Source organism: Pseudomonas sp. KK18 (genome assembly GCF_037094675.1).
Lineage (GTDB): Bacteria > Pseudomonadota > Gammaproteobacteria > Pseudomonadales > Pseudomonadaceae > Aquipseudomonas.
The window spans coordinates 2,163,429-2,276,948 of sequence record NZ_CP146605.1; the positions used below are offsets into that span (position 1 = coordinate 2,163,429).

A 113,520-nucleotide genomic window follows, 5' to 3' on the forward strand; every position below is an offset into this window, starting at 1 on the left:
ACGCGATTCCAATACTCCAGGGAAAACAATAACCGGCCGAAAACGCCGTTCTGGAGCTACCCCATGCTCGCTACCCTGGGTGTCATCACCATCCTGTGCCTGCTCACTGCCGTCATGAGCAAACGCCTGTCGCCACTGGTGGCCCTGATTGCCTTGCCGATCATCGCCGCGCTGCTGGGCGGTTTCGGCTTGCAAACCAGCGCCTTCATCATCACCGGCATCAAGAACGTCGCCCCCGTGGTGGGGATGTTTGTGTTCGCGATCCTGTTCTTCGGGATCATGACCGATGCCGGCATGCTGGATCCAATCATTGATCGCATCCTGCGCACGGTAGGGACGCGTCCTACAAGGATTGTCGTCGGTACCGCGACCCTGGCCCTGCTGGTGCACCTCGACGGCTCCGGCGCGGTGACCTTCCTGGTGACGGTGCCGGCGATGCTGCCGCTGTACACGCGGCTGGGAATTGATAAACGCATCCTCGCGTGTGTGGCGGCGATGGCGGCCGGGGTCAACTTCCTGCCGTGGACCGGCCCGGTACTGCGTTCCTCGGCGGCGCTGCACGTGCCGGTGGCGGACTTGTTCCAGCCGCTGATCCCGGTGCAGATCGTCGGCCTGGTCTTTGTATTCGCCTGCGCCTGGTGGCTGGGCCACCGGGAAGAAAAACGCTTGGGCCTGGGCGCTGGTTCCAGCGTGGACGCCGTGCCGCAACGGGTGCTCAGCGACGATGACATTGCCCTGCGTCGCCCGCGGCTGTTCTGGGTCAACCTGGTCCTGACGGTACTGGTGATGGTGGTGATGATCGCCGGTTGGGTCGACCCGGTGGTGATGTTCATGCTCGGCACGGTGGTGGCGCTGTGCATCAACTACCCGAACGTCGACGCCCAGCGCGCGCGGATCGACGCCCACGCAAAAACCGCCCTGACCATGGCCAGCATCCTGCTCGCTGCCGGTGTGTTCACCGGCATCATGCAAGGCACCGGCATGCTCAAGGCCATCGCCGAAGTGGCGGTGGCGCAGATTCCGGCGGGCCACGGCAAGTTGATCCCGGCGGTGGTGGGCTTCCTGTCGATGCCGCTGAGCATGCTGTTTGACCCCGACTCCTACTATTTCGGCGTGATGCCGGTGATCGCCGAAGTCGGCAAGGCCTTGGGCGTCGACCCGCTGCAAGTGGCTCAGGCCTCGTTGCTGGGCGTGCACACCACCGGCTTTCCGGTCAGCCCGTTGACGCCTGCGACCTTCCTGTTGGTGGGCCTGTGCAAGATCGAATTGGCCGATCACCAGCGCTTCACCATCCCCTTTCTGTTTGCCGCGTCGGTGTTGATGACCCTGACGGCTTTGCTCCTGGGAGTGATTTGAAATGAAAACCTTGCGCATCGGTTCCGGCGCCGGCTACTCCGGCGACCGTATCGAACCTGCGGTGGAATTGGCCGAACAGGGCGACCTGGATTACCTGGTCTTCGAATGCCTGGCCGAACGCACCATCGCCCTGGCGCAACAGGCGCGGATCAGCGATCCACAAGGCGGTTACGACCCGCTGTTGAGTGAGCGCATGCGCCGCGTGCTGCCCTTTGTCGGCCGGCCCGAAGGGCGCCGGCGCTTGCGGGTAATCACCAATATGGGCGCGGCCAATCCGGTGGCGGCGGCGGTTGAAGTGCGGCGGATTGCCAGTGAACTGGGGCTTAACCTCAAGGTGCTGGCGGTGGTTGGCGACGACGTGCTTGAGACCTTGCGTGCCCAGCCGGAGCAGTTGCTCGACAACGGCCAGACCCTTGGCTCGTTGGGCGAGCGATTGATTTCCGCGAACGCCTATTTGGGCGCCGACGGCATTATCGACGCCTTGCGCGCCGAGGCCGACGTGGTGATCACCGGCCGGGTGGCAGACCCTTCGCTGTTCCTGGCGCCGCAGATGTTCGAATTCGGCTGGGCTGCGGATGATTGGCAACGGCTGGGGCGCGGCACGCTGGTGGGGCATTTACTGGAATGTGCGGGGCAGGTCAGCGGTGGCTACTTTGCCGATCCGGGTTTCAAGGACGTGGACGATCTGGCACGCCTGGGCTTTCCACTGGCCGAGATTGACCCAGACGGCGAGGCCTTGATCACCAAGGTCGCAGGTTCCGGTGGGCGGGTCAGCCGTGCCACGTGCACCGAACAATTGATCTACGAAGTGCACGACCCGGCGGCCTACCTCACACCGGACGTGTGCGCGGATTTTTCCCAGGTGGCGTTTACCGAAGAAGCCGTGGACCGGGTGCGTGCCCACGGCGCGAGCGGACGGCCACGTCCCGAAGCGTTGAAAGTCAGCGTCGGTTATCTGGACGGCTGGATCGGTGAGGGGCAGATTTCCTACGGTGGCCCGGGCGCGGTCGCTCGTGCGCAACTGGCTCGCGATGTGGTCCTGAAACGCTTGGAGTTGACCGGCGTGCGCATGCAGGACGTGCGTGCCGAATTGATCGGCGTCGACTCCCTGCACGGCCCGCGCAGCACGGTTGAACCGTGGGAAGTGCGCCTGCGCATCGCCGCCCGCTGCGCAGAACGCAGCGAGGCGGTGCGTGTCGGCAATGAAGTGGAAACCCTCTACACCAACGGCCCGTCCGGCGGCGGTGGCGCCAGCAAGAGCCTGCGCCAGGTGGTGGCGGTGGCATCGTTGCTGCTGCCTCGTCACGCGGTCAACCCGAGGATCGAAGCATGAAGCTGCACACCCTGGCCCACTCCCGAACGGGAGACAAGGGCGACACCTCGAACATCTCGATCATTGCGTATCGGGCCGAGGACTATCCGCTGCTCTGCGAGCAATTGACGGCTGAGGTGGTGGCGGCATTTTTTGCGCCGTTGCTGGAGGCGGGCGCCGCACCGGTGCGGCGCTATGAACTGCCCAATGTGCAGGCACTGAACTTCGTGTTGCCGGGGATCCTGCGGGGCGGGGTGACGCGGTCGCTGGCGCTGGACGCCCATGGCAAGTGCCTGGGCTCAGCATTGCTGGATCTTGAATTGGCAATACCAAACTAATGTGGGAGCGGGCTTGCTCGCGAAGGCGGAGTATCAGCCACTACGTCTGTGGCTGATACTCCGCCTTCGCGAGCAAGCCCGCTCCCACACTGGATCCTCGCTGTTTGTCAGACCGCCGCAAACCGCTTGTCGAGGTAATCGATGATCACCTTGGAGTCGTACATCCAGGTGGTCTGGCCGTTCTCTTCGATGCGCAGGCATGGCACTTTGATCTTGCCGCCTTGCTCCAGCAGGGTCTGGCGGTCCTGCTCGTTGTTCTTCGCATCCTTCAAAGCTACCGGCACGTTCAGGCGGTGCAGGGTGCGGCGGGTCTTCACGCAGAACGGGCAGGCGTGGAATTGATACAGGGTCAGGTCCTTGGCCGCTGCGTTCACCTGCGCCTGTTGTTCGGCAGGGCGCTGCTTTTTGCGCGGACGGGTCAGGAAGTCGCCGGCGATGATGACGTGGCCGAGGCCCACTCGAAGTGCTTTGACGAACATGGCTGAAACCTCTTGCCCTAGACTTAAGGGGGCGCAGCTTACCTGATTTTTCACAGGCGAAAAAAAACCGGCGATGAACGCCGGTTTTTCCAGGTGCCGCGTATTACTTGATCAGGCTGAGAAACTCGCTGCGGGTCGCCGCGTTTTCGCGGAACTCACCCAGCATCACCGACGTGATCATCGACGAATTCTGCTTCTCCACACCGCGCATCATCATGCACATGTGCTTGGCCTCGATCACCACTGCAACGCCCAGGGCGCCGGTGACCTGCTGGACCGCATCGGCGATCTGGCGGCTGAGGTTTTCCTGGATCTGCAGGCGGCGGGCATACATATCGACGATACGCGCGACCTTCGACAGGCCCAGCACTTTGCCGCTCGGGATATACGCGACGTGAGCCTTGCCGATGAACGGCAGCAGGTGGTGTTCGCACAGCGAGTACAACTCGATGTCCTTGACCAGCACCATTTCGCTGTTGTCAGAGCTGAACAAGGCACCGTTGGTGACTTCTTCGAGGGTCTGTTCATAACCGCGGCAGAGATACTGCATGGCCTTGGCGGCACGTTTTGGCGTGTCGAGCAGGCCCTCGCGGGAAACGTCCTCGCCGAGTTGGCCGAGAATCGCGGTGTAATTCTGTTCCAGGGACATGAAACTACCTAGTGGGATTTTCGCAAAGGGCAAGGGTACGGCGGCCAACACATCGCTGCAAGCCTGACGATGGCACTTGTTACTCGTCGCGGCCTTCCATCATGGTGCGCTTGAGCATCACATACACCGCGCCAGCGCCGCCGTGACGTGGCTGGCATGAGGTAAAACCCAGCACCTGGGAGTGCTGGCGCAACCAGGTGTTGACGTGGCTTTTGATCATCGGCCGTTTGCCGTCCAGGCGCACGGCCTTGCCGTGGGTGACGCGCACGCAGCGGATTTCGAATTTGGTGGCTTCGGCGAGGAACGCCCAGAGGGTTTCGCGGGCTTTTTCGACGGTCATGCCGTGCAGGTCGAGACTACCCTCGAACGGGATCTGGCCGACCTTGAGCTTGCGCATCTGGCTTTCCTGCACGCCGTCGCGGGCCCACATCAACTCGTCTTCGGGACCTACATCGATAACGAATTGATCCGACAGGCCGTCCACGGTGGTGGCGTCCGTGCGCACGGTCGCGGCCTGTCGCAGCTTGGCGATCTGGGCGCGATCGGTCTTGGGTTTGCCGGTGTCGGCGCGATCATGCTTGATCGGCTTGACGCCGCGCAGCTCGTTCTTGAATAGGGAAAAATCGTCGTCTTGCATGTCAGCCTCCGCGAAGGGCGGGCAGTTTACCTAATCGCGGCGGCTTGATGCGCAACAAACGCTATCTGTACGCCATCAGTCGTGCTTTTTCATCAGATGCGAAGCGATGTTCAGTGACAGCGGTTGGCGCATGCGCCGACGGCAACGGCGCCACAGCCATACGCCGAACCACAGCACCAGCAGGCCGATGACCAAGAGTATTGCAGAACCGCCAGGGCTGGCATTCAGCTCGCCCAGGGCCGGTGAGTGTCCAACCAAACCAGCGCCGCCAGCAATTGCCAGTAGTACGCCACCTATCGCCAACAGCGCGGCAAAGCCGGCGCCGATGCGCAGACGCCAGTTGCTCGGGCCCTTGGGGCGCAAGCGACGAGCATCAAAACCATCGGATATCTTCATTCCGACCTTTCCTCCAGGGTATCGGCCCTTCGACCGGAAGATACACAGGTTGTTCCGGGTACAGAGGCAATTGCAGCAAATGACAGGTATTTGCGGATGAGCGGGCGGCTACCCGCTCATCGAAGGTCGATCAGATCAGATCTTTGGTCAAGGCGAGGGTGGCGAAGTTGTCAGCCATGATGGCCATTTCAGTCTGCTGCACGTGGTCGGCGCTGAGGATGCCGCCCTTGTAAGGCAGGTCGCGGGTGGCGCAGGCGTCTTCCACCAGGGTGCAGCGAAAGCCCAGGTTTTTTGCCGCACGCACCGTGGTGCTGACGCTGGAGTGGCTCATGAAGCCGCAGACGATCAGGTCCAGGGAACCGAGGTCTTGCAGGTGTTTCTCCAGGCCGGTGCCGTGGAAGGCGCTGGGCAGCAGCTTGCCGATGATGGTTTCGTCGGCCTGTGGCTCAAGGCCAGGAATGAACTCACCGCGCTCGCCCTGAGGGTCAAACAACCCGCCGACAGTGCCCAGGTGGCGCACATGCACGATCGGGCGCCCGGCGTTGCGCGCGGCAGCCGCCAGTTGCTTGATATTTTCGACAGCAGCGTCCATGCCCGAGAGGGCGAGGGGACCACTGAGGTATTCCTTCTGGGCGTCGATGATCACGAGGGTCGCATGGTTCAGGTTCGCCGCTGCGTAACCACGACCGCTGAGTTGAAACATCGTCTTTGGAACGGACATTCTGGGGCTCCTGTGAGTGGGGCTTTTGTGACATTGTCCTCTGGCTGAGCGCTTCTGTGAATCGCTACCATCGTAAGGTACGCCGTTGTTGGCGTGCAGCGATGTCAATAGGGCACTACGTTTAGGCAAAAACCACGTTTAAGATGAAATCCGACGTGCGGCAAAGGGTTTTTTCGTACATCGTCGGTACAGCTTAAGACTGTTAGAATCGCCGGTCGTTTTTTCCAGGAGCTTGCCCCCGTGATCACTTCCCGCCTGCGCACCTTGCGCGACCACATCCGATGGGCCGTCAGCCGTTTCCATGGGGAAGACCTGTTTTTTGGCCATGGCACCGACAACGCCTGGGACGAAGCCCGGCAACTGGTGCTCGGCGCCTTGCACCTGCCATGGGAAATTGCCGACAGTTACCTGGATTGCAACCTGGAAGAAGAGGAAATCTCCCACGTGCAACGGTTGCTGCACCGCCGTATCCACGAGCGTGTGCCGACCGCTTACCTGTTGAAGGAAGCCTGGTTCTGCGGCATGTCGTTTATCGTTGATGAGCGTGTATTGATTCCACGCTCACCGATTGGCGAACTGATCGAAAACCGCTTCGAACCGTGGCTGGGCACACCGCCGGCACGCATTCTGGACCTGTGCACCGGTTCCGGTTGCATCGGTATTGCCTGCGCCTACGAGTTCCAGGACGCCGAAGTGGTACTGGGCGACCTGTCCTTCGAAGCGCTGGAGGTGGCCAACCAGAACATCGAGCGCCATGGCGTCGATGAGCGCGTGTATACCGTTCAGGGCGACGGCTTTGATGGTTTGCCGGGCCAGCGTTTTGACCTGATCGTGTCCAACCCGCCGTATGTCGACGCCGAAGACTTTGCCGACATGCCGGATGAATACCAGCACGAGCCGGAGCTGGGCCTGGCCTGTGGTGACGACGGCTTGAACCTGGTTCGGCGGATGCTGGCCGAGGCGGCAGATCACTTGACTGAGAAGGGCTTGCTGATTGTCGAAGTGGGCAACAGCCAGGTTCACGTCGAGGCGTTGTACCCCGAAGTGGACTTCGCCTGGCTGGAGTTCCAGCGCGGCGGGCATGGCGTGTTCATGTTGACGGCCGAGCAGTGCCGGGCGCATCAGGCGGTGTTTGCCGCCAGGGTTTAACCGCTTCCAAGTGGGTAACGCGGTCAGTGTGGGAGCGGGCTTGCTCGCGAATGCGGTGGCTCAGTCAAGATATCCGGTGACTGACACACCGCATTCGCGAGCAAGTCCGCTCCCACATTTTGATCCGGTTTCAATTGATAAACCGGATTATCGATGCGTCGCAATCCAGATCAACAACCCCGCCTGAAACACGGTAAACGCCACCAGGCACGTAATAGTGAAGCGCAACCCGCTGTCTTCGCGCTTGAACTTGGTGACTTTTTCCTCTTCCTTGCGCAGTTTCACTTCCTGTTCCGCCAGGTTCTGCTCGGCCTGTTGCAGCATCTGCGCCGCTTCCAGAATCTCCACGAACTGCAGCTTTTCGGTGTTCCAGCTGTCCAGCACATCGCTGACCTTGCCCGGCTGCACGTTGCCCTTCAAATGCTGGACATCGGCGTACGCCACATCAAAGCCCTGGATACGCAGGAAGTGATCCCGGCGCAGGCGCGTGGCTTCGTTGAGGGCGTCCTTGTTGGCCAGGTCGACGCCGTCGACGCGGTAGTGCGACCACTTCTTTTTCGCCCAGGCGGCGCCCTGGGCTACCAGGAAACGGCCGATGCCGCGGTTAGCCGGCTCGATCTCCAGGCTGTTGCCCGGGCCAAAGTGCACCCGATGGGTCGCGTGATCGACCCAGATATCCAAATGGTTCTGTTCCCGGCGCACCCGCTGGCCCGGCAACTGAATGACCATGCGCAGCAGGCTGTGGTCCTTGTTGTTGCGTTCGGCCCAGCCAAACTGCACAAAGCGCAGGGGCCGCACGCCCGTGGCACGGTCGGTGGCCAAAGGGGCCAGGCGCAGCATCTTGAAATGTTCGGCCTGCACCTCCGCCCACGGTAACGCGGCCGATGCGGCGGCCTCGGTGTCAGCCGTGGTGTCGGCGGTAGGTTCGGGTGTTGCTTCGGTGTTCGTCATTCGGCGCGATCCTGTCCAAGCTCTGCGGGCCGACAGGCTTTTTGCTGTCGACCCATGGCTTATCGGCCGTTTTGCTCAGGACTGGAGGGCAATACTCGCTTAACTGGCGCGAAGTCCGTCGATAAAGCGAACCAGGCGGGTGCCCAGTTCAGCCGCCAGCGGCAACTGCGGGTCGTTATAGGACTCCAGTTGCTGCTTCACGTTGTTGGGCACGATGCGCATCACGTGGTTCATGCCTTCGATCACCGTCAGCTCGGCGTCGGGCTTGGCCTTCTGCAATTGTTGCGCATCGGCCACGCCGACCTGCAGGTCATTGGTGCCCTGGACGATCAGCGCCGGCATGGTCAATTTGGCAAAGGCCGCCGAAGGGTCGGCGCGGAACAGGCTGATCAGATAGGGCTGCACGCTGGGGCGGAAAATGCCCTCAAGGGGTGTGGGCACATCGGCGTCCACCTGGCCGGCCTTGAGGTGATCGAGAATCTGGTTGCTGCGCAGTAACAGCGCTGGAGGCATATGGTCGGCCAGTTGCTGGCGGATCACTTGGTCCACCGGGCGCGCACTGCCCGACAGGGAAATCACCCCGGCCGGGTTGAGCTGCGGGGCGGCGAGGGCGGCCACCAGTGCACCTTCGCTGTGGCCCAGCACAATCAGCGGGCCCATGCGTGGGTCGGCCTTGAGCAACTTGCCCCAGGCCACGGCGTCGGACACGTAGGCATCCAGGGTCAGGTTGCGTTCATCGGGGGTGGCGGCAAGGCTGGCGGCCACGCCGCGCTTGTCGTAGCGCACGCTGGCGATGTTGTGCCTGGCCAGCACCCAGGCCAGGCGCTTGAGGCTGTCGTTGCGTGCGCCGTCGGCGCTGTTGCCGTTGCGGTCGGTGGGCCCGGAGCCGGCGATGATCAGCACCACCGGCACCGGCTTGTCGGATTTGGGCAACAACAGCGAACCAAACAGCTCGCCACTGCCGGTGTCCAGGCTGATGGGCCGTTGCAGCACGACAGGGGAGGCGGCGAAGCCAAGGCTGGAAAACAGAGTGAGGGTCAAAAGCAGAACTCGCAGCATCATCGCGCCATCATGAGGAAGGTGCCGGTTGGACCAACGTCTACCGGTAAGGTTTCGAGGATGAACTAGTCGGTTAGCCTGCGTATACTGGCCGCCTTAAGTTATTACGGTTGACTTGATTCAACTGATTTCACGGAGCGCCCTGCATGTCCGGCAATACCTACGGCAAGCTGTTCACTGTTACCACCGCGGGCGAAAGCCATGGCCCGGCGTTGGTCGCCATTGTCGACGGCTGCCCGCCGGGCCTCGAGTTGTCCCTGGAAGACCTGCAGCGTGACCTCGACCGCCGCAAGCCCGGCACCAGCCGCCACACCACCCAGCGCCAGGAAGCCGACGAAGTCGAAATCCTCTCGGGCGTGTTCGAGGGCCGCACCACCGGCTGCGCCATTGGCCTGCTGATTCGCAACACCGACCAGAAGTCCAAGGACTACTCGGCGATTAAAGACCTGTTCCGCCCGGCCCACGCCGACTACACCTACCACCACAAATACGGCGAGCGCGACTACCGTGGCGGTGGCCGCAGCTCGGCGCGGGAAACCGCGATGCGCGTGGCGGCCGGTGCGATTGCGAAGAAGTTCCTGGCGACCCAGGGCATCGTGATCCGCGGCTACATGAGCCAGTTGGGCCCGATCGAAATCCCGTTCAAGACCTGGGACAGCGTCGAAGACAACGCCTTCTTCTGCCCAGACCCGGACAAAGTGCCGGAGCTGGAAGCCTATATGGACCAGTTGCGCCGTGACCAGGATTCCGTCGGCGCCAAGATCACCGTGGTTGCCGAAGGCGTGATGCCGGGCCTGGGCGAGCCGATCTTCGACCGCCTCGATGCCGAACTGGCCCACGCGCTGATGAGCATCAACGCGGTCAAGGGCGTGGAAATCGGCGCCGGGTTCGATTGTGTGGCCCAGCGTGGCACCGAGCACCGTGACGAGCTGACCCCGGAAGGTTTCCTCAGCAACAACGCTGGCGGCATTCTCGGTGGCATTTCCTCCGGCCAGCCAATCGTTGCGCACCTGGCCCTCAAGCCGACGTCCAGCATCACCACGCCAGGCCGTTCGATCGATGTGCACGGCAACCCGGTGGACGTGATCACCAAGGGCCGTCACGACCCGTGCGTCGGCATCCGCGCCACGCCGATTGCCGAGGCGATGATGGCCATTGTGTTGATGGACCACCTGCTGCGCCATCGTGGGCAAAACGCCGACGTAAAAGTCAGTACTCCGGTATTGGGCCAGCTGTGACCGTGGGTGGCGAGCGAGCTTGCTCGCGCTGGGCTGCGCAGCGGCCCCAAAGCCTGCAACCCGGTAGTACCTGGAGAACTGCGGCGCTTCTATCGGGGCCGCTTCGCGACCCAGCGCGAGCAGGCTCGCTCGCCACAAGTCACTCATGCTGACGCAAGCCCTTCCATACTGGCGACTCTCCAGCTTCTACCTGTTCTATTTCGCCCTGCTGGGGGCGACGGCGCCGTTCCTGGCGTTGTACTTCGATCACCTTGGGTTCTCCAGCGCGCGCATCGGCGAGCTGGTGGCCATCCCCATGCTGATGCGCTGCGTGGCACCCAACCTGTGGGGCTGGCTGGGGGATTACACCGGCCGGCGCCTGGCCATCGTGCGCTTTGGCGCGGTGTGCACCCTGGTGAGTTTCTCGTTGATCTTTGTCAGCAAGACTTACGCCTGGCTGGCGCTGGTGATGGCCTTGCACGCGTTCTTCTGGCACGCGGTCCTGCCGCAGTTTGAAGTCATCACCCTCGCGCACCTGCAAGGCCAGACCTCGCGCTACAGCCAGGTGCGGTTGTGGGGCTCCATCGGTTTTATCCTCACCGTGGTGATCATGGGCCGCTTGTTCGACTGGCTGAGCCTGGATATCTACCCGGTGGTGGTCGTGGTGATCATGGCCGGCATCATCGGCGCCAGCCTCTGGGTGCCGAATGCGCAGCCCCTGAGCCAGGGGAATCGCCTGGCCGGTGACGGCTTTTTGCGGCAACTGCGCAGCCCCGGCGTGCTGGCGTTCTATGCGTGTGTGGCGCTGATGCAGATGAGCCATGGTCCGTACTACACCTTCCTCACCCTGCACCTTGAACACCTCGGTTACAGCCGTGGCGTGATCGGCATGTTGTGGGCGCTGGGCGTGGTGGCGGAAGTCTTGATGTTCCTGGCCATGAGCCGGATTCTCACGCGCTTTTCGGTACGCCGGGTGTTGATGGCGAGTTTCCTGCTGGCCGCACTGCGCTGGTTGCTGCTGGGCTCCTTTGCCGAATTCTTCTGGGTGCTGTTGCTGGCGCAGGTGATGCACGCGGCGACCTTCGGCAGCTTCCACGCGGCGGCCATCCAGTTCGTGCAACGCAGCTTTGGTGCTCGCCAGCAAGGGCAGGGCCAGGCACTGTATGCGGCACTGGCCGGTACCGGCGGTGCGCTGGGCGCACTCTATTCAGGTTACAGCTGGAACCTGCTGGGGCCGACCCTGACCTTCAGCATTGCCAGCGTCGCGGCCCTGGCCGCCGCCCTAATCATTGGCATTCGATTGCAAGAGGAGCGGCCATGAGCGGCTCCCGTGACAGAGGAAGAGTTTGATGAGCTATCTCGCGGTTTACCACGTCTGCACCCCCGACACCCCGAACAAGGTCCTGACTCACCAGGACGATATCGCCTCGACCCTGGCCGAGCTGGGTGTGGGGTTCGATCGCTGGCAGGCGGCTACCCGACTTGAGCCCGGGGCCAGCGAGGTTGAGATTATCGCCGCCTACCAGGCGCCCATCGACAAGCTGATGACCGAGCGCGGCTACACCACCGTTGATGTGCTCCGCATCAGCAATGATCACCCGCAGAAAGCCCAATTGCGCGCCGAGCGACTCGACGAACACCGCATGGCCCAAGACCACGTGCGTTTTTTCGTAGCGGGTCGTGGGCTGTTTACCTTGCACATCGAAGATTATGTGTACGCGGTGTTCTGCGAGAAAAACGACCTGATCTTGGTGCCGAGCGGCATCCCGCACTGGTTTGATATGGGGGAGAACCCGCACTTTGTGGCGATCCGCCTGTTCAGTGACCCTGAAGGGCTGGCGGTCATGCTGACCGGCGACGCGATCGCCGAGGGTTTTCCCCGGCTTGATGACTAAGTTCGTCCGGCAATGCCTCCTGAACAGGCGGCATTTTTTTAACTTCAATTCCTTCAGGTTGGAAATCGCTGTAGGAATAAACTTGAAAGTTTGTGGGTAACAGCTGTTTATCGTTGACCTTACTTGTTACTTCCACTCTTTGTGTAACTCTCTCTGGTCTCAATATTTATTCGCCTGTCAATAGGAGTAATCCGACTTCGGGCGTTACAAGACCTATATGAAGAGAGGGGCCTGCATGAGCGGTTCGGAGCCACAGGAACAACCGTCCACGCAAACTGACAGCGCGCCGGTTGCCAACCGCAAGGCGCGTGCGATGTTGTCGGGTAAACCCCTGACCCCAAAGGAACGGGAAATCCTGCATTGGGCGGTCGAGGGCAAGACGGTGTGGGAAATCAGCAGGATTCGCTCCATCTCCCAGGCCACGGTGAAGTTTCACCTGCGCAACATCTACGGCAAGTTGCAGGTGACTAACCGGGTCCAGGCCGTGAACGAGGCGGTGAAACAGGGATTGTGCAAATAAAAAAAGGCCGTGGTGCGCAACGGCACCACGACCTGTTCGGGTCCTGCATGACAGTCAAGCCGAATGGTAGGTCGGCAGGGCAAAGCGATTCTGGCTTTGCAGCATCGAAATCTGTGGCAGGTCGCTGGCTTGTTCAGCCAGGTCGCGGCGAATGGCGCTGATGACCCACGTCAGTTGGTCGGCCGTGTGCAGTTGCTGATAAGAGATCGAACGTTTGATCTGCTTGCCTTCGCTGTTACGCAATGTCAGCAGGATGCCGCCATCAGGACGCGCCTGGGTGGTGACGTCGAAATTGGAGAACACAGAAGAAAATTTATCTTGGATCAGGCTCATGTCTATCAGCTCCGTTAGCTCATGTTTTGCAGCGTGGAGTGATAGGTGCAGTGATTGTGCCAGTACTGAGTATCTTAAAAAATCGTTATAAATCAAATAGTTATAAAATTTTAAGATTTCCAGTTTCGTGCAATTTGCATGAATGGCCATCGTGCATCCTGCATTTTGCGGGGTTTTGCCAAGTGTTTCACCGCTGGCACGCAAGGCAGGTCTTCCATAGTGACCACCTGGCGGTGCGCAAAATTCCTTTTCCTTTCGGGATACAAAACTTTTCAAATCCTGCGTGTACAGCCGAAGAACGGCTGGCGTATTTTCCTGCAAGGCATTCGGCGCGGGTCTAACAGTGCGATGGGTGCCTTGAGGGTCATACGAACAATAAGAAAAAGGACGTTCCCGCCATGAACCACCCGCCAAGTGACATGATCACCTGGGGCATGATGCTGCGTAAGGTGCCCACCATTGTCCGTGCGCTGCCGCGCCTGGTGCGCGGAATCCGCGTTGCCAACATCACCGATCCCGACCAGCCGTGCGGCCTGGGCTGGACCTTTGAACAAGCCACCCAACGCAACCCCGACGGCGCCGCGCTGCTGTATGGCGACACGGTGCTGAGCTACCGCCAGGCCAATCAGCAGGCCAACCGCATGGCTCACTACCTGCAGCAGCAGGGGATCGGCAAGGGCGACGTGGTGGCGTTGTTTATCGAGAACCGCCCCGAGTTGTTGCTCAGCGTACTGGCCGTGGCCAAGGTGGGCGGCATTTGCGCGATGCTCAATACCTCGCAAACCCAGTCGGCGCTGGTACATAGCCTCAACCTGGTGGCACCGGCGGCCATCGTGGTGGGAGCCGAGTTGGTAGGGGCCTACGAGGCCGTGCGCAGCCAGGTGGCCATCGAGGCGGATAAAACCTGGTTTATTGCCGATCAGCAGCACAGCCATGTGCCGCCGGATTACGTCGACCTGATGGCCGCCAGCGCCGACTGCCCGGTGGAAAACCCCGCCAGCACTCAGCAGATCTACTTCAACGACCCTTGCTTCTATATCTACACCTCCGGCACCACCGGCTTGCCCAAGGCCGGCATTTTCAAACACGGCCGCTGGATGAAGTCCTCGGCCAGTTTCGGCACCATCGCCCTGGATATGGGGCCCGAGGATGTCGTCTATTGCACCTTGCCGCTGTATCACGCCACTGGCCTGTGCGTGTGCTGGGGTTCGGCGATTGCCGGGGCGTCGGGGTTCGCGATTCGCCGCAAGTTCAGCGCCAGCCAGTTCTGGGACGATGTGCGCAAATTCAATGCGACCACCCTGGGTTATGTCGGCGAGCTGTGCCGCTACCTGATCGACCAGCCCGCGAGCGAGCAGGACCGTGATAACCGTGTGACGAAGATGATCGGCAACGGCCTGCGCCCTGGGGTTTGGGCTGAGTTCAAGCAGCGCTTTGGCGTCGATCATATCTGCGAGCTGTACGCCGCCAGTGACGGCAACATTGGCTTCACCAATGTGCTGAACTTCGACAACACCATTGGCTTTTCCCTGATGCACTGGGCACTGGTGGACTACGCCCATGACAGCTGTGAGCCGATTCGCGGCGCCGACGGTTTCATGCGCGAAGTGCCCAAGGGGGGCCAGGGGCTGCTGCTGGCCAGGATCGATGACAAGGCACCGTTCGACGGCTACACCGACCCCGAGAAGAACCGCAAGGTGGTGCTCAGCGACGTGTTCGAGAAGGGCGACCGTTATTTCAACACCGGCGACCTGTTGCGCAATATCGGCTTCGGCCACGCCCAATTCGTTGACCGGCTGGGGGACACCTACCGCTGGAAAGGTGAAAACGTCTCCACCACCGAAGTCGAGAACATCTTCCTGCAGCACCCGCAGATTTCCGAAGTGGTGGCCTACGGCGTGGAGATTGAAAACACCAACGGCCGCGCGGGCATGGCGGCCATTACGCCTGCCGAATCCCTGGCTTCCCTGGACATGCGCGAGTTGCTGACCTTCGCCCACGGGCAATTGCCCGCGTATGCGGTGCCGTTGTTCCTGCGGATCAAGGTGAAGATGGAAACCACGGGCACCTTCAAATACCAGAAGGTGAAACTCAAGGAGGAAGCGTTCGACCCGGGCAAGGCCGGTGATGATCCGATCTTTGCCTGGCTGCCTGGGTCGGACAGTTATGTGCCGGTCACCGGGCAACTGTTGGCGGACATCCAGGCGGGCAAGTTCCGTTATTGATTCTGCCTATCGCCGCTTTTGGGAAAAAAGGCATGACAGTGGGGAACTCCATCGCGAGACTGGGCGCCTTATGAAACACCAGACAAGGAGCCCCACATGTCAGACCAAGCCAAACAAATGACCGAAGATGAAGCCGCCGAATTTGCCGAGCAGGTGTTCGACGTGGCGCGCAAGGGCGATGCCGCGATGCTGGCGGCGTTGCTGGCCAAGGGCTTGCCGCCGAACCTGCGCAACCACAATGGCGATACGCTGTTGATGCTGTCGGCCTACCATGGCCATGTGGACGCGGTGAAAGTGCTGCTGGAATTCAAGGCCGACCCCCAGATTGCCAACGACAAGAACCAGCTGCCGATTGCCGGCGCGGCGTTCAAGGGCAACCTGCCGGTGGTCAAGGCGTTGATCGAAGGCGGAGCGTTGGTCGAAGGCGCATCCTCTGATGGTCGCACCGCCTTGATGATGGCGGCGATGTTCAACCGTACCGAAATGGTGGACTACCTGATCAGCCAGGGCGCCAATCCCAAGGCCACCGATGCTCAGGGCGTGACCGCGCTGGCAGCCGCGCAGACCATGGGGGCGGTGGATACGGCGGCGCAGTTGCAAAAACTGGTGTAGGCTTTGCGCCCTCAAAATCAGCCCCGCCACAGGACCACCCCATGAAAACCGCACTCGTCGAACTCATCAGCAAAATCAGCTCCGGCTGCATGAGCGAACCCGAGATCGCCAGGGTGGCGGACGAGGCGGCCCAGGCCTACGCCGATCCCGACGCTTTCCTGGCCGCCAACCCCGACATCAACTACGACGACACTTTCCCGATTCCCCTGGGTGAGTGGATCGTCGTCGGCAGCCTGCCTGACACCGTGCTGTTCCAGGCCGACACCTACCTGGACCTGTTCGCCCAGATCGTCGCCTCCTTTGGCCCCGGCGTGGCGTTCAACCTCAAGCCCAAGCAACTGGCCAAGACCGAAGCCCTGACCGCGCTGAACCGCATCCAGATCCAGATGAGCGCCCTCAACCCGGAGAACGGCGGCTACGTGCTGATGAACTTCAGCCAGTTGCTGGACGACGAGATCCAGGCTGTGCTGGTCTACGGCGACGACGTGCCACGGGTGCTGGAGTTGTGTGCTGAAACCGGCATAAAGGGCGAACCATCGCTGGAAGCCCTGCGGGTTGCGGTACACGTCTGAAATAAAACGGAACCCCTGGCCACGGCTGACTATCCTAAGCAGGCAAGCCCTCACTTAGGAGCGACACCATGGGTTCCACTTTTAATGGTCTGATCGGGTTGATCATCCTCGCGCTGGATATCTGGGCGATCATCAACGTGTTCAAAAGCGGCGCGAGTACCGGCGCCAAAGTGTTGTGGATCCTGTTGATCCTGCTGCTGCCGGTACTGGGCTTGATCATCTGGGCGATCGCCGGGCCGCGCGGTAACGTGCGGATCTGATCCAAACAACGCTATCCAGAGCGGGCACAGTAAGTGTGGGAGCGGGCTTGCTCGCGAAGACGGTGTAACAGTCACCTGATGTATCGACTGATTTACCGTATTCGCGAGCAAGCCCGCTCCCACATCTGTTTCCGTACGCCCGTTATTGTGTTTCGAGATATTCGCTGTACAAAATTTTCACATTCCATCCAAGACAATTCGCCGGCTATTTCCCCTGTCGAGTGCTCTAAAACGAGTGCCCACCTACTGCAGGAGTGAGTAATCAATGGCGTTGCCGGCGTTGATCGGGCACCATTTGCGCCATTGCGTTCACCGTCTACCCCAGCCTGCCTGGGCGAGGGCGGGGCGCCGCTGTATTCATTCGCAACTTAAACTTCCAATGGGTCCTAAAACGACATGGCAAACCCGGACGCCCTGAATCAGCAGCGAGCTTCTAATCGCTTGCTGCAACCGACCGTCAAATCCCATCTGGCGTACACGCTGCTTTGTGCCTTGATCATGATGGTGATGTTCTCCCTGCTGCGCCTGGCGCTGCTGGTCTACAACCGCGAGATGATCCTCGACACACCGGCCTCGACTTTCCTTGAAGCGTTCGCCAACGGCCTGCGCCTGGATATCCGCCTGGTGATGTACGTGCTGGTGCCGTTGCTGCTGGCGTTGTTCAGCGTACGGGCCATGGCGGCGCGCGGGTTCTTCCGCTTGTGGCTGACGGTCGCGTCCAGCATCGCGCTGTTCCTGGGCCTGATGGAAATGGACTTCTACCGCGAGTTCCACCAGCGCCTCAACGGCCTGGTCTTCCAGTACGTGAAGGAAGACCCGAAAACCGTGATGAGCATGCTCTGGTACGGTTTCCCGGTGGTGCGCTACCTGCTGGCCTGGGCCGTGGGTACGCTGATCCTGAGCATCGCCTTCAAAGGCGCCGACCGTGCAACGCGCCCACGCGGCCCGTTCAGCGGTGGCAGCATCGGCACTCGCCAGGTAGCGCCGTGGTACACGCGCATCGCGGTGTTCGTGGTCTGCCTGCTGGTCGCCGTGGTCGCCATCCGTGGCACCCTGCGCCAGGGCCCGCCACTGCGTTGGGGCGACGTGTACACCACCGACTCGAACTTCGCCAACCAGTTGGGCCTCAACGGTACCTTGTCGCTGATTGCGGCGGCGAAATCGCGCTTCTCCGAGGAGCGTTCGAACATCTGGAAAGCCACCCTGGAGCAGCCGCTGGCCACCCAGACCGTGCGCGACATGCTGGTATTGCCGACCGAGAAACTGGTCGACACCGACACCGCCGCGGTACGCCGTGACTTCACGCCGCCGGCCGAGAAGACCCTGCCGATCAAGAACGTCGTGGTTATCCTGATGGAAAGCTTCGCCGGTCACTCGGTGGGCGCCCTGGGCCGCCCGGGCAACATCACGCCGTACTTCGACAAACTGTCCAAGGAAGGCCTGCTGTTCGACCGCTTCTTCTCCAACGGCACCCACACCCACCAGGGTATGTTCGCCACCATGGCCTGCTTCCCGAACCTGCCGGGTTTCGAATACCTGATGCAGACTCCGGAAGGCAGCCACAAGCTGTCGGGCCTGCCGCAGTTGCTCAGCCATCGCGATTTCGATGACGTGTACGTCTACAACGGCGACTTCGCCTGGGATAACCAGTCGGGCTTCTTCAGCAACCAGGGCATGACCAACTTCATCGGGCGTAATGACTTCGTCAACCCGGTGTTCTCGGACCCGACCTGGGGCGTGTCCGACCAGGACATGTTCAACCGTGGCCTGGAAGAGTTGAAGGCCCGTGAAGGCGGCAAGCCGTTCTATGCGCTGCTGCAAACCCTGTCCAACCACACGCCGTACGCGTTGCCGACGCCATTGCCGGTCGAGAAGGTCACCGACCGTGGCAGCCTCAACGAGCATTTGACGGCCATGCGCTACTCCGACTGGGCCTTGGGCCAGTTCTTTGAAAAGGCCCGCAAGGAGCCGTACTTCAAGGAAACCCTGTTCGTGATCGTGGGCGACCACGGCTTCGGCAACGAGCAGCAGATCACCGAAATGGACCTGGGCCGCTTCAACGTGCCGATGCTGATGATCGCACCGGGCATGCAGGAGAAGTTCGGCGAGCGTGACCACACCGTGGGCACCCAGATCGACATCGTGCCGACCATCATGGGCCGCCTGGGCGGTGACACCCTGCACCAGTGCTGGGGCCGCGACCTGCTCAACCTGCCAGAAGGCGACAAGGGCTTTGGCGTGATCAAGCCGTCGGGCAGCGACCAGACCGTCGCCTTGCTTACCGGTGACCGCGTGCTGGTACTGCCCAAGGAAATGCCGCCGAAGTTGTGGGAATACGAACTGGGCGCCAACCCGACCGGGAAAGTGATTCCAGAGTCGCCGGACGAGGCTGCGTTGAAGCAGAAGCTCGAATCGTTCCTGCAGACCGCTACCAAGAGCCTGCTGGACAACACCGCCGGTGTAGTGGACGGCAAGCCGGACTAAACACCCGCGCATAAAAAAAGAGGCCTTTCAAGGCCTCTTTTTTTTGCACGCTGGAACGCGTTATATCTTGCCGAGCAACAACAGAATCAGCAGCACTACCAACACAGTACCGAGAATACCCGATGGTCCGTAACCCCAATTGCGTGAGTGAGGGAACACTGGAAGACCGCCGACCAGCAGGAGGATCAGAATAATGATAAGAATGAGGCTCATGTTTTGTTTTCCTTATTGTCTTCTGAAAAGACCTGGTATTTAACGGATAGGCCCGACAACTGATACGGACGCCTTAATAACTCCGACCCATGTGTTTGGCAGAAAATTCCGTGTTTTTTTAAAGCTTTTCGCTAACTTGCTTATTTCCTTTAACCCCGTTGCAAATAACTGTCCTTAGTTCAAATAAATGGAACTTGGCGGGTTTCCCGCTATCCGACCCGGCCCACGGTTTGCCTGGGGCATTCAGCAGTCTGATGGTGCGTGGGTGCGGGAAAAACCTTCGCTACACTGCGGCTCACTTCTTCCGTGAACCACAAGGCTACTTTCCTATGCAAAATCGCATGATGATCACCGGCGCCGGTTCTGGCCTGGGTCGCGAAATCGCTCTGCGCTGGGCCCGCGAGGGTTGGCAACTGGCCTTGTCGGACGTCAGCGAAGCGGGCCTGCAAGAAACCCTCAAGCTTGTACGCCAGGCCGGCGGTGACGGTTTCACCCAGCGCTGCGACGTGCGCGACTACAGCCAGCTCACCGCGTTCGCACAGGCCTGTGAGGAAAAGCTCGGTGGCATCGACGTGATCGTCAACAACGCCGGTGTCGCATCGGGCGGGTTCTTCAGCGAACTGTCCCTGGAAGACTGGGACTGGCAGATCGCAATCAACCTGATGGGCGTGGTCAAGGGCTGCAAGGCCTTCCTGCCGCTGCTGGAAAAGAGCAAGGGCCGCATCATCAACATCGCGTCCATGGCCGCCCTGATGCAGGGCCCGGCCATGAGCAACTACAACGTGGCCAAGGCCGGCGTGGTGGCGCTCTCGGAGAGCCTGCTGGTGGAACTCAAGCAACAGGAAGTCGGCGTGCATGTGGTGTGCCCATCCTTCTTCCAGACCAACCTGCTGGACTCGTTCCGCGGGCCGACGCCCGCGATGAAGGCCCAGGTGGGCAAGCTGCTGGAAAGCTCGCCGATTACCGCCGCACAGATCGCCGACTACATCTACCAGCAGGTGGCGCAAGGGCAATTCATGATCCTGCCCCACGAGCAGGGGCGCATGGCCTGGGCATTGAAACAGAAGAACCCGCAACTGCTGTATGACGAGATGACCGTGATGGCGGACAAGATGCGGGCGAAAGCCCAGTCGCAGGCGGTAAAAGGTTGAATTTCAGGTGAGCACCTGATGTGGCGAGGGCTTGTTGTGGCGAGGGAGCTTGCTCCCGCTGGGGTGCGAAGCAGCCCCAAAACCAGCCGCCCAAGTCTTCCTGAAAGAATGCATTGACCTTATTGGGGGCTGCTTCGCACCCCAGCGGGAGCAAGCTCCCTCGCCACAGCAAGCTCCTCGCCACAACAAGCTCTCTAGCCACAGAGAGTGCCTGCAAATTTGAACATATCGTTTGGTTCTTGGGTGTAATTCGAGATTATTCACTGCCTGTCTGTAGGGTAATTTACCCTGATGTGTAAGGCATGCCTGTTTAACCTGAAGGCCATTGATGGTGCCAGGCAGGGAGCGCATGGTCGGGGTTCGGTAACTTAAAAAGGACGAACCCCATGCTGGTATTAAGCCGCGCGGTAGGTGAAATAATTTCGGTGGGTGACCAGATCACCTTGCGCATTCTGGAAGTGAACGGCACCCAAGTGAAGTTGGGTGTGGAAGCGCCGGTGGGGGTCAATGTGCACCGGGCGGAGGTCTATCAGAAGATCCTCAGTCGCCACGGGCAGCAGACCAATATCCATCCAGTGCCTGTGCCCAATCCTTGAGTCTCAGTCGAACAGGTGCTTGGGCACATCGTGCTTGAGCATCAACTGGCACTGCTCGCTTTCGGGGTCGAAAACAATCAGCGCCTGGCCCTTGGTCAGCGCCTGTCGTACCCGCAGCACCCGTGTTTCCAGGGGTGTGTCGTCACCATTGTCGGTGCCGTCGCGGGTCACGAAGTCTTCGATGAGGCGTGTCAGGGTGTCGACTTCAAGTGCATCGTAGGGAATCAGCATACAAGCCTCGGCTAGGGAATCCCGGCGATGCTACTGCGCCGGGATCCGAGTTGCCAGTCTCAGGTTTTTTGGCCCACCAGGCTGTCCACCGACGGCACGCGGGTATCACTCTCCATTTGTGTGTCGTGTTCGATCTGGTGACTGAACCGGTCGAGGGAGCCCTTGGCCGGCTGTGCATCGCTGGCGAACACCGGCGGGCTGAGGATGTACGCGCCCAGCAGGCGACTCAGGGCGGCGAGGCTGTCGATGTGCGTGCGCTCATAGCCGTGGGTGGCATCGCAACCAAACGCCAGCAGTGCGGTGCGAATGTCGTGGCCGGCGGTCACCGCCGAATGCGCGTCGCTGAAGTAGTAGCGAAACAGGTCGCGACGCACCGGTAGCTCATTTTCCGCCGCCAGGCGCAGCAGGTGGCGGGACAGGTGATAGTCATACGGCCCGCCGGAATCCTGCATCGCCACACTCACCGCGTGCTCGCTGGAGTGCTGCTCGTGGGCCACCGGCGCAATGTCGATGCCGACGAACTCACTCACATCCCACGGCAATGCCGCCGCCGCACCACTGCCGGTTTCTTCGGTGATGGTGAACAGCGGATGGCAGTCGATCAGCAGCGGCTGGCCGCTGTCGACAATCGCTTTGAGCGCCGCCAGCAGCGCGGCAACCCCCGCTTTATCGTCCAGGTGGCGGGCGCTGATATGCCCGCTCTCGGTGAACTCCGGCAGCGGGTCGAAGGCGACGAAATCGCCGACGCTGATACCCAGGGAGTCACAGTCGGCGCGGGTGGCGCAGTAGGCATCCAGGCGCAGTTCGATGTGGTCCCAACTGATGGGCATTTCATCCACGGCCGTATTGAACGCGTGACCGGAGGCCATCAACGGCAGCACGCTGCCACGGATCACGCCGTTATCGGTGAACAGGCTGACGCGGCTGCCTTCGGCAAAACGGCTGGACCAGCAGCCGACCGGCGCGAGGGTCAGGCGGCCATTGTCCTTGATCGCCCGCACGGCGGCGCCGATGGTGTCCAGGTGCGCGGAAACGGCGCGGTCGGGGCTGTTTTTCTGGCCCTTGAGGGTGGCGCGGATGGTGCCGCGCCGGGTCATTTCAAAGGGAATGCCCAGTTCTTCAAGGCGCTCGGCGACGTAGCGCACGATGGTGTCGGTAAACCCGGTGGGGCTGGGAATGGCGAGCATTTCCAGCAGCACTTTTTGCAGGTAAGCGAGATCCGGTTCGGGGATGGTTCGGGTCATAAAGACTCCTGATGAGTTGAGGATGATCGTTCCCACGCTCTGCGTGGGAATGCCTCATGGGACGCTCTGCGTCCTCTCTTGTGACGCGGAGCGTCACGGGCTGCGTTCCCACGCAGAGCGTGGGAACGATCATTCACGCCGTCGGTTGGCTATGGGGAAACAACAGGTCCACGAACTTTTCAGCCGTCGGCTGCGGTTCATGGTTGGCCAGCCCGGCCCGTTCGTTGGCTTCGATAAACACGTAGTCCGGTTGGTCGGCGGCCGGCACCATCAGGTCCAGTCCCACCATGGGAATGTCGAGGGCACGGGCGGCGCGCACGGCGGCGTCCACCAGGGTCGGGTGGAGGATGGCGGTGACGTCTTCCAGGCAACCGCCGGTGTGCAGGTTGGCGGTACGCCGCACCGCCAGGCGTTCGCCACGGGGCAGGATGCTGTTGTAGTCGTAGCCGGCCGCCTGCAGGGTGCGTTGGGTTTCATGGTCCAGGGGAATTTTGCTTTCGCCATCGGTGGCGGCCTGGCGTCGGCGGCTCTGGGCTTCGATCAACGCGCCAATGGAATGCTGACCATCGCCGGTGACTTCCGCCGGGCGGCGAATGGCGGCGGCGACCACTTCAAAGCCGATCACCAGAATGCGCAGGTCGAGGCCTTCGTGGAAGCTTTCCAGCAGTACACGGGTGTCGAATTGGCGGGCCGCCTCAATGGCTTTTTGCACGTCTTCAATGGTCTGCAAATCCACCGCCACACCCTGGCCTTGTTCGCCATCCAGCGGCTTGACCACAATACGCTGGTGCTCGTCGAGAAACTCCAGGTTGTCATCGGCACTGCCGGCCAATTGCTGGGCCGGAAGGTTCAGGCCTGCGGCCTTGAACACCTTGTGGGTCAGGCTCTTGTCCTGGCACAAAGTCATGCTGATGGCGCTGGTCAGGTCGCTGAGGGATTCGCGGCAGCGCACCCGGCGGCCACCGTGGCTCAGGGTGAACAAGCCGGCATCGGCATCGTCCACTTGCACGTCGATCCCGCGCCGATGGGCTTCCTCGACAATGATCCGCGCATAGGGATTGAACTCCGCCTGCGGGCCAGGGCCGAGGAACAGCGGCTGGTTGATCCCGTTCTTGCGCTTGATGGCGAAGGTGGTCAGCGCGCGAAAGCCAAGCTTGGCGTAGAGACTTTTCGCCTGGCGGTTGTCGTGCAGCACCGACAGGTCGAGGTAGCTCAGGCCACGGCTCATGAAGTGTTCGATCAAGTGGCGCACCAGCACTTCACCCACCCCGGGGCGGGTACATTGCGGGTCGACCGCCAGGCACCAGAGGCTGCAGCCGTTCTCCGGATCGTGAAAGGCCTTCTGGTGGTTCAGGCCCATCACGCTGCCGATCACCGCGCCGCTGTCTTCGTCCTCGGCGAGCCAATACACCGGGCCGCCTTGATGGCGTGGCGTGAGCAGCGCCGGGTCCACCGGCAACATGCCGCGCCCCTGGTACAGCTGGTTCACCGCCTGCCAGTCCGCCTCGGTTTGTACCCGGCGAATCCGGAACCCGCGAAACACTCGGGTCGCCGGACGATAGTCGGTGAACCACAGGCGCAGGGTATCGGACGGGTCGAGAAACAACTGCTGGGGATCAATCCCGAGGATCTGCTGCGGCGCCGCCACATACAGCGCGATATCCCGCTCGCCCGGCTGCTCGTTGAGCAACTCCAGGGCCAGGCTCGCCGGGTCCGGGAAGGTGTGGCCGATCAACAGCCGGCCCCAACCGCAATGCACGGCAATCGGCGTGGGGTCCAGTTCGCTGCCGTCTTCGGCGAAGCGGGCTTGCAGGCGCTCGTAGGAGGGCGCCTGCCCTCGCAGCAAGCGTTGGCTGTAAGCCGTGGCATGAGGTTTCATGAATCAGATTCCTTGTTCGCTGAGCCACAGGTTCAGCGCCGCCAGTTGCCACAGCTTGGAGCCGCGCAACGGGGTCAGTTGGCCTTGGGGATCGGTGAGCAGGCGGTCGAGCATGGCCGGGTTGAACAGGCCGCGGTCCTGGCCTGGGTCCAGCAGCAGCTCACGCACCCAGTTCAAGGTGTCACCCTGCAAATGCTTGAGGCCGGGCACCGGGAAGTAGCCTTTCTTGCGGTCGATGACCTCGCTCGGGATAACCCGGCGCGCCGCTTCCTTGAGCACTTGCTTGCCGCCGTCCGGCAATTTGAATTTGCCCGGCACGCGGGCCGACAGTTCTACCAGGCGATAGTCGAGAAACGGCGTGCGCGCTTCCAGGCCCCAGGCCATGGTCATGTTGTCGACGCGCTTGACCGGGTCATCCACCAGCATCACGGTGCTGTCCAGGCGCAGGGCTTTGTCCACCGCCGCATCGGCGCCGGGCTGGGCGAAATGCTCGCGCACGAAGTCACCGGCGGCGTCATTCGCGGTCAACCATTTCGGCGCGACGGTAGCGGCGTAGTCGTCGTAGCTGCGGTCGAAAAATGCGTCGCGGTAGGCCGCGTACGGGTCGCTTGCGCCATCCACCTGCGGGTACCAGTGGTAACCGGCGAACAGTTCATCGGCGCCCTGGCCGCTTTGCACCACCTTGCAATGCTTGGCCACTTCCCGGGACAGCAGGTAGAAGGCAATGCAGTCATGGCTGACCATCGGCTCGCTCATGGCACGGAACGCCGCCGGCAATTGCTCGATGATTTCGCTTTCGGCGATACGCAGTTGGTGGTGACGGGTGCCGTAATGCTTGGCGATCAAGTCTGAATACTGGAACTCGTCGCCGCGCTCGCCGCCAGCGTCTTCAAAACCGATGGAGAAGGTCGACAGGTCCTGCACGCCGACTTCCCGCAACAGACCCACCAGCATGCTGGAATCGACACCGCCGGAAAGCAGCACGCCCACATCCACCGCCGCCCGCTGACGAATCGCCACGGCTTCGCGGGTGCTGTCGAGCACGCGGTCGGTCCAGTCTTCCAGGGTCAGGTTGGCTTCACCGGCGTGGGGGCCGTAGGGCAGGGTCCACCAGGTTTTCTGTTCAGTCTTGCCATCGGCGTCGATGCGCATCCAGGAGGCGGGCGGCAGCTTTTCAATGCCCGCCAGCAGGGTGCGCGGCGCCGGCACCACGGCGTGGAAGTTCAGGTAGTGATTGAGGGCCACCGGATCGAGGATCGGGTTGATATCGCCACCCTTGAGCAGCGCCGGCAGGGCCGAGGCAAAACGCAGGCGCTGGCCGGTGCGCGACAGGTACAGCGGCTTCACGCCGAGGCGGTCACGGGCGATAAACAGGCGCTGGGCATCGCGCTCCCAGATGGCGAAGGCGAACATCCCGTTGAGCTTGGGCAGCAGGGCTTCGCCCCAGGCGTGGTAGCCCTTGAGCAGCACTTCGGTGTCGCCACCGGAATAGAAGGCGTAGCCCAGGGCTTCCAGCTCTTCACGCAATTCCGGGAAGTTATAGATCGCGCCGTTGAACGCCAGGGACAGGCCCAGCTGGGCGTCTACCATCGGTTGGGCGGAGCCATCCGACAGGTCCATGATTTTCAGGCGTCGATGGCCCAGGGCAATCGGCCCCTGGGCATGAAAGCCCCACGCGTCAGGACCGCGTGGCGCCAAGTGATGGGTGATTCGTTCCACCGCTGCCAGGTCGGCAGGTTGGTGATCGAAACGTAACTCTCCAGCTAATCCGCACATAAATTCCTTACCGGTTTTTCCGTTGGGGAGGGATAGAAATGCAGCCCGCCAAAACGGCGGGTACCCAGAGACTGACCCGGGTAAATTGTGGGAGTTTTAGAACAATACGTTATAAGGCAAAGAGCCTTGACGGGTTGCAAGCCCGTCGTGGCCCTCAGGATTTGCCTGGGTTACCGCGGATCAGGGCACGCAGCGCGAAGCGATTGGGGTGACAGGCTTCGCTGACACTGCGCGGCAGCGGCAGGGGCTCATTGTCGAGCCAGGCGGCCAGCAGCTCTGCACAGAGTGGCGCGGTGACCAGCCCCCGTGAGCCATGGCCACTGTTGATATACACGCCGTGCAACCACGGGCACGGCGCATCAGGGACCTGCCGGGCGTCTTTGCCAAGGGCGGCGTAGGTGTGATCAAACGCCTCTCGCTGCGCCAGCGGCCCGACGATCGGCAGGTAGTCCGGGCTGGTGCAACGGAAGGCGGCGCGGCCTTCAAGCTGTTCGGGTGCCAGGCTGTCGGCGCCCAGGCGTTGCAGCAAATCGAGGGAGATTTCCCGCAGCATCTCCAGATTGCCCGCGTGCTCGGCCACCGTGGGCGTAAGGTCATCGCTCTTGAAGTCGAAGCTGGCACCGAGGGTGTGCTCGCCCAGGCGTGGCGGGGCGACGTAGCCCTCGGCGCACACTACTGTGGCCAACGCCTGGCTTTGCGCCGTTTGCGGCAGGCGAGTGATTTGCCCGCGGATGCGCTTGAGGGGCAAGTCAGCGCTGAAGGAAAACCGCTTGATCTCGGCGGCGCCGGCCAGCACGACCACACTGGCTTGAGCCAGAACCGTATCGCCCTGCAACGCCTGCCACTGACTGTCGACCTGCTTGAGCTCAAGGGCGTCGTGGTGCTGGAGCACTTCGATCAGCGGGTGCCTGGCTTGCCATTCGCACAGCGCCGGCGGGTGAACCCAGCCGCCTTCGGGGAAGAACAAGCCGCCGTGCTCCAGCGTTATCCCGGCGCGCGCCTGTGCCTGCTCTTTATCCAGCAGGTGCAACAGGTCCTGGGCAAAAGCGCCGGCCAGTTGTGCCTGGCGCTCGGCTTCCTTGGCGTTGAAGGCCAGTTGCAGCACGCCGCAGCCATCCCAGTCCACGCCACGTTGCAGGTGTTCCAGCAGGCGCCGGGTGTGGCCGAAACCGCTGAGAATCAACTGCGAAAGTGCCGTGCCATGGGCGGAAAGCTTGAGGTACAACACCCCTTGCGGGTTGCCGGAAGCTTCCTGTGCGAGCGCTGCGTGGCGTTCCAGCAAACTGACGCGCCAGCCGCGTGCCGCCAGGCTGGCCGCCGTGGCGCAACCGGCCAGGCCACCACCGATGACCAGTGCATGGCGTTCACCGGAAACCGCAGGTGGGCGCGCAAACCAGGGTTTTGCCGCGGCAGGCGCAGGCGTTTCAGCGGGCCAGCCGAGAAACTCACCCCGCAGGATTTCCCACTTGTGGCCGATGCCGGGGGTGCGCTTCATCTTGAACCCGGCGGCGTTGATCAACCGCCGTACCCAGCCGGTGCTGGTAAAGGTGCTGATGGTCGAGCCCGGCGCCGCCAGCCGCGCCAGTTCGGCGAACAGCTCGGCAGTCCACATGTCGGGGTTCTTGGCCGGGGCGAAACCGTCGAGGAACCAGGCGTCGACCTGTGCGTCCAGTTGCGGCAATTGCTCCAGGGCGTCGCCGATCAGCAACGTCAGGGTGACTCGACCGTTATCCAGTACCAGCCGCTGGAAGCCTTGGTGAATCGCGATGTATTGCGCCAACAGCTGCTCGGCGAACGGTGCCAGTTCCGGCCAGAGGGCGAGGGCGCGCTGCAGGTCGGCGTGGCTCAGCGGGTACTTTTCCACGCTGACAAAATGCAGGCGTGCACCCGCCACCGCGTGTTGATCAAACAACTGCCAGGCGCACAGGAAATTCAGGCCGGTGCCGAAGCCCGTCTCACCAATCACCAAGCGCCCGCCCATCGGCAGCGCCGCAAAGCGTTCCTGCAAACGGTTCTGTTCGAGGAACACGTAGCGGGTTTCTTCAAGGCCCGACTTGTCGGAGAAGTACACGTCATCGAAGACCCGCGAGTGCGGGCGACCTTGGTCATCCCAGTCAAGCTGGGCGTGGGATACGGGGTTCATGAGCGGCTCGGCAAAGGCAAGGCGGCCATTCTAGCTGATCAACAGGGTTGTCATTGATCCATGGCAAGCCGCTGTGGAATTTCCTGCCACGTGTTGTTGCCCAATCCGCTAGTCTTGATCACTTCTGGAACGGAGCCGCCCATGTTCGAATCTGCCGAAATCGGTCACGCCATCGACAAAGACACCTACGACGCCGAAGTGCCGGCCCTGCGTGAAGCCTTGCTGGAAGTGCAGTACGAACTGCAACAGCAGAAGCGCTTCCCGGTGATCATCCTGATCAATGGCATCGAAGGTGCGGGCAAGGGTGAAACCGTCAAATTGCTGAATGAATGGATGGACCCGCGCCTGATCGAGGTGCGCACCTTCGACCAGCAGACCGACGAAGAACTGGCCCGCCCGCCGGCCTGGCGCTACTGGCGCCAGCTGCCGGCGAAAGGCCGCATGGGGGTCTTTTTTGGTAACTGGTACAGCCAGATGCTGCAGAGTCGCGTCCATGGCGAGATCAAGGATGCGCGGCTCGACCAGGCCATCGCCGGTGCCGAGCGCCTGGAAAAGATGCTGTGTGACGAAGGCGCGCTGATCTTCAAGTTCTGGTTTCACCTCTCCAAGAAGCAAATGAAATCCCGGCTCAAGGCCTTGCAGGACGACCCACTGCACAGCTGGCGCATCAGCCCGCTGGACTGGCAGCAGTCCAAGACCTACGACAAGTTTGTGCATTTTGGTGAGCGGATCCTGCGCCGCACCAGCCGTGACTATGCGCCTTGGTATGTGATCGAGGGTGTCGATGCGCACTACCGCGGGCTGACCGTCGGCAAGATCCTGCTCGAAGGCCTGCAAAACGCCTTGAAAGTGCCCAAGGGTAAAGCCAGCGGCATGAACCCGGCGCCGCTGCCATCGGCGGTTGACCAGATGAGCCTGCTGAACAGCCTGGACATGAGCCTGAGCCTTGAAAAGGACGATTACGAAGAACAACTGATTACCGAGCAGGCACGGTTCTCCGGGCTGATGCGCGACAAGCGCATGCGCAAGCACGCGTTGGTGACGGTGTTTGAAGGCAACGACGCGGCGGGCAAGGGTGGGGCCATCCGGCGTGTGGCGGCAGCCCTCGATCCCCGGCAGTACCACATCGTGCCGATTGCCGCGCCCAGTGAAGACGAGCGCGCCCAGCCTTACCTGTGGCGTTTCTGGCAGAAGATTCCGGCGCGGGGCATGTTCACCGTGTTCGACCGCTCCTGGTATGGCCGGGTGTTGGTGGAACGCATCGAAGGCTTCTGCACGCCGACGGACTGGATGCGCGCCTACGGCGAGATCAACGACTTCGAAGAGCAACTGCGCGACGCCGGGGTGATCGTGGTCAAGTTCTGGCTGGCGATCGACAAGCAGACGCAGCTGGAGCGGTTCCAGGCCCGCGAGGAAATCCCGTTCAAACGCTTCAAGATCACCGAGGACGACTGGCGTAACCGCGAGAAGTGGGACGACTACCGGGCGGCGGTGGGTGACATGGTGGACCGCACCAGCACCGAGATTGCGCCGTGGACGCTGGTTGAAGCCAACGACAAGCGCTGGGCGCGGGTGAAGGTACTGCGCACCATCAACCGGGCGCTGGAGGAAGCGTTCGACAAGACCGACAAGCATGACAAGAAGGACAAGAAGAAGTAACGCCATGCTTTTGCATACGCGGGGTGAATGATTGTCGCGGTTGAAGAGGGCGGGATCTATGCTCGATCCATCTCTCAACAACCACAACAATTGAGGTAGCCCATGCGTGAAGTAGTGATCGTCGACAGCGTGCGAACCGGCCTGGCCAAGTCCTTTCGCGGCAAGTTCAACCAGACCCGTCCCGATGACATGGCTGCCCATTGCGTGAACGCGTTGCTGACCCGCAATGGCATCGACCCGGCCACGGTCGAGGACTGCATCGTCGGCGCCGGTTCCAACGAAGGTGCCCAGGGCTACAACATCGGCCGCAATGTGGCGGTGTTGTCGCAACTGGGTACCGGTACGGCGGGCATGACCCTCAACCGTTTCTGTTCCTCGGGGTTGCAGGCGATTGCGATCGCCGCCAACCAGATTGCTTCCGGTTGCAGCGAGATCATCGTGGCCGGTGGGGTCGAGTCCATCAGCCTGACCATGAAGAGCGTCAACACCGATAACCTGATCAATCCGTGGCTCAAGGAGCAGGTGCCGGGCATTTACTTTCCCATGGGGCAGACGGCGGAAATCGTTGCGCGGCGGTATCACGTCAGTCGTGAAGAGCAGGATCTGTATGCGCTGCAAAGCCAGCAGCGTACGGCTCAGGCCCAGGCTGACGGGTTGTTCGATGATGAAATCGTGCCGATGGCGGTGAAGTACAAGGTTGAGGACAAGAACACTGGCGCGGTGCAGGTGTTGGAGGGGGTGGTGGATCGGGATGATTGCAATCGTCCGGATACGACGTTGGCCAGTCTTGCGGGATTGAAGCCGGTGTTTGCGGAGGATGGGTCGGTGACGGCGGGGAATTCCTCGCAGTTGTCTGATGGGGCTTCCATGACACTGGTGATGAGCCTGGAAAAAGCGCTGGAACTGGGGCTTAAGCCCAAGGCGTTTTTTCGCGGGTTTACGGTGGCGGGGTGTGAGCCGGATGAGATGGGGATCGGGCCGGTGTTTTCGGTGCCCAAGTTGCTCAAGGCCCGTGGGCTGGCAGTGGCGGATATTGATTTGTGGGAGTTGAATGAGGCGTTTGCCTCGCAGTGCCTTTATGCGCGTAATCGGCTGGAAATTGATAACGCCAAGTACAACGTCAACGGTGGGTCGATTTCCATCGGGCATCCGTTTGGGATGACGGGGTCGCGGCAGGTGGGGCATCTGGTGCGTGAGTTGCAGCGGCGCAAGTTGCGTTACGGCATTGTCACTATGTGTGTGGGCGGCGGCATGGGGGCCACCGGCTTGTTCGAAGCCGTACGCTGACTCAGTGTGGGAGTGGCGGTGCGACGATTCGACTTGCTCGCGAATGCGGCGGGGCAGTCGATGAAAATGTTGGCTGATAGACCGCCTTCGCGAGCAAGCCCGCTCCCACATTTGATCAGCACCGTATCCCAATCCGTTCACATCCCCCTAGAATGCACCTCCTCCACCTCAGGCATTCGGGGCACTCATGCACATCTCATCGGGCCGTTGGGTCTACGGTTTATCCCTGGCCCTGCTGACCGCGCTGCTCTGGGGCATTCTGCCGATCAAACTCAAACAGGTCTTGCAGGTGATGGACCCCGTCACCGTCACCTGGTTTCGCCTGGTCGTCTCCGGCAGTTGTCTGTTTATCTATCTCGCCGCCGTAAGGCGCCTGCCCAGCTGGCGTTCCCTCGGACCAAAAGGTGGCTGGCTGGTAGCAATCGCCGTGTGCGGCCTGATGGGCAACTACGTGCTCTACCTGGTCGGCCTCAAACTGCTGAGCCCCGGCACCGCGCAACTGGTGGTACAGGTGGGCCCGATCTTCCTGATGATCGCCAGCGTCTTCGTGTTCAAGGAACGCTTCAGCCTCGGGCAGGGCATGGGCCTGCTGGTGCTGATCATCGGCTTCGGCCTGTTCTTCAACCAGCGCCTGACCGAGTTGTTGACCTCCCTGGGCAGCTACACCGCCGGGGTGCTGACGATTCTCCTGGCCACCACTATCTGGACCTTCTACGCCCTGGGCCAGAAGCAGTTGCTGACGGTATGGAATTCGTTGCAGGTGATGATGGTGATCTACCTGTCCTGCGCGCTCTTGCTGACGCCATGGGCGCACCCGATGGAAGCGCTGCAACTGAGCCCGCTGCAAGGCTGGCTGCTGCTGGCCTGCTGTTTCAATACGCTGATTGCCTACGGCGCATTCGCTGAAGCCCTGGCCCACTGGGAAGCCTCGCGCGTCAGCGCCACCCTGGCGCTGACGCCATTGGTGACCTTCGTCGCGGTAGCGCTGGCCGCCTGGATGTGGCCCGAGTATGTGCACGCCGAAGACATCAATGCCCTCGGCTACGGCGGGGCCGTGTTGGTGGTGCTGGGGTCCGCGACCGTGGCGTTGGCGCCGTCGCTGTTCGCCGGGCTCAGGGCCCGGCGTGCACGATTGGCGTCTTAATGACCGGCTTCCAGCATGTTTTCCGGACGCACCCACTGGTCGAACTCTTCGTCCGTGAGATAGCCCAGCTTCAGCGCCGCTTCCCGTAGGGTCAGCCCTTCGGCATATGCCTTCTTGGCAATCTCGGCGGACTTGTCGTAGCCGATGTGCGGGTTCAGCGCAGTCACCAGCATCAGGCCACGCTCAAGGTGCGCGGCCATTTGCTCGGCGTCGGGTTCCAGGCCGGCGATGCAGTGCTCCTGGAAGTTGCTGCAACCGTCGGCCAGCAGGCGGATCGACTCCAGCAGGTTGTGGATGATCACCGGCTTGTACACGTTCAACTGCAAGTGGCCCTGGCTGGCGGCGAAGCCAATGGTCACGTCATTGCCCAGCACCTGGCAGGCCAGCATCGACAGCGCTTCGCACTGGGTCGGGTTGACCTTGCCGGGCATGATCGAGCTGCCCGGTTCATTCGCCGGCAACTTGACTTCCGCCAGCCCGGCACGCGGGCCGGAGCCCAGCAGGCGCAGGTCGTTGGCGATTTTCATCAGGGCCACGGCCAGGGTCTTCAAGGCGCCGTGCAGGGTGGTCAACGGCTCATGGCCCGACAGCGCGGCGAATTTGTTCGGTGCGGTGACAAACGGCAGGCCCGACAGCGCGGCCAATTCCGAGGCAATCGCCTCGCCAAAACCGTGGGGTGAATTGAGCCCGGTGCCGACGGCAGTACCACCCTGGGCCAGTTCACACACGGCGGGCAGGGCGCTGCGGATCGCGCGTTCGGCGTAGTCGAGTTGCGCTATAAAGGCCGAGACTTCCTGGCCGAAGGTGATGGGCGTCGCATCCATCATGTGGGTGCGGCCGGTTTTCACCAGCTTCATGTGGCGCGCCGACAACTCTGCCAAACCACCAGACAGTTCACGGATCGCCGGCAACAGCTTCTCGGTGACGGCCTGCACGGCGGCGATGCTCATGGCGGTGGGGAAGCAGTCGTTGGAACTCTGGGAACGGTTGACGTGGTCGTTGGGATGCACCGGGCTCTTGCCGCCACGGGGCTTGCCCGCCAGCTCGTTGGCACGGCCGGCGATCACTTCGTTGGCGTTCATGTTGCTCTGGGTGCCGCTGCCGGTCTGCCACACCACCAGGGGAAACTGGTCGTCGTGTTCGCCGGCGAGCACTTCGTCAGCGGCCTGTTCGATCAGCCGGGCGATGTCGGCGGGCAGGTCGCCATTGCGGTCGTTGACCCGGGCCGCAGCCTTCTTGATCAGGGCCAGGGCGTGCAACACAGCCAGGGGCATGCGTTGGTCGCCGATGGCGAAGTTCACCAGCGAGCGTTGGGTCTGCGCGCCCCAGTAAGCGTCATCCGGGACTTGCACTTCTCCCAGGCTGTCGGTTTCGATACGGCTCATCGGGCACACTCCTTCAGGTTCGTTTGCGCAGTTTAGGCCCTGATCGCCCGGTGGGGTTCCCTTAAAAGACTTTTCATCGGATTAAGCCCCGCAAAACCAGGCCCCACAAGGCGTGGGGTTGAGCCGCGGCGTTTTTTAGGCGCAGAATGGGCGCCCTTGGGGTCTTACCTCGCCTGCTAGAAAAGGAAACTCGATGACTCGTCTTCGTGCCATCTGTACCGCGGTTGCTCTGGTATGTGCCAGCGGCCAGGTTTTTGCCGATACCGCCAGCCACAACGCCAGTGCCGAAGCCTTCCTTACCCTGGCCCATGCCGACAAGCTGGGTACCCCGGTGTACATGCAAGTGCAACAAATGTTCGCCCAGCGTTTCGAGCAGACCAAGGCGCCTGCTTCCAAGCAAACCGTCCTGGACACCTACCAGGCCAAGGCCAACACCGCCCTGGACCAGGCCATCGGCTGGAACAAGCTCAAGCCGGACATGATCAAGCTCTACACCGACAACTTCAGCGAATCCGAGCTCAAGGACCTGGTTGCGTTCTACCAGTCGCCACTGGGCAAGAAAGTCCTGGAGAAAATGCCCCAGCTGACCCAGCAATCGGCCCAGATGACCCAGGCCAAGCTGGAAAGCGCGGTACCTGTGGTGAACAAGCTGCTGGAAGACATGACCAACGAGCTGACGCCAAAAGCCCCGGCCCCGGCCAAGAAGAAGTAAACAGGAATGACCATGCAACAGCGTATCGAATCGGCACTCGTCGCCCTGAGCCCGGAACACTTGAGCGTGCTGGATGAAAGCCATATGCACAGCCGTGGGTTGCAGACCCACTTCAAGGCCGTGCTGGTCAGCCAGCAGTTCGAGGGCCTCAACCGCGTCAAGCGCCACCAGAAGGTCTATGCCACGTTGGGTGACCTGATGAGCGAATTCCATGCGTTGGCGCTGCATACCTACACGCCTGAAGAATGGGCGAAAATCGACGCAGCCCCGGCCTCGCCGACCTGCGCCGGCGGTCACTGACACTGTGGCACATCAGCTTGATGTGGCGAGGGAGCTTGCTCCCGCTGGGCTGCGCAGCAGCCCTTCTGCCAATCACCGCGATCTTTCTGAAAGGTTGCAACTGCCTGGTTGGGGCCGCTCCGCAGCCCAGCGGGAGCAAGCTCCCTCGCCACAGTAAGAGGCGGTCCATAATCGTCGCCATTTTTGTTAGAATCCGCAACGCGCCGCTCAGTCGGCGCGTTTTTTTTGCATCCGGTTCACCCTTTACGAGGGTAGCCACCTGGAGAGAACACCCATGACTCAACCGATTGTCGTGGCGGCACTGTATAAGTTCGTCACCCTCGAAGATTACGTCGCCCTGCGCGAGCCACTGCTGCAGGCGATGGTCGACAACGGCATCAAAGGCACCTTGCTGATTGCCGAAGAAGGCATCAACGGCACTGTTTCCGGCAGCCGCGAAGGCATTGATGGCTTGATGGCCTGGCTCAAGAACGACCCGCGCATGGACGACATCGACCACAAAGAGTCGTACTGCGACGAGCAGCCGTTCTACCGCACCAAGGTCAAGCTCAAGAAAGAGATCGTGACCCTGGGCGTCGAAGGCGTCGACCCGAACAAGAAAGTCGGCACCTACGTCGAGCCGCAGGACTGGAATGCGCTGATCAGCGACCCTGAAGTGCTGCTGATCGATACCCGCAACGACTACGAAGTGTCCATCGGCACCTTTGAAGGCGCGATCGACCCGAAGACCACCAGCTTTCGCGAATTTCCCGACTACATCAAAGCCAACTTCGACCCGGCCAAACACAAGAAAGTCGCCATGTTCTGCACCGGCGGCATTCGTTGTGAGAAAGCCTCGAGCTATATGCTCAGCGAGGGTTTCGACGAGGTGTATCACCTCAAGGGCGGCATCCTGAAGTACCTCGAAGAGGTGCCGCAGGAAGAAACCAAGTGGCAGGGCGACTGCTTTGTGTTCGACAATCGCGTGACCGTGCGCCACGACTTGAGCGAAGGCGACTACGATCAATGTCATGCCTGCCGCACACCGGTCAGCGTCGAGGACCGTGCATCCGAACACTATGTAGCTGGCATCAGTTGCCCGCATTGCTGGGATAAGCTTTCAGAGAAGACCCGTCGCAGCGCGATCGACCGGCAAAAGCAGATTGAACTGGCCAAGGCCCGCAATATGCCGCACCCGATTGGCTACAACTACAAGCAATCCCCATCCTCCGAGGCCTGAGCCATGTCCGCACGCCTGCTCTATGTAATGGATCCGATGTGCTCCTGGTGCTGGGGTTTCGCCCCGGTGGCCAAGGCGCTGGTTGAGCAGGCCCAGGCCGCAGGCGTGGAGCTGCACCTGGTGGTGGGTGGCTTGCGCACCGGCAGTGGCGCGGCGCTGGAGCCGACGACCCGGCGCTATATTCTTGAGCATTGGCAGGCCGTGACCGACGCCACCGGCCAGCCGTTCAAGCGTGAAGGTGCACTGCCTGATGGTTTTGTCTACGACACCGAGCCGGCTTGCCGCGCCGTGGTCACTGCCCGCAGCCTGGCGCCGGATTGCGCGTGGAAACTGCTGGGCCTGATCCAGCAGGCGTTCTACGTCGAAGGGCGCGATGTGACTCGCGCCGACGTATTGGTGGAACTGGCCGAGACCGCTGGTGTGCCGCGTATCGAGTTCGCCGAAGCTTTTGACCGCGCCGACCAGCACGCGGCCACCGCGGCGGATTTCACCTGGGTCCAGGACCTGGGCATCGCCGGTTTCCCGACCTTGCTGGCGGAGCGTAATGGGCAACTGGCGCTGCTGACCAACGGCTATCAGCCGCTGTCCGAATTGGCGCCGCTGCTGAGCCGCTGGCTGGAGCGAGCTGCCTGTGCATGATCAGCCCGATCCCGTTGAGCAACCCAAGCGTGTCGACCGGCTGACCTGGGCGGAAGTCCGCCGCCTGGCGCTGCATCACAAGAAATCCCTGTGGATCGCCAATGGCGTCGCCGTGCTGGCAACCTTGTGCAGCGTGCCGATTCCATTGCTGCTGCCGTTGCTGGTGGACGAAGTGCTGTTGGGCCATGGCGATGCGGCACTGAAGGTGATGAACCACGCATTGCCCCTGGGTTGGCAGAAGGCCGCCGGCTATATCGGCCTGATGCTGCTGGTGACCTTGCTGCTGCGTTGCGGCGCCCTGGTGTTCAACGTGCTGCAGGCGCGGTTGTTTGCGCGACTGGCCAAGGACATCGTCTATCGCATTCGCGTGCGGCTGATCGAGCGCCTCAAACGCATTTCCCTCAGCGAATACGAAAGCCTGGGCAGCGGCACGGTGACTACGCACCTGGTCACCGACCTGGACACGGTGGACAAATTCGTCGGTGAAACCCTCAGCCGGTTCCTGGTGGCGATGCTCACCCTGGTAGGCACCTCCGGGATCCTGATGTGGATGCACTGGAAGCTGGCACTGTTGATCCTGCTGTTCAACCCGCTGGTGATCTACGCCACGGTGCAGTTGGGCAAGCGGGTCAAGCACCTGAAGAAGCTGGAAAACGACAGCACGTCGCGGTTCACCCAGGTGCTCACCGAAACCCTCGATGCGATCCAGGAAGTGCGTGCCGGCAATCGCCAGGGCTTTTTCCTCGGTCGCCTGGGCCGGCGGGCCCAGGAAGTGCGGGATTTTGCGGTCAATTCCCAGTGGAAAAGCGACGCCTCCAGCCGCGCCAGTGGCTTGCTGTTCCAGTTTGGTATCGACATCTTCCGTGCGGCGGCGATGCTGACGGTGCTGTTTTCCGACCTGTCCATCGGCCAGATGCTCGCGGTGTTCAGTTACCTGTGGTTCATGATCAGCCCGGTGGAACAGTTGCTGAACCTGCAATACGCCTACTACGCGGCGGGCGGGGCGCTGACGCGGATCAACGAACTGCTGGCCCGCGCCGATGAACCGCAATACGCGGGCGGTGCCGATCCGTTTACCGGACGCGAGACGGTCGGCATCGAAGTGCGCGGCCTGAATTTCGGCTACGGCGAGGAACTGGTGCTGGACCAGTTGAACCTGAACATCGCCCCGGGTGAAAAAGTCGCGATTGTCGGCGCCAGCGGCGGCGGCAAAAGTACCCTGGTGCAACTGTTGCTGGGGCTGTATACGCCGCAGGCCGGCAGCATTCGCTTCGGTGGTTCGACCCAGCAGGAAATCGGCCTGGAGACGATTCGCGAGAATGTCTCCGTGGTGCTGCAGCACCCGGCACTGTTCAATGATACGGTGCGCGCCAACCTGACCATGGGCCGCGAGCGCAGCGACCAGGCCTGTTGGCAGGCGCTGGAAATTGCCCAGCTGGATACGACCGTCAAGGCGCTGCCGCTGGGCCTGGACAGCGTGGTCGGACGCTCCGGCGTGCGCTTTTCCGGTGGGCAGCGTCAACGCCTGGCCATTGCACGGATGGTGCTGGCGGAGCCGAAAGTGGTAATACTCGACGAGGCCACCTCGGCCCTGGATGCGGCAACCGAATACAACCTGCACCAGGCGCTGGCGCGGTTTCTCAGTGGCCGTACCACCTTGATCATCGCCCACAGGCTGTCGGCGGTGAAACAGGCGGATCGGGTATTGGTGTTCGATGGCGGCCATATTGCCGAAGATGGCGACCATCAGCAGTTGATTGCTGATGGTGGCTTGTACGCCAAACTTTACGGACACTTGCAACAAGTGCGGTGATTTAGCCTACGCTGAGCTATCAGGAGCGGTTTTCACTCGCGTGCGTATTTTAGTTGTGCATGTGCAAGGGACCTCATGAAGCAAAAGCAGACTCTCGGAACCCCTCGGTTATTGGGCATTGTGTGGCCTTTTATCGCCGTCGTGCTGTTCCAGGCATTGTTAGGCTGCGTCAGTCTCTACGTACTCTCGGCGGTGCGCGGTTATGTGGCGGGCGAAAGCCTGTGGTCCAAGGGCCAGAAAGACGCGATCTTTTACCTGACGCTCTACGCCGACAGCCGCGACGAAGCCACCTTCCTCAAATACCAGAACGCGATTGCCGTACCCCAGGGCGGGCATGAGCTGCGGCTGGCCCTGGACCGCCCGACGCCGGACCTGCCTGCCGCGCGCCAGGGCATCCTCAAGGGCGGTAACCACCCTGACGACGTTTCCAGCCTGATCTGGCTGTACCTCAACTTCCGCCATTTCAGTTACCTGGAAAAAGCCATCGAACTGTGGACGGTGGGCGATGGCTACCTGGTGCAACTGGACGACCTGGCCCAGGAGATGCACCGAGCGATCATGGCCAATCAGGTCAGCAGCAGCGACGTACACCGCTGGAAGCAGCGGATCTTCGCCATCAACGACGGGGTGACGCCGGCCGCGAAAGCCTTCAGCGATGCCCTGGGTGAAGGCTCGCGGATGATTCTGCGCCTGCTGCTGGTGACCAACCTGGCCACGGCACTGGGCTTGATCGTGCTGGCGCTGTTGCGCACCCACAAGCTGCTGGCCCAGCGGCATGCGTTTGCCGACGCGCTCCAGTTGGAGAAGGAGCGGGCGCAGATCACCCTGGAGTCGATTGGCGACGGAGTGATCACCACCGATGTCGACGGCGCCATTGCGTATATGAACCCGGCCGCCGAAGCCCTGACCCATTGGAAAGCCGCCCAGGCCCAGGGGCTGCCGCTGGCGGCGCTGTTCAACCTGCTGGACGAAAATGCCCAGGCCGACGGCTTTACCCTGATCGAACATATATTGGGTGGCCAGCTCGGTGGGGGCAGCGAGCACTCCAAGCTGATCCAGCGCCTGGACGGCACCACCGTGTCCGTCACCCTGGTGGGCGCGCCGATCCGCAGTGCCGGCAAAGTCGTCGGCGCGGTGCTGGTGTTGCACGACATGACACAGGAACGCCAGTACATCGCCAACCTGTCCTGGCAGGCCACCCACGACGCCTTGACCGGCCTGGCCAACCGCCGCGAGTTCGAGTTCCGCCTGGAGCAGGTGCTGCACAACGTCGGGCGCCAGCAAACCGGGCGCCATGCCTTGATGTTCCTCGACCTGGACCAGTTCAAGCTGGTCAACGACACCTGTGGGCATGCCGCGGGGGATGAACTGTTGCGGCATATCTGCGCGCTCTTGCAGTCCGACCTGCGTGAAGGTGACACCCTGGCCCGGCTGGGGGGCGACGAGTTCGGCATCCTGCTGGAGAACTGCCCGGCGCCGGTGGCGGAAAAAATCGCCGAAAGCCTGCGCCACACCGTGCAGAGCCTGCACTTTGTGTGGAAGGGCAGGCCGTTTGTCACCACTGTGAGTATTGGCCTGGTGCACATCACGCACGCCCCGACCACCCTGGAGACTTCCCTGCGAGCCGCCGACATGGCGTGCTACATGGCCAAGGAAAAGGGCCGCAACCGGGTGCAGGTGTATCACGCCGATGACTCGGAATTGTCCCTGCGCTTTGGCGAGATGGCCTGGGTGCAGCGCCTGCACATGGCGCTGGAAGAGAACCGTTTTTGCCTGTACGCCCAGGAAATCGCGCCCCTTGGGCACACCGAACAGGGGGATGGGCATATCGAAATCCTGCTGCGCCTGCATGACGAGGCGGGGCGGATCATCCTGCCGGACAGTTTTATCCCGGCCGCCGAGCGTTACGGCTTGATGACCTCCCTGGACCGTTGGGTGGTGGAGAACGTGTTCAAGATCATCGCGGGCTGCATGCGTGAGCGCCTGGGCCGGCCCATGGCCATGTGTGCGATCAATCTGTCAGGCACTACCATCGGCGATGAGGACTTTCTTGGGTTCCTGCGTGAGCAATTCATTGCCTATGGCATTCCACCGGAAATGATTTGTTTTGAAATTACAGAAACCAGCGCTATAGCGAATTTGGGTAGTGCGATTCGTTTTATCAACGAGCTCAAAGAGTTAGGGTGCCATTTCTCCCTGGATGACTTCTGCGCCGGGATGTCCTCGTTCGCATATCTTAAACATTTACCTGTAGACTTCTTGAAGATCGATGGAAGTTTCGTAAAGGATATGCTGGACGACCCGATTAACCGCGCTATGGTCGAAGTGATCAATCACATCGGTCATGTCATGGGTAAGCGCACAATTGCCGAATTTGTCGAGACACCCCAGATCGAACAAGCCTTGCTTGAGATCGGGGTCGACTACGCTCAGGGATACCTGATCGAGCGACCGCAGTTGTTTACCTTTGATAGTTTGCAGTGTCGACCTGTGCGACCGCAGCCTCTGTTATTCAAGGCGCCTGGCACGTTCCGATGAAACATTTGCTGGTCTGTACATATCACAAATCAAAAGGAGCCCGACAGTGATCGACACATTCAACAGAACCGGCCCGCTTATGGAAGCCTCAAGTTACCCCGCCTGGGCGCAACAGCTGATCCAGGACTGTAGCGAGAGCAAGCGTCGCGTTGTCGAACACGAACTGTACCAGCGCATGCGCGATAACAAGCTCAGCGCCAAGACCATGCGCCACTACCTGATTGGTGGCTGGCCGGTGGTTGAACAGTTTGCGTTGTACATGGCACAGAACCTCACCAAGACCAAATTTGCCCGCCATCCTGGGGAGGACATGGCGCGCCGCTGGCTGATGCGCAATATTCGCGTGGAACTCAACCACGCCGATTATTGGGTGCATTGGGCCCGCGCCCATGGTGTCAGCCTGGAAGAATTGCAGGCACAGGAAGTGCCGCCGGAGCTGCATGCACTGAGCCACTGGTGCTGGCACACCAGCTCGGCCGATTCGCTGATTGTCGCGATTGCCGCCACCAACTACGCCATCGAGGGGGCCACTGGGGAGTGGTCCGCCGTGGTGTGTTCCACCGGCGTCTATGCCGCGGCTTTCCCTGAGGAAGACCGCAAGCGCGCGATGAAGTGGCTGAAGATGCATGCCCAGTACGATGACGCACATCCCTGGGAAGCCCTGGAAATCATCTGCACTCTGGCCGGCATGAACCCGACCAAGGAACTGCAGGTAGAGCTGCGCCAGGCGGTCTGCAAGAGCTACGACTACATGTACCTGTTCCTGGAACGTTGCATGCAGCTGGAAAAGTCGGTGGCCGCCCCCCGCAAACAACCGGCCCTGGTTGCCAGCGAGGCGTAAACGGGGTGATGGCGGGGTAAATTACCCCGCCATTGCCAGCCGATTGCGGCCTTCACGCTTGGCCACATACAAGGCACTGTCCGCCCGGCGCAACAGGCTCTCGGCGGACTCTCCCGCCAGCAAGGTCGAGCAGCCCAGGCTCACCGTCAATTCGATCCGCTCATCATCCGCCCAATAATCCTGGGCCTGTGCCGCCTGGCGCAGGCGCTCGCCGACCATCGATGCCGCGTCCCGGCCGGTGTTGGACAGCAGGATCAGAAACTCTTCCCCGCCAAACCGGAACACCATGTCCACATTGCGCAGCTGGCTCTTGATCGAGGCGGCGACGGCCTTGAGCACCTTGTCGCCCGTGGCATGGCCGTGGCTGTCGTTGATGTGCTTGAAGTGGTCGATGTCCAGCATCAGCAAGGACAGGGGTTGCAGGTGCCGGCGAGCCATGTCGATTTCCCGTTGCAGGGTCTGGTCCATGGCGATGCGGTTACCGGTTTCGGTCAGTGGGTCGCGCAGGGCACTGCGAGTCGCCGCACGGTAGAGCAGGGCATTGCGCATCGGGTAGAGCAAGGTGGCCAGCAGCGATTCCAGGTTGGCCAGTTCGTCTTCGAGAAAGCGTTGGTTGCGCCGAAACACCAGTTCGCCAAGGTGCTCGCCTTCATGGCTGAGGGCATAGCTCACCGAATGATGGCCGCGGTGACCGTACTCCAGGCGCAGGTCGCTGGCTTCGTGGCGGTATTGCAGGGCGTCCAGCGGCACCAGGCGTTGGATCTCGCGGAAGAACAACGCAAGGATATGCTCCGGCTCCAGGCTGGTTTGCAATTGCATGCCCAGTTGCTGGCGAAGTTGCTCAACCGTCGCGGGGCGTCGTGTAAGAAGGGAAGGCTGACCAAAGCCCAGGCGTTGCAATTTGGCGCTGTCGAAGTCAATTGCGTTGGTCTGGGTCGGTGTTTTCATAAGCGAATGAGCCTCTAAGCACAAAACTGTCTTACAGGCTGGGTGAGAGCGTCGTACTGTTCCTTCAGTTCCGTAGGACTGACGTACAGTCTAGCCCGGTTTGCCTAAGGGTATAACTGCCGCACGTCTTATAGCCGGGGCCGCGTCGCCGCGGGCCCCGGGTTGGGCTTATTGTTTTTGCGGGTCGAACTGCTTGTCACGGATAAACAGCGCTGGGATTACGCCGCAGATAAAGTACGCGCCGCCCATGACCAGGAATCCCACGCCAATCGAGCCATGGGACGCCAGGAAACCAATGGCTGCCGGTGCCACCGCCGCGCCGATTCGGCCAATGTTGTAGGCGCCGCCCACTGCCGAGCCGCGAAATTTCGCTTCGAAGCTTTCGGTCATGTAGGTCGCATTCACGCCATAGGGGATGCCGTACAGGAAGCCGAACACAATCAGCATCCACAGGATGTTGTCCGGGCTCTGGAACAGCACGATCACCGGCAGGAAAATCGCCGTGCCCAACGCGCCGACGGCGAACACCAGGCGCCGGCCCAGGCGGTCTGCCGCGAGCCCGGCGAGGATCTTGCCGAAAATCATCGCCGCGTAGGTGCCGACCATGTAGCTGGTCATCGACTTGAAGTTCATCCCCAGCTCGCCTTCCAGGTACGACGGCATCCAGTTGTTCACGCCGTAGTAGCCGAACTGCAGGAAGCCTGCGGTCAGTGCCCAGAGGATAAACATGCGGCTGGCTTTCGGGTCGCTGAAGATCAGCTTGAACATGCCGTCGGGTTTCTTCGCCGACACGCGCTTGATGCCTTCGGCCTTTTCCCGGGCACGTTCGGCCTGGGCCTTGATCCAGGCTTGCGGCTCCGGCACCAGGCGTTGCATCAGTACGGCGAGGATCACCGGGATGATCGCCACGTAGAACAACCAGCGCCAGCCGTGGTTCGGCAGGATCCAGCCGGCGAGCAGGGTGGCGACGATGTAGCCCACCGACCAACCGGCCTGCAAGGTGCCGAGCACGGTGGTGCGATAGCGGGTCGGCACGTATTCGGCCATCAGGGTGTTGCACGCGACATACAGCGCGCCGAGGCCCAGGGACGCGAAGAAACGGGTGCTCGCGAACTGCCAATAGCTGTGGGTCATGCCCAGGATCGCCGTGCCGGCGGAGAACAGCACGATGCTCCAGACCACGGTTTTCACCCGGCCAAAACGGTCACAGGCCCAACCGCCGTAAATCCCGCCGATGGCCATCCCGGCCAGGGTGAAGCTGCCCAGGCTGCCGGCTTCGACGCTGGTCAGGCCGAACTCGGCCTTGAGGCTGCTGAGGCTGTAGGACAGCAGCATCAAGTCGGCACCGTCGATCAGCAGGCCGAGGAAGCAGAAGATGAATACGATGATCCACAGTTTGTTTTGCGCGGGCGACAACGCACCCGCCGAAGCGGCGACTTCCATAGCGATACCTTGTTGTAGTTGTTAGGGCACAAGTTATGGGTGTTGCGGTAATGCGGTTGGAACACGGTCACTGTAGGAGCTGGCTTGCCTGCGATGGCATCGCCGCGGTGTTACTGCCAGACCGAGTTGTCTGCATCGCAGGCAAGCCAGCTCCCACATGGGTTTTGTGTTGTTCCCGGGTTCAGTGCTTGGCCTCGCGAATCATGTTGCGGGCGATCACCAATTGCTGGATCTGCGTAGTGCCTTCATACAGGCGGAACAAGCGCACATCGCGATAGAACCGCTCGATGGCGTACTCGCTCACATACCCGGCACCGCCGTGAATCTGCACACAACGGTCGGCCACCCGACCGCACATTTCCGTGGCGAACATTTTCGAGCAGGACGCTTCGGTGCCGATGTTCAGGCCTTCGTCACGCTTGCGCGCAGCGTCCACCACCATGCAGCGGGCGGCGTAGATCTCGGCCTTGCTGTCGGCGAGCATCGCCTGGATCAGCTGGAACTCCGCGATCGGCTGGCCGAACTGCTTGCGCTCCAGGGCGTAGTTCAGGGCATCGTCGAGCATGCGCTCGGCGGCCCCGACGCTGACGGCGGCAATGTGCAGGCGGCCCTTGTCGAGCACCTTCATTGCGGTCTTGAACCCCACGCCTTCGACGCCACCGATCAGTTGGTCGGCCGGTACGCGCACGTTGTCGAATATCACGTCGCACGTGTGGGCGCCTTTCTGGCCCATCTTGTGGTCGCGCTTGCCCAGAGACAGGCCGGGGGTGTTGCGCTCGACAATGAATGCACTGATGCCGCCCGCGCCCTTGATGTCCGGGTTGGTACGGGCCATCACCGTGTAGATCCCGGCGTGGGGGGCGTTGGTGATAAAGCGCTTGGTGCCGTTGATGACATAGTGGTCACCGTCGCGCACCGCCGTGGTTTTCAGCGAGGCGGCGTCGGAGCCGGAGTCCGGCTCGGTCAGGCAGAACGAACTGAGCAGTTCACCGCTGGCGAGTTTTGGCAGGTAGTGCTGCTTCTGCGCCTCGGTGCCGTCCAGCAGGATGCCGATGGAGCCGATGCCGTTGTTGGTGCCGAAGTAGGAGCGGAATGCCGGCGAGGTGCGGCCCAGTTCGAAGGCCACGTTGACCTCTTCTTCCATGGTCAGCCCGAGGCCGCCGTAGGCTTCAGGCAGGGTCAGGCCAAACAGGCCCAGCTCGCGGAACTGGCTGACGATATCCGCCGGGACGTCATCGGTCTCGGCCAGTTCGTTTTCCCGGGGGATCAGCGCCTCGTTGACGAACTGCTGCAGGGTTTCCAGCAACAGATGAAGCGTTTCGGGGTCTCGGATCATGTGCATTCCTCAGCGGCCCGTTCGGCGGGCCTGTTGTCGTCAATCTGCCGAGGCCTTGCACCGATCTGTCTAACGGGCGGCGGCCTCGATGTTGTTCACCATGTGCTTGAGACGGGGCCCGATGTCGTCCTCGAGTTTCTCCCGGGAAAGGTGAAAACTCGGTCCGCCACAGTTGAACGTCAGCAGCCCATGTTGTGCATGCAGCAGCGGTACGGCGATGGCGTTTACATCGCGGTGCCACTCACCGATCGACATGCAATAGCCGAAATCGGTGTAATCCCGGAAGGCACGTTCCAGACCCTTCCTGATGCCCGGCCAGTCCGCCAGATGACGCTGGCGGATATGGTCGAGGATAAATTCCCGCTCGTTTTCCGGCATCGCTGCCAGGCAGGCGCGGCCTGCGGAACTCAAGTGCAACGGCAACCGTGTGCCGACCTGGCGGCGCATGGTCATGTTGGCTTCACCCTGGACCACGTCCAGGTAAACCATGTCCAGGCGGTCCCGCGTGGCCATCGCCACCGCGGCCTGGGCGTACTTGGCCATCGTCTCCATCAGCGGATGGGCCACGGCCCGCACCGACAGGTTCGACAGCATTGCGTAACCGAACGCCATCACGCCCACATCCAGCTGATACCGGCCTGACTGCGGCAGGTGCTTGAGATAGCCCAAGCGGGTCAGCGTATGGGTCATCCGCGTAATCGTCGGCTTTGGCAGCCCGGTCTTGCGCGCCAGCTCCTGGTTACCCAGCACGCTTTCGCTGGGGGTGAAGCAGCGCAGCAATTCCAGGCCACGGGCCAGGGCGGTGACGAACTGGCGGTCCTTGTCTTCTTCCTCGTCGGCATTCATCGGATCGATCAGCAAGTGCTCGAATGCGTGGTTGCCGGCAGGTGTTTCGGGTGTGTTCGGGTCCAGGTTTCGACGGCGCATGTTAGTCCCCCTTTTTTTAGAAAATCAACAAAACAAAATTGTATTCCGCACAGCGAAACTAATCAACTTTGCGTGGCGTTGTCTTTTTGTTTAATAAAACTCGTCTAAACAACGAGTTATAGCCCGATTTATCGGAGGTTCAGGTTTTTACGTTTACATCACGGCAACTCGGTCCTTATGATTATCGCTAAATACGGAATGTTGTTTCGCATAGCGAAACTGGCGATATCCGAACTAACAAGAACATTGCAGCAGGAGAATTTGTGGCCAGCCTCGACCAACCCGTAGTGCACCTCGACGTCCAGGACAATGGCGTCGCCGTGGTACGCATCCACCGTCCCGAAGTGAAAAACGCCTTGAACGCCCAGGTTCGCGAAGAGCTGGCCGAGCACTTTCGTGCCCTGGCCAAGCGCCGTGATGTGCGCGCCATCGTGCTTACCGGCGGCGACCAGTTCTTCGTGGCCGGTGCCGACATCAAGGAATTCGCCAGCGCCAGCCCGATCGAGATGTATCGCCGCCACACCGAATACCTGTGGGAAGCCATCAGCCGCTGCCCCAAGCCGGTGATCGCCGCGGTGAACGGGTTTGCCCTGGGCGGCGGTTGTGAGCTGGCCATGCATTGCGACCTGATCGTCGCCGGGGAATCGGCGCGCTTCGCCCAGCCCGAGGTCAAGCTGGGCCTGATGCCGGGCGCCGGTGGCACCCAGCGCCTGGTGCGCGCCGTGGGCAAGTTCCAGGCCATGCGCATCGCGTTGACCGGCTGCATGGTCAAGGCCCCGGAAGCCCTGGCCATGGGCATGCTCAGCGAAGTGGTGGCCGATGACCAGACCATCCCCCGCGCCCTGGAACTGGCCGCGCAGATGGCCGCCTTGCCGCCACTGGCGGTGGAACAGATCAAGGAAGTGATGCTGGCCGGCGCCGACCTGCCGCTGGAAAGCGCGCTGGTGTTGGAGCGCAAGGCCTTTCAACTGCTGTTCGATTCGGCAGACCAGAAGGAGGGCGCCGCGGCGTTCTTCGAAAAACGCACCGCGAACTACCTGGGGGAATGACAATGGCTGATTCAATCAAGATCATGGGCCTGGTAGGCACCGGCGTGATGGGCGCCGGGATTGCTCAGATTGCCGCTCAGGCGGGCGTGTTGGTGCGCTTGTTCGATGCCCGCGACGGTGCTGCGCAAACCGCTCGGGATAACCTCGGCGCCACGCTCTCGAAGCTGGCCGCCAAGGGCAAGATCACCCAGGCAGCGGTGGACGCTGCGCTTGCGAACCTGCAAGTCGCCGCCACCATTGAGGCGCTGCACGACTGCGACCTGGTGGTGGAGGCCATTGTCGAAAACCTCGACGCCAAGCGCGGCCTGTTGCAGCAGCTGGAAGGTGTGGTCAGCGCGGCGTGCATCCTCGCCACCAACACCTCGTCGCTGTCGGTCACGGCCATCGCCACCGGCTGCCGACACCCTGAGCGGGTCGCCGGGCTGCACTTTTTCAACCCGGTACCGTTGATGCGCGTCGTCGAAGTAATCGACGGCCTGGCCACCGCACCGAAGGTCGGCGATGACCTGTTGGCCTTCGTTGCCCGTACCGGCCATCGCGGCGTGCGCGCCAAGGACACTCCGGGTTTCATCGTCAACCACGCCGGCCGTGCGTACGGCACCGAAGCCTTGAAGATGCTCGATGAAGGCATTGCCGAGCGCGGCGACATCGACCGTATCCTGCGTGAAGGCGCAGGCTTTCGCATGGGGCCGCTGGAACTGCTGGACCTCACCGGGCTCGACGTTTCCCACCCGGTGATGGAGTCGATCTACAACCAGTTCTATCAGGACCCGCGCTACAAACCATCGCCCCTGACCCGCCAGATGCTGGTGGGCGGACGCTTCGGGCGCAAGAGCGGGCAGGGCTTCTACCGCTATGAAAATGGCCAGGTGGTGGACGGCCCGCAGCCGCAGCCGGTGCCTTCCATCAAGCAATTCCCGCCGGTATGGATCGCCACCGAAAACACCGACGACTACGAGCGCCTCAGCGCCCTGGTGATCGAGTTGGGCGCGCACCTTGAAAGCGCGGCGCAGCCTTCGCCTGAAGCGTTGTGCCTGCTGGCGCCCTACGGCCTCGACGCCACCTCGGCCAGCGAGCGCTTCCACACTGACCCGGCACGCACCCTGTGCATCGACCTGCTGACCGACCTGTCGCGCCACCGCACCCTGATGCAAAACCCGCTGACGTCCACCGCCACCCGCGATGCCGCCCACGCGTTGCTCGCCAGTGACGGTGTAGGCGTGACGGTGATCAGCGACAGCGTCGGCTTCGTTGCCCAGCGCACCCTGGCGATGGTGGTCAACCTGGCCTGCGACATTGCCCAGCAACGCATTGCCAGCGTCGACGACATTGACCAGGCCGTACAACTCGGCCTGGGTTATCCACAAGGCCCGCTCGCCTGGGGCGATGCCCTCGGGCCACGGCGCATCCTCACGATTTTGCAACGCATGAGCGAACTCACCCACGACCCGCGTTATCGCCCCAGCCCCTGGCTGCGGCGGCGTGCCGTGCTGGGGATTTCCCTGCGTCATGAAGAGCCGGCAGTCGGCTGATTTCGATTCATCACAGGACAAGAATAATGGGTGCATTGACAGGTTTGCGGGTGCTGGACTTAAGCCGGGTATTGGCCGGGCCCTGGTGTGGCCAGGTGTTGGCCGACCTGGGCGCGGAAGTGATCAAGATCGAACGGCCACAGAGTGGCGACGATACCCGCGGCTGGGGCCCGCCGTGGATGAAGACCGACACCGGCGAGTCATCCGGGCAGGCGTCTTATTACCAGTCCACCAACCGCGGCAAACTATCCGTGGCCATTGACCTGGCCACCAGCGAAGGCCAGGAACTGGTGCGGGCCCTGGCGGCCAGCTCCGACGTACTGATCGAAAACTACAAGGCCGGTTCCCTGGCGCGTTATGGCCTGGATTACGCGACCCTGGCCGAGATCAATCCACGGTTGGTGTACTGCTCCATCACCGGCTTCGGCCAGACCGGCCCGCGCGCCGAAGAACCCGGCTATGACTTCATCATCCAGGGCATCGGCGGCCTGATGAGCATCACCGGCGAGCGCGACGACCTGCCCGGCGGCGGCCCGCAAAAAGTCGGCGTGGCGTTCTCCGACCTGATGACCGGCCTGTATTCCACCGTCGCGATCCAGGCCGCACTGCTCAGCCGCGAACGCACCGGCGTTGGCCAACACATCGACATGGCGCTGCTGGACGTACAAGTGGCAACCCTGGCCAACCAGAGCATGAACTACCTGGCCTCGGGCAAGGTGCCGCAGCGTTTCGGCAACGCCCACGCCAACATCGTGCCGTACCAGGTATTCCGCGCCGCCGACCGCGACTTCATTATTGCCTGCGGCAACGACAGCCAGTTTGTAGCGCTGTGCCACAGCATCGGTTTGCCGCACCTGCCGGAAGACCCGCGCTTTCGGCGCAATGCCGATCGGGTTGCGCATCGGGCGGAGATTGTCGAACTGTTGTCGGCGCACTTCCTGGGGCGCACGGCGGACGAGTGGGTGGCGAGTATTCACGCCTCGAAAGTACCGGTGGGGGCGATCAACAACATCGCGCAATCCCTGGAAGAGCCGCAGGTGATTGCCCGTGGGTTGATGGTGAAGATCCCGCATCCCAGGAATCCGCAGTTCGAGATGGTCGGCAGCCCGATCAAGATGTCGGGCACGCCGGTAGAGTATGTAAGGCCGGCGCCGATGTTGGGGCAGCATACCGATGAGGTACTGGGCGAGCGCCTCGGGTTGTCGGCAGAGCAGTTGGGGCAGCTCAAGGCAGGAGGGGTGATTGAGCAACTTGACTGAAGGATGGCGGCCCATAAGGCCGCCATCTTTGCGCACGACTTTTTAGCGCGCGACTTCTTTAAGGTAGGCAGTTCGGGCCGCAACGGCAGTCGGCGTGAAATCCGTAAACACACCGTCAACACCGGCGCGGAAAAAGGCCATGTATTCCGCCGCCGGGCTGCCCTTGTAGGCGCCGGCCAGGTATTTGGCTTCGTTGCGGAAGGTGAAAATATGCACGAACAGGCCGGCCTTGTGCGCATCGCTGATCAGGCTGGTGGGCTTGAAGGTATCGACCTCGGGCAAGCCGGGGTTTTGCGCTGAAGCGGCGGTCAGCGACATCGCTTGCGGCTTCCACGGCCCGATGCCGTCGGCATAGGTCTTGACCTCGGCCAGCCCGGCCGGGGTCAGCATCGCACCAAAGGCGCGTGGGTCGCCGGCGACGGTCCAGCTGTACGGGCGACCGCTGACGAAGGTGTTGGGTTTGTCGGTGATGAAAATGGTCTCGCCGGTCTTGAAGTTCACCCCGTTCCCATCCACCAGTTGAACCGCCCTGGTTTGCAGGCCGATGGAGCGCAGGTATTTCAGGCTGTTCGGGTCGAAGCTCTGCACGAACACCGGCGCATCTTTGCGATTGAGGTTGTTGTCTTCAAGGGTCTTGAGAAACGCCGCTTCGAACGGATGACTGCCCGGCGCGCCGCAGCCGTTGGCGATGGCCTGGGCATTGTTCCAGATCGGGTTCTTGCTTTCCGGGTAGGTGGTAATCACCCGGCCCGTGGTGGCGCTTTTGGCTTTCGCGATGTCGATCACTTCCTGGAAACTCAGGATCGGCAGCTTGCCGTTGAGTTCGGTCGGGCGCTCGTCGCGGGCGTCGTACGTCGTGCCGCCGATCCATTGCTTGAGTTCGGCCAGGGTGAAATCGCTGATTGACCAGTCGTTGGTATGGTCTTCGCCATCCACGATCAAGGACTTCAACACGGATTTTGGATCGTTGGGGTCAGTCAGATCACTCAGGTACTGGGCCGGGCCATTTTCTGCAGTGGCCGGATACCTGACGTTAACCAGTACACCCGGCACCGTGCGCTTGCGGCGTGCAACTTCGGGATTGGTCTTCGCGACGTCGCTGATGTTGGTGTTGTCGCTCAACCAGGGATTGTGCCGGGCCACCAATACACAGTCCTTGGTCATGTGCAGGTCCAGCTCCAGCGAATCCGCACCAGCGTCGGCTGCATGCTCGTAGGAGGCCCGGGTTTCTTCCGGGTACAGTCCTGGCAGGCCGCGATGGCCGATAACCAGCGGCGGTGCACCGTCCAGGGTTTTGAACGAAGCAGGCGCGACAGGCGTGCTCCTGGTCACACTGTCACACGCGCTCACCGTCAGGCTGCATCCGATAACGATAAAACGGGCAAGCAGGGTTTTTACCGCTGGCGGGCCTGAGCGAGTGTGCATGTGTCGTCCTTCAAGAAGAGGGTAGGGGCGGGGTATCTGCGGATGTTGGCGTTGACGTATGACAGCGTCGTGACAGGAAGTGGCGTGGTGATTTTCCAGCGCGGCGCACCTGGGGTGAAGCAAAAATCTCACTGAATGCTTGACTTCTCCTTTTCAATCAGTAACATACGGCGCATTCCGCGATAGCTCAGTTGGTAGAGCAAATGACTGTTAATCATTGGGTCCCTGGTTCGAGTCCAGGTCGTGGAGCCAGATAGTAAAAAAGCCTGCAGCGATGCAGGCTTTTTTTTGCCCGGAATTTGTCCCGGACACTCGATTCAGGCGTGCCCTCGAAACAGGCGATATTCGGCTGGCATGCACACCGCACAAGGACGAAATCCCGCGGCGACAGCCGTCGCTTCATCGAGAAAAAACACGCGATTTTTCACGTAGCCGCCACGCGCAATGGCTCCCAGCGCCGCACGACAGTCGAGCTTTCCATAGCGCTTGCCGCCTCGGTGGCCGCCCAGCGTTCCCGGCTCGAGGCTTGGGTAGGGTTTTGCATCTGCGCCCATCAGCATCCACACGTTTTTGTCAGCCATCGCCTGTCCTCCTGCCGTAGCAGCCTGCGGTACCTCCGCCATGTATCGCCGATCAGATCGGGTAACACACCCGGTTTCTTGCTTTTTTTATCACTCAAAAAGGCTCAAAGTCGGGCACGCTATCCATTTCTGCTTTTCGACAGGATTCGAACATGTCAAAACTTCCCGAAACGTCCAACGATCCCTACCAATGGCTTGAAGACGTCGACGGCACGCGTTCACTGGACTGGGTACGCGCCCAGAACCTCAGGACCGAAGACCGGCTCGCCCGCTCCGACAGCTTCAAGCAGATCAAGGCCGAGGTGCTGGAGATACTGGACTCGGACAGCAACATCCCCTACGTCGATAAGGTCGGCGCCTATTACTACAACTTCTGGATGGACGCCGCCCACCCGCGGGGCCTGTGGCGTCGCACCACGCTGGCGGAGTACCGCAAGCCTCAGCCTGCCTGGGAAACGTTGCTGGACCTTGACGCACTGAACGCCGCCGAAGGCGAAAACTGGGTGTGGCACGGTGCTGATTTCTTGCGCCCGGACTACCAGCGCTGCCTGCTGGCGCTGTCCCGTGGCGGCGCCGATGCGAATGTCACCCGCGAGTTTGATCTGGCCAGCAAGACCTGGGTCGAAGACGGCTTCCAGTTGCCCGAGTCCAAGGGCGGCCTGGGCTGGATCGACCGTGACAACGTCTATGTCTATACCGATTTTGGCGAAGGCACGATGACCCGTTCCGGTTACCCGCGCATCGTCAAGCAGTGGCAGCGCGGTACACCGCTGAGTGCCGCCAGTCTTGTCTATGAAGGCGCGCTGGATGATATGTACATCGCGGCGATGCACGACGACACGCCCGGCTACGAGCGTGACTTCGTCAGCCGCACGCTGGCGTTCTACAACAACGAGCTGTACCTGCGGGGCAGCGACAACCAGTTAAGCAAAATCGACGCGCCGAACTCGGCGGAAAAGTCGGTGTACAAAGACTGGCTGCTGCTGGAACTGCGGGAGGACTGGACGCTCGATGAGGTGTTCGTGGCCGGCTCGTTGCTGGCGATCCGGTTTGATCGCTTCATGGCAGGCCAGCGGGATTTCGAGGTGCTGTTCACCCCTACGGACAGCACCTCGCTGGCAGGGTTTTTCTGGACGCTGAATCACCTGGTGCTGAACGTACTGGATCACGTCAAGAACCGCCTCAGCGTCCTCACTCCCGGCGCGAACGGCTGGCAGCACAGCCCGTTCACCGGGGCGCCGAGCATGGGGACGGTGGGTGCCAGCGCAGTGGACAGCGACGACAGTGATGCCGTCTGGCTGGTGACCACTGACTACCTGACGCCGACCACCTTGTCGCTGGCCGAGATCGGTCATCCGCCCGAGGTACTGAAAACCCTGCCGGCCTTTTTCGATTCCAGCCAGCACGTGATCGAGCAGCACTTTGCGGTCTCCAGGGATGGCACTCGTGTGCCGTATTTCCTGGTGCTCGGCAAAGACCTGCCGCGCAACGGCACGGCGCCGACCTTGCTCTATGGTTACGGCGGCTTTGAATACTCCCTGACCCCGTATTACTCCGGTAAGGCAGGCCGCGCCTGGCTTTCGAAGGGCGGGGTGTACGTGGTTGCCAACATTCGCGGTGGCGGTGAATACGGCCCGCGCTGGCACCAGGCCGCACTCAAGCAGAACCGTCCGCGCGCCTACGAAGATTTTGCCGCAGTGGCCCGTGACCTGATCGACCGTGGGATTACTTCGCCCCGACACCTGGGCGCGGAGGGTGGCAGCAACGGTGGTCTGTTGGTCGGCAATATGCTTACTCAATACCCGGAACTGTTCGGTGCAATCGTCTCCCAGGTGCCCTTGCTCGACATGCAGCGCTATCACCTCCTGTTGGCCGGGGCGTCGTGGATGGGGGAATACGGCAACCCGGACGTACCTGAAGAGTGGGCGTACATCCAGACGTTTTCTCCATACCACCTGTTCGATCCGGCGAAGGCCTACCCACCGGTGTTTTTCCTGACCTCGACCCGCGATGACCGGGTGCATCCAGCCCACGCCCGCAAACTGGCGGCGAAGATGATCGAGGCCGGCAAGGACGTGACGTACTACGAAAATATCGAAGGTGGGCACGGCGGGGCGGCAGACAATGCGCAGGCTGCGCATATGAGTGCGCTGGTCTACAGGTTTTTGTGGGAGAAGTTGAGTTCTAATCGGGACTGAGTGTTGCCAGCCTTAATTGCTGGTACGCCTGCACCAATTGGTCGAGCGTAAACCCAAGGTTCCTGCCGCTGGGATTGGGCAGAACCCACACCGCCGCACACCCCAAGGTGTGCGGTTGAAGTCCCCAGGCAATCTGCTTCTGCCCGCTCAACGCGCTATAGGCGGCCTTTCCCAGAAACGCCACATACCGTGGCGCATAACGTGCGATCTTGCGTTCAAAACCCGCCGCCGCCGCCCTGAATTCATCCGCCGACAACTGGTCCGCCCGGGCCGTAGGCCGCTCCACCACCGTGGTCAGCCCGCATTGGTATTGCAGGATCGTGAGGTCGTTCTCCGGCTGCACTTCATGGGGCGTAAACCCGGCCAGGTGCAGCGTGCGCCAGAACCGATTGCTCCTGCCCATGAAGTGATGCCCGGTGGTGGCGGCCTTCAGCCCCGGGTTTATGCCGCAGAAAATCACGGCCAGGTGCTCGGCCAGAATGTCTTCCAGTCCTTCACTCATCCGCAGATGACCTGCACGGCGTTGCGCGCCAGGGTGATCAATTCGGCGTGGGGCTTGCCCGCCCGTGCACGAATCGAAAGGCTGTGCACCAAAGACGCGGCGAGGACGGCGACGGCTGCCGGGTCTGCACCACCTTTCAACTCGCCGGCCTCGATGGCCGTGCGCAAGCGGGTTTCGAGATGGGCGTCGAGTGCGTCGAGGCGCTGCAAAAGCACGGCGCGAATCTCCGCATCCTCCACCGCTTCAGTGGTCGCGGTGCCGATGATAAAGCAGCCCCGTGGCTCGCCATCCCCCGAAAAGTAGATCGACAACTGGCCTTCATATAAGCGCATCAACGCCTCTGCGAGGGTCAGGCTCGGGTCGTCCAGCGCCTCGTCGATGGCGGCAGAAGCGAGACCCCAATACTGCTCAAGTGCCTTGAGGTAGATCGCGTGTTTGTCGCCGAACGCGGCGTACAGGCTTGGCCTGTTCATCCCGGCGGCGGTGGCGATGCTGTCCAGTGAGGCGCCGGAATAGCCGGTGCTCCAGAACACCCCGAGGGCTTTTTGCATTGCCGTTTCGGGGTCGTAGGCCCGTGGGCGGCCACGGCCTTTTGCCTCTGTGATCTTTTTTTGTGCCATGGCGTACAAAAATCCTTGAGTAGAGGTGGGTGGGTCGATATTCTTACATCATCGCACAAAATTAAGGCCTCAGAAATCCCGGGCTCAGCAAAGGTGATTCGATCATGAGCAATGCGTTGGAAAACACGACCCGCACCCCCTGGCGTTCACTGTTGATGGTGGGCTTTCCGGTACTCATTGCAGCGGCCGGGTATGTGTATTACCTCAAGGATGCGCCGTACGTATCCACCGATAACGCGTATGCCCGAGTGGCGAAGGCGTCGATCAATGCGCGGGTATCCGGGCAGGTCGTGGAGGTCGCCGTGGAAGACAACCAGTCGGTACACAAGGGTCAGGTACTGCTGCGTATCAACCCCGAGCCGTTCCAGGTCGCGGTCGAGCGTGCCCAGGCGCAATTGAGCGTGGCGCGCCTGCGGATTGAAGGCCTCAAGGCCAGCTACCGGCAACAGCAGGCAGAGTTGCAGGCGGCCAAGGAATCGGCGGGTTTCGACCAGAAGGAATTCGCCCGCAAAAAGGCCCTGGTGGCCACCGAGTTCGTGTCCCAGGCCGTGTTCGAACGGGCCGATACCGACCTGAAAGTCGCCCGGCAACGCGTAGCGTCCGTCGAGCAGCAGATCGCCAATACGGTGGTGGCGCTGAACGGCAATCCCGACATCGAAATCGACCGACACCCGGCGATTCGCGAGGCCCAGGCGCAGCTCGACGAGGCGCAACTCTACCTCTCGTACGCGACGGTCTATGCCCCCGACGACGGCGTGGTGGCCAAGGTGGATGACGTGCAGGTCGGCGATTACCTGAACAGCGGCGCGCCGGCCTTCGCCTTGCTGTCGCCCCGTCGCACCTGGGTCGAAGCCAACTTTCGCGAAACCCAGATGACCCATATGCGAGCCGGTCAGCAGGCAACCATCAAGCTCGACACTTACCCGGATCATCCCTTCAAGGCGCACATCACCAGCCTGAGCCCGGGCGCCGGTGCCGACTTCGCGCTGCTGCCGCCGGAAAACGCCACCGGCAACTGGGTCAAGGTGGTGCAGCGGGTGCCGGTGCGCCTGGAACTGGACGATGCCAACGCGGACTTGCCGCTGTTCTCCGGCACCAGCGCCACGGTGACGGTTGATATCAGGACCGGCCCATGAACGGCGCACGTACTCTCCGGTTTGCGGCGTTGCTGGTGACCTGGTTGCAGGCGGTCAACGTGTCGCTGCCGAACTCGGCCCTGCGGTTTGTGCAGGGCAGTTTGTCGATGACGGATGACGAGGCGGGGTGGATCTTCACGTCGTACCTGGCGGCCAGCGCGATTACGTTGCCGGTGGCTCAGTGGCTTGCTGCGCGCTTCGGCGTGAAGGCGGTTTACCAGGCGGCGATGCTGATCTTCGCCCTCGGCCTGCTGCTTGCGACACAGGCCACCACCTCACTGCAATTCGTCGGCGCGCGGATCATCCAGGGGGCTGCCAGCGGCGTATTGGCGCCGCTGTCGATGGCCATCGCCCTGGAGACATTGGCCCCGTTGCAACGGCCAAAATTCGGCCCGTTATGGACGGCGATCGGGTTGCTGGGGATTGTCAGCGGCCCGGCGATTGGTGGCTGGATCAGCGAGCATTTCGGCTGGCGCTGGATGTTCTACGCCAGCCTGCCGCTGTTGGCGTACACCTTCTTGATCGTGGCGATGTTGCAGCAGGAAAAGAAAGCCAACAGCGCTGCTGCGTTTGATTTCCCAGGCTTCGCCAGCTTCACCCTCGGCGTGATCGGCCTGCAAATGGTCCTCGACCGTGGCCAGCGCCTGGAGTGGTTCGACTCGCCCGAGATCTGGCTGGAAGCCGCCACCAGTGCCCTGGGGTTCTACCTGTTCGCAATGCACCGGTTCACCTCGAGCACACACTTCATCAGCAAGGGGTTATTGCGCGACCGCAATTTCGTGCTGTCGACCATCCTGTTCTTCGCCGTCGGTTTCGTGCTGCTGCCGACCATGGCGATGACCTCGCCGATGCTGGATGAACTGCTGGGCTTCCCGCCCGACACCACAGGCTTCCTCACCATCCCCCGTGGCGTGGGGCTGCTGGGTGCGTTCTGGCTGATGAACAAGGTGCCTGCGCATCTCGACGGCCGCCCATTTGTGGTCGCCGGGATCGCCGTGGTGATCTACGCCAACCACTCGATGCTCGGCTATTCACCCTTGATGGACGGCTGGCCGGTGGCAGTGGCTGGCGCAATCCAGGGCGCGGGCCTGGGCCTGCTGATGCCGGCGCTTTCCCGGGTGGCGTTCAGCACCCTCGACCCGACGTTGCGCCCCGAAGGCAGCGGGCTGTTCAACCTGTCCCGCGTCTACGGCAGCACCCTGGGTGTGGCGGTGGTGCAGTGGTTCTTCTTCAACAACACCCAGGCGATGCACGTGGCGCTGGCCGGCCACCTGACTGTGCATTCGGTCCCCGCATCGACGCCCCTGGCGGGATTCGCCGCGCTGAACGAAGCCATCACCGGCCAGGCCGCCTTCATCGCGGTGGTCGGCCAATTCAAGATCCTGCTGTGGGCAATGCTGGTGGTGAGCCCGCTGGTGCTGCTGCTGCGTAAACCTGTCACGACCCACTAGTTTTCCGGAGTGTGCGTAATGAAATCCCATGGGCTTGTTATCACGGCCGTCATGACCCTGTCCGCGTGTTCGGTTGGCCCGGACTATAAGGCGCCGTCCGTTACCGCTTCGCAGCACTATGACGTGCAGGCTGAGCAGCACGTTTCCTTCAGTCAGAAGGTCAGCGTCGACTGGTGGTCGACCTTTCATTCCGAAACGCTCGACAGCGTGATGCGCCGGGCCATTGCCGGCAACCTTGAGCTGACGGCAGCGGACGCGACGTTGCGTCAGGCCGCCGCTTCGGTGGCTGCGGCCGAGGGTGCACTTTTCCCGCAGGTGGATTTCGCCGCGCAAGCGGGCCGCCAGCGCGTGCACAACGCCGCGCGGCCAGCGGTGACGAACTTCTATGGCGTCGGGCCGCAGGTCAGTTTCGACCTCGACGTATTCGGCGGCAATCAGCGCCGGGTCGAGCAACAGCAGGCATTGGCCGATTTCCAGCAGCATCGCTTCGAGGCGGCGTACCTGACGCTGACGGGCGACGTCGCCAGCCAGGCGTTGCTGATGGCCTCGGCCAGCGCGCAGATGGAAGCGGTGCAGACCTTGCTCGCCACCGACGCGAAAAACCTCGAACTGGTGCGCGCGGCGCAACACAGCGGCACGACGACGCAGCTCGATGTCTCCCTGGCCGAAACGCGACTGGCGCAGGACCGCACCCTGTTGCCACCACTCGCCCAGCAGCGCGATGCGGCGCGGCATGCGCTGTCGATCCTGGCGGGCAAGGGCCCGGCGGATTGGCGCGCACCGGATTTCGAACTGGCTGGATTTGCCTCGGCCACCACGCTGCCGGTCAGCTTGCCGTCCGAACTGGCCCATGACCGCCCGGACGTGCTGCAAGCCGAAGCCGAATTGCATGCGGCCAGCGCGGCGGTCGGCGTGGCCACCGCCAATCTCTATCCCCGTGTGGAGTTGTCCGCGTCACTGGCCCAGGCCGCGTCGGGCAATGGTGGTGCGGCGCTGTGGGGTTTTGCCGCCGGGTTGGCGGGGCCGATCTTCGATGGCGGAACTCTCAAGGCAGAGCGCCAGGCCGCCGTGGAGGGCTACAACGCCGCGCTCGCCAACTATCAGCAGACCGTCATCAAGTCCTTCGGCCAGGTCGCAGACACCTTGCAGGCGATCAACCACGACGCCGAGGAGTACCAGGCACAGACCGCCGCGCTACAGGCCGCCGCCAACAGTTTGCGCCTGAACCAGCAGGCCTATGGGGCAGGGGAGAGCGGGCTGTTGCAAGTGCTGGAGGCACAACGCGCCTATGAGCAGGCCCTGCTCGGGCAGATCCGGGCGAGCACCGCCCAACATCTCGACACCGTGCGGTTGTTCGTGGCGCTCGGTGGTCGCTCGGTCAACGATTTCAAACGCTAGTGGAGCAAACACATGAGCTATTACGATGCACTTCGCGATACCCGTTTTCCTTTGCAGCATGGCTCGGGCGCGATGCCGGCGGTGGGGTTCGGGACGCTGTTCAGGGATTTGACGGCCACCACCCAGGCGGTCACGCAAGCGTTGGAGGCGGGCTTTCGCCATTTCGATTGTGCGGAGCGTTATGGCAACGAAGCGCAGGTCGGCGCGGCGATTCACGATGCGGTGGCGGCCGGTAAAGTCCGGCGCGAGGACCTGTTCATCACCACCAAGCTGTGGAACAACAACCATCGGCCCGAGCGTGTGGTGCCGGCGTTCGAAGCCAGTTGCCGCCGGCTTCGGGTGGAGGTGATCGACTGCTACATGATCCATACGCCGTTTGCGTTTTTGCCGGGTGACGAGCTGCACCCACGGGATGCGTTTGGGCATGTGTTGTATGACTCGGGGGTGACGTTGATCGAGACGTGGCGGGTGCTTGAGCGTCTGGTGGATGAGGGGCGTTGCAAGTCCATCGGGGTGTCGGATATCAGCCTGGAAACGCTGCGGGAGTTGGTGGCGGTGGCGCGGATAAAGCCTGCGGTGGTGCAGGTTGAGTCACACCCTTATTTGCCGGAGTGGGAGCTGTTGGAGTTTTGCAGGCAGCATGGGATTGTGGTGTTGGCGTTTGCGCCGTTGGGGCATGGGATGAGGCCGCGGGTGCTGGATGAACCGGTGATTACCGGGATTGCACGGCGGGTGCAGAAGACGCCGGCTCAGGTTGCGTTGGCGTGGTCGGTGCAGCGTGGGGTGGCGTTTTTGACCTCGTCGGTGACGCCGGCGCGGATACGGGAGGATGCGGATATTTCTACGTTGCCGCAGGTGGCGATGCGTGAGATTGAGCAGGACATTACGACCCGGGTTCGTTTTAATCCGGTGATGGATACTGGGGTGTTGGGGTTTATTTCGCGGGAGAAGTTTTGAGCTTGGCCGGGGGAGGGGGGGGTACATATCCGTTATTTAGGTTATGGCTACTTATGGTTTCGCTCTTACAGCGAGTCACTTTGCAAAAGCGGCAGGGGGCAGTTAGATCAAGATCAAAAGTAAGAGCACGGCTGCCTGAGAGCCGACCTGAGTGTTAAAAGCAAAGGCAAAAGCTGCTTTTCTGTAGGAGCTGGCTTGCCGGCGATGCAGACAACTCGGTGAATCAGACACACCGAGGTGATGCCATCGCCGGCAAGCCAGCTCCTACAGTGGACCGTGCCCGCTTTAGCTTTTGATTTGGCTTTTAAACACTCAAGCCGGCCGGTAGGCCGCTGTGCTGTTGATCTGCTTTTGATCTTGATCTTGGGCGCCCCGTTAAACCACGCTGGCCGGAGTGAGGGCACACCGAGCCTAGGCGAGGTGCCGAGTGGTGGGGCAAGAGCGTTTTGCTTACTTTTGCGCTTTTCAAAAGTGAGCCGCTGTAAGAGCGGAACCAATACAAGCCATCACCCAAATAACGGATATGCCCCCTAACCCAACAACGCCCGAGCAAACTCATCAGACGCAATAAAGTCCATGGCCTTGCGCAACTCGCAAGCCGCCTCAGCCCCAAACACCTCATCAAACCGCACCGCCATCTGCCTGGACACCACCCGCGCCTCTTCGTATTTACGCTGCCCCGCGTCGGTCAACAGCACCCGCCTGCTGCGGCGGTCCAACTCATCCACCCGCAACACCACCAGCCCATCCCGCACCAGCGGCTTGAGCGTATGCCCCAGGGCCGACAAATCCATCACCAACGACTGCGCCAGGTCGCGCATCTTCGGAGCGTCCCCATTGGCGATGTGGTTCATCAGCGAATACTGGGTGGCCTTCAGACCAAACGGCGCAAACGCCTCGTCATAGATCTGCGCCATACGACGGGACGCGCGCCGCACGGCTCCGTTGGAACAGGTGCTCGGGCTATTCAGGACAGGCGGTGCGCATTTCACAGGCTGATCACTCGCTACAGATCAAGGGTTAACCGAACGTTAATCCGGCAAGATGAATATTGACACATGCTGCAACAAATTAGTTGCGTATGCCACTAAACGCTATATCGTGGCATATGCCTCTATTTTGACCGGATGTCAGTGCAGTTGGCCCGGAACACAGACGGGCGGGGCAGGAGGGAAGCGCTGTTCGGTACCTCCTTCAGTCATCAACTTCCTGTCTGGATCACATCTATGCTCAACCTCGTGCGCATCGCATTGCGGCGCCCCTATACCTTCCTGGTATTGGCTATTTTCATTCTGATTGTGGGCCCGCTCGCGGCCTGGCGTACCCCGACCGACATCTTCCCCGAAATTCGCATCCCCGTGATTGCCGTGATCTGGCAGTACACCGGCTTGCCGCCCGACCAGATGGCCGGCCGCATCACCTCGCCGTTCGAGCGGGTGCTGACCACCACGGTCAACGACATCCGCCATATCGAGGCGCAATCGCTGAACGGCTACGGCATCGTCAAGGTGTTCTTCCAGCCGGGAGTCAACATCAGTACGGCCAACGCGCAGATGACTTCGGTGTCCCAGGCCATCCTGCGTCAACTGCCGCCGGGCACCACGCCGCCGCTGATCCTCAACTACAGCGCCTCGACAGTGCCGATCGTGCAGTTGGCGTTGTCCGGCAAAGGCCTCAGCGAACAGAAACTCGGTGACCTGGGCCTCAACACCGTGCGCCTGATGCTGACCACGGTGCCCGGTGCCGCACTTCCATACCCGTTCGGCGGCAAGACCCGCCAGGTGCAGATCGACCTCGACTCCGCACGCATGCAGGCCCGTGGTCTCTCGGCGCAGGACGTGGCCACTGCCCTGGCCACGCAGAACCTGATCACCCCGGTGGGCACGCAAAAGATCGGCAGCTACGAGTTCAACCTGCAACTGAACAACTCGCCGACGGACTTCCACGACCTGGAAAACCTGCCGATCAAGACCGCCGACGGCACCACCGTGTTGATTCGTGACGTGGCCACGGTGCGTGACGGCAACCCGCCGCAGACCAACATCGTGCACGTCAACGGCAACCGCTCCGTGCTGCTGCCGGTGCTCAAGACCGGTTCGGCCTCGACCCTCGGGGTGATCGCCGGGATCAAGGACAAACTGGCCGACAACAAAGGCGCCTTGCCGCCCAACCTGAATATCGACCTGATCGGCGACCAGTCGTTGTTTGTGCGCTCGGCGATCAGCGGCGTCGCCCGTGAGGGGATCATAGCGGCCGCGTTGACCAGCCTGATGATCCTGTTGTTCCTCGGCAGTTGGCGCTCCACGGTGATCATCGCCACGTCGATCCCATTGGCCATCCTGTCGTCGATTGCCACGCTGTCGGCGCTCGGCGAAACCCTCAACATCATGACCCTCGGCGGCCTGGCATTGGCCGTGGGGATCCTGGTGGATGACGCTACGGTGACCATCGAAAACATCAACTGGCACCTGGAACAGGGCAAGCCGGTGGAGACGGCGATCCTCGACGGCGCGGCGCAGATCGTCACGCCGGCGTTCGTGTCGCTGCTGTGTATCTGCATCGTGTTTGTGCCGATGTTTTTCCTGGAAGGCGTGGCGCGCTTCCTGTTTGTGCCGATGGCCGAAGCGGTGATCTTCGCGATGATCGCCTCGTTCATCCTCTCGCGAACCCTGGTGCCGACCCTCGCCAATTACCTGCTCAAGCCTCACGAACATCATGCGGACGGTACGCCGGTGGTGGCGCCGTCGAGCAACCCGCTGGTGAAATTCCAGCGCGGGTTCGAGCGCCAGTTCGACGCGTTTCGCGGGGTTTACCACGGGGCACTGGAGAGTGCCTTGCACCACCGCCGTATCGCGGTGATCGCGATGCTGGCGTTCGTCGCCGTGTCGTTTGCGCTGGTGCCATTCCTGGGTCGCAACTTCTTCCCCGACGTCGACTCCGGGCAGATCCTGTTGCATGTGCGTGCACCGATCGGCACGCGGGTCGAGAGCAATGCGCGGCTGGTCTCGCAGATCGAGAACACCATTCATAACGTGATCGAGCCCCGGGAGCTGGCGGCCATCGTCGACAATATCGGCCTGGCCATCAGCGGGATCAACGTGGCCTACAACAACACCGGCACCGTGGGTTCACAGGACAGCGACATCCAGATCAGCCTGAAAGAGGGCCATCGTCCCACCGCCGAATACATGCGCGAACTGCGGGAGCGGCTGCCCCGTGAATTCCCGAATGCGGTGTTTTCGTTCCCGGCTTCGGACATCGTCGGGCAGATCCTCAACTTCGGTTCTTCGGCGCCGGTGGATGTGCAAGTCAGCGGCAATAACCTGCCCGCCAACTTCACCTACGCCAGCACGTTGCTGCGGGAAATCCGGCGGGTTCCGGGTGTGGTGGATGCGCGTATCCAGCAGTCGCGGCAACTGCCCACGTTCAAGATCGATGTGGACCGTACCCAGGCCCAACTGGTGGGCCTGAACGAGCGCGATGTGACCAACAGCCTGGTGGTCAACCTGGCGGGTTCCAGCCAGGTGGCGCCGACGTTCTGGCTCAACCCGGCCAACGGCGTGTCTTATCCGATTGTGATGCAAACCCCGCAGTACGGCCTCGACACCCTGGCCGCCCTGCATAACCTGCCGTTGAGCGGCAGCCCCGGTTCGGCGCAAGACCAGACCCTCGGCGGCCTGGCGTCCATCGAACGCAGCCACGCGAACTCGGTGGTGACCCAGTCGGACATCCAGCCGGTGGTCGAGGTGTTGACCGCAATCCAGGGCCGCGACCTCGGTGCCGTTGCCGCCGACATCCAGAAGATCATCGCCGCCCACGCCAGCGAAGTGCCCACCGGCTCCAAGGTGCTGTTGCAGGGTCAGGTGCAAACCATGAACGCGGCCTTCAGTGGCTTGCTGTTTGGCCTGCTTGGCGCGGTGGTGCTGATCTACCTGCTGATCGTGGTCAACTTCCAGTCGTGGGCTGACCCGTTCGTGATCATCACCGCCTTGCCGGCGGCGCTCGCGGGCATCGTGTGGATGCTGTTCATCACCCACACGCCGCTGTCGGTACCGGCGCTGACCGGGGCGATCATGTGCATGGGCGTGGCCACCGCCAACGCCATCCTCGTGGTGAGCTTCTGCCGCGAACGCCTGGCCGTGCACGGGGATGCGGTGCAGGCGGCGCTTGAAGCCGGCTTTACCCGTCTGCGCCCGGTATTGATGACCGCGATTTCGATGATCATCGGCATGGCGCCGATGGCGCTGAGCCTGGGGGAGGGCGGCGAACAGAACGCCCCGCTGGGCCGTGCGGTCATCGGCGGGCTGGCCTTCGCCACCATTGCCACGTTGTTCCTGGTTCCGCTGATTTTCAGTCTTGTGCACGGGCGGCGTCAGCACGCCACGCTTGCGACCACCGCCACTCAAGGGGTTTGACATGTCTGCTTCCGTTTCCAATCCGGGTTCGCCCCGCCGTAAATCCCGTGGTCTGCTCTGGCTGGTGCTGGGGCTGGTGGTCCTGGTTGCCGTGGTGGTATTCGGCATCGGCGTGCGCGCCAGCGAATCCCATGACCTGAAAACCTGGACCGATGCCCAGGCGTTGCCCAGCGTGATCCTGATCACCCCGAGCGTGCAGCCCCAGGGTCCGATCCTGAACCTGCCGGGGCGTCTTGAGGCGTACTCCCGAGCGTCGATCTTTGCCCGGGTCAATGGCTACCTCAAGACCTGGAACGTCGACATTGGCGACCACGTGAAGGCCGGGCAACTGCTGGCCGAAATCGACACGCCGGAGCTCGATCAGCAACTGCTGCAAGCCAAGGCCGTGCTGGCTTCGGCCCAGGCCGACGAGTCGCTGGCACAGACCACCGCCAAGCGCTGGCAGGCAATGCTTTCGTCGGACTCGGTGTCGCGCCAGGACGTGGATGAGCGCACCGGCGACCTGACTGCCAAGCAGGCCAAAGTGGTCGCGGCCAGGGCCAACGTCGACCAGTTGGTTGCCACCAAGGGCTTCCAGCGCTTGACTGCGCCGTTCGCCGGCGTGGTCACTGCACGCTCCACCGATGTGGGTGCGCTGATCAGTGCCGGTGGTGCCACCGGCAAAGAGCTGTTCGCGGTCTCCGACGTCAGCCGCCTGCGGGTTTATGTGCAGGTGCCGCAGTCGTCGGCGCCGCAGATCCAGGTGGGTACCGTGGCACGTCTGAGCGTGCCGGAATATCGCGGTGAAACCTTCAACGCCAAGGTGATCGCCACCGCCGATGCGGTGAACGCCGCGTCCGGCAGCACCCTGGTGCAACTGTTGGTGGAGAACCCCGGCAGCCGCCTGCTGCCGGGCGGATACACCAGCGTGCAGTTCACCTTGCCGGTGCAGACCGACGTGCTGCGCCTGCCTGCCAGCGCCCTGGTGTTCGATGACAAGGGCATGCGCGTGGCCACCCTCGACGCGAATAATCATGTGCACTTCAAGACCGTGACCATCGCCCGGGACTTCGGTGACAGCGTGGAAATCGGCAGCGGCCTGGTCGCCACCGACCGCGTGATCGACACCCCGCCCGACGGCCTGGCCGACGACGATTCGGTGCAGCTGGCCGCCAATCCCGTGGAGGCCAAACCCCATGGCTAAGCGCACTTGCCTGGTATTAGTCGCGACCCTGGGCCTGGGCGCCTGCCATCTTGCGCCGCCGCTGGACGTGCCGGAGGTACCCATTGCCGCGCAGTTCCATACCCAGGGACCGTGGACCGTCGGCACGCCGAACGACCAAGCAAGTCGCGACGGTTGGTGGCACATCTACAAGGACCCGCAACTGGACGCGATGGAGCAGCAGTTGCTACAAAGCAACCCGGACTTGAGCGCGGCACTGGCTCACTATTCCCAGGCCCAGGCGTTTTTGGCCCAGGCGCAATCCGGGCTGTTTCCAAAGCTGATCGGTTCCAGCAATGCCCAGCGCATTCGCCAGTCGGACACCCGCCCACTGCGCTCGGCCAGCCCGCCGAATGTTTACGATTCCGGGACAGTGGGGGTAGAGCTGGACTATGAAGTCGACCTCTGGGGCCGTGTGCGCGACACCGTTGCCGCCGGCACCAGCGACGCCCAGGCCGCCAAGGCCGACCTGGCCTCAGTGCGTCTGAGTTTGCAGGCGCAATTGGCCGACAGCTACATCCGCCTGCGGGGCATCGACCGGCAAGACCAGTTGCTGCAGGAAACCAGCGATGCCTATGCCAAGGCTTTGAGCCTGACCGAAGGCTTGCACGGCGGCGGTATCGTCTCCGGCCTGGACGTGGCGCGGGCGCGTACCCAACTGTCGACGGTCAAGTCGCAGCTGAGCCAGAACCGGGTGCAGCGTGCAGTGCTTGAACACTCGATAGCGGCGATGCTGGGTGAGTCCGCATCGACCTACACGATTGCCCCAAGCGTCGCGGATATCGCCTTGCCCGGCGTGCCCACCGGTGTACCGTCTACGCTGTTGCAGCGTCGGCCGGACATCGCCGCTGCCGAGCGCCGGATTGCCTCGGCCAATGCGCGCATAGGGGTGGCGAAAGCCGCCTGGTTCCCGGCCCTTACCCTGAGTGCCCAGGGAGGTTTCCAGAGTGATGAGTTCGCGCACTTGTTGAGCGCGCCCAACATTTTCTGGGCCATCGGCCCGTCGCTGGTGGGGACGATTTTTGACGGCGGCGCGCGCCAGGCCGGGGTGGACAGTGCCAAGGCGGCAACCGATGAAGCCGCGGCCAAGTATCGTGGTGTAGTGTTGACCGCGTTCGAGCAGGTGGAGAACAACCTGTCGATCATCTCCGGGCTCGACACCGCCCTGGTGGATCAGCGCGATGCGGCGGCAGCCGCGCAGTACGCCGAGGACTTGTCCCTGGCACGCTATCGCCAGGGTGGCGCGGCGTACCTGGACGTGGTGACGGCGCAGGTAGCGTCGTTGCAGGCACAGCGCACGGTGCTGGATCTGCAGACTCAACAGTTAAGCGCCAACGTAGGGCTGATCAAGGCACTGGGTGGCGGCTGGAATATGGCCCAACTGGCCCAAAAGAACCTGTAGGAGCGAGCTTGCTCGCGAAGGTCGTCAACGATAACGCGAGCATCCTGAAAGAACACGGCGCCCTCGAGTTTTTCGCGAGCAAGCTCGCTCCTGCCGTTAGTTGTTGTGAACATTGAATCCAAGGAGTAGTGGCATGACTGATTACGTACCGCCAAAAGTCTGGACCTGGAAGACCCAAAACGGCGGCACCTTCGCCAGCATCAACCGGCCCATTGCCGGCGCGACCCACGACAAGGAATTGCCGGTAGGCCGTCATCCGTTGCAGCTGTATTCGTTGGCAACGCCCAATGGCCAGAAGGTCACGATCCTGCTGGAAGAGCTGTTGGCCCTGGGTCACCAGGGGGCGGAATACGATGCGTGGTTGATCAGGATCGGTGACGGCGACCAGTTCGGCAGCGGCTTCGTCGGCGTGAACCCGAACTCGAAGATTCCCGCGCTGCTGGACCGTAGCGGGCCCAAGCCGATTCGGGTGTTCGAGTCGGGTGCGATCCTGCAGTACCTGGCCGAGAAGTTCGGCGCGTTCCTGCCCACCGAACCGGCGGCCCGTGCCGAATGCCTGTCGTGGTTGTTCTGGCAGATGGGCAGCGCGCCGTACCTGGGCGGTGGTTTCGGGCATTTCTATGCCTACGCGCCGACCAAGATCGAATATGCCATCGACCGCTTCGCCATGGAAACCAAGCGCCAACTGGACGTACTGGACAAGCAATTGGCCGAGCACGAATACATTGCCGGGGATGAGTACACCATCGCCGACATGGCGATCTGGCCGTGGTACGGCGGCCTGGTGAAAGGCCGCTTGTATGAGGCGGGGGAGTTTCTCTCGGTGCAGGATTACAAGCACGTCGTGCGCTGGGCCAATGCCATCGAAGCGCGGCCGGCGGTGCAGCGTGGGCGCCGGGTCAACCGTGTGTCGGGCGAGCCGTCAGAGCAACTGCGCGAGCGGCATGACGCGTCGGACCTCGACTGACCCACCACACCCACCCTTGTGGCGAGGGAGCTTGCTCCCGCTGGGCTGCGCAGCAGCCCCAAAACCTGCGCCCACGTTCTACCTGAAAGAATGCGGGATGCTTATTGGGGCCGCTTCGCGGCCCAGCGGGAGCAAGCTCCCTCGCCACAGGTTTCTGCGGTGCTCTCACGCCTTTCCCATTTGGCAATCACCAGCGGTGCCAGGGCATTGCCCAGCACGTTCAACGCGGTGGTCGGCATTTCCATCAGGCGATACACCCCGGCGATGAAGGCGATGCCCTCCAACGGCAAGCCCGCACTCGCCAGGGTCGCCGACAGAATCACGAACATGAACCCCGGCACCCCGGCCGCGCCCTTGGATGTCAGTACCATGGTCACCACCAGCAGGGCCTGGTCGCCAAGGCTCAGGTCGATGCCATACAGCTGCGCCACGAACAGCGTGCCGATCCCCAGGAACAGCGACGCACCGTCCAGGTTGAACGAATACCCCACCGGCACCACAAAGCTCACCAGTGAAGGCGGCACGCCGTAGGTTTCGAGTTTCTTCATCAGTTGCGGCATCACCGCCGCCGAACTGGCGGTGGAGAACGCCAGAATCAGTTCGTCCTTGATATGTCGCATCAACGCAAACAGGTTGATCCCGCACAGCCGCGCCACCAGGTTGAGCACCACCAGCACGAAGAATGCAATCGACACGTAGCTGACCAGGATCAGCTTGGCCAACGGCAACAGCGAGCTGAACCCGAAGTTGGCCACGGTCACTGCAATCATCCCGAACACGCCGATGGGCGAGTAGGCCATGATCATCGACGTGACCTTGAACATCGCCTCCGACACCCCGCGCAGCAGGGCAATCACCGGGTCCTTGCGCTCGGCCGGCAAGCGCGAAACCCCAAGGCCAAACATCACCGCGAAGAACAGCACCGACAGCAGGCTGCCCTGGGCCATGGCGTTGATCACGTTGTCCGGAATGATCCCGACAATGATCTGCCCCAGGCTGTGGCCGCCGCCGGCGCTGCTGGTGGGCAAGGTCACGGCACTCGCTTGCAGGCTGGCCAGTTCGGTGCCGGCGCCCGGCTGGAGCAGGTTGCCCATCACCAGCCCGACGATGATCGCCAGGGTGGTGATGCAGAAGAAATAGCCCAGGGACTTGGCCCCGATGCGTCCCAGGGATTTACCGTCACCGTGCCCGGCAATGCCCACCACCATGCAGGCAAACACGATGGGCACGACGATCATCTTCATCAGCTTGATAAAGATATCGCCCGCCGGTTGCAGCAGGTTGTCCACCAGCCACGGCCGGGATTCGGGAAAACGGTGCAGCAGGGCGCCGATGGCGATGCCGGCGAGCAAGCCAATCAGGATTTGCCAGACCAGCGCAATGCGGGGCTTGTGCATGGGAATGCCTCATTTATATCAATGATTATGAGTGTTGTTCTAGGCAGTCAATGAGCGGCCATCCCTGGCCGCCGGGTGGGGCGGGAATCCGTCAGCGCAATCGATGGCACGCTTCATTCAGGCGACGGCAACCTTCTTCAATCACGTCAAGCGAGCTGGCGAAAGACAGGCGGATATACGGCGACATGCCGTACGCCGCGCCGCTTACGGTGGCCAGGCCGTGTTCCCGCAGCAGGTGCTCGGCCAGTTGGGTGTCACTGTCGATCCGCTCGCCCTGGGCGGTGGTCTTGCCCATCAGCCCGGCGACGTTGGCGAACACGTAGAACGCGCCATCCGGTGGCGTGAAGCTCACGCCGGGAATGTCTTCGAGCAGGCCCAGCATGCGTTCGCGGCGTTGCTGGTACACCTCGCGCATCCCGGCGATGGGCGCCTGGTCGCCGGCGAAGGCGGCCACTGCGGCAGCCTGGCTGAGGGAACTGGGGCAGGTGGTGGTTTGCGAGAGCAGCTTGGCAATGGCCGCGATCAACCAGGTCGGACCGGCACCGAAGCCCAGGCGCCAGCCGGTCATGGCGTAGCCCTTGGAGGCGCCGTTGACGATCAGCGTGCGCGGCTTCAGGTCCGGTGCGAGTCGGGTCAGGGAAACGTGGCGGGCATCGTCGTAGACGAAATGCTCGTAGATCTCATCCGCCATGATCAGCACATGGGGATGGCGCCGCAGCACCGCGGCCAGGGCCAGCAGTTCGGCCTCGTTGTACACCGCGCCGCTGGGGTTGTTCGGGCTGTTGAGGATCACCCATTTGCTGCGCGGGGTGATCGCTTGTTCCAGGGCCTGAGGCGACAGCTTGAACCCCAGTGACTCGTCGCCGGGAATGATCACCGGCGTCGCGTCATTCAGCCGTGCGATGTCCGGGTACGACACCCAATACGGCGTGTGCACGATGACTTCGTCGCCGCGATTCAGGGTCGCCGCCAGGGCGTGATAAATGATGTGCTTGCCACCGCACCCGGCAATCACTTCGTCCAGCCCATAGTCCAGCTGGTTATCGCGCTTGAGCTTGAGGCAGATCGCCTGGCGCAGGGCGAGGGTGCCGCTGGTGGCGGTGTAGTGGGTGTCGCCACCGTGCATCGCGGCGCTGGCTGCTTCGAGGATATGCGCGGGTGTATCGAAGTCCGGCTCGCCCACGGTGAAGTTGACGATGTCCCGGCCCTGGGCGCGCAGTTCGCTGACCAGTGCATTGGCGGCGATGCTCGGGGAGGGCGCGATGCCCAGCACCCGGTCGGACAGAAAGGCAGTGCTCATGATGACTCCCCTCAGCCTGCCAGGCCGGCCTGTTGCAACACCTTGTCGATCCAGCTCTGGCGCACCGCACCGCTGGCAATTTCGGCTTTGACTTGCTCTTCATGGGCCGCGTGTTGCGCGGCCTTGCGCAGCACTTCGGCGGCGTCGGCCTGGGAGAAGGCGACTAGGCCGTCTTCGTCACCCACCAGCACATCCCCCGGGTTGATCAGCATGCCGCCGATGGACACCGGCACATTCACCTCGCCCGGGCCGGTCTTGTAGGGGCCGCAATGCACCACGCTGCGGGCGTAGCAAGGGGTGTCCTCGAAGCTCGCGACATCGCGAATCGCCCCGTCAATCACAAACCCCACGCAGCCGCGTTGCTGGGCGTAGAGCTTGACCAGTTCGCCGATCACCGCGTTGTTGGTGTCGCCCTGGGCGTCCACCACCAGCACGTGGCCCGGCTCCAGCATGCTCAAGGCCTTGTAGATCAGCAGGTTGTCGCCGGGGCGGGTTTTCACCGTGAGCGCGGTGCCCACCAGCTTGCCGGTGCGGTTGTAGCGGTTCAGCCCACGGGCGCCGATGTGCCGGCCGAGGTTGTCGCTGATGTGCGGGGTGACCACGTGAGTGAAGGCTTCGAGCACTTCGGCAGAAGCCAGCGGCGGGTTGGGGAGGATGCGGGAACCGGGCAAGGACATGGCTGTAACTCCGATTGATCTTATGGGTCTGTGGCTAGATCTTAGGAGTGATGAACATACAGTTTTAGCGATATTTTATTATCTGATAGGATCGCTTTTTCTCATGGGAGATAGCCGATGATCACGTTCAAGCAAATCGACGCGTTGTACTGGATTGCCGAGCTGGGCAGTTTCGAGGCGGCGGCGAACAAGCTGAACATGTCGCAGTCGGCGATTTCCAAGCGCATCCAGGAGTTGGAAGAAACCTTCGATGTGGAGATTTTCGACCGCAGCAAACGCAATGCGCGGTTGACGGAAAAGGGCGCCGAGTTGCTCGACTACGCCAAGGACCTGCTGGAGCGTCGCGACTACATGCTGGAGCGGGTCAGCACCCGTGAAGTGCTGGTGCGCAGGTTTCGCCTGGGGGTGACGGAATTGACGGCTTTCACCTGGTTGCCGGCGCTGGTGGAGGCGTTGCGCGAGGCCTATCCCAAGGTGCAGATCGAACCGTCGGTGGAGTTGAGCAGTGAGCTGTTTCGCAAGCTGGAGAGTGATGAGCTGGACCTGGTGATCGTGCCTGATGCCTACAGTGATTCGCGCTTCCTGAGTACGCCGCTGGGCAGTGTGGAAAACGCCTGGATGTGCGCACCGGGGTTGGTCAGCGAGGCTGATCCGGTGGGGCTTGAGGCATTGGCCGGGTATACGGTGTTGACCCAGGGTTCGCACTCGGGGACGGGGCTGATTTATGAGCGCTGGTTGGCAGCGCATGCTGTGCAGATGCCGCGCAAGTTGACCAGTCATAACCTGTTGGTGCAGGTCGGGCTGGCGCTGTCGGGGGTGGGGGTGAGTTATTTGCCCAAGGGGTGTTTGTCGCATTTGATCGAGCGCGGGGAGCTGCGCGCGCTGGTGACGGAACCGGCGCTACCGAGGGTTGGGTATGTGGCGTTGCATCGCGGGGATCGGCAGTTTGGCTTGAACCAGAATGTGGCGCAGTTGGCGGTGCAGTGTTGTGATTTTTCGCGGTTGTTGTTTTAGTTTTTCGAAGCAGTGAGCGAGTCCTTAAAGACCTACCCGGTGTAATCCATCATGAAACGCCATTTCGAAGATTTGCAGCTGGGCAGCATCGAGCTGTTCTGCCTGGCCGCCGAGGCCAGCAGCTTTACCGCCGCCGCCCAGGTGGCAGGCGTGACCCCGGCGGCGGTGAGCCGCAGCATCTCGCGGCTGGAAGAGCGCCTGGGCTCCCGGCTGTTTGTGCGCACCACCCGCAGCATCCGCCTGACCGATGGCGGCCGGACATTTTTCGAGCAATGCCGCCAGGCGCTGACGCAACTGGTGGAAGCCCAGCAGGAAATGATGGGCGCGCAATCGGTGCCGTCCGGGCTGTTGCGCATCAGCATCCCGACCACCTACGGCCATCACCGGATCCTGCCGCTGCTGCCGAAATTCCGTGCGCTGTACCCGCAAGTCAGCGTGGATATCCACATCAGCAACCGCAACATCGATTTCGTCGCCGAAGGTTATGACCTGGCCATTCGCGTGCGGGCCCAGCCGGACTCGACGCTGATTGCGCGGTTGCTGGAAGACGCCAGGCTGGTGGTGGTCGCGACGCCGGCGTACCTGAAGCGTGCCGGCACGCCCCAGGCCCTGGAGGATTTGCCGAACCACGAGTGCATCCAGTACGAATTGCCGAGCAACGGGCGGCGCATTTCCTGGCTGTTCCAGGTGGACGGCAAGGAGCGGGAGTTTGCCGGGGAAGCAGGCTACAGCTGCTCTGACGACGTGCTGGGTGGCGTAACCCTGGCCAAGCACGGCGCGGGGTTATTCCAGACCTACAAGTTCATCGTCGAGGAGGAGTTGGCCAACGGCAGCCTGGTGGAGGTCTTGCAGCCTTACGGCGGGCGCTCACGGCCGTTTACCTTGCTGTATCCCCATGGCCGCTATGTACCGCATCGGGTGCGGGCGTTTGTGGATTTTCTGCTGGAGCATCGCGCCGAATGGGCGGCGCTGTAGCGGCGGATAAGTCCCAGGTCAGCATCAGTTGGCCAATGGCAGTATCGATGGCATCAGCGTCGACGCCATCCCGGGCGAGGATCGACACACCCTGCAGGAAACTGTCGTAGACCGTGGTCATGGCACGTGCATTGGTCTCGGCCGGTAACTGGCCTGCGCGAATGCCGCGCTCGACACAATGCACGATGCCCGCCCGTGTGCGCTCTCGCGAATGGGTCAGCCCATGGGTGACTTGTGCGTTCTCGGGGGAGGGCGCGCTCATCACGCCCAGGGCTACCATGCAGCCTTTGGGATGCCCCTCTTCACACTGCATGCGTGCGGATTGCCGCAACGCCGTCTCGATGGCCTGGCGCGGTGGCAGGCTGTCATCCCACAGGCATTCGGTGACCTGGGCGAACGTCGCCAGATAACGCTGCACGCACTCCTGGAACAGCGCGTCCTTGGAGCCGAACGCCGCGTAGAAACTTGGCGCAGAGATGCCGCCGCCCAATCCGGCTTTCAACTGGCTCAGGGACGTCGCGTCGTAACCGTGCTGCCAGAACAGGTGCATGGCCTGTTCCACGGCCTGGTCGCGGTCGAAGGTGCGGGGGCGGCCCATCTGTGCCATGTGGAAATCCTCTCGGGTGATGAGATAAATACTAGTCGATACATAAGTCGTTGACAACGCTGCGTGGGTCGCCCAACATTTATATCGATCGGTATTTAAGTCCTCTCGCTCAAGGAGTTTCCCTGTGACCCCCTCAACCACCTTATCGACAGACGCCGTTCCCGACCGCTTGCCCGTCGGCGCCTTGCTCGCCCTGGCCATGACCGGTTTCATCTGCATCGTCACCGAAACCCTGCCGGCGGGCCTGTTGCCGCTGATCAGCGATGGGCTGGGAGTTTCAGCGTCCATGGCCGGGCAGATGGTCACCGCGTATGCGCTGGGCTCGGTGCTGGCGGTGATCCCGCTGACCATCGCGACTCGCGGCTGGCGGCGACGCAATGTGCTGCTGCTGACCATCGTCGGTTTTCTGCTGTTCAACTCCATCACGGCGCTGTCCTCCCACTACGGGCTGACGCTGTTGGCGCGGTTCCTCGCCGGGATGGCGGCGGGGCTGGCCTGGAGTTTGTTGGCCGGCTATGCGCGGCGCATGGTTGAGCCACATCAGCAGGGCAAGGCGTTGGCGCTGGCCATGGTAGGAACGCCGATTGCCCTGTCACTCGGCGTACCGCTGGGCACCTGGCTGGGTGGGCTGGTGGGCTGGCGCACCACGTTCGGGATCATGTCGGCACTGACCCTGGTGTTGATTGTCTGGGTGCTGGTGAAAGTGCCGGATTATCCCGGCCAGTCGGCCCATCAGCGCATGCCGTTGCGCAAGGTGCTGACCACGCCGGGTGTGCGGCCAGTGCTGGCGGTGGTGATCTCATGGATGCTCGCCCATAACATTCTCTATACCTACATCGCGCCGTTCGTGGCTCCGGCGGGCTTGGTGGACCGTGTGGATCTGGTGTTGTTGGTGTTTGGTATAGCGGCGCTGCTCGGGATTTGGGTGACTGCTCGGTTGGTGGATGTGGCGTTGCGCAAGACGGTGCTGGTCAGCCTGGCGGGCTTTGCGGCGACGTGCCTGGCGTTCGGTTTTCTCGCGCAAGTGCCGGGCGTTATTTACCTCGGCGTGGCGGTCTGGGGCTTGAGTTTTGGTGGCGCTGCAACGCTGTTGCAAACCGCGTTGGCGGACGCAGCCGGGGATGGTGCGGACGTGGCGCTGTCGCTGAATGTGGTGGCCTGGAACAGCGCGATTGCCGGAAGCGGCGTGGTGGGTGGCGTGTTGCTGGATACCTGGGGCGTGGCGTCTTTCCCATGGGCAATGTTGGTGTTGCTGGCGGTGGGCTTCGCGATTGTGTGGTGCGCGCGACTCCATGGCTTCAAGCCGGGGCACCGGGCCCACGGTAAACCTGTGGTTGGCGGGCACTGATATTTCCAAAGTCTTTGGAAAAACCGCTTCTAACATCAGACAAATCTTAAAATAACCTGCTGCTCGGCCGATATCCCGGGGCATAGGCTTTATCACCCCCGGGAGTATCGGCATGCGCATCAAGAGAATGTCTGCAATCCATGTTGGCCTGTTGTTCAGCCTGTCCGGTGCCTGCATGGCCGCGAGCCCGGTGGGGCAGGGAGTCATCTCGTTTCACGGCAGCATCGTCGAAGCGTCTTGCACACCGCTCGCCGTGGCCAACGGGATGAAACTCAACAATTGCCCTACGTCCGCACGCGGCAGCGCCATCAGCGTGCGCAGTGTGCAACCGGTGGGCTCGGTCACGGCCCTCGACCACAGCGCCGTGAACGTGAAGCTGGTCGCCGACAGTGGCCGGGGAGACCGCTATTACCAGCAGCAATATGCGTTGGTGGATGGCCAAGGGAGGCCTGTGACGTCGGGGCAGTATCTGATTACATTAACGTCACCTTGAGAGATGGCAGTGGATCAACCCGATGAACCTGACTGGACACAACCTCGCGCTCCTGACTTCCCTCAGCGTCTTGCTTGAGGAGAGGAACGTCACGCGGGCGGCGGCGAAGCTCAACCTGACGCAGTCGGCGTTATCCGCGCAGTTGTCGCGGTTGCGTGACCTGTTCGGCGACCCTTTATTGATGCCTGCTCAGTCCGGAAAAGGCATGGTGCTGACAGCACGTGCCGAACATTTGCGTCAGCCGTTGCGCCAGGCGTTGCAGGTACTGGGGACGGTGGTCGGTGACCTTCCATGCTTTGATCCTGCCAAGTCGGACCGGACCTTTGTGATTGGCGCGAACGATAACGCCGCTGCGATCGTCGCGCCCCGGCTGGTGCAGCTTGTGCAGGCTGCGAGTCCTGGGGGCATCCGGGTTTCGATACGTGCGATCGACCAGGTGTTGCTTGGCGATCAGTTGGAAAGCGGCGAGATTGACGTCGCGCTGGTATCACACAGCCGTATCGGGAACCTGTCGCACGAGTTGCTGCTGCAGGAAGAATTCAAGATGGCCCAGCGCGCCGATCACCCTCGCGGATCCGCGCCACCAACGCTGGAGGAATACCTGGGCCTGGAGCATGTGGTGGTGTCGGGTGCCGTGAACAGCTTTCACGGTTTTATTGATGATGTGCTCGCGCAGAAGGGGCGTGCGCGCCGTGTCGCGGTGTCGGTGCCTTACTACAGCATCGTTCCATTGCTGCTGCAGAACAGCGACTGTGTAAGTGTGCTTCCGTCCCGTTTCCTGAGCCGTTATGAGCGCTCGCTGGCGGCCCTTGCTCTGCCCCTCGAGGTGCGCGACTTCAGTTTGTTCTCTGCCTGGCATCCACGGTTCGACAAGGACCTGGCACATCTCTGGTTGCGCGAACAACTCAAGCTCTGCGTGCTTTCCTGACGACATCAGGCCCTGGCAGGTATCTACGCCACACATACCTGGCATGCGGAGTTTCGATTTCAACTATAAAAAACGCTTGAATAGGATGCCGCCGATTCCAACTGGAGAGCTGCACCATGACCAAGCTGACATTTACCCGCGTGTTGAATTACACGGCCCTTGCTGCTGCCCTGGCACTGGGAGCCATCGCGGCACCGGCGGTGGCAGTTGCCGCCGCGCCCCAAGTCAAAACCCAGGCCCCTGGTTACTATCGCACGATGCTTGGAGATTTCGAGGTCACCGCGCTGAGTGACGGCACCATCGATGCACCGTTCGACAAATTGCTGAATGAGCCGGCTGCCAAGACCACTACCGCACTGCGCAAGGCGTTCCTCGGGGTGCCCACCGAGGCCTCGACGAACGCGTATCTCGTCAATACCGGCACTCGGCTCATCCTGATTGATACCGGCGCTGGTGCGCTCTTCGGGCCGACCCTGGGCAAGCTCGCGGCCAACCTGCAGGCAGCCGGCTACAAGCCGGAGCAGGTCGATGACATCCTTCTCACGCACATGCACCCGGACCACGTGGGTGGGCTGGTTGCCGAAGGGGTGATGGTGTTTCCGAACGCCACGGTACACGCCGACAAGCGTGACGCCGATTACTGGCTCTCGCCGGCGAGGCTGGAGCCTGCCTCGGCCGACGCCAACAGCTTCGTACCCGAGTTCGCGAAGGGTGCAATGGCTTCCTTGAACCCGTATATCGCGCTTGGAAAGTTCCAGCCTTTCCAGGGCAGCGGGGAGATCCTGCCGGGGTTCAAGGCGCTGTCCAGCTATGGCCATACCCTGGGGCACACCAGCTACCTGGTTGAGAGCAAAGGCCAGAAGATGATTGTCGCCGGTGATCTGATCCACGCCGGTGCCGTGCAGTTTGCCGACCCGTCGGTGACTATCGAGTTTGATACGGACAAGAAAGCCGCCACCACTGCCCGCGAGACCGTGTTCAGCCTGGCTGCGAAAGAGGGCGCGCTGGTCGGCGCGGCGCACCTCTCGTTTCCCGGCCTGGGGCATTTGCGTGGTCAGGGCGCCGCGTGGCAATGGGTGCCGCTGAATTACTCAACCGAACTGAAGTGACTCGCGATTAGTACGCTTCACGGGGAATCATGGAAATAAACTCCGACCTGAAGATACCTTCCATGACCTGCATGAAATCCGAGGCGAGCTTGGAGCGCTGCTGGTGACCCGGAAATACCATCGAAACCTCGAAGGGTATGTCCTGGTCCAGCGGTCTGAACGTAAGGCCCGGGTATTTCGAGTAGGAGGCGGTGAATGGATCACACACGGTGATGCCGAGCCCCCCGGACACCATTCCGCAGGCGGAGTGCGCGGCGGTGGTTTCAACGCTGGAGACGCCTGCAACACCCCGAGCCTCCATGGCTGATGTGATGCGTCGCTGCAAAGGATTGTTGGCGTTCAGGGTAATCAGGCGTCGCCCGTGCAAATCCTCCAGGGTCACCACGTCTTTGGTGGCCAACATATCGTTGGCCGGCATCACGCACACCGCGCTGATGGGTGGCAGGTTGATCACCTGGATCCCGGGATATTCCCCTGAAGGAATCTGCACAAAACCAATATCGATCTGGTTGGCAGACGTCAGTTCCAGGATGCCCACCGAGTTGCGCACATCCAACGAGGTTCTGACCTCGGGGTGCTTTCGCGCGAATCGGCATACCCCCTCAGCCACCACACTGAGCCCCAGCGTGCTCATTGAACTGATCCTCAATGTGCCGGTGCGCAGCGTCACAAGGTCCTCTGCAACCCGCTCGATGCGTTCTATGCCTTGATAAAACTTGTCCACCTCCGCGTACAACACCTGTGCTTCCGCCCCGGGAATGAGGCGATTGCCTTCACGGCGAAACAGTCGAAGGGAAAGGACAATTTCGAGGTCGCGGATGAGCCGGCTGATGGCCGGTTGACTGACCTGAAGTGCCTCGGCGGCGATAGTCATGCTTCCGGTGAGCATGACCGCCCTGAAAGCTTCCAATTGGCGAGGATTGAGTTTCATTGTGGCTCTCGATCGAATGTTGGAGGGCGCATTTTTGCGAGCGTATAACATTTTGTTATGTGCGTCCAACCTGTTACCGGTTTGCTATAAGCATGTAACGGCGCGATGATTTAGTTGCGTGGTTTTACCAAAGAAAAGCAGTTCCCGTTATTAATATCGGGTGCCGCTTAAGTAAAAATAAAAAAGAGGATAGCGCGTGCTGAATTATACCGTCCGCAGGTTGTTACTTCTGCTTCCGATGCTGCTGGGAGTCTCCATTGTGGTCTTCCTGGTCATGCACTTTATTCCGGGAGATCCTGCGCAGCTGGCAGCAGGTCCGGATGCAACAGCGGAAGATGTTGCGCAAATAAGGCAAAACTACGGATTGGATAAGCCGCTAATCAATCAATACCTTATTTATGTCAGGAAAGTTGTCGTGGGTGATTTTGGCGAGTCATTCCAGACATTCACGCCCGTGCTCGAAGGTATAGCCAGAACTCTTCCCGCCACGATTGAACTGACCGCTGCCGGAATGTTGCTTGCCGTCATCATTGGCGTTCCCCTCGGTATTGCGGCCGCTTTGAAGCCCAGAGGCTTCCTTGATAGTTCGCTGACCACCGTTGCAGTTCTGGGCATATCAATGCCTGGCTTCTTTCTGGGACTGATATTGATGCTGATCTTTTCAGCCAACCTCGGATGGTTGCCGCCGACCGGCAGAGGCGGGCTGCAACACCTGATATTACCGGCCTTGACACTTGGTTTGCCGTATGTTGCAACTTTTTCACGGCTGGCCCGATCCACCATGATGGATGTGCTGAGGGAAGATTATATTCGTACTGCCTATGCGAAAGGTGTACCGAGTTACAAGGTAGTACTCAAGCATGCACTTTCCAATGCGGCCATTCCATTGGTGACAGTATTCGGTATGGACTTCGGCCGGTTACTGGGTGGCGCGGTTATTGTCGAGACAGTATTTGCCTGGCCGGGAATGGGGCGGCTCTTGATTGATGCAATCATGGCTCGGGATATTTATGTCGTCCAAGGCACAGTTCTTGTGTTTGCCGCGGTGGTGGTAATTATCAACTTAATGGTGGATTTGGTTTATGGCGTCCTCGACCCTCGCGTCACTTACAACTGAGGCCGATATGAAACTTCCGAAAAAATATCGGTTGGGTTTTGTCAGTTTCCTTATTTCCAATAAGCGCTGGTTCGCGTTTGCTTCATTGATCGTGATCCTGGTGATGGTTGCTGCGGCGATAGCTGCCCCTTTGTTGTTTGATTGGGATTCGGTCACCAAGATCAACTTATCAACGTCCCTTGTCGAGCCCGGTGCAAGTTCCTGGCTCGGCACGGACCAATTGGGCCGTGACTTGTTGGGTCGAGTCGTGTGGGGGGCACGAATTACGCTCACCGTCGCAGTTTCAAGTGTCAGCATTGCGATGGTCATTGGCATCGCTTTAGGTGCGGCGTGTGGCTATTACAACGGCGCCATCGCCGGGGTGGTGATGCGGGTCATGGACTCGATGATTGCATTTCCCCGGACACTGGTTGCCATTCTGGTCATCACGGTGGCGGGCAACAGCATAGTAAGCCTGACACTGGCCATCGCCATTTCAACGATCCCGATTTACGTGCGTTTCTTTGCCGGGCCGGTCATGGCATTGAGAAACCGCGAGTTTGTATTGGCCTCCAAGTCGATTGGCGTCAGCGATCTGCGGCTGCTGCTGATACATATCCTGCCGAATATCGGTTCGCTGGTCATTATCCAGGCCACCGTCTCGCTGGCTGAAGCAATCCTCATTGGTTCCGGGCTCAGCTTTCTGGGGCTTGGCCCGCCGCCGCCCACCCCGGAGTGGGGCTCGATGATTGCCGAGTCGCGGCCGCTATTGACCACCCATCCCTACGTATTGATTGCGCCCGGATTTGCACTGGTTTTGACCATATTGAGTTTCAACATTGTGGGGGATGCGTTGCGAGACTACATCGACCCGAAATCACGTAACGCATAAATGAGTTCGGCGCGGTTAAACACGCCCTGTGTGTCCACCAGAATTATCAAGCGAGAAAGATTATGCGGCGTCTGAATTGCCTGGAAGTATTGATACGGAGTTTCGCTGTTGTCGGCATCCTTGGACTGTCGGCGGGCCTATCGTTTGTTGCCAACGCCAAAGACCTGAAGAAGCTGACATTCGTTCAAGGCGCTGATATCGATACCCTGGACCCAGCGATTTCGCGCAGTGTGCCTTCCTATAACGTGATTAATCACCTGTTTAATCGGTTGGTCGCATGGGACGGTCACGGGCATAACACGTTTGTAGCTGATTTGGCGCAGTCATGGTCAAGGTCCGAGGATGGACGGCAATGGATTTTTATCCTGAAACCGGGAATTACCTTTCATGACGGCACGGCGTTTGATGCTGCAGCGGTGAAGTTTAACCTGGACCGAATCATGAACCCCAAGCTCGGTTCTCCGCACCGGTCCTACTATGCGGATATAGCTTCGGTGGATGCGCTAGCGCCGAATGAGTTACGCATCACCACAAAAAATCCGTCACCCACAATGTTGGAGTTACTGGCAAAAGAATCTTCGTCAATCAGCAGTCCGGCCGCTGTCGTTAAATATGGACGGGCTTATGGGCACCATCCCGTCGGTACCGGGCCCTACGTATTTGATAGTTGGATACCCAACGACCAGGCCGTTATTCATAAGAACAACGCTTTTTATGGAACAACGGCAAAACCGGAAACCATCGTGTTCCGTCCGGTCAGGGAAGATTCTTCCCGAGTCATAGAGCTGCGAACGAACAATGCGGATATCGCGGCAAATTTATCGCCCGAGGCGGCTATTGAATTAAAGGAACTGAATAAATCCACCTTGCTGCGGGTACCCAGCACATTCCAGGTGTTCTTTGAAATGAACCTGACCAAACCGCCCTTTGATGACCCGCGCATACGGAGGGCGGTGAGTATGGCGATTGATCGCCAGGCATTGGTCGACAAAGTGTTGTTGGGATATGGAAAAGTACCCACTGGCCCATTTCCGGAGGGTACGCAAGCCCGACGTGAATTCCCTCCGGTGAAGTACGACCCTGATGCGGCAAGAAAAATAATTAACGAGGTATATCCAGGCGGTTATCCAGGCACCGTAGTTATATGGACCCCGGCGGGACGCTATACCAAAGATCGCCAGGTCTCGGAAGTTGTCCAAGGCTATCTTAACGCCGTGGGGCTGAAGACCGAGTTTAAGGTATGGGAATGGGCAACGTATCAAAAGAACTTGTATCGCCCCGAGCCGGGCAAGGGCACGGGCAAAGGTAGCAATGACGCAAACATGTGGTTACTGGGAACGGGCATATCTGACGCGGATATTCGTTTGCGTCGAAAGTTGTCCAGCGGCGACCCGCAGAATCTCACGGGTTACAGCAACCCTCAGGTAGACAAATTACTTCAGTTGGCCTCGCGTGAACTGGATGAAAAAACACGCATGTCCTATTACGGCCAGATTCAGCAGATTCTATGGGAACAAGACCCGGACAATCTGCCGCTGTTTGACCAGGAGCAAATAATTGGTGTGCGTAAAGCGTTGAATGGCCTGGATGTCGATTATGAAGGGACCATCGATTTGACGAATGTAGAACTTATTGAGCGGTGATTTAAATGTCGAATTTACATGCCAACGAAACACTGTTAACCGACGCTCGCCTGAGTGCTCCTCCCGCTGAACGCATGGTCAAGTACCATGATATTCCGGCACTTGAGACCGAGAAACGTCAGTTTCACGAGTTTGTCGAAGTGGACCTGGCGCACACCGTGATGCTGGTTGAACAGCAGATTCTTTCTGTGTCGGTCGGGCAAGCCATCCTCGCGGAGCTGCGGTTGATTCGGGACATGGTTCCCGCCGACTTCCCGTTTGATGTAAAGAAAGGCAGCTTCCTGCTTCAGGTTGAATCGTACCTTTTCTCCCGGATCGGCGAAGACTCGGCCGGGCAGATGCACACCGGCCGCAGCCGGATAGACCAAGGGGCAACGGTACGCCGCCTGTACGACCGCAAGCGCATCCTGGCGGTGCTGGACCGTATCAATGAGTTCCAGGTGGCGTTGATTCAGAAGGCCTCCACGCATTCGGGCACCATCATGCCCGGCTACACCCATATGCAGCATGCCCAGCCCTGGGTGTTCGGCCACTACCTTTTGAGTTTTACGTCGAGGCTGCACGACAGCTTCAGCCGCTTGATGCACGCTTACACCCGGGTCAATCGCAACCCCCTTGGTGCCGTCGGCCTGGCCGGCACGTCCTGGCCGCTGGACCGTGGGCGCACCACGCACCTGTTGGGGTTCGACAGCCTGGTAGAAAACTCCAAGCTGGGCCGCGAAGCATGGTACGCAGCAGAGACGATTGGCGCATTGTCCTTTGTCATGGCCGACCTGAACGACCTGGCAACCGACCTGCATATCTGGTCGAGCGTCGAATTTGGAACGGTGGAAAGCCACGACGGCTATTGCGGCACCAGCAGTATTTTCCCGCAGAAGAAAAACCCCAGCGGCTTGGAAACCATCAAGAAAGCTGCAGGTGGATCGGTGACCTGGCTCAGCACGGCCCTGGCCACTTTCCGGTCCGAAGGTACCGGCGACCAGGCGATGCGCGACCTGCCGTTGATCCATGATGCGCTGGCCACCACCGAAGGCATGCTGGACCTGTTTACCGGCATCATTGAAACCCTGGTGGTGCATGAGGACCGGATGACAGCCCTGCTCTCCGGGAGTTGGTGCACCGCCAGCAACCTCGCCGATGTGATCGTTCGGGACCGGGGCATCTCTTTCCGCCAGGTCCACCACATCGTGGCCCGCCTGGTGCGTAACTGTCTGTACGAGGGCGTGGCTCCTGCCGGGGTGACCGGCGCCGCACTGGATCAAGCCAGCGTGGAAACTGTCGGCTCAACCCTGGGCTACTCGGATGCCCAGGTCCGCGATGCTTTGAACCCGCGCCGTTTTGTCGAGACCCGCACTTCCGCGGGCGGCGTCGGCCCGGACGAGGTCCGGCGATTATTGTCGATCGCCCAGAACGAACTGGAGCAGGACCGTGAGTGGGTTGCGCAGAGCCGGCGCAAGGTCGATCAATCCCGTGCCGACCTTGACGCGGCCATCTCGGCGATCGTCGATTAAAGGAGCGCCCCATGAACGAGAATTTGGTAGCCCGGGTGAAAAACCTGAGTGTCGGCTTCGGCACCAGAGGGCGCGAGACGCCGGTGGTGCGCGATGTGTCCTTCGAGGTGATGCGCGGTCAGACGCTGGCGATCGTGGGTGAGTCCGGCTCCGGCAAATCCGTCACCTCAATGGCGATGATGGGCCTGATCAAGCGCGCCGGCGGACGGGTGCTTTCGGGCTCGATGGAGCTGCAAACCAGGAATAACCAGATTGTCGACCTGGTGGCGGCGCCCGAGTCTGTCATGCGCACACTGCGGGGCTCGTCCATGTCGATGATCTTTCAGGAGCCCATGACTTCGCTGAATCCGGTCTTCAAGATCAGCGCGCAACTCATCGAAGGCATCTTGCTGCATCAGCGGTGCAGCCGTGCGCAAGCCGAAGCCCAGGCATTACGCATGCTGGACCTGGTGCGTATTCCGGATGCGAAGCAGGTCATGAACCGGTTTCCCCATGAGCTTTCCGGCGGCATGCGCCAACGGATCATGATTGCGATGTCGCTGGTCTGCGAGCCCACACTGCTGATCGCCGACGAGCCGACCACAGCGTTGGATGTGACGGTGCAGGCGCAGATCCTGCGGATTATCAAGGAGCTGCAAGATAGCCTGGCCATGGGTGTGATCTTTATCACCCACGATATGGGCGTGGTGGCGGAAGTCGCAGACCATGTGATGGTGATGAAGAAAGGCGAGACCGTTGAGCAAGGTCCGGCAAGGGCAGTGCTGCAGGAGCCCAAGCAGCCCTACACCCGGGCATTGCTGGCGGCTGTTCCAAAAATCGGCTCAATGCGTGGCACTCAACTTCCCGCAAAATTTGCCTTGATCGATGATGACGTCGCAGCGGGTGCAGAACCTGCGCCTGGCGTGGCCCCGGACTACCAGAGTCCGCCGGTGCTCAGAGTCGAGTCGTTGTCCATTCGGTACGACCTCAAAGGTGGTCTCCTCGGGAAGGTCCGGCGCCGTGTGCATGCCGTCGAAGGCATCGACTTTGATATCTACTCAGGTGAAACGCTGGCCCTGGTGGGCGAGTCCGGGTGCGGGAAATCCACCAGCGCTCGTGCGATTGCCGGGCTGATGCCGATACAGGGCGGGAATATCGTTTTCGGTGGCAAGAACCTTACGACGTTGAACAAGAGCGATATGAACTCGCTGCGCCGCGATATCCAGATGGTCTTCCAGGATCCCTATGCATCCCTGAACCCGCGTCTCACGATCGAGAACAGCCTGCTGGAGCCGCTGCATGTTCATGGCATTGCACATGGCGCGCAAGCACGAAAGCAGGTGCGAATATTGCTGGAGAAGGTGGGGCTGTCGGCGGAGCATGCACAACGCTATCCGCACGAGTTCTCGGGTGGGCAGCGACAGCGGATCTGCATCGCGCGGGCGCTGACTCTGTCTCCGAAGCTGATCATCGCCGATGAAGCCGTCTCGGCGCTGGACGTGTCCATTCAAGCCCAGGTGATTAATCTCCTGCAGGACCTGCAGCGCGAGATGGGCATTTCATTCCTGTTTATTTCCCATGACCTGGCGGTGGTCGAGCGGGTCAGCCACCGGGTCGGGGTGATGTACCACGGACGCATCGTTGAGATCGGGCCACGCCAGTCAGTGTTCGAGCAGCCTCAGCACCCTTACACCCAAAGGTTGCTGAGCGCGGTGCCCTCGGCGGACCTGAACGTGCCCAGAAAGCCGTTCAGCCTGATGGAGGAGAGCGTGCCCAGCAGGATTTACGAGGTGGGCTACAAGGCTCCGCCGATCAGTTACCGCGAGGTCGCCGCGGGCCACTTCGTTGCAATTTGAGCGCCGGGTATCACAGGTCGACACACCGCCCTGTGCGGGCGGGTTCAACTGCCCTTAACGAGCATGTACTTGCTGAAATTGTTGATGTGATCATCAAGATTATCCTCAAGCATCATCCGGTACTGATCACAGAAATACTTCAGCATCGCCTCACGGGCCTGGGCCATTTCTTCGCCGGATTTAAAGCTGCGTGCGCTGACCCAGGCATTGAAGCGTGTGGTGCCGAACATCATCGAGGCGCTGACTTTGCCCAGGTCGGCGAACGCCCTGAACTGCTCGTTGGACAGCTCGATGTGCGCGTCCGCGCGATCATAGAAGCCGTTGTCGGTGGTGTCTGGCATTGCGGTTACCTTCCTGTTCGTGAGTGCGGCGAAGGTACCGCCGCGCTCTACAGGAAGGCAACCACATCGGCCGCTTCAGGCCTTATTTATTGCGCGTCACCCTCCACACCGTGTTGGCCAGGTCATCGGCAATGATCAGCGCACCCTTCGGATCAACCGTGACCCCCACCGGCCGCCCGCGAGTCTTGCCATCGTCCCCGCGGAAACCCGTGGCGAAGTCCAGCGGCTCACCGGCAGGCCGGCCATTGCTGAACGGCACGAAGATCACCTTGTAGCCCACCGGATTGTCCCGGTTCCAGCTGCCGTGCTCGCCGACGAAGACGCCGTCGGCATATTTCTCGCCCATGGCCGGGATGGAAAAATCGACGCCCAGCGCGGCGACGTGGGAACCCAGGCTGTAATCCGGCTTGATCGCGGCGGCGACCTTGGCCGGGTTCTGCGGTTGGGCGCGGGTGTCGACGTTCTGGCCCCAATAGCTGTAGGGCCAGCCGTAGAACTCGCCTTCGCGCACCGAGGTCAGGTAATCCGGCACCAGGTCCGGCCCCAGTTCATCCCGCTCGTTGACCACCGCCCACACCTGCCCGGAGCCCGGCTGAATGGTCAATGCCGTCGGGTTGCGCAAACCGGTTGCATAAGGCTTGTGGGCACCGGTGGCGGCGTCGATCTGCCAGACCATCGCCCGGTCGATCTCAACCTCCATGCCGCGTTCGGTGATGTTGCTGTTGGACCCGATGCCCACATACAGCGAGCGGCCATCGGGGCTGATCGCCAGGGATTTGGTCCAGTGATGATTGATCGCGGCGGGCAGCTCGGTGACGGTGGTGGGCGGGCCACCGGCCTTGGTCTGGCCGTCTTCGTAGTCGAAGCGCACCAGCGCATCCTGGTTCGCCACGTACAGCTTGCCGTCGGCAAAGGCCAGGCCGTAGGGCGCGTTGAGGTTTTCGGCGAACACGGTTTTCAACTCGTAGGTGCCGTCACCGTCGGCATCGCGCAGCAGGGTCAGGCGATTGCCGCCCTTGACCTTGGTGTTGCCCTCGGCCTTGATCACGCTGGCGATCACATCCTTGGGCTTGAGTTTCGCTGCGCTGCCGCCCCGGCCTTCGGCGACGAGAATGTCGCCGTTGGGCAGCACCAGGGTCTGGCGCGGGATCCGCAGGTCGGTGGCGATGGCCGTGATGCTGAAACCCTCGGGCACCGTGGGTTTCTGCTCGGCCCAGGCCACCGGTTCGGCGATCTTCATGCTGGGCAACAGGCCGCGCTGGGGTTCCGGCAGCTTGGGGTCGGGGCCGCGAGCCTGAGTGCTGTCGGCTTCGCCACCGCAGGCGCTCAACAACATCGCCATGCTTAAAACGGTCAGCGTGCTGGAAGGCTTCATTGGGCACCTCCGGAGCGCAGGTTGGTCAGCCCGACCCACGTGGTCACGCAGGCCAGCAGGGTCACGATGGCGGACAGCACCAGGCCCGAAGGCATCACGGCCCAGGCATCCTTCGCATGCTCAAAGGCATTCACCAGGCCTAGCGCCCAGGTCACCAGCAACAGCAGGAAGTACACCGTGGGGCGCCCGGCCTTGCGGTCGGCACGCAGCAGGTTGACCAGTGCAAACAACCCCGCCAGCCCGCAGAACAGCAGGGCGCCGGCGATCAGCCAGGCGGCGAAGTTGCTCCATTGGATCTGGTAGGTCTGGTAGTAGGCAATGTCGCTCAGCAGGGCGCCGAGAAACAGCGGGACGGTACCGGCCAGCAAGGTCGCGTGAAGCGGACCAGGCGTGCAGCGGTAGGTGAGGGTGGTGGTGTCGGTCACGGGCGGCTCCTTATCGTTGAGCGGCCCTGATGAGGCTCATCAGGGCCGCGCTGACTGCGCTTAAGGAAGGAGCGTGCTGCTTGCGCGTTAGTTCACCCGCTATTCGTTTCCAAATATGTTGCGTCAGTTGATGCGTGGATGTTGCTGCACCAGGTTTTCGCGCCTGGCTTCCAGCTCGGCGATTTGCGCGTCGATGTCTTCGATCTTCTGCTCGATATTGTCTTCGTGCTCCTGCAGCAGCTCCTTGGCTTCCTCGATATCCGACGCCGCCGGTGCCGCACCGCGCAGGGGTTTGTTGGCGGTTTCCTTCATGGTCAGGGCGGTGAAAAGCCCCAGTACGGCGAATACCATCAGGTAATAGGCCGGCATGTACAGGTTGTTGGTGGTCTCCACCAGCCAGGCCATGGCGGTTGGCGTGAGGCCGGCAATCAGGATCGAGATGTTGAAGGCGCTGGCGAGCGCGCTGTAGCGGATGTGGGTAGGGAACATCGCCGGCAGGGTGGACGCCATCACGCCGATAAAGAAGTTGAGCACCACCGCAATGATCAGCAGCCCCGAGAAAATCAGCCCGAGCTTGCCGCTGTTGATCAGCATGAACGCCGGAATGGCGAGAAAGAACAGCGCGATGCTGCCGAACAGAATGAAGGGTTTGCGCCCGATCTTGTCGCTGACAAAGCCAATCATCGGCTGCACGAACAACATGCCGACCATGATCGCGATGATGATCAACACGCCGTGGTTTTCGCTGTAGTGCAGGTTGTGCGACAGGTAGCTCGGCATGTAGGTGAGCAGCATGTAGTAGGTGACGTTGGTCACCACCACCACGCCGACACAGGTCATCAGGCTGCGCCAGTGCTTGGTGGCGACTTCCTTGAACGAGACTTTCGGGCCGCCCGCCAGGCCTTCGCGGTCACCTTGTTCGAGTTGCTCCACGTGCTGTTGAAAGGCCGGTGTTTCTTCCAGGGCATGACGCAAGTAGAGCCCGATCATGCCCAGCGGCAGGGCGAGGAAGAACGGCAGGCGCCAGCCCCAGGACTGGAAGGCGTCTTCGCCGATCACCGCCGAAATCAGCACCACCACGCCCGCGCCGAGCACGAAGCCGGCGATGGAGCCGAAGTCCAGCCAACTGCCGAGGAAGCCGCGCTTGCGGTCCGGGGCGTATTCGGCGACGAAGATCGAGGCACCGGTGTACTCACCGCCCACCGAGAAGCCCTGGGCCATCTTGGCCAGCAGCAACAGGATCGGCGCCCAGATGCCGATCGAGTCATAGGAGGGGATCAGTCCGATGGCGAAAGTGCTCAGGGACATGATCACGATGGTCGCCGCCAGGACCTTTTGCCGGCCGTATTTGTCCCCCAGCCGGCCAAAGAACAGGCCGCCCAGCGGGCGAATCAGGAACGGCACCGAGAAGGTCGCCAGGGCCGCGATCATCTGTACGCTGGGAGACGCTTCGGGGAAGAACACCTTGCCCAGCACATAGGCGACAAAGCCATACACCCCGAAGTCGAACCATTCCATGGCATTGCCCAGCGCAGCGGCGGTGATCGCCTTGCGCATCTTGGCGTCGTCGACGATGGTGATGTCATCCAATCCAATCGGATTGACGGTTTTCTTGCGTGATTTCATGGGAATACTCAGCCGCAGGTCCATTTCGATGCCACTGTTTTGGTGGCATGCGCTTAATGGGTCAGATACATGCGGACACTGAATAATTCACCACTGGCTGGATTTTTTTGTTAACGGCCCGGCAAGGATTAACTGATCCGCTCGCCCCCCAGGGAATCACGCTGCATCGACTGCAGGTTTTTCTCGATGGTTTCGCAAAGGGCTTCCATCTGGATCTGGTGCTCGCTGTCGCGGAACGGGCTTTGCAAATCGGTGCCGATGCGTTCGATGGCCAGCAGCATGAAGCCCACCACCGTGGACGCCAGAGGGGTGAACCAGCCCAGGGATTCCACCAGGCCCACCGGCACGATCAGGCAGAACAGCGAGATGAACAGCCGCGGGAAATACACGTAAGGGTAGGGCAGCGGCGTATTGGCGATGCGCTCCATGCCGCCCTGGCTGTTGGACAAATCCACCAGGGTCGACTCCAGCCGCGCCAGGCGAATGCTGTCCAGGCGCCCGGCCTTGTATTCCTGGGCCAGCAGGGCTGCGGAGCCGTTGATGATGTCGTTGGAAAAGTTATTGGTACTGGTGCTGCGGGCGAACTCGTTGGCCGGCAGGAAGGCGCGGATTTCATCCGGGCAAGGCTGGCCCCGCAAGTGCGCCGCCAGGCAGTTCACATACGCCACGTGACGGCGCAGCAAGGTCGCCTTTATCGGGTTGACCTCATTGTCCGGGTCATCCAGCAGCGTCAGCACTTGCCGGGCGAAGCTGCGGGAATTGTTGACCATCGCCCCCCACAACGTGCGTGCCTCCCACCAGCGGTTGTAGGCGCTGCTGTTGCGGAAACTGATCAGCACCACCAGCGCCGAGCCGAGTAGGGTGAGCGGCATCAGCGGCAGGTTGATCTTGCTGTTGAGGAACAGCATGAAGTCCACGGTGACGGCGATATCCCAGAGCAGCAGCCAGAACAGCGCCCAGCCTACATAGCCCATGGTCTTGATGATCAGGCGGTATTTTTTGATGATGGCAGCTTTCAAACGGAAACCTCGCGGCGAGCGGTAAACATCAATGCCCTAGCTCGGACGGTGTTTACCGGGTAAAGGTTCGCCGGGGGGCCGGGTCTTCAGGCCTGGAATGTCAGGACAAAGCGGTTTTCGCCCTGGGGCTTGCCGTCCGGTGCGGGCTGGTCGGGCACGAAACCGCAGCGGGTGAGGACTTTTTGTGAGCCCACATTCTCGGGGTACACGTACGCCACCAGTTGGGTCAGTGCCCAGCGCGCCTGTGCCTCGCGGATCAGATGGTTCAGCGCCAGGGTTGCCAGCCCTTGCCCGCACGAGCGCTCACCCACGCGGTAGCCGACTTCGGCAGAGCCCTTTGGCGAGTCGATGCTTTTCAGGTTGGCGCGACCGACGATTTCGCCGTTGGCGTCTTCGATCACGAACGGGTGCCATGTGCCGGTGGCCAGGCCTGATAGATAACCGTCAATATGCTCGGCGACGCCCTGCACCGAGTAAAACGATGGGTCGCGCGCCTCGATATGCGACTCGAACCAGTCACGGTTACGGGCTTCGAAGGTCAGCAATGCTTCAGTGTCCGTACTGCTCAGCTCGCGAACGCGAAATGACGTCATTGCTCGAATCTCCAGGGTTGTTCTGTCCATTTAGTCATGTTTTCGTCATAAAGGCGTGTGAAATTTGCCTGCCAAAAATATGAAATCATGGAGTTTTTCCGATGAGGGTAGTCACCTCCGGCTCGGCGTATCTGGACATCGATGCATACGCCTGCTGCATTGCGTATGCCGAGTTGTTGAATCGTCAGGGAATCGAGGCGCGTGCCGTCAGCAGTGCTCCACTGAATGCCAGCATCTCCAGGACCGTGCTCGGCTGGCGATCGTCACTGGATGACTACCGACCCGAGCCCGGCGATGAGTTTGTGATGGTGGATATCTCGGACTTCCACCACTTCGACCCGGTGGTCGTGCTCGATCAGGTGGTGGAGGTGATTGACCATCACCCGGGGTTTGAAACCTATTGGGCGCAGAGGCTGGGAAGTGCCGCAGACATCCGTTTGATCGGTGCAGCAGCGACGCAGGTTTTCCTGCGTTGGGAAGCGGCCGGGTTGTTGCCGCTGATCAGTGAGCACAGTGCCGCGCTGCTGGCCACGGCAATCCTGGACAATACCCTGAATTTTACCGGGCAGTTGACCACCGCGGCGGATGTTCGGGCTTATGAAACCCTCGCGCTGCTGGCGAAACTCGCGGCAGACTGGCCTGAGCGGTATTTCTCCGAGTGCCAGGCCACTATCGAGTCAGACCTTGCAGGCGCGTTGGCGGGTGACCTGAAGTGGCTGAAAGCCGACAGCAACCTGCCGCAGGTTTTTGCGCAGATGACGGTGTGGGATGCCGGTGCGCTGATCCGAAAGCATCGCTCGACCATCGCTGATTGGCTGGCGGCGCAGGGGGAGGACTGGCTGGTGAATCTCATCAGTATCCGCGAGTGCAGAAGCTATTTCCTGGCTGAGCCCAAGGTCAGCCAGGAAAAACTGAGCCAGTTGCTTTCCATCGACTGGCAGGCCGGGATGGCGGTGCTGGATCGTTCGCTGTTGCGCAAGGAACTGGTAAGGCTGGCGGCCACTGATTGACGGCGCTCACCAAAGTGACGTTCCTCTTTGATGAACCCGCAATACAATGGCCAGGGTATTACCGAAAAGGAACGGCAGTTGAACGAACACACATTGTCCATGCGCCTTGAGCGCGTGGCGACGCACGTCCCCGCCGGGGCGCGCCTGGCGGATATCGGCTCCGACCACGGCTACCTGCCGGTGGCATTGATGCGCCGCGGCGCCATCGTGGCGGCGGTGGCGGGCGAGGTGGCCCTGACGCCGTTTCGCGCAGCCGAGCGCACGGTGCGCGAGAACGAGCTGGAGCAACACATCACCGTACGCCTGGCCAGTGGCCTGGCGGCGATCGAGCCGGGAGACGGGATCACCGCGATCAGCATCTGCGGCATGGGCGGCGAGACCATCCGCGATATCCTCGACAGCGACAAGGCGCGCCTCAACGGCCGGGAGCGCCTGGTGCTGCAGCCCAACGGCGGCGAGCAACCGTTGCGCCAATGGCTGATGGAGAACGGCTACCGCATCGTGTGCGAAGAGCTGCTGCGGGAAAACCGATTCTTCTACGAAATCATCGTTGCCGAGCACGCCGGGCCTGTGACCTACACCGCCGAAGAACTGTACTTCGGCCCACTGCAAATGCAGGCCCGCAGCCCGGAATTCCTGCTCAAGTGGCAGCGCATCCTGCGCCACAAACAGCAGACCCTGAGCGACTTCGCCCAGGCGCGGCAAGCGGTGCCCGAGGACAAGGTGCAAGAAGTCGCCCAGCAGGCGCGGTGGATCGCAGAACTGCTGGCGTGAGGGTCAGCCTGCGAGGGTGTTCAGCTCTGCGAGTACCTCATCCGAAAGATCCAGCTCGCCCACCGCGATGTTTTCCCGTAGATGGGTGAGCGAGGACGTTCCCGGGATCAGCAGGATATTCGGGGAACGGCGCAGCAGCCATGCCAGGGCCAGTTGCATCGGGGTGACGCCGAGGCGCTGTGCGACGTTCGACAACACCGCTGACTGCACTGGCGAGAACCCGCCCAGCGGGAAGAATGGCACATAGGCAATGCCGTCCCGGACCAATTCGTCGAGCATCGCGTTATCGTGCTGGTGGGCGATGTTGTACAGGTTCTGGACGCACACGAAGCGCACGATTTTTCGCGCCTCGGCGACCTGCGTCGGGGTAACGTTGCTGATGCCGATATGGCGTATCAGGCCCTGTTGTTGCAGCTCGGCAATGGCACTCAGGGGTTCCTCGATCGAGCCTTCGGCAGTGCCCATCACGCCGTGCATGGCCCGCACATTCACCACGTCCAGCACATCCAGGCCCAGGTTGCGCAGGTTGTCGTGCACGGCCTGGGTCAGCTCGGCCTTCGACGAAGCGTTGAACCAGGCGCCATCGTCGCCACGGCGGGCGCCTACCTTGGTGACGATCGTAAGATCGTCTTTATACGGGTGCAGTGCCTCACGAATAATCTGATTGGTGACATGCGGCCCGTAGAAGTCGCTGGTGTCGATATGGTTCACGCCGCAAGCGACGGCCTCGCGCAGTACGGCCAGCGCTGCATCACGGTCCTTGGGCGGGCCAAACACGCCTGGGCCGGCCAGTTGCATGGCGCCGTAGCCGATGCGGTTGACGGTGCGATCGCCGAGATTGAATGTGCTGGTGGTCATGGTCGTAGCTCTTGCTTGACGGGAGGAAGCCTATAATATGAAGGATCCTTCAGGTTTAGAATTCGCATTCCATGAGCCCTCTCAAAGCGTCGTTAAAGCCAAGAAAATCAGCGGTCCAGGCCCGGTCGGCGGCGACGGTGGAAGCGCTGCACACGGCAACCCTTCAGGTTTTGACCGCTCAGGGCCTGGTCCGCTGCACCACGACCCGCGTGGCCGAGCGGGCGGGCATGTCGGTGGGCAGTCTCTATCAGTACTATCCGAACCGCGATGCACTGCTTGCTGCGGTATTGGAGAAGCATCTGGTGCAGGTGGCCGAGACCGTCGAGCAGGCGTGCGATCAACACCAGGGCACCACGGTGGCGGAAATGGCATCGGGGTTTGTCACGGCTTTTCTCGCCGTGAAGCTGATGGACCCGACGGCGTCCAAAGCCCTGTATGCCATCGCAGGTGAGCGGGGCGGTGCGGAGCTTGTGGCGCGGATCAACAAGCGGGTGGTGGCCGCGATTGCAGCGATGTTGGCGACGGCGTCGGATGCCCGGTTTGAAGACCCATCCCTTACCGCCGCCATCTCGCTCAGCGCGGTGGTGGGACCGGTTCGGGCGTTGCTTGAAGGCAATGCATCTGCGGCCTTTGAAGCCGGCCTGGAACAGCAGGTGACCCGCATGCTGCGAGCTTATCTTCAAACCTATCAGTCACTTACGTAAACCGTGTTCAGGGTATTTTGCAGCGCTGCTTCGCACTAAAGTCACATCCATGGGTCCATAAGCCCCGCAATCGAACTTTGAAGATTTAACCCATGCACCTACGCAAAATTGCAGTTGGGCTGTCGGCCCTTGTTTTGCTCTCCACCGGGGCGCAAGCCCGTGGCCTGCTGGACCTCATCACACCACCTCAACCCCATACCTCCCGCTCGGGCTCCATCAGCCAGGGCGCGGCCCTGGATCTGTATTCAAGCCAACAGAAAAAGCCATCGTTCGACAGTTGCGCCGACCTGTTCCCGGCCGCACAACCGATCAACACGGCCACCGTGCCGGCCACCATGAAACCCCTGGCGCTGTGTTCCGATAATTTCGCGGTGCTGTACTCGCAAACCAGCAAGACCCCGCTGGTGGTGGTCGAACGCCTGAATGCCGGCCAGTTGAAGGATGCCAAAGGCGAAGAACGCACCAACCAGTTCTACCCCGACCCGCGTATTCCCAAAGGCGCGCGCGCCGAGTTGAGCGACTACCGTGGCCAACACCCGGCCGTGGACCGCGGCCATCAATCCCCGGCGGCGGATGCGCCGAGCACCAACGCCATGGCCCAGTCCTTTGCGCTGTCGAACATGGTCCCGCAAGACCCGACCAACAACCGCAAGATCTGGAGCAAGGTCGAGGCGGACGTGCGCAAGTTTGCCAAGCGCGCCGACGGCAATGTGTTCGTGTTCACCGGGCCGTTGTTTGACCCGGGCTACAGCACCATTGGCGACAACAAGGTCTGGGTGCCGACCCGCCTGTTCAAGCTGGTTTACGACGTGTCGTCCAAGCGCGCCTGGGCGTATGTACTGCCCAACGCTGAAACCCGTATCGAGAAGCCGATGGACTACGCGACGTTTGTGAAAACCACCGGGCTCAAGTTGCTCGGGAATTTGCCGGTGACGGGGTCAGTCGGGCGTACTTGACGGCCTGAAACCGGGTGCGTCACTTGCCCTTTTTCAACGTCTTCAAGCGCAACGTTGCGCGCTGCACAGCGGCCATCTTCTCTGGCCGCTTCATCTTTTTCCATTTACGAATATCGTCCTTGGTGCGTCCACAACTCACGCACAGCTCACCACTGAGCTGGCAGGTTGAGACGCACGGGTTCTCGATATCTTTAGCCAAGGCTTTACCCCTTTACCGCATACAGTTTGAGCAGGCGCAGGCGCCAATTACCGCCATGCTGCAGGTGGCATTCTTCCTCGGAGTCGAAGCGCACGTAGCGGTCCGAAGAAGGGCGATCCACCCCGGCATCCTCCAGCGCGGTGGCCGTCAGTTCGCGCATGCGCAGGTCCAGTCCGGTAGAAAGGGCCAGTTCCCGGTTCGCCCTGGTATCGAATACCCAGATGACCAGCAGGCTTTGGGCAAAGGCCTGATAGTCGACTTCGTGGGTCAGCCAGTCGAAGCCGGTGATTTCGGCTTTCGCGATCTCACAGGCTTCGGTCAGGGTCGCGACCAGGCGACGTTCGATGCGTGCGCTGTCGCGTTTGCTTGAAGACATGGGGAGTCCTTGAGGAGCGAGGAGGGTGATGATACGCGAGAGATCTACTGAGGGAGCTGTCGAGCTTTAGCGAGGCTGCGATGGCGGACTGGCAGGCGACATCTTTATTGCCTGACAGGACCTCTTCGCAGCCTCGCTGAAGCTCGACAGCTCCCACACTGGATTCGTGTTGCCCTTCAGATATTGATCGTTCCCACGCTCTGCGTGGGAACGCCGCCTCGGACGCTCTGCGTCCAGCTGACGATGCAAGGTTCAAGTCCTGCGCAATGGTGACGCGGAGCGTCACAGGATGTATTCCCACGCAGAGCGTGGGAACGATCAACTGTGCGAGCCTGCGAAGATCAACTGAGGGAGCTGTCGAGCTTTAGCGAGGCTGCGATGGCGGACTGGCAGGCGACATCTTTATTGCCTGACAGGACCTCTTCGCAGCCTCGCTGAAGCTCGACAGCTCTCACACTGGATTCGTGTTGCCCTTCAGATATTGATCGTTCCCACGCTCTGCGTGGGAACGCCGCCTCGGACGCTCTGCGTCCAGCTGACGATGCAAGGTTCAAGTCCTGCGCAATGGTGACGCGGAGCGTCACAGGATGTATTCCCACGCAAAGCGTGGGAACGATCAACTGTGCGAGCCTGCGAAGATCAACTGTGGGAGCTGTCGAGCTTTGGCGAGGCTGCGATGGCGGACTGGCAGGCGACATCTTTATTGCCTGACAGGGCCTCTTCGCAGCCTCGCTAAAGCTCGACAGCTCCCACACTGGATTCGTGTTGCCCTTCAGATATTGATCGTTCCCACGCTCTGCGTGGGAATGCCACCTCGGACGCTCTGCGTCCAGCTGACGATGCAAGGCTCAAGCCCTGCGCAGGGGTGACGCGGAGCGTCACAGGATGTATTCCCACGCAGAGCGTGGGAACGATCAACTGTGCGAGCCTGCGAAGATCAACTGAGGGAGCTGTCGAGCTTTAGCGAGGCTGCGATGGCGGACTGGCAGGCGACATCTTTATTGCCTGACAGGACCTCTTCGCAGCCTCGCTGAAGCTCGACAGCTCCCACACTGGATTCGTGTTGCCCTTCAGATATTGATCGTTCCCACGCTCTGCGTGGGAATGCCGCCTCGGACGCTCTGCGTCCAGCTGACGATGCAAGGTTCAAGTCCTGCGCAATGGTGACGCGGAGCGTCACAGGATGTATTCCCACGCAGAGCGTGGGAACGATCAACTGTGCGAGCCTGCGAAGATCAACTGTGGGAGCTGTGTTGCCCATCACATATTTTTAGGCCGATCCAGCTTGCGCGTCATGGTGTACACCGCCACGCCGGCCGCCAGGATGCCCGAGGCCGCGCCGACCGCCAACGCCCAGCGCGGGCCAAGATGGTCGGCCACCCAGCCCACAATCGGTGCGCCAATCGGTGTGCCGCCCAGGGCCACGCCCACCCGCAGGGCGATTACCCGGCCGCGCATGGAGGGTTCGGTGGTGAGTTGCATCAGGCTGTTGGTGGTGTTGCTGAAGGTCAGCGCGCCCACGCCGATGATCACCAGCGCCCCGGCGAACAACCAATAGTTCGGGGCAATCGCCGCCAGCGTGCAGCCCACCCCGAACACCAGCGCGCCGATCAACAACGCCTTGAAGTGTGGCCGCTCGCGACCGGCTGCGAGCAGCGCCCCGGCAACGGTGCCGATGGCCAGGGTCGACGTCAGCAGGCCATAGCCGCGGGCATCGGCGTGGAACACGGTGACGGCCATGGTCGAGATGAAGATCGGAAAATTCATGCCGAAGGTGCCGATCAAGAACAGCATGATCAGGATCGCCATCAGGTCCGGCCGCGCCCACACATAACGCAGGCCTTCAGTCAGGCTGCCCTTGGTGCGCAGCGCCCGCAGGCTGGTGTGCAGGCCGGAAACCCGCAGCAGAAACAGCGAGGCCAGCACCGCGAAAAAACTCGCGCCATTGAGCAGGAACGCCCAGCCGGTGCCCACCGATGCGATGGTCACGCCGGCCACCGCCGGGCCAATCATGCGCGCCATGTTGAACGAGGTGGAATTGAGCGCGATGGCATTGGACAGGTCCGCTTCGCCCACCAGCTCCGCCACGAATATCTGCCGCACCGGTGCATCGAAGGCCGAGGCGCAGCCGGACAAAAACGCGAACACATACACGTGCCACAGCTGCACGATGCCGGTCAGGGTAAACACCCCCAGCATCAGCGCCAGCACGCCCATCACGCCCTGGGTGACCATCAGCAGCTTGCGCTTGTCGTAGTGATCGGCGGCGAAGCCGGTCCAGGGCAGCAACAGCAATTGCGGCCCGAACTGCAACGCCATGACGATGCCGACGGCCGACGCGTTATGCGGCGTGAGCTGGGTCAGCACCAGCCAGTCCTGGGCCGTGCGTTGCATCCAGGTGCCGATATTCGACACCAGGGCGCCGGCGGCCCAAATGCGGTAGTTGACGCTGCGCAGCGAGCGGAAAATGCCCATCGAACTCACACCGGCCCTGAGGAATGACCACCGTTGAAGCGCCCGAAATGCTGCGCCAGGAATACACTCAGGGCCAAGGCCCCGAGCCCGAGGGCGAGCACATCAGCGGTGCTTTTGAGGTCGAAGTCCCCGACCCGGCAGACCAGCACGTAGCCGACCACCAGGTTGAGAAAACCCCAGAGCACATTCAGCGTCGAGGAGGACCGCCCCTGGCCGCGCGGCTTGGCAAACGGCGTCTGGAAGGACTGGCCCATCAAGCCACTGAGGCAATGGGGCAGCGCGTTGGCGAGCAATCCGCCGCCGAAGAAATAAGAAACCAGCTCATGCCATTGCATCGTCACGCACCCCTTGTTTCAAGCAAGCCGATGATCTCCTGCGCGGTGCCGGTTTCCCCCAGCTTCGGAAATACCTGGTTCAGGCTGTAGTGATGGGCCTCGGCGTTCGCGTCGGTCATGGCATCGACGGCCAGGGTCACGTTGAAGCCGGCCTCGTAGGCCTGGCGCGCGGTGGACTCCACGCCGGTTCCGGTAGCAACGCCGGTGATCACTACTTGAGTCACGCCGAGTGCTTTGAGTTGCGCCTCAAGATCAGTGCTGGCGAAGGCACCCCAGGTGCGTTTGGTCACCCCAATGTCGCCGGGTTGCTGATCGAGTTCGGGCAGCAGGTCGGCCCATCCCGGTGGAAATACATCGCTGCGCCGTGGCCGCTCGGTGCGCCCGGGGGCGAAGCCTGTGACGTTGACCAGCACCACCGGCATGCCGCGCTCGCGGAACGCGTCGAGCAGTGCACGGGAGCGTTCCACCACGGCGCCGATGGGGTGGATGAACGGGTATTCGGCGATGCCTTTTTGCAAGTCCACGATGATCAGCGCGGTGTTGGGATCCAGCAAGGTGACGGCCATGGGAGGTCCTCGAACGGATAGAAGTGGCTCAAAAGTCGGCGAGGCGCTCCAGCAGCTTTACCGCTGCCGCGAGTTCAGCTTGTTCTTCGGCAGACAGTTGCTCCTGCAGCGCCCGCAGCAGCCAATCGTCCTTGGCCGCCCGGCTGGCGATCAGGTGCTTACGAAAGCCGGGAGTCAGCTCGATCAGGGTTTGGCGCCCATCGCTGGGGTCGGGTTTGCCCCTGATCGCTTTCATCGTTTCCAGCCCGGCCACGGTGATGCGCATGGACTGCGGCCGCACGCTCTCCGCCCTGGCCAGGGCCGAGACGGTGCTGGGCCCGTCTCGGTCCAGGCGCAGCAGCACCGACTTCTGGGCGGAAGTGAAATCGTTCGGATGGGTTTGTTCCCGCAGCCGGCGTATCAGCTTGCCCAGGGAGATGCGCAGCTCGGCAGCCAGGGCGGCGGATTGGGTTTCGGAGGTGATGGAAGGTTTGTTCATGCTCGGACATTAGCATGCGTGCAGAAAAACTGTACAGTTTAGCTGTATGAATTTTTTGTCATAAAAGCCCGCGTCAACGGTCCTTTTGCCGGGGCGTTACCTGGTGTCGCGGCTGGGCGTGCTGTCGTTCATGGACCGGGATGGTGCAAGACCGAATGCTATGTGGGTGACCGATTGTTGGGCGTGGATGATGAACGGGTTCTGCAACTGTTCACGGACTTGATGAGCCGCGCATTGACCTGATCGATATTCATGCGCGGCTTTTTCCCGGCCTATCAAGTGTGTTGATAGCGGTACTCCTGAGTCACCCCTTCATAGCCGTAGGCACTGGCCCGGCAGTCGATGATGTGCACATTGGAGTGTGGGTGCAGGTTGCCGATCAACTCCGCCAACAGCGTGTAGGCTTCACGATGAAAACGCGCCTTTTGCGCCTTGGTGTTGGTCTCATCGGTCACGGTGACTTCCAGGCGGAATGCGTTGCGCCCATGTTCGGCCAGCGAGCGGTTATGAATGAACCACTGGTCATGCGGTACAAAATCGAGAATCAGCAAGGTCTGCTCCGGGCGTTTCTCGAGCACTTCACAGGTCAGTGCAGTGAGCTGCGGGACGAGCTGGCGGACCAGTTCGGGATTGCGTTCTCCGGAGATTTTCAGGGTGATGCCTGGCATGGTGAGTTCCTCGTAAGGGTAGGGTGAGGTACCAGATTAAGAAAATTACTCGGATCTGAAAAACGGGAAGATATAATGATATCTATCGGAAAAAACGCAGGTTAGACATGCGCCCCTTTGACCTTGAGCAACTGCGCTCCTTCGTCACCATCCTGGAATCCGGCAGCCTTTCGGCGGCCGCGCCCAAGCTGTGCCGTTCCCAGTCCGCGCTCAGTGAGCAACTTCGCAAGCTGGAAACCTTCACCGGCGTGACGCTGCTGGAGCGCGGCAAAAAAGGCGTGAGCCCCACACCTGCCGGAGAGCGCCTGCTGGCACATGCGCGTGAATTGCTCGCGCTGAGTGACTGCGTGCTTGAGGATATGCGCGGCGTAACCTTGAGCGGCGAACTGCGTCTGGCCATCACCGACTATTTTTTGCCCAGCGCCATCGCGGGTATGTTGAAGGGTTTGCGCACGCGATATCCGCAGCTTCGGTTGCATGTTTCGGTGCGCAAGAGCCTGCAAATCGAAAAGGGCGCCAACAGCGGCGAATTCGACATTGGCCTGTCGATGCGCATCCTCGATGGTCGCAGCCTTCCCGAAGGCATTCCCGTACGACGAGAGGCCCTGCGGTGGGTGGCACTCAGTGGGTTCGACGCACAGCACGAACTCGTGGCGCCGCTGCCGTTGGTGGTACTTCCCCAGGATTGCAGCTTGCAGCGGTTCACCATCGACCTGTTGGATGCGCGCGGGGTGCCGTATGTCATTGCGCATTCCGCGTCCGGGGTGGCGGGCCTGCAATCGGCACTGCTGGCGGGGCTGGGCGTGGCGTGCCTGAACAGCTCGGCCGTGCCTGCCGGGGCCGAGGCATGCCGGTCGATCCAAACGCTTCCGGCGCTGCCCGATGTCGAGTTCAGCCTGTTACCGCCGCGTCCGGGCGAGGCTTCGCTGGTCAGTGCAGTGCGAGAAATGTTGATCACGCACTTTTCCTAGCGGCTCAAGATCTCCGGCTGGCCCCCGGCGGCTGCCCGGTGACGCGCTTGAATGCCCGGCTGAACGCGGCCTGGGAGTTATAGCCAAGGCGCTGCGCCACGGTTTCGATCGGCAGCCGTTCCAGCGTCAGCCACTGGCTGGCCAGGCGCATCCGCAGTTCGGTGGCGTAGCGCAGCGGTGGCGTGCCGATGGTGGTTTGAAAGTGCTGGGCGAACACCGAGCGTGAGGTATGACATTGCGCTGCCAGCTCCTCCACCGTCCAATCGCGCCCGGGTTGCTGATGCAACGCCAGCAGGGCCTTGGCGAGGCGTGGGTCGCGCAACGCCGCCACCAGGCCGGACGCATTCCCGCACGCACATTCAACCCAACCCCGAACTACCATGGCCGCCACCACCTCAGCGAGGCGCGCCAGGATGCCGGCGAAGCCAATGCGGGCGCTGCTGACTTCACGCTCCATGGCCGCCAGGATCGGCATCAGCCCCGGATAACGCTGGCCCTTGGCGTCGATCAGCATCAGGTCCGGCATCAGGCGGCCAAGGCCGTGCAAACTCCCCAGTTCAAACTCCATGCAGCCGCTGAAGAGCAGGGCGCTTTGCGTCACGGCCACATCGGCCCGGGCATCCACGGCACACACCGCATCACCGAGGGCTGCCGCGTTGAAGCGGTCGATGTCCTGTACCGGCACGTCCGGGCTGGAGAGCAACTCATGGGCACCGCCATGGGAGATGAACACGGCATTGCCTGGCGTCAGTTCATACAGGGTGCCGTCCTCGGTACGCAGGGTGACGCAACCGGCAGCGATAAGGTGGAAATAGGCGTGCCCGGGCTTGGCCGGGAAGCCCAGGCCAAACACCGGTCCAGTCTGGATACGCCGGTACTCGACACCCCGCAGGCGCATGCCGCGCAGCAGTTCGTTGATGAGGTCAGAGGACTGGTCGAACGGATCGGTGGGCATCATTTCCGGGGTTTCGGTAAAGGATTCGAGATTTTGCATCATAGATCATCCCGATCGTCGCACCTAGACTGCCGGTCGCAATAACTTTTGAAGGATGACCGTGATGAGCAGTTGTGTGTGTGACGCCGTAACCGGTGCAGATGTGGCGCCCGCGACACCGGCCTGGATGGCGGTGTTTTCGTTGGCGATGGGCGTGTTCGGATTACTCACGGCGGAGTACCTGCCGGCCAGTTTGTTGACGCCGATGGCGGCCGAACTCGGCGTCTCGGAAGCCTTGGCAGGGCAGGCGGTGACAGTCACGGCGGTGGTGGCGTTGTTCGCCGGTTTGCTGGTACCGGGCCTGACCCGCGGGATCGACCGGCGCGTGGTGCTGTTGTGCTTCAGCGCACTGATGATCTGCTCCAACCTGCTGGTGGCGGTCTCGTCGAGCCTCACGGTGTTGCTGCTGATGCGCGTCCTGCTGGGCATCGCCCTGGGTGGCTTCTGGAGCATGGCGGCGGCGGTTGCGATGCGGCTTGTACCGGCGGCACTGCTGCCGCGTGCCTTGTCGATCATCTTCAGCGGCATCGCGGTGGGCACTGTCGTGGCGGTGCCGCTGGGCAGCTTTTTGGGTGGGCTGTACGGCTGGCGCAGCGCGTTTCTCGCCGCCGCAGCAGTGGGCGGCGTGACCCTGGTGTTCCAGCTGTTCACCCTGCCGCCGCTCGCACCCCGCAGGACCGCCCGCTTGAGGACGGTGCTGGAAGTGCTGCTGCGTCCGGGCATTGCCGTGGGCATGTTGGGGTGCGTGCTGGTGCACACCGGGCACTTTGCGCTGTTCACCTATATCCGGCCATTCCTGGAAAGCACCACTGGCGTCGATGCCGAGGGGCTGGCGTTGATGTTGCTGGGATTCGGTGTTGCGAACTTTGCCGGCACGCTGCTGGCCGGCTGGCTGCTGGTGCGTCTGCCGCGTGGAACATTGGTGCTGATGCCCGCGCTGGTGGGCGTTGCGGCGCTCGCCCTGGCGCTGTTGCCGGCAACCGTGACCGGCCAGGTGTGGTTGTTGATGCTGTGGGGCCTGGCGTTTGGCGGGGTGCCGGTGGCCTGGTCGAACTGGGTGGCGCGGGCAGTGCCTGACCAGGCCGAAAGCGCCGGGGGCATGGTGGTGGCTTCAGTGCAGTCGGCGATTGCCGCCGGGGCGGCGGCAGGCGGCGCGATGTTCAGTTTCAGTGGTATCGGCGGGGTCTTTGTCGCGGCAGGTATCTTGATGCTGTTGGCGGCACTGTTGATTGCGCTGAAGGTGAAGGTTGAAGCGCCTCCACAAGGTGCAGAGGCGGGGCCGGTGTTTCATCTCTGAAACCGTGATAGAGGCAGGGGGCGAGAATAAACGCATGCGCTTCGCCCCCTTTCAGTCCGCTTGATCAATCCTGCTGGTTTGGGGCTCAGGTCCGACTCCGAGCAATCGTAGCTGAACGACCGCCTGCTGATCATTGCCCGGCAACGACCCTCGTATCTCTCTTTACTTCAGTAGCTGCGCAAAATAACCTCTGCCTCGCAGGCACCGTCCTGCTCCTTCAGGTTTGGCAAGGCGCCTCACACTCACCAGCACCGCCTGGCAGGTGTCATGGTGCTTGCACGTTGAGGTTCTGCGATGAGCGCAGTCGTTGATCATGGCGTCCGTTTCGGACGAATTGCAGTAACGCTTCCCGTAAAGGACATGGGCAGGGCCCATGATTTTTACACCAGGGTCCTGGGGTTTACGAAAGCCTTCGAAAATGGAAACCCGATCGGCTTCATGATTCTGCAGCGCGACCAGGGCGAGCTGCATTTGACCTTGCAACCCAACCATCCAGCTGCCGCGTTCACGATTGCCCACCTGATGGTGGACGATGTCGACAGGCTGCACGCCGCTTGCGTGCAGCATGGGGCGAGGATCATCAAGCGCCTCAAGGATCAGGATTACGGGTTGCGGGCGTTTGTGTTCGAAGACCCGGACGGGAATCGTATTGATGTAGGTCAGCCGCTCTAACCGAGCAATCAGGGAAGATAATGTTGACGACTACCGATGTTGTTCACACGCTGCGTGCACCGTCAGAGCTTGATTACTACGACACCCGTTCAGCCCCGCTGCCTACTGAAATCACCGCGCTGGATGCCTGGAACATCATGACCGGCGAACCGGGGCCGTTGATGCAGGTGGCTTTCCGAATCAGGGATGCCATTTCCTCGTTGTTTGGTGTGAAGCGCATCGGTGGGTTCTCCGGCACCTTGCGAGAGGCTGTGCAGGTCGGCGACCGGCTGGACTTCTTCCTGGTGGAACGCAGCGCGCCCGACATGCTGGTGCTGACCGAGCGTGACCGGCACCTGGATGTGATGATCTGCCTTTCAATCGCTGACCGTGTACTCACGATCACCTCGTCGGTTGTCACCCATAACACCTATGGGCGCCTCTACATGCTGCCAGTGGGGCCAGCGCACAAACTCATTGTGAATGCTCACCTGCGACGACTTGAACGAACGCTTCAAGAGACAGCCGCAACGCCCGGCGGGTAGGCACGTTCACCGCCCGCCGGGAGGTGGATCAATTGCCTTTTTCAGCCGCCAAGAAGTACGCAACCAACGCATTGGCGTGACCATGGCCCATGCCGTGTTCAGTCTTGAGCAAGGCCACAAGCTCCATATGCTTCCTGGAACTGGCGGCCTTGAGCAGATCCAGCCAGTGGCTAATGGGTTGCCCATAGTTTTTTTCGATGGAGGGGAAGTACGACGCTGGCCCTTTTGTTTTTGTGTCGTCGGTCATGATGCAAACTCCCTTTTTGCTGAGGTGATAATGCCCGGATAACGTTACCGCTCTGGACTCACCGGGTCCACCGTACGGCCCGTCCCTACACGCCCCCGTTGGCCTCGCCAATCAGAATATCCTCGAAGAACGCCCCGACCGGTTGTGTGGGATGGCAGATCTGTATCTCCAGCACCCAGGCCATCTCGCTCGGTACGATCTCGACTTCAGCCAGCTTGTCCTGCCCGAACAGGGCATGGGGGAAGTCGGCGATGCGGTGTCCGGCCAGGTTGCGCTCAAGGCGCCAGCCCTTGGAGAGGGCGCTACCCTCAGCGAAGTCGTACAGCTCGCGCCCGGTCAGCCCTTGGTGCCAGGCGTTGCGGGTTTCGTCGAACACTTCATGCAGTGCCTTCACACAGGCACCATGCAACGGGTGCTCGCCGAAGACGAAGGTGTCGCCATAGTCGCCTTCATAGCCATCCCACACCGGGCCAAGGTCGACCACGGCGATATCGGTGGGCCGCAGCTTGCGCAGCAGGTCGATGCCTTGGCGGGGTGTGCGGACGGTGTCTTCGCCAAAGCGAATATAGGTGGGATGCCAGGTGTGAGACGCGCCCATGGCCTGCAATGTCTCACTGGCCATTGCGAGGGCTTGCGCCGTGGTCATGCCGACTTTCAATTGATCGGCGATGGCGGCCAGGGCCCTGACCGTTTGCTCGCGGGCCGCAAGCATGCCGTCCAGCGAGTAGCGCGGGCCGACTTTTTCCAGCACCGGGTGCCGCGTGTTGAGCGACTCCGCTGGCGTCAATGCACCGCTGGGGACGAAGGCTTCGGCGACAAAGCGATGAGCCTGGGCGCCCGCTGCCAGGCAGGTTTCGCGGACTTGGCTGATCATCTTGCTGTTGCCGCAGGCATAGATCTGGCTCTCCGCCCAGTGGTGGGGCTGTGTCAGCGCAACCTGTTGCACGCGGGCGTCTACCGACTGCACTCGATGCCAGTGAAAGCGTGGATGTGCCTGTCTGGCTCGCTCAAGAAACTCAGCGTCGTAGAAGTCTGCCGGCGACGAGTTCCCCCAATACAGGGTGACTTCGGCCTGGCGGGCCAGGGCCGTCAGCAACAAGGGCTTGATGCCGGCATAACCGGTCCCGGTGGCGAACAGCACAACAGGGCGCCCATCGTCGTGTTGCCAGGTGCAGGCGCCTACGGGACCTTCGAGCTTTACCGCATCGCCCACTCGCAGGGTCGGCAGGATGCGTTCGGAAAACAGGCCACCGCTGACCTGGCGAATATGAAACACCAACCGGCCTTGGTCCTGCGCGGGCAGATTGGCCACGGAGAAACAGCGGCTGTCGCCATCGTCGAGGCGAAACCTGAGGTACTGGCCGGCCCGGACTTCGAGTGGCTGGGCAGTCAGCAACACCAGCTCGACGATGTCGGCGCTCAACGCGCGTTTGCTGATCACCTGTGCGCTGGCTTCCAGCGCGGGCGTGTCCAGTGACCAGCCGGGGATTTCCAGGCGCATGTCGCTGCAGGCATGGCTCTGGCACAGCAACATCTCGTCAGCCGCGAGCGGATAAGAAGGGGCAGGGGTGTCGGGTGTGCGCAGCTTTTCCCGGTGCTGGCCCGACACCACCTTGACCTTGCACGATCCGCAGGCGCCGCGCCGGCAGGAAAAGGGTACGGCGAGACCGCTGGCCAGCATGGCGTCGAGCAGCAATTGATCGGCAGCTTCGAAGGATTTGCCCGAGGGCAACAATTCAACGACATGGCGGTTTTGCATAAACACCTCGGGGCAATTGAGGCTCGATTGTTGCGGTAGACTAGGACCAGGAGAACCTCCAGTTTTGGATAATTCATATGGTCCAGCTTCGCAAATGGCGCCCGTTGCTCAAACTCGATGGGGAGCAGCCGCAGGCGTCCTACAGAAAGATCGTCGAGGGCCTGGTGAGCGCGATTGTCGAGGGCCGCCTGCGCCCCGGAGCGCTGTTGCCCGGCACGCGGGAGATGGCGCAACTGCTGGACGTCAACCGCAAGACGGTGATCCTTGCCTACGAGGAGGCGGTGACCAAGGGCTGGCTGGTCAGCCTTCAACGTCGCGGTACCTTCGTCAGTTCGCAGCTGGCGACAGGCGCGGTGCCGGCCACCCGCGCCCCGAAGTCGTTTGCCCCGGCATTGCGGGAGGTGCCTGCGGCGGCCTATTTCACCCCGGGCGAACAGGTGACAGCCCTGCAACACCGGCCCGGCGCGCTGTTTTTCGACAATGGCGCCTGTGACCATCGCTTGCTGCCGCAAGCCGTGCTGCACCGCTATTACCGCAATGCCTTGCGCAACAGCTTTACCACCAACACCGTGCGCCATGGCAGCGAAGGCAGCGGCCAGTACCTGCGCAACGCCCTGGCCGAAATGTTGCGCCACAATCGCGGCCTGACGGTCGGCGCGCCGCAGATTTGCCTGACCCAAGGCGTGCAGATGTCGCTGTACCTGACCGCCAGCGCGCTGCTCAAACCCGGTGATGTGGTGGTGGTCGAACGCCTGAGTTACCCACCGGCCTGGGAGATTTTCCGCCAGTTGGGTGCGCAACTGGTCACCGTGGACCTGGACGACGAAGGTTGCCGGGTCGACCAGCTCGCCGAGCTGTGCCGCCTGCATAACGTACGGATGATGTACGTCACCCCCCATCACCAGTTTCCTACCACCGTCAGCCTGCGTGCCGGCCGTCGCCAGCAGCTCCTGGAACTGGCCCGGCTGCATGACTTCTGCATCATCGAGGAAGACTACGACCACGAGTATCACTTTGCCGGACGGCCCTATTTGCCTCTGGCCAGTGATAGCGCGCAGCGTCATGTGATCTACATCGGCTCGCTGTCCAAGTCCCTGGGCAGCACCTTCCGTTGCAGCTATATCGTTGCACCGTCGAACCTCATCGAAGTGCTTGAGCGTACGGCGGCGGTGAGCCTGGGCCAGGGCGATGCCGTGATGCAGCGGATGCTCGCGGACCTGATCAACGATGGCGAATTGAAGAAGCACCTGCGGCGGGTGTCCAGGGAATACCGCCGGCGTCGGGAGACCCTGCTCAGTTGTTTGCTGGAAGCTTTTGGCGAGCAGATCTCTGTGCAGGAACCCGAAGGCGGGCTGGCGCTATGGGTAAGGTTCGCCGACTCAATCGACGTCGACCGACTGGCTGAAAAAGCGCTGGAGCTGGACCTGGTGGTGCGCAGCGGTCGCCTGTTTTCACCGTTTGATCATCCCGAAAATGCCTTGCGCCTGGGCTTCGCCTCGCTCAATTCGGAGGAAATCCGCGTCGCTACGCAGCGCTTGGCTGAGGCTTCACGGGCGATTGGGGGCGCGGCTAAATAATTACGCCGGCTCAAAGGTGGATGTGTAAGGATATGTTACTTAGCCTTTGATACTGCCAATAACAGGAACCGACGCTGATGCTCGCTGCCTTCAGACACTACCCGTTTTCGGTCAATCTGCTGCTGTCGTCTGCGTTGTTCCTGACCCTGGGGCGCGCCATTACCCTGCCGTATATGGTGATTTATCTGTCATCCAACTTCACGTTGGGCATCAGCGAAATCGGCCTGGTGGTGGGCGGTGCAATGCTCGTCGGTTCGTTGCTGAGCCTTTACGGCGGCTACCTGACTGACAAAATCTCCAGCTACCGATTGATCCTCAGCTTCACGGGGTTTTTCACCGTCGGCTTCATCGGCATGTGCGTCACGTCGCACCTGTGGCTGTTTTTCCTGTTTCTGGTGTCGTTCAACTTCGCCTATTCAGTGATCGATATCGTGGTCAAGGCCGCGTTTGGCAAACTGCTGCCGGAAGCCGAACGCGGCAAAGTGTTTTCGGTGCGCTACACCCTGATCAACATTGGTTACGCAGTGGGGCCGTTCATTGGCGCCGGGCTCGCGCACATGGATATGAAACTGCCGTTCCTGGTGTCGGCGATCCTGGGCATGGGCTTCTTCCTCACCTATTGGGTGTGGGGCGACAGGAGCCTCAGCTCCGCCGACCCGGCCAATGCCCCGGTGTCGTTCGTCGCGGTGGGGCGCATTCTGCTCAAGGACTATCGCCTGGTCTGCTTCACGGTGGGCGGCGCGTTGAGCGCCGTGGCGTTCGGCCAGTTCACCGGCTACATCTCGCAATACCTGGTGACCACAAGCACGCCGGAATTTACCTACCGGGTCATCAGCTCGGTGGTGGCGGTCAATGCGACCGTGGTGATCTGCCTGCAGTACATCGTGGGCAAGCGCATTACCAACGAGCATCTGAATCAATGGCTGACGGCGGGCTTCAGCCTGTTTCTGCTGGGCGTCGTCGGTTTTGCGCTGTCCACCACCGTGCTGCATTGGGCGTTGGCCGTGGCGATATTCACCGTGGGCGAAATCATCGTGTTCCCGGCCGAGTACATGTTTATCGACCGCATCGCACCGGAGCACCTGCGCGGCATGTATTACGGCGCGCAAAACCTGTCCAGCCTCGGCGGTGCGCTGGGGCCGGTGCTGTGCGGGTTTGCCCTGGCAACGCAGTCGGCGCATTTCATGTTCTACATGCTCGCGGCGTTTATCGTGGCGGGTGGGTGCTTCTATCTTATGGGGGCTTCCTATTCCAAACGCTACGACACTGGACGCGGGGCGTGAGTGCTTTATCTATCCTCCACGCCTGCCCAGGTGAGTAAGCCAAACTCAGGTGTTCATGGCGGCCCCTTCAAAAAACGCCGCGCATGATCCGGATCCGGCAACAGGCAGGTGTCGTATTTCCCGAAGAGCCGATAGCGATTACGCGCGATGCGATCATAAGCCCAATCCCGAAGAAAGCGCGGGATGGCGCGCAGCACCAGCAACGGGCGTCAGCGGGCAGGCAGTTGCGCAATGATTTCAAACACCGCCTCCGAACGCTCCCAATACTGCCGGTCGCGGATCACGGCGAGGGTGTCGAACTGATCCAGCGGCAACCCGGCCCAGGCCAGTAGCGCCTGACCTTCGGGCGACTGAACGGCCGCCAACCGCACACGTCGGTCGTGGTCGTGGCGAATCAGGAACCTCGCCCAGCCGTTGCACAGCTTGCACACACCGTCGAACAGCACCACGGTTTCGCCGGGCTTGAGGAGTGGTGCGGGAGTAGGCCGGGTATGGGAGGCGGGCATCAGCGTGGGTCCAGTCGGGCCGGGTTAGCCTGGATCATACCCGCGTTCGGCACGACTCAGCGCTGCCCGCAGCCCCGTCGATGCACTGGTGAGTGGAGCAGGGCCCGTCGTTACAAGCGAAGAGGCTTCGCTCATGGACGCTTGCCCCAGTGCCACGATAGACGCGCCGTCCATATAGGCACGGTCCGCAGCCTTGGCGATGGTCGCGAGATAGCCGTGCAAGTCGCCCGCCTTGAACATCGCCCATGCCCCCGGAACCAGTTGCACCTCCACCGCCGCCCCGGTGTGCTGGGCCATCTGGTAAAACAAGCGAGCAGTCGGTTCGAGTGTGGTTTCGACAGCGCACAACACCACCACCTTCCCGCCAGCTTGAACCGCCGCGAATGCCAGCGCTTCATCTGCCCGCAAAATCGGCACCGGGGTGTGAGTACCGGCAAGTTCAACCACCGGGCCCAGGGTCGAACAGGTGAGCACCACTGCATCGCAGTGCTGAGCCAGGGCAACCAGCGCCAGCTGCGTTTCCTCGGCTATGCCTGCGGTCAGCTTACCCGCGCATTCAACCGCTGCCAGAAGATCGGCCCGGACTGCATGGTGCAACACCCGTGACCCGATCCCCAGCGCTGCTGCGGCAGCGTCAAACACTGCAATGTTGCTCTCGGCGGTATGCAGGCAGGTAATACGCATCGCTCAGGTCTCCGGCACTTTTGAACACCCGCCGACTTTAACGCGACAACACCGGCGCCGCGCCTTTTTCCTCCACGCCCACCTCATGCAGCGAAATCCGCGACGTCTCCGGCAACGCCAACCCGCCCGCCAACGCCAGCACCGCCACCGCAATCAGATAAAACGCCGGCGACAGGTTGCTGCCGGTGGTACTGATCAACCACGTCGCCACCAACGGCGCCGTACCGCCAAAGATCGTGTACGCCATGTTGTAGGTAATCGCTGAAGCCGTATACCGCGTGCGTGTCGGAAAGGTCTCCGACAGCAACGCCGCCGTCACCACCCCACACAGCACCGCGCCCACCGCCAGCAACATCACCCCTACCACCGATGCCGCGAACGACCCGGAACTGGCCATCAGGAACGACGGGTACACCACCACAATCAACAACACACACGCCGTCATCACCGTGACCCGACGCCCCACCCGATCCGAATACAACCCCGCCAGCGGGCAGATCGCCGCCGCGAAAATCAGCGCAATCAGCGACACCAGCAACGCCACCGCCCGACTCAAGCCACCCGCCACCTGCAGATACGTCGCGAAGTAGGTGGTGAACATATAGAACGACAACGCCGTGAGCGACACAAAAGCGCCCAGGCAACAGATCGCCGCACCATGGTTGCGCAAGGTTTCCTTGAGGGGAGAGTGCGCTACCGCGTGCTCCTGCTTCACCGCCTGGAAGGCCGGCGTCTCATCCAGCTTCCAGCGCAGGTAAAGCCCCACCAGCCCCAGCGGCGCGGCGATCAGGAACGGCAAGCGCCAGCCCCAGCTGCCCATCGCCTCGGCGGACAGCGAAGCCTCCAGTGCGTACGCCACCACGGCCGCCGCAGCGAACGCAGAAAACGTCGACACCGGCACAAAACTGCCATACCAGGCGCGCTTGTCACTGGGCGCGTGCTCCATCAGATAGGCACAGGCCCCGGCGTATTCGCCCCCGGCGGAAAAACCCTGGGCGCAGCGAATCAACGACAACAGAATCGGCGCCGCCACGCCGATGGCGGCATAGGTGGGCAGCAGGCCGATCAGCGTGGTGGCGCCCGCCATCAGCAAAATCGTCATGGCCAGCGTGCGTTTGCGCCCGATCCGGTCGCCGAGCATGCCAAAGAAAATCCCGCCCAGGGGCCGGAAGGCGAAGGCCACCGCGAACACCGCAAAGGTCTTCAGCAACGCCGCGCTGGCGTCACCGCTGGGGAAGAATTGCTGGGCGATGGTGGTGGCGAGAAAGCCGTAGACGGCGAAGTCGAACCACTCCACGAAGTTACCGATACCGGCGGCGATGATCACTCTGCGCAGGGTTTGGGGGCTGACCTGGTCGGTGGATGGGCTCGTCATGGGGGAAGGCCTCGGCGGTGGTAAGGGGATGCTTGATTATCGGGGGCGGGGATTGGGCGGCGGGGCTCAAAAGAGTCGTCCGCGTAGTCAGTAGCGACTGGGTGGGAGTGATGCAGGCAGGATTTGGGCCAGGTAAGGCGGGGAGCTATCCAGGGAGGGGGTGGGTGATTTCTACGCAAGGACCACAACGGAAAAGGGGTCAGACCACGTTTTCACTATCTGCCAGATGTAAAAGACAGTTCGCCGAGAGAAGTTTCGTGTGCCTTGATTCCCGAATGAGGATGAAGAAGACTCCATCAATTATCTGAGGTCGAACCAACGACCGAAGTTGTCGAACTGGGATTACTTTTGAGCATGGGGCCGCCGATGCAGGGAAAAACGTTCGAGATAGTGCGAATAGATCAAATCCACGAAA

The 113,520-nt window shown here is 61.5% G+C and carries 107 protein-coding genes, 1 tRNA gene and 2 pseudogenes (1 of these 110 cut by a window edge); 61 read left to right on the forward strand and 49 right to left on the reverse strand.

Annotated features, from left to right (window positions below; all coding sequences use genetic code 11):
- Window positions 1-63: 63 nt before the first annotated feature.
- From V6607_RS09750 to V6607_RS09760, 3 genes are read left to right on the forward strand one after another with little or no spacing between them, the layout of a single operon-like run.
- Entirely contained in the window at window positions 64-1,356 is a 1,293-nt protein-coding gene (locus tag V6607_RS09750; protein WP_003213142.1) for a citrate:proton symporter, read from the forward strand.
- A 1-nt stretch (window position 1,357) separates the two neighbouring features.
- Window positions 1,358-2,689: an acyclic terpene utilization AtuA family protein gene (locus V6607_RS09755; RefSeq protein WP_134326012.1), complete on the forward strand. Its 1,332-nt coding sequence runs from the start codon at window positions 1,358-1,360 to the stop codon at window positions 2,687-2,689.
- Entirely contained in the window at window positions 2,686-3,006 is a 321-nt protein-coding gene (locus tag V6607_RS09760) for a hypothetical protein (protein WP_087694789.1), read from the forward strand. Before V6607_RS09755 ends, V6607_RS09760 begins: the two co-directional genes overlap by 4 nt.
- 107 nt (window positions 3,007-3,113) lie before the next feature.
- Here V6607_RS09760 and V6607_RS09765 read toward each other — a convergent pair whose 3' ends face one another.
- The 5 genes from V6607_RS09765 to V6607_RS09785 form a co-directional block, all read right to left on the reverse strand.
- Entirely contained in the window at window positions 3,114-3,485 is a 372-nt protein-coding gene (locus tag V6607_RS09765) for a glutathione S-transferase N-terminal domain-containing protein (RefSeq protein WP_063031984.1), read from the reverse strand.
- Window positions 3,486-3,588: 103 nt separating this feature from the next.
- Window positions 3,589-4,134 carry a GTP cyclohydrolase I FolE gene (folE, locus tag V6607_RS09770; RefSeq protein WP_003204506.1) on the reverse strand — a complete coding sequence of 182 codons (546 nt, stop codon included), beginning with the start codon at window positions 4,132-4,134 and terminating at the stop codon, window positions 3,589-3,591.
- Window positions 4,135-4,213: 79 nt separating this feature from the next.
- Window positions 4,214-4,771, reverse strand: coding sequence for a Smr/MutS family protein (locus tag V6607_RS09775; protein WP_003213135.1), 558 nt, complete (start codon window positions 4,769-4,771; stop codon window positions 4,214-4,216).
- 75 nt (window positions 4,772-4,846) lie between these two features.
- The gene (locus V6607_RS09780; protein ID WP_003213133.1) at window positions 4,847-5,167 is read right to left on the reverse strand and encodes a hypothetical protein; all 321 of its coding nucleotides are present in this window, start codon (window positions 5,165-5,167) and stop codon (window positions 4,847-4,849) included.
- A 130-nt stretch (window positions 5,168-5,297) separates the two neighbouring features.
- The gene (locus V6607_RS09785) at window positions 5,298-5,888 is read right to left on the reverse strand and encodes a cysteine hydrolase family protein (RefSeq protein WP_008433198.1); all 591 of its coding nucleotides are present in this window, start codon (window positions 5,886-5,888) and stop codon (window positions 5,298-5,300) included.
- 240 nt (window positions 5,889-6,128) lie between these two features.
- On the opposite strand from V6607_RS09785, the gene prmB reads away from it, so the two are divergent.
- A complete protein-coding gene (prmB, locus tag V6607_RS09790; RefSeq protein WP_003213129.1) occupies window positions 6,129-7,037 on the forward strand; it encodes a 50S ribosomal protein L3 N(5)-glutamine methyltransferase in 909 nt (302 codons plus the stop codon).
- 147 nt (window positions 7,038-7,184) lie between these two features.
- Here prmB and V6607_RS09795 read toward each other — a convergent pair whose 3' ends face one another.
- A complete protein-coding gene (locus V6607_RS09795; protein WP_003213127.1) occupies window positions 7,185-7,988 on the reverse strand; it encodes a hypothetical protein in 804 nt (267 codons plus the stop codon).
- Between the two features lie 99 nt (window positions 7,989-8,087).
- Window positions 8,088-9,050, reverse strand: coding sequence for an alpha/beta fold hydrolase (locus V6607_RS09800; RefSeq protein WP_003213124.1), 963 nt, complete (start codon window positions 9,048-9,050; stop codon window positions 8,088-8,090).
- 143 nt (window positions 9,051-9,193) lie between these two features.
- Between V6607_RS09800 and aroC the strand changes: the two genes are divergently transcribed.
- The 4 genes from aroC to V6607_RS09820 all read left to right on the forward strand — a co-directional run bounded on the left by aroC (window position 9,194) and on the right by V6607_RS09820 (window position 12,679).
- Complete coding sequence (aroC, locus tag V6607_RS09805; protein ID WP_003213122.1) at window positions 9,194-10,285, forward strand: chorismate synthase; 1,092 nt, start codon at window positions 9,194-9,196, stop codon at window positions 10,283-10,285.
- A gap of 148 nt (window positions 10,286-10,433) precedes the next feature.
- Window positions 10,434-11,585 (forward strand): MFS transporter, encoded by a 1,152-nt coding sequence (locus V6607_RS09810; RefSeq protein ID WP_166742190.1) that lies wholly within the window; start codon window positions 10,434-10,436, stop codon window positions 11,583-11,585.
- Between the two features lie 28 nt (window positions 11,586-11,613).
- The gene (locus V6607_RS09815) at window positions 11,614-12,159 is read left to right on the forward strand and encodes an acireductone dioxygenase (protein WP_134326014.1); all 546 of its coding nucleotides are present in this window, start codon (window positions 11,614-11,616) and stop codon (window positions 12,157-12,159) included.
- A 235-nt stretch (window positions 12,160-12,394) separates the two neighbouring features.
- Window positions 12,395-12,679 (forward strand): helix-turn-helix transcriptional regulator, encoded by a 285-nt coding sequence (locus tag V6607_RS09820; protein ID WP_003216779.1) that lies wholly within the window; start codon window positions 12,395-12,397, stop codon window positions 12,677-12,679.
- Window positions 12,680-12,733: 54 nt separating this feature from the next.
- On the opposite strand, the gene V6607_RS09825 is transcribed toward V6607_RS09820, so the two are convergent.
- Window positions 12,734-13,012, reverse strand: a complete 279-nt coding sequence (locus V6607_RS09825) for a DUF3509 domain-containing protein (RefSeq protein ID WP_003216777.1) — start codon at window positions 13,010-13,012, stop codon at window positions 12,734-12,736.
- A gap of 398 nt (window positions 13,013-13,410) precedes the next feature.
- On the opposite strand from V6607_RS09825, the gene V6607_RS09830 reads away from it, so the two are divergent.
- From V6607_RS09830 to V6607_RS09850, 5 genes are all read left to right on the forward strand, one after another.
- Window positions 13,411-15,237 (forward strand): long-chain-acyl-CoA synthetase, encoded by a 1,827-nt coding sequence (locus V6607_RS09830; protein WP_134326015.1) that lies wholly within the window; start codon window positions 13,411-13,413, stop codon window positions 15,235-15,237.
- A 96-nt stretch (window positions 15,238-15,333) separates the two neighbouring features.
- Complete coding sequence (locus V6607_RS09835; RefSeq protein WP_010176046.1) at window positions 15,334-15,849, forward strand: ankyrin repeat domain-containing protein; 516 nt, start codon at window positions 15,334-15,336, stop codon at window positions 15,847-15,849.
- Between the two features lie 41 nt (window positions 15,850-15,890).
- Window positions 15,891-16,421 carry a hypothetical protein gene (locus tag V6607_RS09840; RefSeq protein WP_134326016.1) on the forward strand — a complete coding sequence of 177 codons (531 nt, stop codon included), beginning with the start codon at window positions 15,891-15,893 and terminating at the stop codon, window positions 16,419-16,421.
- Window positions 16,422-16,489: 68 nt separating this feature from the next.
- On the forward strand, window positions 16,490-16,681 hold the full coding sequence (locus V6607_RS09845) for a PLDc N-terminal domain-containing protein (RefSeq protein WP_003172956.1): 192 nt from the start codon (window positions 16,490-16,492) through the stop codon (window positions 16,679-16,681).
- A 396-nt stretch (window positions 16,682-17,077) separates the two neighbouring features.
- Window positions 17,078-19,165 (forward strand): LTA synthase family protein, encoded by a 2,088-nt coding sequence (locus V6607_RS09850; protein ID WP_134326018.1) that lies wholly within the window; start codon window positions 17,078-17,080, stop codon window positions 19,163-19,165.
- A gap of 60 nt (window positions 19,166-19,225) precedes the next feature.
- Here V6607_RS09850 and V6607_RS09855 read toward each other — a convergent pair whose 3' ends face one another.
- Window positions 19,226-19,378 carry a DUF3309 family protein gene (locus V6607_RS09855; protein ID WP_003216767.1) on the reverse strand — a complete coding sequence of 51 codons (153 nt, stop codon included), beginning with the start codon at window positions 19,376-19,378 and terminating at the stop codon, window positions 19,226-19,228.
- A 329-nt stretch (window positions 19,379-19,707) separates the two neighbouring features.
- Here V6607_RS09855 and V6607_RS09860 point away from each other — a divergent pair, with 329 nt between their 5' ends.
- Window positions 19,708-20,529 carry an SDR family oxidoreductase gene (locus V6607_RS09860; RefSeq protein WP_102368462.1) on the forward strand — a complete coding sequence of 274 codons (822 nt, stop codon included), beginning with the start codon at window positions 19,708-19,710 and terminating at the stop codon, window positions 20,527-20,529.
- A gap of 386 nt (window positions 20,530-20,915) precedes the next feature.
- Window positions 20,916-21,125, forward strand: a complete 210-nt coding sequence (gene csrA / locus V6607_RS09865; protein ID WP_134326019.1) for a carbon storage regulator CsrA — start codon at window positions 20,916-20,918, stop codon at window positions 21,123-21,125.
- A 3-nt stretch (window positions 21,126-21,128) separates the two neighbouring features.
- On the opposite strand, the gene V6607_RS09870 is transcribed toward csrA, so the two are convergent.
- The 5 genes from V6607_RS09870 to mnmC form a co-directional block, all read right to left on the reverse strand.
- Window positions 21,129-21,356, reverse strand: coding sequence for a YheU family protein (locus tag V6607_RS09870; protein WP_003192759.1), 228 nt, complete (start codon window positions 21,354-21,356; stop codon window positions 21,129-21,131).
- 59 nt (window positions 21,357-21,415) lie between these two features.
- Window positions 21,416-22,600: an osmoprotectant NAGGN system M42 family peptidase gene (locus V6607_RS09875; protein ID WP_003216760.1), complete on the reverse strand. Its 1,185-nt coding sequence runs from the start codon at window positions 22,598-22,600 to the stop codon at window positions 21,416-21,418.
- 133 nt (window positions 22,601-22,733) lie between these two features.
- Window positions 22,734-24,479, reverse strand: coding sequence for an N-acetylglutaminylglutamine synthetase (gene ngg / locus V6607_RS09880; protein WP_134326020.1), 1,746 nt, complete (start codon window positions 24,477-24,479; stop codon window positions 22,734-22,736).
- A gap of 3 nt (window positions 24,480-24,482) precedes the next feature.
- Complete coding sequence (locus tag V6607_RS09885) at window positions 24,483-26,255, reverse strand: N-acetylglutaminylglutamine amidotransferase (protein WP_134326021.1); 1,773 nt, start codon at window positions 26,253-26,255, stop codon at window positions 24,483-24,485.
- Between the two features lie 154 nt (window positions 26,256-26,409).
- The gene (gene mnmC / locus V6607_RS09890) at window positions 26,410-28,398 is read right to left on the reverse strand and encodes a bifunctional tRNA (5-methylaminomethyl-2-thiouridine)(34)-methyltransferase MnmD/FAD-dependent 5-carboxymethylaminomethyl-2-thiouridine(34) oxidoreductase MnmC (protein WP_134326022.1); all 1,989 of its coding nucleotides are present in this window, start codon (window positions 28,396-28,398) and stop codon (window positions 26,410-26,412) included.
- A gap of 141 nt (window positions 28,399-28,539) precedes the next feature.
- On the opposite strand from mnmC, the gene pap reads away from it, so the two are divergent.
- The 3 genes from pap (at window position 28,540) to V6607_RS09905 (ending at window position 32,488) form a co-directional block, all read left to right on the forward strand.
- Window positions 28,540-30,057: a polyphosphate:AMP phosphotransferase gene (gene pap, locus V6607_RS09895; protein WP_102368465.1), complete on the forward strand. Its 1,518-nt coding sequence runs from the start codon at window positions 28,540-28,542 to the stop codon at window positions 30,055-30,057.
- Between the two features lie 102 nt (window positions 30,058-30,159).
- A complete protein-coding gene (locus tag V6607_RS09900; RefSeq protein ID WP_134326023.1) occupies window positions 30,160-31,344 on the forward strand; it encodes a thiolase family protein in 1,185 nt (394 codons plus the stop codon).
- 187 nt (window positions 31,345-31,531) lie between these two features.
- Window positions 31,532-32,488, forward strand: a complete 957-nt coding sequence (locus tag V6607_RS09905; protein ID WP_003216745.1) for a DMT family transporter — start codon at window positions 31,532-31,534, stop codon at window positions 32,486-32,488.
- Here the strand turns inward: V6607_RS09905 and V6607_RS09910 are convergent.
- Window positions 32,485-33,873 carry a class II fumarate hydratase gene (locus tag V6607_RS09910; RefSeq protein ID WP_003216744.1) on the reverse strand — a complete coding sequence of 463 codons (1,389 nt, stop codon included), beginning with the start codon at window positions 33,871-33,873 and terminating at the stop codon, window positions 32,485-32,487. The genes V6607_RS09905 and V6607_RS09910 overlap by 4 nt on opposite strands.
- Before the next feature lie 193 nt (window positions 33,874-34,066).
- Here V6607_RS09910 and V6607_RS09915 point away from each other — a divergent pair, with 193 nt between their 5' ends.
- The 7 genes from V6607_RS09915 to V6607_RS09945 all read left to right on the forward strand — a co-directional run bounded on the left by V6607_RS09915 (window position 34,067) and on the right by V6607_RS09945 (window position 41,935).
- Window positions 34,067-34,585 carry a DUF2059 domain-containing protein gene (locus V6607_RS09915; protein ID WP_003216742.1) on the forward strand — a complete coding sequence of 173 codons (519 nt, stop codon included), beginning with the start codon at window positions 34,067-34,069 and terminating at the stop codon, window positions 34,583-34,585.
- Between the two features lie 6 nt (window positions 34,586-34,591).
- Complete coding sequence (locus tag V6607_RS09920) at window positions 34,592-34,885, forward strand: BolA family protein (RefSeq protein WP_003216739.1); 294 nt, start codon at window positions 34,592-34,594, stop codon at window positions 34,883-34,885.
- A gap of 274 nt (window positions 34,886-35,159) precedes the next feature.
- Window positions 35,160-36,104 (forward strand): rhodanese-related sulfurtransferase, encoded by a 945-nt coding sequence (locus tag V6607_RS09925; RefSeq protein ID WP_003216738.1) that lies wholly within the window; start codon window positions 35,160-35,162, stop codon window positions 36,102-36,104.
- 3 nt (window positions 36,105-36,107) lie between these two features.
- Entirely contained in the window at window positions 36,108-36,743 is a 636-nt protein-coding gene (locus tag V6607_RS09930) for a DsbA family protein (RefSeq protein ID WP_008433236.1), read from the forward strand.
- Window positions 36,736-38,556: an ABC transporter ATP-binding protein gene (locus V6607_RS09935; RefSeq protein WP_338743762.1), complete on the forward strand. Its 1,821-nt coding sequence runs from the start codon at window positions 36,736-36,738 to the stop codon at window positions 38,554-38,556. The genes V6607_RS09930 and V6607_RS09935 overlap by 8 nt, the downstream gene beginning before the upstream one ends.
- A 75-nt stretch (window positions 38,557-38,631) precedes the next feature.
- Entirely contained in the window at window positions 38,632-41,094 is a 2,463-nt protein-coding gene (locus V6607_RS09940; protein ID WP_134326025.1) for an EAL domain-containing protein, read from the forward strand.
- Between the two features lie 46 nt (window positions 41,095-41,140).
- Window positions 41,141-41,935, forward strand: coding sequence for an iron-containing redox enzyme family protein (locus V6607_RS09945; protein WP_003216731.1), 795 nt, complete (start codon window positions 41,141-41,143; stop codon window positions 41,933-41,935).
- Window positions 41,936-41,956: 21 nt separating this feature from the next.
- Here V6607_RS09945 and V6607_RS09950 read toward each other — a convergent pair whose 3' ends face one another.
- From V6607_RS09950 to V6607_RS09965, 4 genes are all read right to left on the reverse strand, one after another.
- A complete protein-coding gene (locus tag V6607_RS09950) occupies window positions 41,957-42,883 on the reverse strand; it encodes a GGDEF domain-containing protein (protein ID WP_003216729.1) in 927 nt (308 codons plus the stop codon).
- A 168-nt stretch (window positions 42,884-43,051) separates the two neighbouring features.
- Complete coding sequence (locus V6607_RS09955) at window positions 43,052-44,326, reverse strand: MFS transporter (RefSeq protein ID WP_003216727.1); 1,275 nt, start codon at window positions 44,324-44,326, stop codon at window positions 43,052-43,054.
- Between the two features lie 181 nt (window positions 44,327-44,507).
- Entirely contained in the window at window positions 44,508-45,662 is a 1,155-nt protein-coding gene (locus V6607_RS09960) for an acyl-CoA dehydrogenase family protein (RefSeq protein WP_102605272.1), read from the reverse strand.
- A gap of 69 nt (window positions 45,663-45,731) precedes the next feature.
- Complete coding sequence (locus tag V6607_RS09965) at window positions 45,732-46,589, reverse strand: IclR family transcriptional regulator (protein WP_134326026.1); 858 nt, start codon at window positions 46,587-46,589, stop codon at window positions 45,732-45,734.
- 263 nt (window positions 46,590-46,852) lie between these two features.
- Between V6607_RS09965 and V6607_RS09970 the strand changes: the two genes are divergently transcribed.
- From V6607_RS09970 to V6607_RS09980, 3 genes are read left to right on the forward strand one after another with little or no spacing between them, the layout of a single operon-like run.
- Window positions 46,853-47,638, forward strand: a complete 786-nt coding sequence (locus V6607_RS09970; protein ID WP_134326027.1) for an enoyl-CoA hydratase — start codon at window positions 46,853-46,855, stop codon at window positions 47,636-47,638.
- Between the two features lie 2 nt (window positions 47,639-47,640).
- Window positions 47,641-49,170 carry a 3-hydroxyacyl-CoA dehydrogenase gene (locus V6607_RS09975; RefSeq protein WP_134326028.1) on the forward strand — a complete coding sequence of 510 codons (1,530 nt, stop codon included), beginning with the start codon at window positions 47,641-47,643 and terminating at the stop codon, window positions 49,168-49,170.
- Between the two features lie 26 nt (window positions 49,171-49,196).
- On the forward strand, window positions 49,197-50,429 hold the full coding sequence (locus V6607_RS09980) for a CaiB/BaiF CoA-transferase family protein (RefSeq protein ID WP_003216714.1): 1,233 nt from the start codon (window positions 49,197-49,199) through the stop codon (window positions 50,427-50,429).
- A gap of 42 nt (window positions 50,430-50,471) precedes the next feature.
- On the opposite strand, the gene V6607_RS09985 is transcribed toward V6607_RS09980, so the two are convergent.
- Window positions 50,472-51,854, reverse strand: coding sequence for a glycerophosphodiester phosphodiesterase family protein (locus tag V6607_RS09985; protein WP_134326029.1), 1,383 nt, complete (start codon window positions 51,852-51,854; stop codon window positions 50,472-50,474).
- A gap of 176 nt (window positions 51,855-52,030) precedes the next feature.
- Between V6607_RS09985 and V6607_RS09990 the strand changes: the two genes are divergently transcribed.
- Window positions 52,031-52,106: transfer RNA gene (locus tag V6607_RS09990), tRNA-Asn, on the forward strand.
- 65 nt (window positions 52,107-52,171) lie between these two features.
- Here the strand turns inward: V6607_RS09990 and V6607_RS09995 are convergent.
- Entirely contained in the window at window positions 52,172-52,435 is a 264-nt protein-coding gene (locus tag V6607_RS09995) for an Ada metal-binding domain-containing protein (protein WP_134326030.1), read from the reverse strand.
- A gap of 152 nt (window positions 52,436-52,587) precedes the next feature.
- On the opposite strand from V6607_RS09995, the gene V6607_RS10000 reads away from it, so the two are divergent.
- The gene (locus V6607_RS10000) at window positions 52,588-54,633 is read left to right on the forward strand and encodes a prolyl oligopeptidase family serine peptidase (RefSeq protein WP_134326031.1); all 2,046 of its coding nucleotides are present in this window, start codon (window positions 52,588-52,590) and stop codon (window positions 54,631-54,633) included.
- Here the strand turns inward: V6607_RS10000 and mug are convergent.
- Entirely contained in the window at window positions 54,620-55,135 is a 516-nt protein-coding gene (mug, locus tag V6607_RS10005; protein WP_134326032.1) for a G/U mismatch-specific DNA glycosylase, read from the reverse strand. The two genes, V6607_RS10000 and mug, sit on opposite strands and share 14 nt — an antisense overlap.
- Window positions 55,132-55,755, reverse strand: a complete 624-nt coding sequence (locus V6607_RS10010; RefSeq protein WP_003216516.1) for a TetR/AcrR family transcriptional regulator — start codon at window positions 55,753-55,755, stop codon at window positions 55,132-55,134. The genes mug and V6607_RS10010 overlap by 4 nt, the downstream gene beginning before the upstream one ends.
- Window positions 55,756-55,859: 104 nt before the next feature.
- Between V6607_RS10010 and V6607_RS10015 the strand changes: the two genes are divergently transcribed.
- The 4 genes from V6607_RS10015 to V6607_RS10030 are packed head-to-tail and all read left to right on the forward strand — an operon-like array spanning window position 55,860 to window position 60,697.
- The gene (locus tag V6607_RS10015; protein WP_003216514.1) at window positions 55,860-56,891 is read left to right on the forward strand and encodes an HlyD family secretion protein; all 1,032 of its coding nucleotides are present in this window, start codon (window positions 55,860-55,862) and stop codon (window positions 56,889-56,891) included.
- A complete protein-coding gene (locus V6607_RS10020) occupies window positions 56,888-58,342 on the forward strand; it encodes an MFS transporter (RefSeq protein ID WP_134326033.1) in 1,455 nt (484 codons plus the stop codon). The genes V6607_RS10015 and V6607_RS10020 overlap by 4 nt, the downstream gene beginning before the upstream one ends.
- Before the next feature lie 18 nt (window positions 58,343-58,360).
- On the forward strand, window positions 58,361-59,740 hold the full coding sequence (locus tag V6607_RS10025) for an efflux transporter outer membrane subunit (RefSeq protein ID WP_134326034.1): 1,380 nt from the start codon (window positions 58,361-58,363) through the stop codon (window positions 59,738-59,740).
- Between the two features lie 12 nt (window positions 59,741-59,752).
- A complete protein-coding gene (locus V6607_RS10030; RefSeq protein WP_134326035.1) occupies window positions 59,753-60,697 on the forward strand; it encodes an aldo/keto reductase in 945 nt (314 codons plus the stop codon).
- 530 nt (window positions 60,698-61,227) lie between these two features.
- On the opposite strand, the gene V6607_RS10035 is transcribed toward V6607_RS10030, so the two are convergent.
- Window positions 61,228-61,614, reverse strand: a complete 387-nt coding sequence (locus tag V6607_RS10035; RefSeq protein ID WP_003207888.1) for a MarR family transcriptional regulator — start codon at window positions 61,612-61,614, stop codon at window positions 61,228-61,230.
- A gap of 309 nt (window positions 61,615-61,923) precedes the next feature.
- On the opposite strand from V6607_RS10035, the gene V6607_RS10040 reads away from it, so the two are divergent.
- From V6607_RS10040 to yghU, 5 genes and pseudogenes are all read left to right on the forward strand, one after another.
- A complete protein-coding gene (locus tag V6607_RS10040; protein WP_134326036.1) occupies window positions 61,924-65,112 on the forward strand; it encodes an efflux RND transporter permease subunit in 3,189 nt (1,062 codons plus the stop codon).
- A 1-nt stretch (window position 65,113) separates the two neighbouring features.
- On the forward strand, window positions 65,114-66,295 hold the full coding sequence (locus V6607_RS10045) for an efflux RND transporter periplasmic adaptor subunit (protein WP_003207891.1): 1,182 nt from the start codon (window positions 65,114-65,116) through the stop codon (window positions 66,293-66,295).
- Entirely contained in the window at window positions 66,288-67,715 is a 1,428-nt protein-coding gene (locus V6607_RS10050; RefSeq protein WP_134326037.1) for an efflux transporter outer membrane subunit, read from the forward strand. Before V6607_RS10045 ends, V6607_RS10050 begins: the two co-directional genes overlap by 8 nt.
- 8 nt (window positions 67,716-67,723) lie before the next feature.
- Window positions 67,724-67,819 (forward strand): annotated as a pseudogene (locus tag V6607_RS10055) (dienelactone hydrolase family protein); the annotation flags it as partial.
- Window positions 67,820-67,848: 29 nt separating this feature from the next.
- Window positions 67,849-68,682, forward strand: a complete 834-nt coding sequence (gene yghU, locus V6607_RS10060; protein WP_134326039.1) for a glutathione-dependent disulfide-bond oxidoreductase — start codon at window positions 67,849-67,851, stop codon at window positions 68,680-68,682.
- A gap of 101 nt (window positions 68,683-68,783) precedes the next feature.
- Here yghU and V6607_RS10065 read toward each other — a convergent pair whose 3' ends face one another.
- From V6607_RS10065 to V6607_RS10075, 3 genes are all read right to left on the reverse strand, one after another.
- Entirely contained in the window at window positions 68,784-70,079 is a 1,296-nt protein-coding gene (locus V6607_RS10065) for a cation:dicarboxylase symporter family transporter (protein ID WP_134326040.1), read from the reverse strand.
- A 91-nt stretch (window positions 70,080-70,170) separates the two neighbouring features.
- Window positions 70,171-71,379 (reverse strand): pyridoxal phosphate-dependent aminotransferase, encoded by a 1,209-nt coding sequence (locus tag V6607_RS10070; RefSeq protein WP_134326041.1) that lies wholly within the window; start codon window positions 71,377-71,379, stop codon window positions 70,171-70,173.
- An 11-nt stretch (window positions 71,380-71,390) separates the two neighbouring features.
- Entirely contained in the window at window positions 71,391-72,056 is a 666-nt protein-coding gene (locus V6607_RS10075; protein WP_134326042.1) for an RraA family protein, read from the reverse strand.
- A 117-nt stretch (window positions 72,057-72,173) separates the two neighbouring features.
- Between V6607_RS10075 and V6607_RS10080 the strand changes: the two genes are divergently transcribed.
- Together V6607_RS10080 and V6607_RS10085 are read left to right on the forward strand one after the other, a co-directional pair.
- Entirely contained in the window at window positions 72,174-73,070 is an 897-nt protein-coding gene (locus tag V6607_RS10080) for a LysR family transcriptional regulator (protein WP_008433274.1), read from the forward strand.
- A gap of 51 nt (window positions 73,071-73,121) precedes the next feature.
- Window positions 73,122-74,045, forward strand: a complete 924-nt coding sequence (locus V6607_RS10085) for a LysR family transcriptional regulator (protein ID WP_087692928.1) — start codon at window positions 73,122-73,124, stop codon at window positions 74,043-74,045.
- Here V6607_RS10085 and V6607_RS10090 read toward each other — a convergent pair.
- Window positions 73,948-74,652: a TetR/AcrR family transcriptional regulator gene (locus V6607_RS10090; RefSeq protein ID WP_134326043.1), complete on the reverse strand. Its 705-nt coding sequence runs from the start codon at window positions 74,650-74,652 to the stop codon at window positions 73,948-73,950. The genes V6607_RS10085 and V6607_RS10090 overlap by 98 nt on opposite strands.
- Before the next feature lie 124 nt (window positions 74,653-74,776).
- Between V6607_RS10090 and V6607_RS10095 the strand changes: the two genes are divergently transcribed.
- From V6607_RS10095 to V6607_RS10110, 4 genes are all read left to right on the forward strand, one after another.
- On the forward strand, window positions 74,777-76,000 hold the full coding sequence (locus V6607_RS10095; protein WP_134326044.1) for an MFS transporter: 1,224 nt from the start codon (window positions 74,777-74,779) through the stop codon (window positions 75,998-76,000).
- Window positions 76,001-76,112: 112 nt separating this feature from the next.
- On the forward strand, window positions 76,113-76,493 hold the full coding sequence (locus tag V6607_RS10100; RefSeq protein ID WP_003207908.1) for a type 1 fimbrial protein: 381 nt from the start codon (window positions 76,113-76,115) through the stop codon (window positions 76,491-76,493).
- A 22-nt stretch (window positions 76,494-76,515) separates the two neighbouring features.
- The gene (locus V6607_RS10105; RefSeq protein ID WP_003207910.1) at window positions 76,516-77,421 is read left to right on the forward strand and encodes a LysR family transcriptional regulator; all 906 of its coding nucleotides are present in this window, start codon (window positions 76,516-76,518) and stop codon (window positions 77,419-77,421) included.
- A 116-nt stretch (window positions 77,422-77,537) separates the two neighbouring features.
- The gene (locus tag V6607_RS10110) at window positions 77,538-78,530 is read left to right on the forward strand and encodes an MBL fold metallo-hydrolase (RefSeq protein ID WP_134326045.1); all 993 of its coding nucleotides are present in this window, start codon (window positions 77,538-77,540) and stop codon (window positions 78,528-78,530) included.
- 7 nt (window positions 78,531-78,537) lie between these two features.
- Here the strand turns inward: V6607_RS10110 and V6607_RS10115 are convergent, their stop codons facing one another.
- Complete coding sequence (locus tag V6607_RS10115) at window positions 78,538-79,461, reverse strand: LysR substrate-binding domain-containing protein (protein WP_087692926.1); 924 nt, start codon at window positions 79,459-79,461, stop codon at window positions 78,538-78,540.
- A 196-nt stretch (window positions 79,462-79,657) separates the two neighbouring features.
- Between V6607_RS10115 and V6607_RS10120 the strand changes: the two genes are divergently transcribed.
- The 5 genes from V6607_RS10120 (at window position 79,658) to V6607_RS10140 (ending at window position 86,438) form a co-directional block, all read left to right on the forward strand.
- Window positions 79,658-80,578, forward strand: coding sequence for an ABC transporter permease (locus V6607_RS10120; RefSeq protein WP_003207915.1), 921 nt, complete (start codon window positions 79,658-79,660; stop codon window positions 80,576-80,578).
- Between the two features lie 7 nt (window positions 80,579-80,585).
- On the forward strand, window positions 80,586-81,449 hold the full coding sequence (locus V6607_RS10125; protein ID WP_008433279.1) for an ABC transporter permease: 864 nt from the start codon (window positions 80,586-80,588) through the stop codon (window positions 81,447-81,449).
- A 62-nt stretch (window positions 81,450-81,511) separates the two neighbouring features.
- On the forward strand, window positions 81,512-83,092 hold the full coding sequence (locus V6607_RS10130) for an ABC transporter substrate-binding protein (protein WP_003207917.1): 1,581 nt from the start codon (window positions 81,512-81,514) through the stop codon (window positions 83,090-83,092).
- Window positions 83,093-83,097: 5 nt separating this feature from the next.
- Window positions 83,098-84,603, forward strand: a complete 1,506-nt coding sequence (gene argH / locus V6607_RS10135) for an argininosuccinate lyase (protein WP_023659030.1) — start codon at window positions 83,098-83,100, stop codon at window positions 84,601-84,603.
- Window positions 84,604-84,614: 11 nt separating this feature from the next.
- Window positions 84,615-86,438, forward strand: a complete 1,824-nt coding sequence (locus tag V6607_RS10140; RefSeq protein WP_003207919.1) for a dipeptide ABC transporter ATP-binding protein — start codon at window positions 84,615-84,617, stop codon at window positions 86,436-86,438.
- Window positions 86,439-86,482: 44 nt separating this feature from the next.
- Here V6607_RS10140 and V6607_RS10145 read toward each other — a convergent pair whose 3' ends face one another.
- The 6 genes from V6607_RS10145 to V6607_RS10170 all read right to left on the reverse strand — a co-directional run bounded on the left by V6607_RS10145 (window position 86,483) and on the right by V6607_RS10170 (window position 91,817).
- Entirely contained in the window at window positions 86,483-86,779 is a 297-nt protein-coding gene (locus V6607_RS10145) for a DUF3144 domain-containing protein (protein ID WP_003207921.1), read from the reverse strand.
- Between the two features lie 82 nt (window positions 86,780-86,861).
- On the reverse strand, window positions 86,862-88,154 hold the full coding sequence (locus V6607_RS10150; RefSeq protein WP_102605055.1) for a sorbosone dehydrogenase family protein: 1,293 nt from the start codon (window positions 88,152-88,154) through the stop codon (window positions 86,862-86,864).
- Entirely contained in the window at window positions 88,151-88,579 is a 429-nt protein-coding gene (locus V6607_RS10155) for a DUF2231 domain-containing protein (protein WP_134326046.1), read from the reverse strand. Before V6607_RS10155 ends, V6607_RS10150 begins: the two co-directional genes overlap by 4 nt.
- Before the next feature lie 123 nt (window positions 88,580-88,702).
- The gene (proP, locus tag V6607_RS10160) at window positions 88,703-90,205 is read right to left on the reverse strand and encodes a glycine betaine/L-proline transporter ProP (RefSeq protein WP_134326047.1); all 1,503 of its coding nucleotides are present in this window, start codon (window positions 90,203-90,205) and stop codon (window positions 88,703-88,705) included.
- Window positions 90,206-90,333: 128 nt separating this feature from the next.
- On the reverse strand, window positions 90,334-91,224 hold the full coding sequence (locus tag V6607_RS10165) for a bestrophin family ion channel (protein WP_134326048.1): 891 nt from the start codon (window positions 91,222-91,224) through the stop codon (window positions 90,334-90,336).
- An 86-nt stretch (window positions 91,225-91,310) separates the two neighbouring features.
- Window positions 91,311-91,817: a GNAT family N-acetyltransferase gene (locus tag V6607_RS10170; protein WP_134326049.1), complete on the reverse strand. Its 507-nt coding sequence runs from the start codon at window positions 91,815-91,817 to the stop codon at window positions 91,311-91,313.
- Between the two features lie 101 nt (window positions 91,818-91,918).
- Here V6607_RS10170 and V6607_RS10175 point away from each other — a divergent pair, with 101 nt between their 5' ends.
- Both V6607_RS10175 and V6607_RS10180 read left to right on the forward strand, forming a co-directional pair.
- Window positions 91,919-92,827, forward strand: coding sequence for a DHH family protein (locus V6607_RS10175; RefSeq protein WP_134326050.1), 909 nt, complete (start codon window positions 91,919-91,921; stop codon window positions 92,825-92,827).
- 78 nt (window positions 92,828-92,905) lie between these two features.
- Window positions 92,906-93,601 (forward strand): tRNA (adenine(22)-N(1))-methyltransferase TrmK, encoded by a 696-nt coding sequence (locus V6607_RS10180; protein WP_134327639.1) that lies wholly within the window; start codon window positions 92,906-92,908, stop codon window positions 93,599-93,601.
- A 3-nt stretch (window positions 93,602-93,604) separates the two neighbouring features.
- On the opposite strand, the gene V6607_RS10185 is transcribed toward V6607_RS10180, so the two are convergent.
- On the reverse strand, window positions 93,605-94,459 hold the full coding sequence (locus V6607_RS10185) for an aldo/keto reductase family oxidoreductase (RefSeq protein ID WP_134326051.1): 855 nt from the start codon (window positions 94,457-94,459) through the stop codon (window positions 93,605-93,607).
- 71 nt (window positions 94,460-94,530) lie between these two features.
- On the opposite strand from V6607_RS10185, the gene V6607_RS10190 reads away from it, so the two are divergent.
- Both V6607_RS10190 and V6607_RS10195 read left to right on the forward strand, forming a co-directional pair.
- The gene (locus V6607_RS10190; protein ID WP_023659027.1) at window positions 94,531-95,163 is read left to right on the forward strand and encodes a TetR/AcrR family transcriptional regulator; all 633 of its coding nucleotides are present in this window, start codon (window positions 94,531-94,533) and stop codon (window positions 95,161-95,163) included.
- A 92-nt stretch (window positions 95,164-95,255) separates the two neighbouring features.
- Complete coding sequence (locus V6607_RS10195; protein ID WP_102368489.1) at window positions 95,256-96,119, forward strand: DNA/RNA non-specific endonuclease; 864 nt, start codon at window positions 95,256-95,258, stop codon at window positions 96,117-96,119.
- Between the two features lie 19 nt (window positions 96,120-96,138).
- Here the strand turns inward: V6607_RS10195 and V6607_RS10200 are convergent, their stop codons facing one another.
- The 7 genes from V6607_RS10200 to V6607_RS10230 all read right to left on the reverse strand — a co-directional run bounded on the left by V6607_RS10200 (window position 96,139) and on the right by V6607_RS10230 (window position 101,216).
- Window positions 96,139-96,318 (reverse strand): DUF1289 domain-containing protein, encoded by a 180-nt coding sequence (locus V6607_RS10200; protein ID WP_003207939.1) that lies wholly within the window; start codon window positions 96,316-96,318, stop codon window positions 96,139-96,141.
- A 4-nt stretch (window positions 96,319-96,322) separates the two neighbouring features.
- Entirely contained in the window at window positions 96,323-96,694 is a 372-nt protein-coding gene (locus tag V6607_RS10205) for a hypothetical protein (protein ID WP_134326052.1), read from the reverse strand.
- A 1,260-nt stretch (window positions 96,695-97,954) separates the two neighbouring features.
- Window positions 97,955-99,169, reverse strand: a complete 1,215-nt coding sequence (locus V6607_RS10210; RefSeq protein ID WP_003214526.1) for an MFS transporter — start codon at window positions 99,167-99,169, stop codon at window positions 97,955-97,957.
- A gap of 5 nt (window positions 99,170-99,174) precedes the next feature.
- On the reverse strand, window positions 99,175-99,504 hold the full coding sequence (locus V6607_RS10215; RefSeq protein ID WP_134326053.1) for a hypothetical protein: 330 nt from the start codon (window positions 99,502-99,504) through the stop codon (window positions 99,175-99,177).
- A gap of 2 nt (window positions 99,505-99,506) precedes the next feature.
- Window positions 99,507-100,070, reverse strand: a complete 564-nt coding sequence (locus V6607_RS10220; RefSeq protein ID WP_003214524.1) for an isochorismatase family protein — start codon at window positions 100,068-100,070, stop codon at window positions 99,507-99,509.
- A gap of 28 nt (window positions 100,071-100,098) precedes the next feature.
- The gene (locus V6607_RS10225; RefSeq protein WP_003214523.1) at window positions 100,099-100,548 is read right to left on the reverse strand and encodes a hypothetical protein; all 450 of its coding nucleotides are present in this window, start codon (window positions 100,546-100,548) and stop codon (window positions 100,099-100,101) included.
- A gap of 275 nt (window positions 100,549-100,823) precedes the next feature.
- Entirely contained in the window at window positions 100,824-101,216 is a 393-nt protein-coding gene (locus V6607_RS10230; RefSeq protein ID WP_003214522.1) for a tautomerase family protein, read from the reverse strand.
- 107 nt (window positions 101,217-101,323) lie between these two features.
- Here V6607_RS10230 and V6607_RS10235 point away from each other — a divergent pair, with 107 nt between their 5' ends.
- Entirely contained in the window at window positions 101,324-102,187 is an 864-nt protein-coding gene (locus V6607_RS10235; protein WP_134326054.1) for a LysR family transcriptional regulator, read from the forward strand.
- A gap of 4 nt (window positions 102,188-102,191) precedes the next feature.
- On the opposite strand, the gene V6607_RS10240 is transcribed toward V6607_RS10235, so the two are convergent.
- Entirely contained in the window at window positions 102,192-103,181 is a 990-nt protein-coding gene (locus tag V6607_RS10240; protein WP_134327640.1) for an AraC family transcriptional regulator, read from the reverse strand.
- 64 nt (window positions 103,182-103,245) lie between these two features.
- Between V6607_RS10240 and V6607_RS10245 the strand changes: the two genes are divergently transcribed.
- The 3 genes from V6607_RS10245 to V6607_RS10255 all read left to right on the forward strand — a co-directional run bounded on the left by V6607_RS10245 (window position 103,246) and on the right by V6607_RS10255 (window position 105,674).
- Entirely contained in the window at window positions 103,246-104,478 is a 1,233-nt protein-coding gene (locus V6607_RS10245; protein WP_023659025.1) for an MFS transporter, read from the forward strand.
- Between the two features lie 294 nt (window positions 104,479-104,772).
- Window positions 104,773-105,150 (forward strand): VOC family protein, encoded by a 378-nt coding sequence (locus tag V6607_RS10250; RefSeq protein WP_008438853.1) that lies wholly within the window; start codon window positions 104,773-104,775, stop codon window positions 105,148-105,150.
- A gap of 20 nt (window positions 105,151-105,170) precedes the next feature.
- Window positions 105,171-105,674: a DUF2867 domain-containing protein gene (locus V6607_RS10255; RefSeq protein ID WP_102368493.1), complete on the forward strand. Its 504-nt coding sequence runs from the start codon at window positions 105,171-105,173 to the stop codon at window positions 105,672-105,674.
- Between the two features lie 28 nt (window positions 105,675-105,702).
- On the opposite strand, the gene V6607_RS10260 is transcribed toward V6607_RS10255, so the two are convergent.
- Window positions 105,703-105,921 (reverse strand): DUF4287 domain-containing protein, encoded by a 219-nt coding sequence (locus V6607_RS10260; RefSeq protein WP_003214516.1) that lies wholly within the window; start codon window positions 105,919-105,921, stop codon window positions 105,703-105,705.
- A gap of 85 nt (window positions 105,922-106,006) precedes the next feature.
- Window positions 106,007-107,680, reverse strand: coding sequence for a M24 family metallopeptidase (locus tag V6607_RS10265; RefSeq protein ID WP_338743767.1), 1,674 nt, complete (start codon window positions 107,678-107,680; stop codon window positions 106,007-106,009).
- Window positions 107,681-107,757: 77 nt separating this feature from the next.
- Between V6607_RS10265 and V6607_RS10270 the strand changes: the two genes are divergently transcribed.
- The gene (locus V6607_RS10270) at window positions 107,758-109,257 is read left to right on the forward strand and encodes a PLP-dependent aminotransferase family protein (RefSeq protein WP_134326056.1); all 1,500 of its coding nucleotides are present in this window, start codon (window positions 107,758-107,760) and stop codon (window positions 109,255-109,257) included.
- A gap of 77 nt (window positions 109,258-109,334) precedes the next feature.
- Complete coding sequence (locus V6607_RS10275; RefSeq protein ID WP_134326057.1) at window positions 109,335-110,540, forward strand: MFS transporter; 1,206 nt, start codon at window positions 109,335-109,337, stop codon at window positions 110,538-110,540.
- Between the two features lie 53 nt (window positions 110,541-110,593).
- Here V6607_RS10275 and V6607_RS10280 read toward each other — a convergent pair.
- The 3 genes and pseudogenes from V6607_RS10280 to V6607_RS10290 form a co-directional block, all read right to left on the reverse strand.
- Window positions 110,594-111,046, reverse strand: a pseudogene (locus V6607_RS10280) (thiol-disulfide oxidoreductase DCC family protein).
- 24 nt (window positions 111,047-111,070) lie between these two features.
- Window positions 111,071-111,730 carry an aspartate/glutamate racemase family protein gene (locus tag V6607_RS10285; RefSeq protein WP_134326058.1) on the reverse strand — a complete coding sequence of 220 codons (660 nt, stop codon included), beginning with the start codon at window positions 111,728-111,730 and terminating at the stop codon, window positions 111,071-111,073.
- A 37-nt stretch (window positions 111,731-111,767) separates the two neighbouring features.
- A complete protein-coding gene (locus V6607_RS10290; RefSeq protein ID WP_102605068.1) occupies window positions 111,768-113,105 on the reverse strand; it encodes an MFS transporter in 1,338 nt (445 codons plus the stop codon).
- A gap of 366 nt (window positions 113,106-113,471) precedes the next feature.
- Here V6607_RS10290 and V6607_RS10295 point away from each other — a divergent pair, with 366 nt between their 5' ends.
- Window positions 113,472-113,520, forward strand: the 5' portion of a protein-coding gene (locus tag V6607_RS10295; RefSeq protein WP_256351171.1) for a hypothetical protein. Its footprint extends 593 nt past the window's final position; only the first 49 of its 642 coding nucleotides appear in the window; the start codon lies at window positions 113,472-113,474; the stop codon falls past the right edge of the window.

Coding starts and splice junctions, on each gene's coding strand:
- V6607_RS09755 (WP_134326012.1), top strand. CDS start 1,358: ATGAAAACCTTGCGCATCGGTTCCGGCGCCGGCTACTCCGGCGACCGT.
- V6607_RS10045 (WP_003207891.1), top strand. CDS start 65,114: ATGTCTGCTTCCGTTTCCAATCCGGGTTCGCCCCGCCGTAAATCCCGT.
- V6607_RS10250 (WP_008438853.1), top strand. CDS start 104,773: ATGAGCGCAGTCGTTGATCATGGCGTCCGTTTCGGACGAATTGCAGTA.
- V6607_RS09845 (WP_003172956.1), top strand. CDS start 16,490: ATGGGTTCCACTTTTAATGGTCTGATCGGGTTGATCATCCTCGCGCTG.
- V6607_RS09775 (WP_003213135.1), bottom strand. CDS start 4,771: ATGCAAGACGACGATTTTTCCCTATTCAAGAACGAGCTGCGCGGCGTC.
- V6607_RS10145 (WP_003207921.1), bottom strand. CDS start 86,779: ATGCCAGACACCACCGACAACGGCTTCTATGATCGCGCGGACGCGCAC.
- V6607_RS10185 (WP_134326051.1), bottom strand. CDS start 94,459: ATGACCACCAGCACATTCAATCTCGGCGATCGCACCGTCAACCGCATC.
- V6607_RS10220 (WP_003214524.1), bottom strand. CDS start 100,070: ATGGCCGTCACCTTGCTGGATCCCAACACCGCGCTGATCATCGTGGAC.
- V6607_RS10080 (WP_008433274.1), top strand. CDS start 72,174: ATGATCACGTTCAAGCAAATCGACGCGTTGTACTGGATTGCCGAGCTG.
- argH (WP_023659030.1), top strand. CDS start 83,098: ATGTCGAATTTACATGCCAACGAAACACTGTTAACCGACGCTCGCCTG.
- V6607_RS09955 (WP_003216727.1), bottom strand. CDS start 44,326: ATGGAAGTCGCCGCTTCGGCGGGTGCGTTGTCGCCCGCGCAAAACAAA.
- V6607_RS09750 (WP_003213142.1), top strand. CDS start 64: ATGCTCGCTACCCTGGGTGTCATCACCATCCTGTGCCTGCTCACTGCC.
- V6607_RS10065 (WP_134326040.1), bottom strand. CDS start 70,079: ATGCACAAGCCCCGCATTGCGCTGGTCTGGCAAATCCTGATTGGCTTG.
- mnmC (WP_134326022.1), bottom strand. CDS start 28,398: ATGAACCCCGTATCCCACGCCCAGCTTGACTGGGATGACCAAGGTCGC.
- V6607_RS10025 (WP_134326034.1), top strand. CDS start 58,361: ATGAAATCCCATGGGCTTGTTATCACGGCCGTCATGACCCTGTCCGCG.
- V6607_RS09930 (WP_008433236.1), top strand. CDS start 36,108: ATGTCCGCACGCCTGCTCTATGTAATGGATCCGATGTGCTCCTGGTGC.
- V6607_RS10230 (WP_003214522.1), bottom strand. CDS start 101,216: ATGCCAGGCATCACCCTGAAAATCTCCGGAGAACGCAATCCCGAACTG.
- V6607_RS10235 (WP_134326054.1), top strand. CDS start 101,324: ATGCGCCCCTTTGACCTTGAGCAACTGCGCTCCTTCGTCACCATCCTG.
- V6607_RS10100 (WP_003207908.1), top strand. CDS start 76,113: ATGCGCATCAAGAGAATGTCTGCAATCCATGTTGGCCTGTTGTTCAGC.
- V6607_RS09900 (WP_134326023.1), top strand. CDS start 30,160: ATGCGTGAAGTAGTGATCGTCGACAGCGTGCGAACCGGCCTGGCCAAG.
- V6607_RS10255 (WP_102368493.1), top strand. CDS start 105,171: ATGTTGACGACTACCGATGTTGTTCACACGCTGCGTGCACCGTCAGAG.
- V6607_RS10040 (WP_134326036.1), top strand. CDS start 61,924: ATGCTCAACCTCGTGCGCATCGCATTGCGGCGCCCCTATACCTTCCTG.
- V6607_RS10190 (WP_023659027.1), top strand. CDS start 94,531: ATGAGCCCTCTCAAAGCGTCGTTAAAGCCAAGAAAATCAGCGGTCCAG.
- V6607_RS10285 (WP_134326058.1), bottom strand. CDS start 111,730: ATGCGTATTACCTGCCTGCATACCGCCGAGAGCAACATTGCAGTGTTT.
- V6607_RS09815 (WP_134326014.1), top strand. CDS start 11,614: ATGAGCTATCTCGCGGTTTACCACGTCTGCACCCCCGACACCCCGAAC.
- V6607_RS10035 (WP_003207888.1), bottom strand. CDS start 61,614: ATGGCGCAGATCTATGACGAGGCGTTTGCGCCGTTTGGTCTGAAGGCC.
- pap (WP_102368465.1), top strand. CDS start 28,540: ATGTTCGAATCTGCCGAAATCGGTCACGCCATCGACAAAGACACCTAC.
- V6607_RS09905 (WP_003216745.1), top strand. CDS start 31,532: ATGCACATCTCATCGGGCCGTTGGGTCTACGGTTTATCCCTGGCCCTG.
- folE (WP_003204506.1), bottom strand. CDS start 4,134: ATGTCCCTGGAACAGAATTACACCGCGATTCTCGGCCAACTCGGCGAG.
- aroC (WP_003213122.1), top strand. CDS start 9,194: ATGTCCGGCAATACCTACGGCAAGCTGTTCACTGTTACCACCGCGGGC.
- mug (WP_134326032.1), bottom strand. CDS start 55,135: ATGAGTGAAGGACTGGAAGACATTCTGGCCGAGCACCTGGCCGTGATT.
- V6607_RS09950 (WP_003216729.1), bottom strand. CDS start 42,883: ATGAAAACACCGACCCAGACCAACGCAATTGACTTCGACAGCGCCAAA.
- V6607_RS10085 (WP_087692928.1), top strand. CDS start 73,122: ATGAAACGCCATTTCGAAGATTTGCAGCTGGGCAGCATCGAGCTGTTC.
- V6607_RS09915 (WP_003216742.1), top strand. CDS start 34,067: ATGACTCGTCTTCGTGCCATCTGTACCGCGGTTGCTCTGGTATGTGCC.
- V6607_RS10245 (WP_023659025.1), top strand. CDS start 103,246: ATGAGCAGTTGTGTGTGTGACGCCGTAACCGGTGCAGATGTGGCGCCC.
- V6607_RS10275 (WP_134326057.1), top strand. CDS start 109,335: ATGCTCGCTGCCTTCAGACACTACCCGTTTTCGGTCAATCTGCTGCTG.
- V6607_RS09840 (WP_134326016.1), top strand. CDS start 15,891: ATGAAAACCGCACTCGTCGAACTCATCAGCAAAATCAGCTCCGGCTGC.
- V6607_RS10215 (WP_134326053.1), bottom strand. CDS start 99,504: ATGCAATGGCATGAGCTGGTTTCTTATTTCTTCGGCGGCGGATTGCTC.
- V6607_RS09780 (WP_003213133.1), bottom strand. CDS start 5,167: ATGAAGATATCCGATGGTTTTGATGCTCGTCGCTTGCGCCCCAAGGGC.
- V6607_RS09925 (WP_003216738.1), top strand. CDS start 35,160: ATGACTCAACCGATTGTCGTGGCGGCACTGTATAAGTTCGTCACCCTC.
- V6607_RS09785 (WP_008433198.1), bottom strand. CDS start 5,888: ATGTCCGTTCCAAAGACGATGTTTCAACTCAGCGGTCGTGGTTACGCA.
- V6607_RS09835 (WP_010176046.1), top strand. CDS start 15,334: ATGTCAGACCAAGCCAAACAAATGACCGAAGATGAAGCCGCCGAATTT.
- V6607_RS10125 (WP_008433279.1), top strand. CDS start 80,586: ATGAAACTTCCGAAAAAATATCGGTTGGGTTTTGTCAGTTTCCTTATT.
- V6607_RS09965 (WP_134326026.1), bottom strand. CDS start 46,589: ATGCGCCGTCGAAACCTGGACCCGAACACACCCGAAACACCTGCCGGC.
- V6607_RS09800 (WP_003213124.1), bottom strand. CDS start 9,050: ATGATGCTGCGAGTTCTGCTTTTGACCCTCACTCTGTTTTCCAGCCTT.
- V6607_RS10075 (WP_134326042.1), bottom strand. CDS start 72,056: ATGTCCTTGCCCGGTTCCCGCATCCTCCCCAACCCGCCGCTGGCTTCT.
- V6607_RS09820 (WP_003216779.1), top strand. CDS start 12,395: ATGAGCGGTTCGGAGCCACAGGAACAACCGTCCACGCAAACTGACAGC.
- V6607_RS09765 (WP_063031984.1), bottom strand. CDS start 3,485: ATGTTCGTCAAAGCACTTCGAGTGGGCCTCGGCCACGTCATCATCGCC.
- V6607_RS10050 (WP_134326037.1), top strand. CDS start 66,288: ATGGCTAAGCGCACTTGCCTGGTATTAGTCGCGACCCTGGGCCTGGGC.
- V6607_RS10090 (WP_134326043.1), bottom strand. CDS start 74,652: ATGGCACAGATGGGCCGCCCCCGCACCTTCGACCGCGACCAGGCCGTG.
- V6607_RS09870 (WP_003192759.1), bottom strand. CDS start 21,356: ATGCTGATTCCCTACGATGCACTTGAAGTCGACACCCTGACACGCCTC.
- V6607_RS09960 (WP_102605272.1), bottom strand. CDS start 45,662: ATGATCCGAGACCCCGAAACGCTTCATCTGTTGCTGGAAACCCTGCAG.
- V6607_RS09855 (WP_003216767.1), bottom strand. CDS start 19,378: ATGAGCCTCATTCTTATCATTATTCTGATCCTCCTGCTGGTCGGCGGT.
- V6607_RS09885 (WP_134326021.1), bottom strand. CDS start 26,255: ATGTGCGGATTAGCTGGAGAGTTACGTTTCGATCACCAACCTGCCGAC.
- V6607_RS09850 (WP_134326018.1), top strand. CDS start 17,078: ATGGCAAACCCGGACGCCCTGAATCAGCAGCGAGCTTCTAATCGCTTG.
- V6607_RS10105 (WP_003207910.1), top strand. CDS start 76,516: ATGAACCTGACTGGACACAACCTCGCGCTCCTGACTTCCCTCAGCGTC.
- V6607_RS10210 (WP_003214526.1), bottom strand. CDS start 99,169: ATGGGCATTTTCCGCTCGCTGCGCAGCGTCAACTACCGCATTTGGGCC.
- V6607_RS10000 (WP_134326031.1), top strand. CDS start 52,588: ATGTCAAAACTTCCCGAAACGTCCAACGATCCCTACCAATGGCTTGAA.
- V6607_RS09940 (WP_134326025.1), top strand. CDS start 38,632: ATGAAGCAAAAGCAGACTCTCGGAACCCCTCGGTTATTGGGCATTGTG.
- V6607_RS10225 (WP_003214523.1), bottom strand. CDS start 100,548: ATGAACAAACCTTCCATCACCTCCGAAACCCAATCCGCCGCCCTGGCT.
- V6607_RS09825 (WP_003216777.1), bottom strand. CDS start 13,012: ATGAGCCTGATCCAAGATAAATTTTCTTCTGTGTTCTCCAATTTCGAC.
- V6607_RS09975 (WP_134326028.1), top strand. CDS start 47,641: ATGGCTGATTCAATCAAGATCATGGGCCTGGTAGGCACCGGCGTGATG.
- proP (WP_134326047.1), bottom strand. CDS start 90,205: ATGAAATCACGCAAGAAAACCGTCAATCCGATTGGATTGGATGACATC.
- V6607_RS09830 (WP_134326015.1), top strand. CDS start 13,411: ATGAACCACCCGCCAAGTGACATGATCACCTGGGGCATGATGCTGCGT.
- V6607_RS09910 (WP_003216744.1), bottom strand. CDS start 33,873: ATGAGCCGTATCGAAACCGACAGCCTGGGAGAAGTGCAAGTCCCGGAT.
- V6607_RS10240 (WP_134327640.1), bottom strand. CDS start 103,181: ATGCAAAATCTCGAATCCTTTACCGAAACCCCGGAAATGATGCCCACC.
- V6607_RS10205 (WP_134326052.1), bottom strand. CDS start 96,694: ATGTCTTCAAGCAAACGCGACAGCGCACGCATCGAACGTCGCCTGGTC.
- V6607_RS09995 (WP_134326030.1), bottom strand. CDS start 52,435: ATGGCTGACAAAAACGTGTGGATGCTGATGGGCGCAGATGCAAAACCC.
- V6607_RS10015 (WP_003216514.1), top strand. CDS start 55,860: ATGAGCAATGCGTTGGAAAACACGACCCGCACCCCCTGGCGTTCACTG.
- V6607_RS09795 (WP_003213127.1), bottom strand. CDS start 7,988: ATGACGAACACCGAAGCAACACCCGAACCTACCGCCGACACCACGGCT.
- V6607_RS10130 (WP_003207917.1), top strand. CDS start 81,512: ATGCGGCGTCTGAATTGCCTGGAAGTATTGATACGGAGTTTCGCTGTT.
- V6607_RS09980 (WP_003216714.1), top strand. CDS start 49,197: ATGGGTGCATTGACAGGTTTGCGGGTGCTGGACTTAAGCCGGGTATTG.
- V6607_RS09760 (WP_087694789.1), top strand. CDS start 2,686: ATGAAGCTGCACACCCTGGCCCACTCCCGAACGGGAGACAAGGGCGAC.
- V6607_RS10115 (WP_087692926.1), bottom strand. CDS start 79,461: ATGAAACTCAATCCTCGCCAATTGGAAGCTTTCAGGGCGGTCATGCTC.
- V6607_RS10260 (WP_003214516.1), bottom strand. CDS start 105,921: ATGACCGACGACACAAAAACAAAAGGGCCAGCGTCGTACTTCCCCTCC.
- V6607_RS10110 (WP_134326045.1), top strand. CDS start 77,538: ATGACCAAGCTGACATTTACCCGCGTGTTGAATTACACGGCCCTTGCT.
- V6607_RS10290 (WP_102605068.1), bottom strand. CDS start 113,105: ATGACGAGCCCATCCACCGACCAGGTCAGCCCCCAAACCCTGCGCAGA.
- V6607_RS10030 (WP_134326035.1), top strand. CDS start 59,753: ATGAGCTATTACGATGCACTTCGCGATACCCGTTTTCCTTTGCAGCAT.
- V6607_RS10140 (WP_003207919.1), top strand. CDS start 84,615: ATGAACGAGAATTTGGTAGCCCGGGTGAAAAACCTGAGTGTCGGCTTC.
- V6607_RS10195 (WP_102368489.1), top strand. CDS start 95,256: ATGCACCTACGCAAAATTGCAGTTGGGCTGTCGGCCCTTGTTTTGCTC.
- ngg (WP_134326020.1), bottom strand. CDS start 24,479: ATGAAACCTCATGCCACGGCTTACAGCCAACGCTTGCTGCGAGGGCAG.
- csrA (WP_134326019.1), top strand. CDS start 20,916: ATGCTGGTATTAAGCCGCGCGGTAGGTGAAATAATTTCGGTGGGTGAC.
- V6607_RS10265 (WP_338743767.1), bottom strand. CDS start 107,680: ATGCAAAACCGCCATGTCGTTGAATTGTTGCCCTCGGGCAAATCCTTC.
- V6607_RS09985 (WP_134326029.1), bottom strand. CDS start 51,854: ATGCACACTCGCTCAGGCCCGCCAGCGGTAAAAACCCTGCTTGCCCGT.
- V6607_RS09875 (WP_003216760.1), bottom strand. CDS start 22,600: ATGACCCGAACCATCCCCGAACCGGATCTCGCTTACCTGCAAAAAGTG.
- V6607_RS10070 (WP_134326041.1), bottom strand. CDS start 71,379: ATGAGCACTGCCTTTCTGTCCGACCGGGTGCTGGGCATCGCGCCCTCC.
- V6607_RS10175 (WP_134326050.1), top strand. CDS start 91,919: ATGAGGGTAGTCACCTCCGGCTCGGCGTATCTGGACATCGATGCATAC.
- V6607_RS10020 (WP_134326033.1), top strand. CDS start 56,888: ATGAACGGCGCACGTACTCTCCGGTTTGCGGCGTTGCTGGTGACCTGG.
- V6607_RS09920 (WP_003216739.1), top strand. CDS start 34,592: ATGACCATGCAACAGCGTATCGAATCGGCACTCGTCGCCCTGAGCCCG.
- V6607_RS09860 (WP_102368462.1), top strand. CDS start 19,708: ATGCAAAATCGCATGATGATCACCGGCGCCGGTTCTGGCCTGGGTCGC.
- V6607_RS10150 (WP_102605055.1), bottom strand. CDS start 88,154: ATGAAGCCTTCCAGCACGCTGACCGTTTTAAGCATGGCGATGTTGTTG.
- V6607_RS10170 (WP_134326049.1), bottom strand. CDS start 91,817: ATGACGTCATTTCGCGTTCGCGAGCTGAGCAGTACGGACACTGAAGCA.
- V6607_RS10270 (WP_134326056.1), top strand. CDS start 107,758: ATGGTCCAGCTTCGCAAATGGCGCCCGTTGCTCAAACTCGATGGGGAG.
- yghU (WP_134326039.1), top strand. CDS start 67,849: ATGACTGATTACGTACCGCCAAAAGTCTGGACCTGGAAGACCCAAAAC.
- V6607_RS10010 (WP_003216516.1), bottom strand. CDS start 55,755: ATGGCACAAAAAAAGATCACAGAGGCAAAAGGCCGTGGCCGCCCACGG.